The 114982-nt window shown below is 62.8% G+C and carries 107 protein-coding genes and 1 tRNA gene (2 of these 108 only partly in view); 32 read left to right on the forward strand and 76 right to left on the reverse strand.

Annotation, left to right across the window (positions count from 1 at the left end; translation table 11 throughout):
- Window positions 1-596: the 5' portion of a hypothetical protein gene (locus GVL04_RS10595; protein WP_159703689.1), read on the reverse strand. The gene continues 319 nt to the left of window position 1, outside the view; only the first 596 of its 915 coding nucleotides appear in the window; its start codon is at window positions 594-596; its stop codon lies off the left edge, out of view.
- A gap of 7 nt (window positions 597-603) precedes the next feature.
- Window positions 604-1227 carry an RNA polymerase sigma factor SigE gene (gene sigE, locus GVL04_RS10600; RefSeq protein WP_159703692.1) on the reverse strand — a complete coding sequence of 208 codons (624 nt, stop codon included), beginning with the start codon at window positions 1225-1227 and terminating at the stop codon, window positions 604-606.
- Between the two features lie 236 nt (window positions 1228-1463).
- Here sigE and GVL04_RS10605 point away from each other — a divergent pair, with 236 nt between their 5' ends.
- Window positions 1464-2096 (forward strand): O-methyltransferase, encoded by a 633-nt coding sequence (locus GVL04_RS10605; RefSeq protein ID WP_090818104.1) that lies wholly within the window; start codon window positions 1464-1466, stop codon window positions 2094-2096.
- An 87-nt stretch (window positions 2097-2183) separates the two neighbouring features.
- Here GVL04_RS10605 and GVL04_RS10610 read toward each other — a convergent pair whose 3' ends face one another.
- From GVL04_RS10610 to GVL04_RS10625, 4 genes are all read right to left on the reverse strand, one after another.
- The gene (locus GVL04_RS10610) at window positions 2184-2351 is read right to left on the reverse strand and encodes a DUF3117 domain-containing protein (protein WP_064721643.1); all 168 of its coding nucleotides are present in this window, start codon (window positions 2349-2351) and stop codon (window positions 2184-2186) included.
- Window positions 2352-2579: 228 nt separating this feature from the next.
- Entirely contained in the window at window positions 2580-3797 is a 1218-nt protein-coding gene (locus tag GVL04_RS10615; RefSeq protein WP_159704042.1) for a hypothetical protein, read from the reverse strand.
- 74 nt (window positions 3798-3871) lie between these two features.
- Complete coding sequence (locus GVL04_RS10620; RefSeq protein ID WP_159703695.1) at window positions 3872-4204, reverse strand: DivIVA domain-containing protein; 333 nt, start codon at window positions 4202-4204, stop codon at window positions 3872-3874.
- A 26-nt stretch (window positions 4205-4230) separates the two neighbouring features.
- Window positions 4231-5070, reverse strand: a complete 840-nt coding sequence (locus tag GVL04_RS10625) for a TIGR00730 family Rossman fold protein (RefSeq protein ID WP_200846812.1) — start codon at window positions 5068-5070, stop codon at window positions 4231-4233.
- A gap of 163 nt (window positions 5071-5233) precedes the next feature.
- Between GVL04_RS10625 and GVL04_RS10630 the strand changes: the two genes are divergently transcribed.
- The 4 genes from GVL04_RS10630 to GVL04_RS10645 all read left to right on the forward strand — a co-directional run bounded on the left by GVL04_RS10630 (window position 5234) and on the right by GVL04_RS10645 (window position 8572).
- Window positions 5234-5989 carry an amino acid ABC transporter ATP-binding protein gene (locus GVL04_RS10630; RefSeq protein WP_062072913.1) on the forward strand — a complete coding sequence of 252 codons (756 nt, stop codon included), beginning with the start codon at window positions 5234-5236 and terminating at the stop codon, window positions 5987-5989.
- A gap of 75 nt (window positions 5990-6064) precedes the next feature.
- Window positions 6065-6940 carry a glutamate ABC transporter substrate-binding protein gene (locus GVL04_RS10635; protein WP_159703699.1) on the forward strand — a complete coding sequence of 292 codons (876 nt, stop codon included), beginning with the start codon at window positions 6065-6067 and terminating at the stop codon, window positions 6938-6940.
- A gap of 91 nt (window positions 6941-7031) precedes the next feature.
- Window positions 7032-7682 carry an amino acid ABC transporter permease gene (locus tag GVL04_RS10640; protein WP_089595689.1) on the forward strand — a complete coding sequence of 217 codons (651 nt, stop codon included), beginning with the start codon at window positions 7032-7034 and terminating at the stop codon, window positions 7680-7682.
- Window positions 7679-8572: an amino acid ABC transporter permease gene (locus GVL04_RS10645; protein ID WP_159703702.1), complete on the forward strand. Its 894-nt coding sequence runs from the start codon at window positions 7679-7681 to the stop codon at window positions 8570-8572. The genes GVL04_RS10640 and GVL04_RS10645 overlap by 4 nt, the downstream gene beginning before the upstream one ends.
- 70 nt (window positions 8573-8642) lie before the next feature.
- Here the strand turns inward: GVL04_RS10645 and dapE are convergent, their stop codons facing one another.
- Window positions 8643-9767, reverse strand: a complete 1125-nt coding sequence (gene dapE / locus GVL04_RS10650) for a succinyl-diaminopimelate desuccinylase (RefSeq protein WP_159703705.1) — start codon at window positions 9765-9767, stop codon at window positions 8643-8645.
- A gap of 96 nt (window positions 9768-9863) precedes the next feature.
- Between dapE and dapD the strand changes: the two genes are divergently transcribed.
- Both dapD and GVL04_RS10660 read left to right on the forward strand, forming a co-directional pair.
- A complete protein-coding gene (gene dapD, locus GVL04_RS10655) occupies window positions 9864-10889 on the forward strand; it encodes a 2,3,4,5-tetrahydropyridine-2,6-dicarboxylate N-succinyltransferase (RefSeq protein ID WP_159703708.1) in 1026 nt (341 codons plus the stop codon).
- Window positions 10890-10902: 13 nt separating this feature from the next.
- Window positions 10903-11745, forward strand: coding sequence for a hypothetical protein (locus tag GVL04_RS10660; protein WP_159703711.1), 843 nt, complete (start codon window positions 10903-10905; stop codon window positions 11743-11745).
- Window positions 11746-11765: 20 nt separating this feature from the next.
- Here the strand turns inward: GVL04_RS10660 and GVL04_RS10665 are convergent, their stop codons facing one another.
- Window positions 11766-12377: a hypothetical protein gene (locus GVL04_RS10665; RefSeq protein ID WP_159703714.1), complete on the reverse strand. Its 612-nt coding sequence runs from the start codon at window positions 12375-12377 to the stop codon at window positions 11766-11768.
- 101 nt (window positions 12378-12478) lie between these two features.
- Window positions 12479-13102 carry a TetR/AcrR family transcriptional regulator gene (locus GVL04_RS10670; RefSeq protein ID WP_159703717.1) on the reverse strand — a complete coding sequence of 208 codons (624 nt, stop codon included), beginning with the start codon at window positions 13100-13102 and terminating at the stop codon, window positions 12479-12481.
- Window positions 13103-13182: 80 nt separating this feature from the next.
- On the opposite strand from GVL04_RS10670, the gene galE reads away from it, so the two are divergent.
- Window positions 13183-14307: a UDP-glucose 4-epimerase GalE gene (gene galE / locus GVL04_RS10675; RefSeq protein WP_235036244.1), complete on the forward strand. Its 1125-nt coding sequence runs from the start codon at window positions 13183-13185 to the stop codon at window positions 14305-14307.
- Here galE and GVL04_RS10680 read toward each other — a convergent pair.
- The 5 genes from GVL04_RS10680 to typA form a co-directional block, all read right to left on the reverse strand.
- Window positions 14228-15511 carry a citrate synthase gene (locus GVL04_RS10680; protein WP_159703741.1) on the reverse strand — a complete coding sequence of 428 codons (1284 nt, stop codon included), beginning with the start codon at window positions 15509-15511 and terminating at the stop codon, window positions 14228-14230. The two genes, galE and GVL04_RS10680, sit on opposite strands and share 80 nt — an antisense overlap.
- A 232-nt stretch (window positions 15512-15743) precedes the next feature.
- The gene (gene dapC / locus GVL04_RS10685; RefSeq protein WP_159703744.1) at window positions 15744-16892 is read right to left on the reverse strand and encodes a succinyldiaminopimelate transaminase; all 1149 of its coding nucleotides are present in this window, start codon (window positions 16890-16892) and stop codon (window positions 15744-15746) included.
- 14 nt (window positions 16893-16906) lie between these two features.
- A complete protein-coding gene (gene fdxA, locus GVL04_RS10690; protein ID WP_024817464.1) occupies window positions 16907-17233 on the reverse strand; it encodes a ferredoxin in 327 nt (108 codons plus the stop codon).
- A gap of 318 nt (window positions 17234-17551) precedes the next feature.
- Window positions 17552-17968: a hypothetical protein gene (locus GVL04_RS10695; RefSeq protein WP_159703747.1), complete on the reverse strand. Its 417-nt coding sequence runs from the start codon at window positions 17966-17968 to the stop codon at window positions 17552-17554.
- A 33-nt stretch (window positions 17969-18001) separates the two neighbouring features.
- Complete coding sequence (gene typA, locus GVL04_RS10700; RefSeq protein ID WP_159703750.1) at window positions 18002-19918, reverse strand: translational GTPase TypA; 1917 nt, start codon at window positions 19916-19918, stop codon at window positions 18002-18004.
- Window positions 19919-20078: 160 nt separating this feature from the next.
- Here typA and GVL04_RS10705 point away from each other — a divergent pair, with 160 nt between their 5' ends.
- Complete coding sequence (locus GVL04_RS10705; RefSeq protein ID WP_159703753.1) at window positions 20079-21047, forward strand: SGNH/GDSL hydrolase family protein; 969 nt, start codon at window positions 20079-20081, stop codon at window positions 21045-21047.
- Between the two features lie 149 nt (window positions 21048-21196).
- Here the strand turns inward: GVL04_RS10705 and GVL04_RS10710 are convergent, their stop codons facing one another.
- From GVL04_RS10710 to GVL04_RS10730, 5 genes are all read right to left on the reverse strand, one after another.
- Window positions 21197-22906 (reverse strand): ABC transporter ATP-binding protein, encoded by a 1710-nt coding sequence (locus GVL04_RS10710; RefSeq protein WP_159703756.1) that lies wholly within the window; start codon window positions 22904-22906, stop codon window positions 21197-21199.
- 10 nt (window positions 22907-22916) lie between these two features.
- The gene (locus tag GVL04_RS10715) at window positions 22917-23861 is read right to left on the reverse strand and encodes an ABC transporter permease (RefSeq protein WP_090818045.1); all 945 of its coding nucleotides are present in this window, start codon (window positions 23859-23861) and stop codon (window positions 22917-22919) included.
- A complete protein-coding gene (locus GVL04_RS10720) occupies window positions 23851-24780 on the reverse strand; it encodes an ABC transporter permease (RefSeq protein WP_026539948.1) in 930 nt (309 codons plus the stop codon). Before GVL04_RS10720 ends, GVL04_RS10715 begins: the two co-directional genes overlap by 11 nt.
- A gap of 124 nt (window positions 24781-24904) precedes the next feature.
- Window positions 24905-26587 (reverse strand): ABC transporter substrate-binding protein, encoded by a 1683-nt coding sequence (locus GVL04_RS10725; protein WP_159703759.1) that lies wholly within the window; start codon window positions 26585-26587, stop codon window positions 24905-24907.
- A 659-nt stretch (window positions 26588-27246) separates the two neighbouring features.
- Window positions 27247-27759, reverse strand: a complete 513-nt coding sequence (locus GVL04_RS10730; protein WP_159703762.1) for a DUF1877 family protein — start codon at window positions 27757-27759, stop codon at window positions 27247-27249.
- Between the two features lie 139 nt (window positions 27760-27898).
- Here GVL04_RS10730 and GVL04_RS24830 point away from each other — a divergent pair, with 139 nt between their 5' ends.
- On the forward strand, window positions 27899-28027 hold the full coding sequence (locus GVL04_RS24830; protein WP_268825377.1) for a hypothetical protein: 129 nt from the start codon (window positions 27899-27901) through the stop codon (window positions 28025-28027).
- 123 nt (window positions 28028-28150) lie between these two features.
- Here the strand turns inward: GVL04_RS24830 and ychF are convergent, their stop codons facing one another.
- Window positions 28151-29236, reverse strand: a complete 1086-nt coding sequence (ychF, locus tag GVL04_RS10735) for a redox-regulated ATPase YchF (protein ID WP_159703765.1) — start codon at window positions 29234-29236, stop codon at window positions 28151-28153.
- 111 nt (window positions 29237-29347) lie between these two features.
- Between ychF and GVL04_RS10740 the strand changes: the two genes are divergently transcribed.
- Window positions 29348-30577, forward strand: coding sequence for a DNA recombination protein RmuC (locus tag GVL04_RS10740; RefSeq protein ID WP_159703768.1), 1230 nt, complete (start codon window positions 29348-29350; stop codon window positions 30575-30577).
- An 86-nt stretch (window positions 30578-30663) separates the two neighbouring features.
- Here the strand turns inward: GVL04_RS10740 and GVL04_RS10745 are convergent, their stop codons facing one another.
- Both GVL04_RS10745 and GVL04_RS10750 read right to left on the reverse strand, forming a co-directional pair.
- Complete coding sequence (locus GVL04_RS10745; RefSeq protein ID WP_159703771.1) at window positions 30664-31749, reverse strand: 4-hydroxy-3-methylbut-2-enyl diphosphate reductase; 1086 nt, start codon at window positions 31747-31749, stop codon at window positions 30664-30666.
- A 36-nt stretch (window positions 31750-31785) separates the two neighbouring features.
- Complete coding sequence (locus tag GVL04_RS10750) at window positions 31786-32637, reverse strand: hypothetical protein (protein ID WP_159703774.1); 852 nt, start codon at window positions 32635-32637, stop codon at window positions 31786-31788.
- A 182-nt stretch (window positions 32638-32819) separates the two neighbouring features.
- Between GVL04_RS10750 and xseA the strand changes: the two genes are divergently transcribed.
- Window positions 32820-34097, forward strand: coding sequence for an exodeoxyribonuclease VII large subunit (gene xseA / locus GVL04_RS10755; RefSeq protein ID WP_159703777.1), 1278 nt, complete (start codon window positions 32820-32822; stop codon window positions 34095-34097).
- Window positions 34098-34138: 41 nt separating this feature from the next.
- Entirely contained in the window at window positions 34139-34396 is a 258-nt protein-coding gene (locus GVL04_RS10760) for an exodeoxyribonuclease VII small subunit (protein ID WP_159703780.1), read from the forward strand.
- 47 nt (window positions 34397-34443) lie between these two features.
- On the opposite strand, the gene GVL04_RS10765 is transcribed toward GVL04_RS10760, so the two are convergent.
- The 9 genes from GVL04_RS10765 to GVL04_RS10805 form a co-directional block, all read right to left on the reverse strand.
- A complete protein-coding gene (locus GVL04_RS10765) occupies window positions 34444-35298 on the reverse strand; it encodes a polyphosphate kinase 2 family protein (protein ID WP_159703783.1) in 855 nt (284 codons plus the stop codon).
- Between the two features lie 53 nt (window positions 35299-35351).
- Entirely contained in the window at window positions 35352-36572 is a 1221-nt protein-coding gene (locus GVL04_RS10770; RefSeq protein ID WP_159703786.1) for a pyridoxal phosphate-dependent aminotransferase, read from the reverse strand.
- A gap of 120 nt (window positions 36573-36692) precedes the next feature.
- Window positions 36693-37649: an ABC transporter substrate-binding protein gene (locus GVL04_RS10775; protein WP_159703789.1), complete on the reverse strand. Its 957-nt coding sequence runs from the start codon at window positions 37647-37649 to the stop codon at window positions 36693-36695.
- Window positions 37646-38389 (reverse strand): ABC transporter permease, encoded by a 744-nt coding sequence (locus GVL04_RS10780; RefSeq protein ID WP_159703791.1) that lies wholly within the window; start codon window positions 38387-38389, stop codon window positions 37646-37648. The genes GVL04_RS10775 and GVL04_RS10780 overlap by 4 nt, the downstream gene beginning before the upstream one ends.
- Window positions 38386-39126: an ABC transporter permease gene (locus tag GVL04_RS10785; protein ID WP_159703793.1), complete on the reverse strand. Its 741-nt coding sequence runs from the start codon at window positions 39124-39126 to the stop codon at window positions 38386-38388. Before GVL04_RS10785 ends, GVL04_RS10780 begins: the two co-directional genes overlap by 4 nt.
- A complete protein-coding gene (locus GVL04_RS10790; RefSeq protein WP_159703795.1) occupies window positions 39126-40220 on the reverse strand; it encodes an ATP-binding cassette domain-containing protein in 1095 nt (364 codons plus the stop codon). Before GVL04_RS10790 ends, GVL04_RS10785 begins: the two co-directional genes overlap by 1 nt.
- Window positions 40221-40374: 154 nt before the next feature.
- Window positions 40375-41559 (reverse strand): ribosome small subunit-dependent GTPase A, encoded by a 1185-nt coding sequence (gene rsgA / locus GVL04_RS10795; protein ID WP_159703797.1) that lies wholly within the window; start codon window positions 41557-41559, stop codon window positions 40375-40377.
- A gap of 223 nt (window positions 41560-41782) precedes the next feature.
- Window positions 41783-42235 (reverse strand): NUDIX hydrolase, encoded by a 453-nt coding sequence (locus GVL04_RS10800; protein WP_159703799.1) that lies wholly within the window; start codon window positions 42233-42235, stop codon window positions 41783-41785.
- Window positions 42236-42265: 30 nt separating this feature from the next.
- Window positions 42266-44062, reverse strand: a complete 1797-nt coding sequence (locus GVL04_RS10805) for a beta-galactosidase family protein (protein ID WP_159703801.1) — start codon at window positions 44060-44062, stop codon at window positions 42266-42268.
- Between the two features lie 50 nt (window positions 44063-44112).
- Here GVL04_RS10805 and GVL04_RS10810 point away from each other — a divergent pair, with 50 nt between their 5' ends.
- Window positions 44113-45144 (forward strand): pirin family protein, encoded by a 1032-nt coding sequence (locus GVL04_RS10810; RefSeq protein ID WP_159703803.1) that lies wholly within the window; start codon window positions 44113-44115, stop codon window positions 45142-45144.
- Between the two features lie 20 nt (window positions 45145-45164).
- On the opposite strand, the gene GVL04_RS10815 is transcribed toward GVL04_RS10810, so the two are convergent.
- Window positions 45165-46100 carry an N-acetylglucosamine kinase gene (locus GVL04_RS10815; RefSeq protein ID WP_159703806.1) on the reverse strand — a complete coding sequence of 312 codons (936 nt, stop codon included), beginning with the start codon at window positions 46098-46100 and terminating at the stop codon, window positions 45165-45167.
- Window positions 46101-46141: 41 nt separating this feature from the next.
- On the opposite strand from GVL04_RS10815, the gene GVL04_RS10820 reads away from it, so the two are divergent.
- Window positions 46142-47185 (forward strand): nitronate monooxygenase, encoded by a 1044-nt coding sequence (locus GVL04_RS10820; RefSeq protein WP_200846814.1) that lies wholly within the window; start codon window positions 46142-46144, stop codon window positions 47183-47185.
- On the opposite strand, the gene GVL04_RS10825 is transcribed toward GVL04_RS10820, so the two are convergent.
- Window positions 47160-48140 (reverse strand): LysR family transcriptional regulator, encoded by a 981-nt coding sequence (locus GVL04_RS10825; RefSeq protein ID WP_159703812.1) that lies wholly within the window; start codon window positions 48138-48140, stop codon window positions 47160-47162. The two genes, GVL04_RS10820 and GVL04_RS10825, sit on opposite strands and share 26 nt — an antisense overlap.
- Before the next feature lie 113 nt (window positions 48141-48253).
- On the opposite strand from GVL04_RS10825, the gene GVL04_RS10830 reads away from it, so the two are divergent.
- The 3 genes from GVL04_RS10830 to GVL04_RS10840 are packed head-to-tail and all read left to right on the forward strand — an operon-like array spanning window position 48254 to window position 50717.
- Window positions 48254-49483: an MFS transporter gene (locus tag GVL04_RS10830; RefSeq protein WP_159703815.1), complete on the forward strand. Its 1230-nt coding sequence runs from the start codon at window positions 48254-48256 to the stop codon at window positions 49481-49483.
- 31 nt (window positions 49484-49514) lie between these two features.
- A complete protein-coding gene (locus GVL04_RS10835) occupies window positions 49515-50156 on the forward strand; it encodes a TMEM175 family protein (RefSeq protein ID WP_159703818.1) in 642 nt (213 codons plus the stop codon).
- Between the two features lie 54 nt (window positions 50157-50210).
- On the forward strand, window positions 50211-50717 hold the full coding sequence (locus tag GVL04_RS10840) for an Lrp/AsnC family transcriptional regulator (protein ID WP_011775479.1): 507 nt from the start codon (window positions 50211-50213) through the stop codon (window positions 50715-50717).
- 8 nt (window positions 50718-50725) lie between these two features.
- On the opposite strand, the gene GVL04_RS10845 is transcribed toward GVL04_RS10840, so the two are convergent.
- The gene (locus GVL04_RS10845) at window positions 50726-51961 is read right to left on the reverse strand and encodes an MFS transporter (protein WP_159703821.1); all 1236 of its coding nucleotides are present in this window, start codon (window positions 51959-51961) and stop codon (window positions 50726-50728) included.
- A gap of 172 nt (window positions 51962-52133) precedes the next feature.
- Here GVL04_RS10845 and GVL04_RS10850 point away from each other — a divergent pair, with 172 nt between their 5' ends.
- Genes GVL04_RS10850 through zapE form a run of 4 tightly spaced genes read left to right on the forward strand, consistent with a single transcriptional unit; the run spans window position 52134 to window position 55248 of the window.
- Window positions 52134-52649, forward strand: a complete 516-nt coding sequence (locus GVL04_RS10850) for an Lrp/AsnC family transcriptional regulator (RefSeq protein ID WP_200846818.1) — start codon at window positions 52134-52136, stop codon at window positions 52647-52649.
- A 19-nt stretch (window positions 52650-52668) separates the two neighbouring features.
- Window positions 52669-53094, forward strand: coding sequence for a DUF1761 domain-containing protein (locus tag GVL04_RS10855; protein WP_159703824.1), 426 nt, complete (start codon window positions 52669-52671; stop codon window positions 53092-53094).
- Between the two features lie 10 nt (window positions 53095-53104).
- The gene (gene corA / locus GVL04_RS10860) at window positions 53105-54100 is read left to right on the forward strand and encodes a magnesium/cobalt transporter CorA (RefSeq protein ID WP_159703827.1); all 996 of its coding nucleotides are present in this window, start codon (window positions 53105-53107) and stop codon (window positions 54098-54100) included.
- Window positions 54097-55248: a cell division protein ZapE gene (gene zapE, locus GVL04_RS10865; protein ID WP_235036245.1), complete on the forward strand. Its 1152-nt coding sequence runs from the start codon at window positions 54097-54099 to the stop codon at window positions 55246-55248. Before corA ends, zapE begins: the two co-directional genes overlap by 4 nt.
- A 42-nt stretch (window positions 55249-55290) precedes the next feature.
- On the opposite strand, the gene GVL04_RS10870 is transcribed toward zapE, so the two are convergent.
- From GVL04_RS10870 to galU, 11 genes are all read right to left on the reverse strand, one after another.
- A complete protein-coding gene (locus GVL04_RS10870) occupies window positions 55291-55821 on the reverse strand; it encodes a ferritin (protein WP_159703830.1) in 531 nt (176 codons plus the stop codon).
- Between the two features lie 54 nt (window positions 55822-55875).
- Window positions 55876-56247, reverse strand: a complete 372-nt coding sequence (gene crcB, locus GVL04_RS10875; RefSeq protein ID WP_159703833.1) for a fluoride efflux transporter CrcB — start codon at window positions 56245-56247, stop codon at window positions 55876-55878.
- Window positions 56244-56687, reverse strand: coding sequence for a CrcB family protein (locus GVL04_RS10880; protein WP_159703836.1), 444 nt, complete (start codon window positions 56685-56687; stop codon window positions 56244-56246). Before GVL04_RS10880 ends, crcB begins: the two co-directional genes overlap by 4 nt.
- Complete coding sequence (locus tag GVL04_RS10885) at window positions 56674-57198, reverse strand: universal stress protein (RefSeq protein ID WP_159703839.1); 525 nt, start codon at window positions 57196-57198, stop codon at window positions 56674-56676. Before GVL04_RS10885 ends, GVL04_RS10880 begins: the two co-directional genes overlap by 14 nt.
- An 87-nt stretch (window positions 57199-57285) precedes the next feature.
- Entirely contained in the window at window positions 57286-58998 is a 1713-nt protein-coding gene (locus GVL04_RS10890) for an AarF/ABC1/UbiB kinase family protein (protein WP_159703842.1), read from the reverse strand.
- 4 nt (window positions 58999-59002) lie between these two features.
- Window positions 59003-59545, reverse strand: a complete 543-nt coding sequence (locus GVL04_RS10895) for a PadR family transcriptional regulator (protein ID WP_159703845.1) — start codon at window positions 59543-59545, stop codon at window positions 59003-59005.
- Between the two features lie 399 nt (window positions 59546-59944).
- Window positions 59945-60017: transfer RNA gene (locus GVL04_RS10900), tRNA-Ala, on the reverse strand.
- A 36-nt stretch (window positions 60018-60053) separates the two neighbouring features.
- On the reverse strand, window positions 60054-60854 hold the full coding sequence (locus GVL04_RS10905; protein ID WP_159703848.1) for an SDR family oxidoreductase: 801 nt from the start codon (window positions 60852-60854) through the stop codon (window positions 60054-60056).
- Window positions 60855-60861: 7 nt separating this feature from the next.
- A complete protein-coding gene (locus GVL04_RS10910) occupies window positions 60862-61746 on the reverse strand; it encodes a hypothetical protein (RefSeq protein WP_159704054.1) in 885 nt (294 codons plus the stop codon).
- A gap of 145 nt (window positions 61747-61891) precedes the next feature.
- The gene (locus GVL04_RS10915; RefSeq protein ID WP_159703851.1) at window positions 61892-62503 is read right to left on the reverse strand and encodes a GNAT family N-acetyltransferase; all 612 of its coding nucleotides are present in this window, start codon (window positions 62501-62503) and stop codon (window positions 61892-61894) included.
- 6 nt (window positions 62504-62509) lie between these two features.
- On the reverse strand, window positions 62510-63445 hold the full coding sequence (galU, locus tag GVL04_RS10920; RefSeq protein WP_200846815.1) for a UTP--glucose-1-phosphate uridylyltransferase GalU: 936 nt from the start codon (window positions 63443-63445) through the stop codon (window positions 62510-62512).
- A gap of 98 nt (window positions 63446-63543) precedes the next feature.
- Here galU and GVL04_RS10925 point away from each other — a divergent pair, with 98 nt between their 5' ends.
- From GVL04_RS10925 to GVL04_RS10935, 3 genes are all read left to right on the forward strand, one after another.
- Window positions 63544-64158, forward strand: a complete 615-nt coding sequence (locus GVL04_RS10925) for a 5-formyltetrahydrofolate cyclo-ligase (RefSeq protein WP_159703854.1) — start codon at window positions 63544-63546, stop codon at window positions 64156-64158.
- Window positions 64159-64328: 170 nt separating this feature from the next.
- The gene (locus GVL04_RS10930) at window positions 64329-64601 is read left to right on the forward strand and encodes an FmdB family zinc ribbon protein (RefSeq protein WP_159703857.1); all 273 of its coding nucleotides are present in this window, start codon (window positions 64329-64331) and stop codon (window positions 64599-64601) included.
- Between the two features lie 244 nt (window positions 64602-64845).
- Window positions 64846-65481 (forward strand): RcpC/CpaB family pilus assembly protein, encoded by a 636-nt coding sequence (locus GVL04_RS10935; RefSeq protein WP_235036246.1) that lies wholly within the window; start codon window positions 64846-64848, stop codon window positions 65479-65481.
- Between the two features lie 25 nt (window positions 65482-65506).
- Here GVL04_RS10935 and GVL04_RS10940 read toward each other — a convergent pair whose 3' ends face one another.
- The 7 genes from GVL04_RS10940 to GVL04_RS10970 form a co-directional block, all read right to left on the reverse strand.
- A complete protein-coding gene (locus GVL04_RS10940; RefSeq protein ID WP_159704060.1) occupies window positions 65507-69688 on the reverse strand; it encodes a DUF4011 domain-containing protein in 4182 nt (1393 codons plus the stop codon).
- A gap of 164 nt (window positions 69689-69852) precedes the next feature.
- Window positions 69853-71442 carry a glutamine-hydrolyzing GMP synthase gene (gene guaA / locus GVL04_RS10945; protein WP_062073057.1) on the reverse strand — a complete coding sequence of 530 codons (1590 nt, stop codon included), beginning with the start codon at window positions 71440-71442 and terminating at the stop codon, window positions 69853-69855.
- A 107-nt stretch (window positions 71443-71549) separates the two neighbouring features.
- A complete protein-coding gene (locus GVL04_RS10950; RefSeq protein ID WP_159703863.1) occupies window positions 71550-72050 on the reverse strand; it encodes a DUF3817 domain-containing protein in 501 nt (166 codons plus the stop codon).
- Window positions 72047-72919, reverse strand: a complete 873-nt coding sequence (locus GVL04_RS10955) for an SURF1 family protein (protein WP_159703866.1) — start codon at window positions 72917-72919, stop codon at window positions 72047-72049. The genes GVL04_RS10950 and GVL04_RS10955 overlap by 4 nt, the downstream gene beginning before the upstream one ends.
- A 225-nt stretch (window positions 72920-73144) precedes the next feature.
- On the reverse strand, window positions 73145-73633 hold the full coding sequence (locus GVL04_RS10960) for a PTS sugar transporter subunit IIA (RefSeq protein WP_026539873.1): 489 nt from the start codon (window positions 73631-73633) through the stop codon (window positions 73145-73147).
- A gap of 47 nt (window positions 73634-73680) precedes the next feature.
- The gene (locus GVL04_RS10965) at window positions 73681-75435 is read right to left on the reverse strand and encodes a glycerol-3-phosphate dehydrogenase/oxidase (RefSeq protein WP_159703869.1); all 1755 of its coding nucleotides are present in this window, start codon (window positions 75433-75435) and stop codon (window positions 73681-73683) included.
- Between the two features lie 139 nt (window positions 75436-75574).
- Window positions 75575-76711: a GuaB3 family IMP dehydrogenase-related protein gene (locus GVL04_RS10970; RefSeq protein ID WP_159703872.1), complete on the reverse strand. Its 1137-nt coding sequence runs from the start codon at window positions 76709-76711 to the stop codon at window positions 75575-75577.
- 229 nt (window positions 76712-76940) lie between these two features.
- Here GVL04_RS10970 and GVL04_RS10975 point away from each other — a divergent pair, with 229 nt between their 5' ends.
- Window positions 76941-77591: a hypothetical protein gene (locus tag GVL04_RS10975; protein WP_159703875.1), complete on the forward strand. Its 651-nt coding sequence runs from the start codon at window positions 76941-76943 to the stop codon at window positions 77589-77591.
- A 3-nt stretch (window positions 77592-77594) separates the two neighbouring features.
- Here the strand turns inward: GVL04_RS10975 and GVL04_RS10980 are convergent, their stop codons facing one another.
- The 4 genes from GVL04_RS10980 to GVL04_RS10995 form a co-directional block, all read right to left on the reverse strand.
- On the reverse strand, window positions 77595-79487 hold the full coding sequence (locus tag GVL04_RS10980; protein WP_159703878.1) for an ABC transporter ATP-binding protein: 1893 nt from the start codon (window positions 79485-79487) through the stop codon (window positions 77595-77597).
- A gap of 104 nt (window positions 79488-79591) precedes the next feature.
- Window positions 79592-81103 (reverse strand): IMP dehydrogenase, encoded by a 1512-nt coding sequence (guaB, locus tag GVL04_RS10985; RefSeq protein ID WP_159703881.1) that lies wholly within the window; start codon window positions 81101-81103, stop codon window positions 79592-79594.
- A 283-nt stretch (window positions 81104-81386) separates the two neighbouring features.
- Window positions 81387-83468, reverse strand: coding sequence for an acyltransferase family protein (locus GVL04_RS10990; RefSeq protein ID WP_159703884.1), 2082 nt, complete (start codon window positions 83466-83468; stop codon window positions 81387-81389).
- The gene (locus tag GVL04_RS10995; protein ID WP_159704063.1) at window positions 83465-85525 is read right to left on the reverse strand and encodes an acyltransferase family protein; all 2061 of its coding nucleotides are present in this window, start codon (window positions 85523-85525) and stop codon (window positions 83465-83467) included. The genes GVL04_RS10990 and GVL04_RS10995 overlap by 4 nt, the downstream gene beginning before the upstream one ends.
- A 226-nt stretch (window positions 85526-85751) precedes the next feature.
- Here GVL04_RS10995 and GVL04_RS11000 point away from each other — a divergent pair, with 226 nt between their 5' ends.
- On the forward strand, window positions 85752-86747 hold the full coding sequence (locus GVL04_RS11000) for a DUF389 domain-containing protein (RefSeq protein ID WP_159703887.1): 996 nt from the start codon (window positions 85752-85754) through the stop codon (window positions 86745-86747).
- Here GVL04_RS11000 and GVL04_RS11005 read toward each other — a convergent pair.
- The 5 genes from GVL04_RS11005 to GVL04_RS11025 form a co-directional block, all read right to left on the reverse strand.
- Window positions 86642-87790 (reverse strand): NAD(P)/FAD-dependent oxidoreductase, encoded by a 1149-nt coding sequence (locus GVL04_RS11005; protein ID WP_159703890.1) that lies wholly within the window; start codon window positions 87788-87790, stop codon window positions 86642-86644. The two genes, GVL04_RS11000 and GVL04_RS11005, sit on opposite strands and share 106 nt — an antisense overlap.
- A gap of 142 nt (window positions 87791-87932) precedes the next feature.
- On the reverse strand, window positions 87933-89567 hold the full coding sequence (locus GVL04_RS11010; protein ID WP_159703893.1) for a response regulator transcription factor: 1635 nt from the start codon (window positions 89565-89567) through the stop codon (window positions 87933-87935).
- 161 nt (window positions 89568-89728) lie between these two features.
- Complete coding sequence (gene groL / locus GVL04_RS11015; protein ID WP_159703896.1) at window positions 89729-91342, reverse strand: chaperonin GroEL; 1614 nt, start codon at window positions 91340-91342, stop codon at window positions 89729-89731.
- Between the two features lie 84 nt (window positions 91343-91426).
- Window positions 91427-91723, reverse strand: coding sequence for a co-chaperone GroES (gene groES, locus GVL04_RS11020; protein ID WP_011775524.1), 297 nt, complete (start codon window positions 91721-91723; stop codon window positions 91427-91429).
- Between the two features lie 192 nt (window positions 91724-91915).
- Window positions 91916-92278 carry a hypothetical protein gene (locus GVL04_RS11025; RefSeq protein ID WP_159703899.1) on the reverse strand — a complete coding sequence of 121 codons (363 nt, stop codon included), beginning with the start codon at window positions 92276-92278 and terminating at the stop codon, window positions 91916-91918.
- A 67-nt stretch (window positions 92279-92345) separates the two neighbouring features.
- Between GVL04_RS11025 and GVL04_RS11030 the strand changes: the two genes are divergently transcribed.
- On the forward strand, window positions 92346-93575 hold the full coding sequence (locus tag GVL04_RS11030; protein WP_159703902.1) for a class I SAM-dependent methyltransferase: 1230 nt from the start codon (window positions 92346-92348) through the stop codon (window positions 93573-93575).
- 6 nt (window positions 93576-93581) lie between these two features.
- On the opposite strand, the gene GVL04_RS11035 is transcribed toward GVL04_RS11030, so the two are convergent.
- From GVL04_RS11035 to GVL04_RS11045, 3 genes are read right to left on the reverse strand one after another with little or no spacing between them, the layout of a single operon-like run.
- Window positions 93582-94394: a shikimate 5-dehydrogenase gene (locus tag GVL04_RS11035; protein WP_159703940.1), complete on the reverse strand. Its 813-nt coding sequence runs from the start codon at window positions 94392-94394 to the stop codon at window positions 93582-93584.
- Between the two features lie 33 nt (window positions 94395-94427).
- Entirely contained in the window at window positions 94428-94550 is a 123-nt protein-coding gene (gene ykgO, locus GVL04_RS11040; RefSeq protein WP_011775528.1) for a type B 50S ribosomal protein L36, read from the reverse strand.
- Between the two features lie 49 nt (window positions 94551-94599).
- Window positions 94600-95751 (reverse strand): GTP-binding protein, encoded by a 1152-nt coding sequence (locus GVL04_RS11045; protein ID WP_159703943.1) that lies wholly within the window; start codon window positions 95749-95751, stop codon window positions 94600-94602.
- Between the two features lie 165 nt (window positions 95752-95916).
- Here GVL04_RS11045 and GVL04_RS11050 point away from each other — a divergent pair, with 165 nt between their 5' ends.
- Window positions 95917-97068, forward strand: coding sequence for a glutamate--cysteine ligase (locus GVL04_RS11050; protein ID WP_159703946.1), 1152 nt, complete (start codon window positions 95917-95919; stop codon window positions 97066-97068).
- On the opposite strand, the gene tsaD is transcribed toward GVL04_RS11050, so the two are convergent.
- The 6 genes from tsaD to GVL04_RS11080 are packed head-to-tail and all read right to left on the reverse strand — an operon-like array spanning window position 97065 to window position 102395.
- The gene (gene tsaD, locus GVL04_RS11055) at window positions 97065-98249 is read right to left on the reverse strand and encodes a tRNA (adenosine(37)-N6)-threonylcarbamoyltransferase complex transferase subunit TsaD (RefSeq protein WP_159703949.1); all 1185 of its coding nucleotides are present in this window, start codon (window positions 98247-98249) and stop codon (window positions 97065-97067) included. The genes GVL04_RS11050 and tsaD overlap by 4 nt on opposite strands.
- Window positions 98246-98743 (reverse strand): ribosomal protein S18-alanine N-acetyltransferase, encoded by a 498-nt coding sequence (rimI, locus tag GVL04_RS11060; RefSeq protein ID WP_159703952.1) that lies wholly within the window; start codon window positions 98741-98743, stop codon window positions 98246-98248. Before rimI ends, tsaD begins: the two co-directional genes overlap by 4 nt.
- 13 nt (window positions 98744-98756) lie before the next feature.
- Window positions 98757-99428 (reverse strand): tRNA (adenosine(37)-N6)-threonylcarbamoyltransferase complex dimerization subunit type 1 TsaB, encoded by a 672-nt coding sequence (tsaB, locus tag GVL04_RS11065; RefSeq protein WP_159703955.1) that lies wholly within the window; start codon window positions 99426-99428, stop codon window positions 98757-98759.
- Complete coding sequence (tsaE, locus tag GVL04_RS11070) at window positions 99428-99994, reverse strand: tRNA (adenosine(37)-N6)-threonylcarbamoyltransferase complex ATPase subunit type 1 TsaE (protein WP_159703975.1); 567 nt, start codon at window positions 99992-99994, stop codon at window positions 99428-99430. Before tsaE ends, tsaB begins: the two co-directional genes overlap by 1 nt.
- Window positions 99991-101244 carry an alanine racemase gene (gene alr, locus GVL04_RS11075; RefSeq protein WP_159703978.1) on the reverse strand — a complete coding sequence of 418 codons (1254 nt, stop codon included), beginning with the start codon at window positions 101242-101244 and terminating at the stop codon, window positions 99991-99993. Before alr ends, tsaE begins: the two co-directional genes overlap by 4 nt.
- A gap of 56 nt (window positions 101245-101300) precedes the next feature.
- A complete protein-coding gene (locus tag GVL04_RS11080; protein ID WP_235036247.1) occupies window positions 101301-102395 on the reverse strand; it encodes a carbohydrate kinase family protein in 1095 nt (364 codons plus the stop codon).
- Window positions 102396-102459: 64 nt separating this feature from the next.
- On the opposite strand from GVL04_RS11080, the gene GVL04_RS11085 reads away from it, so the two are divergent.
- On the forward strand, window positions 102460-103857 hold the full coding sequence (locus GVL04_RS11085) for a 6-phospho-beta-glucosidase (RefSeq protein WP_159703984.1): 1398 nt from the start codon (window positions 102460-102462) through the stop codon (window positions 103855-103857).
- Here the strand turns inward: GVL04_RS11085 and GVL04_RS11090 are convergent.
- The gene (locus tag GVL04_RS11090) at window positions 103838-104356 is read right to left on the reverse strand and encodes a GNAT family N-acetyltransferase (protein WP_159703987.1); all 519 of its coding nucleotides are present in this window, start codon (window positions 104354-104356) and stop codon (window positions 103838-103840) included. The genes GVL04_RS11085 and GVL04_RS11090 overlap by 20 nt on opposite strands.
- A gap of 116 nt (window positions 104357-104472) precedes the next feature.
- On the opposite strand from GVL04_RS11090, the gene mshA reads away from it, so the two are divergent.
- Window positions 104473-105717 carry a D-inositol-3-phosphate glycosyltransferase gene (mshA, locus tag GVL04_RS11095; RefSeq protein WP_159703990.1) on the forward strand — a complete coding sequence of 415 codons (1245 nt, stop codon included), beginning with the start codon at window positions 104473-104475 and terminating at the stop codon, window positions 105715-105717.
- Window positions 105718-105821: 104 nt separating this feature from the next.
- The gene (locus tag GVL04_RS11100; protein WP_159703993.1) at window positions 105822-107507 is read left to right on the forward strand and encodes a formate--tetrahydrofolate ligase; all 1686 of its coding nucleotides are present in this window, start codon (window positions 105822-105824) and stop codon (window positions 107505-107507) included.
- 154 nt (window positions 107508-107661) lie between these two features.
- On the opposite strand, the gene GVL04_RS11105 is transcribed toward GVL04_RS11100, so the two are convergent.
- The 5 genes from GVL04_RS11105 to glgX all read right to left on the reverse strand — a co-directional run.
- Window positions 107662-108747, reverse strand: coding sequence for an inositol-3-phosphate synthase (locus GVL04_RS11105; protein ID WP_024817551.1), 1086 nt, complete (start codon window positions 108745-108747; stop codon window positions 107662-107664).
- A 171-nt stretch (window positions 108748-108918) separates the two neighbouring features.
- Window positions 108919-109956: an L-glyceraldehyde 3-phosphate reductase gene (gene mgrA, locus GVL04_RS11110; protein WP_159703996.1), complete on the reverse strand. Its 1038-nt coding sequence runs from the start codon at window positions 109954-109956 to the stop codon at window positions 108919-108921.
- An 82-nt stretch (window positions 109957-110038) separates the two neighbouring features.
- Window positions 110039-111811, reverse strand: a complete 1773-nt coding sequence (gene treZ / locus GVL04_RS11115; RefSeq protein ID WP_159704065.1) for a malto-oligosyltrehalose trehalohydrolase — start codon at window positions 111809-111811, stop codon at window positions 110039-110041.
- Window positions 111812-111869: 58 nt separating this feature from the next.
- Window positions 111870-114182, reverse strand: coding sequence for a malto-oligosyltrehalose synthase (gene treY, locus GVL04_RS11120; RefSeq protein ID WP_159703999.1), 2313 nt, complete (start codon window positions 114180-114182; stop codon window positions 111870-111872).
- On the reverse strand, window positions 114179-114982 hold the final stretch of the coding sequence (glgX, locus tag GVL04_RS11125) for a glycogen debranching protein GlgX (protein WP_159704002.1). It continues 1476 nt past the right edge of the window; the window shows 804 of its 2280 coding nt (coding positions 1477-2280); its start codon lies beyond the right edge, outside the window; its stop codon occupies window positions 114179-114181. The genes treY and glgX overlap by 4 nt, the downstream gene beginning before the upstream one ends.

Raw genomic sequence — 114982 nt, forward strand, 5'->3', positions numbered from 1 at the left:
TCCACAGCTGGATGACCGTTATGCATGGTTGCCTGGGCTGACACGATGTGGAAGCCCATGGCTGACAGTTCAGGGCAAGCCCACCCGTCTTCCCGCAGGATATCCAACTGGGCAGCACTCAAGCTGACGGCGCTGCCAGCCCGGAAAGTGGGTCCCACTGTGGTGTCAGCAGATGTTCCCGTCCACGCGCCGGCGAGTGCACCAACTTCGCTGGTTCCCGGGAGGGCCTGGGCTTGGTCATCGCCTGATACGACATAAGCCGATACTGCGAGGGCGCCGACGCTTACCACCAGGGTGCTCGCGGCTACGCCCGCAAGGCGAACGCCACGACGGAGCCCGGACCCGGATGCCTGGGCCGGGAACGCCTGGTCCGGCTCGTTGGCAAGCCTCTCGGTGTGCTGAATGAGCCGGGCGGCCAGATCCTGGCTTGCTTCGGGCACGGCGGCACTTCGAAGCCGTTCAAGGTACTGCCGCTCCCGGCGTTGGGCGGTGCTGCAATCGGCGCATTCCTGCACGTGTTCCGGGCTTCGCGTATGGCGCAGGGCAGCTAATTTGCGCCGGGACAAAGGTCCCGGACGTTGAGGATGTCGGGGCATCGACGTCCTAAAGAATGCTGGCGATGCGCGGCATCTTCAGGCGCGGCTTGCGTGCCTCCGCGGGACGGGGGTCACGGTGGGCAAGCTTCTCGCGCAGCATGGTCCGGCCGCGGTGGATGCGGGACCTGACGGTCCCCAGCTTCACGCCCAGGGCCTCTGCAACCTCGTCATACGAGAGGCCTTCAAGATCGCACAGCACGACGGCGGCGCGGAAGTCGGGCGGCAGCTCCTCCAGCGCGCGCTGGACGTCCAGGTCAAGGTTGTTGTGCTCGAAGCTCTGCTCCGGACCGGGTTCGCGGCCGGGCAAGCGCGACTCGGCATCCTCAGCAAGTGCGTCGAAACGGATCCGGCTCTTGCGCCGGGCCTGGTCCAGGAACAGGTTGGTGGTGATGCGGTGCAGCCAGCCATCCAAGGTCCCCGGCTTGAAGTTCTCAAGAGAACGGAATACCCGGACAAAGACCTCCTGTGTGAGGTCCTCGGCGTCGAACTTGTTGCCGGTCAGGCGATAGGCGAGGCGATATACCTTGGCGGAGTGGTTCGCGACCACTTCCTCCCAGCTGGGCATGACCCAGTCAGTAACGGCCTCAAGGCTTTCCGATGTTTGGACTGGCGCAGCATGCGATGCCGGCATCGTCCACTCCCCTCAAACTGTGGTTCACCGAGTCTTCGGCGCCGCCCACCTCATGGATGACCGGAGCATTATCATCCCAAGGTTGTCTGGGAATTTCCTGACTGGGAGCGGTTTTTCCCGCAGGGCTGAATACGCTTGCGGACACAGCTCCAGGGCGTCGCTCCAACAACTGGGATACGTGGGCTGACACAGTAGTCTGGTACAAACACCCCTACCCGCGGAAAGCGAAACCCTTCATGAGTGCCGACAAGTCAAGCAGCTGGTCCTATGCAGAAGATCTGCCTGCTGAGGATGACGTCTTGTTGCGCGCCCGGGAGAGGTCCTTCGAGCTGGGAGTCACGCCCATCAGCCCGGGTGTCGGGGCGGTCCTGACGGTCCTGGCTGCCGCTTCCAAGGCCCAGACCGTGGTCGAAGTCGGCTCGGGAGCTGGGGTGTCCGGTGTTTGCCTGCTGCGTGGCCTGAGCCCCCAGGCCGTCCTGACCACCATTGACGTTGACGTCGAACACCTCAAGGCCGCCAGGGAAGCCTTCCTGGAATCGGGCAGCCCTGCCAACCGTACGCGCACTATTTCCGGCCGCGCAGCTGACGTGCTGCCGCGCTTGACCGACTCCGCCTACGACCTCGTTTTCATCGACGCAGACAAGCCGAACTTCCCCAAGTACGTGGAACAGGCGATCCGCCTGCTCAAGTCCGGCGGAACGCTGGTCATCAACGATGCCCTGGACAAGGACCGTGTAGCCAACCCCGCTGCGCGCGACTCCACCACCGTGGTCCTGCGCCAGATTGGCAAGGCAATTCGCGACGACGAGCGGTTGGCTTCAGCCATGCTGCCCACCGGCGATGGCCTGCTGGTAGCGGTCAAGAAGTAACCTGCGGTCCTGGTCCGTACGGGACCAAACAATAACCGGCCTTAAACAAAAGCAGGGCCCGGCTCCCGCCGGGCCCTGCTTTTAAATCTATTCGGTCACACCTACGAGGCATTCCTTGAGGTTTTCCGCTTCGGCGGCATTGAGCTCGACTACAAGTCGTCCTCCGCCTTCGAGTGGCACACGCATGATCAGGCTGCGTCCCTCTTTGGTAACTTCCATAGGGCCGTCGCCAGTACGTGGTTTCATAGCCGCCATTAGGAAAATCCCCTCCATTTGTCCCAAGTCACGCCCAACCCGGCCGGGCTGGATCCGCGTCGCAATTGCAGCCGGCGGCACCGCTTGGGAGGCCGCCTTGGCCGGGCACTTTTTAGGTGCTTTGTCCTTGCTCGTAGTCCATTATCCCGTACTTACCCGTCCGTAGCGAATCAGCGGGCCATTTGTCCGGGCTTTGTACATATTGTGTTTCCCGGGCAAAGCTCCACGTCAGGGCGGATAGTCGCCACCGCCGGGCAACGGAGCCCATGCCCAAAGCCATACCACCCAGACGATTTGGAGGAGAACGAACAGGACCACCACGGTCCCCCGATAGGCTCTGGACCTGGACAGCAGCGCCGCACCCAAAGCCAGCGGGAAAAGCGGTAGCAGCATCCGGAAGGTGCTGGTCTGCGGATGCAGGAATACCAGCAGATAGCCCATATAACAGGCGCACCACAGCCGGAGTTCCGTTCCTATGGCCCTGACGGGCTTGGAGATCATCACCAGCACGAAAAGAGCGGTGAAGACGAAGGGGGCCAGCACTCCCAGCACGGGCCCGAACAACATCCGGCCAGTATCAAACCACGGTTTAAAGGGGACAAGATCATGTCCCCGCCATGCCGTTTCCGTGCGGGTGTAGGCCGCGGGGTCCCCTGTCACGGCCCAAGCGATGGCCGGCCACGCCAAGGCTCCAAGACCCGTCGCGAACACCAGGACGGCCAGTGACACCAAGCTGCGCGTCGAGCTCGGACCTTTTACAGTGCCGACTGCTGTCGTCCCACCAACTGTTTCCAGCGCCGATGCCGGCGGCCGCAACCGGCCCCATAACCGCCACAGGAACAGAAGCCCCAGCATGGCGGCAAACGGAACTCCGGTTGGCCTGGACAAACACATCAGGAGCACGACGGGAATGGCTGCAAGGTAGTGGCGCCTGACGACGAGCAACAGTGACGCCGCCAGCAGCAGCAGGTTCAAGGATTCGGCATACGGGACTTGCAGGATCGGGGACACCGGAAAAGTGGAAACGAAGACTACGCCCCACATCGCCGAGCGCCTGCCTGCGAACTCCCGGAAGAGCTTGTAGATGACTAATGCCGCACCCAGTCCGGCCAGCATCGCAATGGCCGTGAGGGCAGGCAATGCCCCGATCCCGGTGATTGCGGACACGCCGCGCGCCAGGAAGGGAAACAGCGCATAGAAGGCCCAGGCATTTTCCTTGACCACGCCGTTTGCATCCACGGGCAGTACCGAGGGATAGCCCTTGTCTGCGGCTTCCTGGTACCAGCGTCCGTCCCAGATCGTAATGAAGTTCCAGTAGTCCGGCGCGGGCGGGAACCAGGGGTTGGTTCCCTGGTGAATGGCCGCGGCCATGAAGATACAGGCGCTGACCACCCTGGCCGCCACGAAGACCAAGGAAACCTGCAGCCACCACGGCCACGCGCCCATCCGAGCCACTGCGGCTGAGACCGCATGCGAGACCCGGGATGTCGCGCCTTCGGTCTGGGCGGGAGCCTCCGGGCTCACGGTTTGTTCCGCGTGGTTTCGCCATCCTCCAGCCGCGGCTGTGCCAGTGCATTGAGTCTTTCGATCTCACGGTCCTTGGCCAGCAGCTGGTCCCGAAGGTCATCAAGGACCTGGTCAACCTGGTCCATCCGGTATCCCCTGAGCCCCAGCGCGAAACGCAGGGAATCGATATCGGAGGGCTTTGCCTGGGACGGCAGCACCACGGGGGGCAGGTTTGGTACGGGGTCGTCGAGGCCCGCTCCAATCGAGCGCCCCCGGACCATCCCGGCTCCGAGGTACAGCGCAGCGCCGAGAAGGACAATCGCGAGGAACACCAGGAAAAAGCTCACAGGTCCATCGTGCCAGAAACGAGGGCCTATTCCGGGCGCTGGTTTCCGTTGGGTGTGGGAGGAAGGGGCGCCCCGTGCAAAACGCGGTGCACGGCATCGGCGGGGTCGTCCACCAACTGGATCAGGTCAAGGTCCTTTTCAGACACCATTCCCTCTGCCACCAGTGTTTCCCTTATCCACTCGAGCATCGGGCCCCAGAACCGCACGCCCAGAAGGACGATGGGGAACGACGTCACCTTGCGGGTCTGAACCAGCACCATTGCCTCAAAGAGTTCGTCCAGCGTTCCCAGCCCGCCGGGAAGGACCACAAACCCCTGGGCGTATTTGACGAACATGGTCTTGCGGGCGAAGAAGTACCGGAAATTGATGCCCAGGTCCACCCATTGGTTGAGGCCCTGCTCGAACGGCAGTTCAATCCCGAGGCCCACGGAGACTCCGTTGCCTTCCACGGCACCTTTGTTTGCCGCTTCCATCGAACCAGGCCCGCCGCCGGTGATCACCGCGACACCCGCTTCGGCAAGTTTGCGCCCAACATCCACGGCCATCTCGTAGTACTCGGTTCCCGGCTTTGTACGTGCGGATCCGAACACGCTGACAGCCGGGCCCAGGTCTGCAAGGGCACCGAAGCCCTCCACGAATTCGCTCTGAATCCTCAGGACACGCCACGGATCGGTGTGAATGAACTGTCCGGCACCACTGGTATCCAGCAAATGCTGGTCAGACATTCCGGTATCAGCTTGTTTGCGCCGAAGCTCCAAGGAGCCCTTGTGCTTGGCCGGGGCAATGTCCGAAGGCAGGGGCACACGGGCTGCCTTGACGTGGCCGTTGGCATCGGGGTGGGGTACTGGGTGCTGGCTGATGCTCATTGCCCAAGGCTAGCGCCTATGGGCGCTTGCTCCGTCGCCGCGACCCGGTTCTTGCATTGCAGTCTGGTATATCGCTGGGGAGCAGGTTTCTGTTCAGTCACGATCTTCAGGAAGTTGCCGTGACCGTGGTCATATTTGCTTCTTTGTTCGCTAGATTCGTCGTATGACTACTCAAGCGTCCGGCGATGCCCTCGTCTCCCTGAATGGCGTCAACAAGCACTACGGTCAATTGCACGTCCTCAAGGACATTAACCTTCAGGTCAAGAAGGGTGAAGTGGTGGTGGTCATCGGGCCTTCCGGCTCCGGTAAGTCCACTCTGTGCCGTGCGATCAACCGTTTGGAAACGATCGACGACGGCGATATCGCCATCGACGGGAAGAAGCTTCCCGAGGAAGGCAAGGACCTCGCGCACCTGCGTGCCGACGTCGGAATGGTCTTCCAGTCCTTCAACCTGTTCGCCCACAAGACGATTCTTGAGAACGTCACCTTGGGCCCCATCAAGGTAAAGAAGGTGGCCAAGGGCACCGCAGACAAGGAAGCCATGGCTCTCCTTGAACGCGTAGGCGTCGGGCACCAGGCCCCTAAGCTTCCCGCCCAGCTCTCCGGTGGCCAGCAGCAGCGTGTGGCTATCGCTCGAGCACTGGCCATGAAGCCCAAGGTGATGCTTTTCGACGAGCCTACGTCTGCGTTGGACCCCGAGATGATCAACGAAGTCCTGGACGTCATGATCCAACTGGCCAAGGAAGGCATGACCATGATCGTAGTCACCCACGAGATGGGCTTTGCCCGCAAGGCTGCTGACCGTGTGGTGTTCATGGCTGACGGCCAGATCGTGGAAGACGCAACTCCCGAGGAATTCTTCACCAACCCGAAGAGCACCCGCGCCAAGGACTTCTTGTCCAAGCTTTTGACCCACTAGCTCCTTACCGCCCGTAGCCCAGGCCGTAAAGACCTCACCCAGGCCGTACGACGGCCAACCTAAGAAAGGAATGTCATGAAGGCTTTCATTACCCGGAGGAAGTCGCTGCTGGTGGCCGCTTCTGCCGTGCTCGCCCTCTCGCTGAGCGCATGTGGCGGCAGCAGCACCACCTCCACCCCTGTTGCCTCGGCGAGCTTCGAAGCCGGCACAACGATGGAGAAGCTGAACAAAGCGCAGAAAATCACCATCGGTACCAAGTTTGACCAGCCGCTGTTCGGCCAGAAGGGCCTGGACGGCAAGCCTGTCGGTTTCGACGTCGAAATGGGCAAGGCGATCGCCGCCAAGCTGGGTATTCCTGCCGACAAGATCGAATGGGTAGAGACCGTCTCCCAGAACCGCGAGTCGTTCATCGAGCAGGGTCGCGTTGACCTCGTCATCGCCACCTACACCATCAACGACGCCCGCAAGGAGAAGGTTGCCTTCGCCGGACCGTACTACGAAGCCGGCCAGGCGCTGCTGGTGAACAAGGACGATACTTCCATCACCAAGCCTGAGGACGTCAAGGGCAAGAAGGTCTGCTCCGTGACGGGTTCCACCCCGGCAAAGACCATCGCCGAGAAGTACGGCGCAGAGGTTGTTCCGGCCGCCACCTACACCGCTTGCTTGGAGCCCTTGCGCAACAAGCAGGTAGTTGCAGTGACCACGGATAACGTGATCCTCGCCGGCTACGTGGACAAGGAACCGGACGCCTTCAAGCTCGCCTCTGACGAGACCTTCACCAAGGAGCCCTACGGCATCGGCCTGAAGAAGGACGACACCGTCTTCCGCAACTGGATCAACGACCAGCTCGAAGCATTCCAGAAGGACGGCGAGTACAAGAAGGCTTGGGAAGCCACTGCAGGCAAGGTCATCAAGACCACTCCTGAACTTCCTGCTGTCAACCGCTACTAGTCGGGATCCGTTGACTGCCGCCGCCCCCCGGGCGGCGGCAGTTCACGACTCCAGGACCCTGTTCCCTGATTAGCTGCAGCCAAAGGAAGCCATGGACGCCGTCATAGCAAGCCTCCCCGAGTACTGGGACGGATTTCTCCGAACCCTTTATCTCTCCGTAATTTCAGGAATCATTGCCCTCCTTGTCGGCACACTCCTGGCGGCCATGAGGGTTTCCCCCGTGGCTGCACTCCGCGGGTTCAGCATGTTCTATGTTGAAGTCGCACGTAACACCCCGTTGACCATCATTTTCTTCTTCGCAGCCATCGTTCTCCCCCGGCTGGGCGTCAAATTCGAACAATTCGAAGTCGCCGCCATCATCGCGCTGAGCAGCTACACGGCAGCCTTCATCGCCGAAGCAGTCCGTTCCGGTGTCAACAGCGTGCCGGTGGGCCAAGCAGAAGCTGCCCGGAGTATCGGCATGACCTTCACCCAGGTCCTGGGTTTCATTGTGCTTCCCCAGGCCGTCCGTACCGTCATACCTCCGTTGATCAACATCTTGATCGCCTTGGTCAAGAACTCTTCGGTGGCGGGCGCGTTCTTCGTCCTCGAGCTTTTTGGCTACGGCCGCCAGCTCTCCAACGACTACGGTGACCAAGTCCTCTGGATCCTGCTCGGGGTGGCCTTCTTCTACCTCCTGATCACGGTACCTCTGGGCCTACTGGCGCACTTTGTTGAACGAAAGGTGGCGATTGCCCGATGACCTCGGTCCTGTACGACGTCCCCGGGCCCAAAGCCCGCCTTTACTCGCTCCTGGGATCCGCAGCCGGAATCCTGATCATTCTCGGTGTCCTTGCCATTGCCGTCACAACACTGGCTCAGCAGGGCATCTTCGACGCGGACCGCTGGGAGATCTTCTACGGCCCATTGGCCCCGGATGTCTGGAGCTTGATCGGCCAAGGCATCCTCTCCACGCTGGCCGCAGCTGCAGTCGCAGCAGTCATTGCCTTCCCCTTGGGAATTGGGCTCTGCCTGCTGAGAATCTCCCTGATCGCCTGGATCCGTATTCCAACCCAGGTGGTCCTCGAGTTCCTCCGCGGCATGCCCGTGGTCCTCATGATGTTGTTCGTCCTGCTGGTTTTCGCAACCGGTCAGTTCCAGGCTGTGGTGGTGGGCCTGACGCTCTACAACGCCGCCATCTTTGCCGAAATCCTCCGTGCAGGCATCCAGTCGCTGCCGAAGGGACAACGTGAAGCCGGCCTGGCCATTGGCCTGCGGAGCTTCCAGTCGCGGATGTCCATCGAATTCCCCCAGGCCGTCCGCCGGATGCTGCCTTCGTTGGTCGCCCAGCTGGTGGTCCTGCTCAAGGACACCTCGCTTGGTTACATCGTGGGCTATGAGGAACTCCTGCGGAAAATCCAGATCATGGCAGACTTCCTGGGCCCGGACTTCCTGTTCCCGGCATTCTTCGTGGGCGCTGCGATCTACATCCTGATCAACCTGACCGTTTCACGGATTGCGATCCTGATCGAGCGCCGTGGTTCCAAGAAGGCAGCGGGTGGCGTGGCTCCCCCCAGTCTCCGGACAGGTCTCGTGGTGGGTGGTAACGATCCCGTCGCCAAGGACTCCGTTGAGGGTCCGGATAAGAAGTAGCAATTCCTGCACAAACAAAAGAAGGTCCGCAGCCGCCAAGGCTGCGGACCTTCTTTGTCAGCAGTACGTCTTAGCCAGCCAGCCAGGTCCGCAGTGCGCGGAGGCACTCACGGATGGCATCGGCGTCGACGTGTTCGTTGTCCTTGTGAGCCAGCAGCGGGTCGCCTGGACCGAAGTTCACTGCAGGGATGCCAAGTTCACTGAAACGCGCGACGTCGGTCCATCCGTACTTGGGCTTGGGCTCGGCACCGACGGCGGCCACGAAGGACGCGGCGGCGGGGTGGTTGAGTCCCGGGCGGGCGCCGGCGGCAGCGTCGGTGCGAACGACGTCGAATCCTTCCAGCAGTTCACGGACGTGGGCTTCCGCCTGGTCCGGTGTCTTGTCCGGGGCGAAGCGGTAGTTGATCTCCACCACGCAGCGATCCGGAATGACGTTTCCCGCAGTGCCGCCGTTGATCTTTACGGCATTGAGGCTTTCGCGGTAATCAAGGCCGTCCACATTGATGGTCCGGGGTTCGTACGCTGCGAGTCGGGCGAGGATGGGCGCCGCAGCATGGATGGCGTTGCTGCCCATCCATGCACGCGCGGAGTGGGCCGTCTCGCCGATGGTGGTGGCTTCGAAGCGGCTCGTGCCGTTGCACCCACCCTCCACTGTGCCGTGCGTGGGTTCCAGGAGGATTGCAAAATCGCCATCCAGCAAGTTACCGTGATTGCGCACCAACCTGCCGAGGCCGCTCTTCACGGCCTCCACTTCCTCGTGGTCGTAGAAGACGAAGGTGACATCCTTGTCCGGCTGCCTACCGTCGTCGAACAGTGTTGCCGCCAGCGCCAACTGCACCGCGACGCCGCCCTTCATATCCGTGGTCCCGCGGCCGTAGAGCACACCTTCGCCGGGAACGCCCGACTCCCACGTGGCGGGCACTGTGCCCAACGATCCGTCAACTGTGGGCAGGGGAACAGTATCCAGGTGCCCGGCGAGGATGACGCGTTCAGCGCGGCCGAGTTCGGTTCGCGCAATGATGGCGTCACCGTCCCGGACCACCGTGTAGGCGGGGATGGCACGCAATGCGGTCTCGACGGCGTCAGCCAGTTCGGTCTCGTTTCCGGAGACACTGTTGAAGTCAATGATCGCGGCCGTCAGCAAGGCAACGTCCTGGCGCAGGTCAAGGAGGGCGGGAGCAGGGTTCAAGGTCACCCGTCCAGCCTAATCCCCGGAAACAACCCAAAATGCGACCTCCATGGCATGAGACAGGTTTTAACCGACCTCTGCCTGCTGGATAGACTTGGGCCCATGACTGAAACTGCTTCCTCTGCTGTGCCCGCAAACGCGCCCGCCAACGACCGTTCGGCCTACGGATTCGGCCTCGCCACCATCGCCACCTCGGCCTCCGGGGAAGCAACCGTGCTGGACGTCTGGTTCCCCGCACCCGCGCTCGGCGTTGCCGCCGAGACCTTGCGTGACGTCGACAACGCCGATCCCGCACTCACTGCACTTGCCGATGAGGGCAAGGATGCCGATCGCGGCACCGAGCAAAAAGTGGTCTTCGCGCAGATCGACCTCGACGCCGCACCGGCAGACACTGCCGATGCCTACCTGCGCCTGCACCTGCTTTCCCACCGCTTGGTCAAGCCGAACAGCATCAACCTCGATGGCGTCTTCGGCAAGCTGCCCAACGTTGTGTGGACCAACTTCGGTCCGGCTGCCGTGGATGGCTTCGAGCTGACCCGCGCCCGCTTGCGCAAGCGCGGCAACGTGGTGGTCTACGGCGTGGACAAGTTCCCGCGCATGGTTGACTACGTTGTCCCCACCGGCGTGCGGATTGCCGACGCCGACCGCGTCCGTCTGGGTGCGCACCTCGCCGAGGGCACCACCGTGATGCACGAGGGCTTCGTGAACTTCAACGCAGGCACGCTGGGCACCTCCATGGTGGAAGGCCGCATCTCGGCTGGCGTCGTTGCCGGCGATGGCACCGACGTTGGCGGTGGCGCGTCCATCATGGGCACACTCTCCGGCGGCGGCAAGGAAAAGATCGCACTGGGTGAGCGCGTGCTGCTCGGAGCCAACTCCGGCGTCGGCATCAGCATCGGCGACGACTCCGTAGTGGAGGCCGGCCTGTACGTCACCGCCGGTACCCGCGTGCGCGTCCCAGGTCCCAAGGACGAAAACGGCGAGGACACCAGCAAGATCATCAAGGCCGTGGAACTCTCCGGCGTTCCCAACCTGCTCTTCCGTCGAAACTCCACCACCGGCGGCGTGGAAGTCCTTCCCCGCAAGGGCCAGACGGTAGAGCTCAACGAGGCCCTTCACGCCAACTAGCAGGAGGACCTTCGTGCGCCGGTTCCGCCGCGCCATGGTTGCGGTGCTGGCCTTGGCCCTCGTAGCAGGTGCCATCTACGCGATCGTTGCTGTGCTGCAGCGCTCCGAGACCTTGGTCACGGAGCGCTGCGTCGCCGTCGTGGGTTCAGACAGTCATGAGCTGGCCACGGACCAAACCGCGAACGCTTCGCTGATCTCCGCTATCTCTGTCAAACGTGGGCTGCCGCCCCGGGCGGCGAGCATAGCCCTTGCCACGGCCATGCAGGAATCCCGGCTCCGGAACATCAACTATGGCGATGAAGCGGGCCCAGACTCCCGTGGCCTGTTCCAGCAGAGGCCATCACAAGGCTGGGGTACAGAGGCCCAAGTCATGGACCCCGTCTATGCAACGAACGCGTTCTACGACGGCCTGGTCAAAGTGCCCGGCTTTGAGACCATGGAAATCACCCAGGCAGCCCAAGCTGTCCAACGGTCGGCCTTCCCTCGCGCCTACGCCCAGCACGAGGGCATGGGCCGCGCTTTCGCGTCGGCCCTGACGGGGCATTCTGAATCATCGCTGGACTGCGAATTGCGCATGCCCGACGCAGCAGGTGACCCCGCCGCCGTCGTGGATGAAATCACGACGGCGTTCGGCACCCAGGCGGCCACGGTACAGGGCCGTACGGTCCACCTGGACATCACCGGCACGCAGGCGTGGGCAGTGGCCCACTGGGCCGTGGCGAATGCCAAGTCCTTGTCCATCACGCAGGTGGACGTGGGCGGACAGACGTGGAACCGCGAGAAGCGGAATGGTTGGCAGGCCTCGGCCGCGCCTTCGGAAACGGTCACCGTAACGGTGTCGGCGCCCACCACCTAAACGATGCTGTCCATAGGGGGTCAGGCGAGGATCTCCACCACCGGCTGGACGTAGCTACGGAACACATCGGGCTCTGACAGCAGCCTGTGGCTCATGATCATGGTGCTGGGCTCCAAGTACCACGCGCGGGGTTCATTGAGTGGTAATTCAATGATCGTGAGGTCGAAGTCGCGGGAGCTGCGGCCGACTTCCAGGAGCCGGTCCTCCACCATTTCGTTCAACACATGCGTCACGCCGTTGGCTTCCCGTGCTGCTTCCAGGGCGGCATACTCATCAATCCGGTCCGTGGCCCACCCCAAGGCGGAGCCAAAGTGGGCCTGCAAGACCCGTTGGAGGGCAGGGGAATTGCCGAACGCCTTGAAGCTTGGTGGTGAAAGCTCATGAGCCGGCTTGGGATATGACCTCACCAGCTTCTCCCACCAAGCCTCCCATTCAGTCTTGAGAGCCTGGACGCCGCCTACGTCAGAGGTGAGGTGGGTGTGGTCCGCATGCCGGATTTTGGGTGCTGCGTGGGACAGGCTCGGTTTTCCGGCACCGTCCAGGCCAGCTACATCGCGCAAGTACAGAGCGATGAGCATCGGCCCGGACGTGTCCATGGTGATGCGCCATCCCGGGCCGCCTGACTCATGCATCCGAATTCCTCCCTTGGCAGGTTCCCGACAAGTCCCAGTCTATTCCCGTTGAGTCTGGACGGTAGTGGCAGGGCGGCACTGCTTGAGGGAGACACCCCGTCCTAGTGCGCCGGCACTGCACCCAGGGATCGCAGGTGCGCGGTGAGGACATCGCTGCACATTTCGGCCGTCATCCACTCCGGCTGCAGCAGTGCATGCATGCACAAGCCATCCATGGTGGCCAGGAGCCGCTCTGCTTCGGTGACGAGGGTTTGCTGGACGTCCGCTCCCCCGGGGCTCAGGAGCATGATCAAACGCCCGACGACGGCCGCTACAGTGCGGTGGCTGCGCTCCGCTTCGGCTGCCAGGACGGGTTTGATCCGGGCGGCGTGCCGGAAAGCCATCCACACGCAGGCATCCACTGCGAGTTCCTCGTCCAACGGCAGGAACTGTCCGAGCAGGTTAAGGACAGCGGCGTGCTGTTCCGGGCTGCCACCCGCCTCGTCCCCGACTGCTGTCAGCGCTGATTCAAGTCGTCCCGCAATACGGTCGATCACTGCGCCAAAGGAGAAAACCAGAAGGTCGTCGCTGCTGGCAAAGTAGTGCCGAACGGAGCCCACGGCCAGTCCTGCCTCGTCCGCTACTTCCCTGAGGGAGGCCCGTTCCAAGCCATCGCTGGCAATGATCCGGAATACAGCTTGGACAACGTCAAGGCGCCGGGCTTCGGCATCAACAATTTTAGGCACCAATAGTTTTTAGCACGAACGTGCTTCAACACCGCTCAACACAGAGCGGCGTGGCTCCGATTTCCGATACCGTAGGAACCATGAAAATTCTTGTCACGGGTGGCACCGGCTACATCGGTTCCCACACCGTTTTGTCCCTTCAGGAAGCCGGCCACGACGTCGTCGTGCTTGATAACCTCGTAAACTCCAGCGAGGAATCCCTCCGCAGGGTCTCGGAGCTCACCGGCAAGACGGCCGCCTTCCACCAGGTGGACCTGGTAGACGAGCCTGCAGTCGAGGCCGTGTTCGACCAGCACCAGATCGACGCCGTGATCCACTTCGCCGGGTTGAAGGCTGTAGGCGAGTCCGTTCAGGAACCCCTGGCTTACTACTACAACAACATCGTGGGCACCCTGAACCTGCTCCGGGCCATGGACAAGCACAATGTGCGCTCCATCGTTTTCAGCTCTTCTGCCACGGTGTACGGCGAGCACAACCCGATCCCCTACATCGAGAAGATGGAAATCGGCGCAAACAACCCGTACGGCCGCACCAAGGAACAGATCGAGGACATCCTCTCGGACTTGGGCAACGCGGACGACCGCTGGCATATCGCACTGCTGCGCTACTTCAACCCGGTGGGCGCCCACCCGTCAGGCCGCATCGGCGAGGACCCCCAGGGCATCCCCAACAACCTGGTGCCGTTCATCGCCCAGGTTGCTGTAGGCCGGCGCGATAAGCTCATGGTCTTCGGTGGCGACTACGACACCCCCGATGGCACCGCGCAGCGCGACTACATCCACGTGGTGGACCTGGCGGATGGCCACGTAGCAGCCCTGAACTACATTGCCGAGCGTGCCGGCGTACGCCGCTGGAACCTGGGCTCCGGCCGCTGTTCCTCAGTGTTGGAAGTCCTGCGATCCTTCGAGAAGGCCGTCGGTCAGCCGATTCCTTACGAAATCACGGGCCGTCGCGCCGGCGACCTCCCCGCGTTCTGGGCCGACGCTTCCTCAGCCTTGGCCGACCTTGGTTGGTCCACCACCAAGACCGTGGACCAAATGTGCGAGGACCACTGGCGCTGGCAGAAAAACAACCCCTTCGGGTACAACGCTGCTGAGCCGGCCGCCGTCGTTATAAGGCCTGGTATTAGTTGGCCGGGTAGTTGCGCTCCGGCTCCCCTGTGTAGAGCTGCCGCGGGCGGCCGATCTTGGTCTGGGGGTCGTTGATCATTTCGCGCCACTGGGCAATCCAGCCCGGGAGGCGTCCGATGGCGAACAGCACGGTGAACATCTTCTCGGGGAAGCCCATGGCCTTGTAGATAAGGCCAGTGTAGAAGTCGACGTTCGGGTACAGCTTGCGCTGGATGAAGTAGTCGTCAGCCAGGGCCTTCTCTTCCAGGCGCATCGCGATATCCAGCAGTTCGTCGTTGCCGCCGAGCTTGCCGAGAACTTCGTGTGCCGTTGCCTTGATGATCTTGGCGCGGGGATCGTAGTTCTTGTACACGCGGTGTCCGAAGCCCATAAGGCGGACGCCGTCTTCCTTGTTCTTGACCTTCTCCATGTAATCTTCGGGCTTGATGCCGTCGGCCTGGATCTGGCGGAGCATCTTCAGAACGGCCTCGTTGGCGCCACCGTGGGCGGGTCCGAAGAGAGCGTTGATGCCGGCTGACACCGAGGCGAAGAGGTTCGCGTTGGACGAACCGACCAAGCGCACTGTGGATGTGGAACAGTTTTGCTCGTGGTCTGCGTGCAGGATGAGCAGGAGGTCCAGTGCCTTGACGACTACCGGGTCCATTTCGTACTGCTCAGCCGGGAGGCCGAAGCTCAGGCGCAGGAAGTTCTCCACCAGGTTCATGGAGTTATCCGGGTAGAGCATCGGCTGGCCGATGGACTTCTTGTGGGCGTAAGCGGCGATGACGGGCAGCTTGGCCATGAGGCGGATGGTGGAAACTTCCACGTGCTCCGCATTGAACGGATCCAGCGAGTCCTGGTAGAACGTGGACAACGCCGAAACAGCCGAGGACAGCACCGGCATGGGGTGCGCGTCACGCGGGAAGCCGCCGAAGAAGCCCTTGAGCTCTTCGTGCAGGAGCGTGTGGCGGCGGATCTTTTGGTCAAACTCTTCCAACTCTGTGGGAGAGGGGAGGTTGCCGTAGATCAGCAGGTAGGAAACTTCGAGGAAGCTCGAGTGCTGCGCGAGCTGCTCAATCGGGTAGCCGCGGTAACGCAGAATGCCCGCGTCGCCATCGATGTAGGTAATGGCCGAGGTGGTGGCCGCTGTGTTCATGAAGCCGGGGTCATAGGCAACGGCGCCCGTCTGCTTCAGCAGCTTGGAAACGTCGTAGCCTTCGTTTCCTTCTACAACCTGGATGCGCGGCAGTTCGAGTTCGCCGCCGGCATGGCGCAGTGTTGCGCTGGTGGTCTCAGTCATGGAGTCCCCTTCATGAGGCCTTTGGGCCTCTATCGAACGCTTGTCCAACCAACTTCTGGTGCCGCCGCCTTCGGCCCTACTGTTGCAGGGCTCCAACGGCCGAAGTGCTTTCTTAGTGAAGGCCACCATTGATAGTCAGTTAAAAAGCTACCGCCAGTAACCCTACGGAACTAATCCGTGCCGTCCGGTTACTGGCGGAATGACGCTGTTAGTGGTGCAAGTCACAGCATTGTTATGCGTTGGCCTGAAGTCGGTCCACAGCCGCATCAATTCGTTCATCGCTGCCCGTGAGCGCGACACGGATAAAGCCATTGCCGGCTTCGCCATAGAAAACACCCGGGCCTACCACGATGCCAAGCTCAGCGAAACGCGCCACCGTGTCCCAGGTGGCCTCGCCGGCAGTCGACCACAGATATAGCCCTGCCTTGGATTCGTGGATCTGCAATCCGAACTTTTCCAGCGCAGGAACGATTTTCCCGCGCCTCCCGCGGTACAGATCTTTTTGGGCGAGGACATGGCTTACATCCCCCAAGGCAACGCGCATCGCTTCCTGCACGGGGAAGGGCACGATCATGCCCGCATGCTTACGGCTGTTGACCAGATTGGCCATGATCGCAGAATCGCCTGCCACGAAAGAGGCGCGGTAACCGGCCAGGTTGGACTGCTTGCTGAGTGAGTACACGCACAGCAGCCCGTCTGTGGACCCACCGGTAACGCGGGGATCCAGAACGCTGGGCACAGTTTCTCCCCCGCGCTGGGCGTCCCATTCGCCCCAGCCGAGCTCGGCATAGCATTCATCCGAAGCCACCACGGCGCCCAGCTCGCGGGCCTGGCCCACGATTCGGCGGAGCGACTCGACGTCGCGGACGCTGCCAGTGGGATTGCCCGGCGAGTTGATCCAGATCAAACGAACCTTCGCACGGGTGGCAGTATCCAGTTCATCCAGATCATCCGCAGCAACCGCCGTGGCGCCCGCAAGTGAGGCGCCAATATCGTACGTCGGGTAGGCAACGGTAGGCCGGACAACAACATCGCCGGCGCTCAGACCGAGCAGGAACGGCAGCCAGGCCACAAGCTCCTTGGAACCCACGGTCGGCATGACGTCCTTGGGGTCCAGGCCCGGGACGCCGCGGCGGCTGGCGAACCAATCCACCACGGCCTGCCGCAGGGCTTCTGTGCCATGAACCGTGGGATAGCCATGGGCATCCGCAGCAGCCGCGAGGGCATCACGGATCAGTCCCGGCGTGGGATCCACTGGCGTTCCAATGGAAAGATTCACTGCACCGCCGGGGTGTTTGGCGGCCGTGGCGACATACGGTGCCATGGCCTCCCACGGGTAGTCAGGCAGGTTCAGGCCGAAAGCCGGTGCCGCAGAAATCAAAGCAGGTACCGCCCTTAGTGGTCTTGGTTCTGCGGGGGCAGTGCCGAGATGAACGGGTGATCCTTGCCCGTGTTGCCGATCTTGGCAGCTCCACCCGGAGAGCCGAGGTCGTCGAAGAATTCGACGTTGGCCTTGTAGTAGTCGGCCCACTCTTCCGGGGTGTCATCCTCGTAGTAAATGGCCTCAACCGGGCACACGGGTTCACAGGCACCACAGTCGACACATTCATCGGGGTGGATGTAGAGGGAACGCTCACCTTCGTAAATGCAGTCGACAGGGCACTCTTCAATACATGCCTTGTCCTTGACATCCACACACGGCTGCGCGATTACGTACGTCACGTCCCAGACCTCTCCACGGTTTGTCCCGGCGATGCCGGGGTAATACGGCCGGCATCATGCCGGGCACTCAAGTTCCGAGCCTATTATCCAACAGTGCTCTGACGCGAACCTAGCCCGCGTCTTAGTATGAAACGGTGACTCCCCCGCATTTGCCGCCCCGACAGTTCCTCCTCGATGCAGAACCAGGCATCAGAGTGGTTGTCCGGTACAGGATCGACGACGGCCTAACTGACGCTTTGGGCTACCTGCTGGACACCAGCGAAAACAGTTGCACGGTACGGACCCGCACGTCCGACGTCGAAATTCCCCTGGCGAAGGTCATCGCGGCAAAAGAGGTTCCACCGCCACCGCCGCGGCGGCAGGCCGTCCGGCGCGAAGGCGGCTCGCCACCACCAGCATGACAAGGGTGACCGCGGCGATGCCAAAGACCCACACATTGCCTACGGCGTCACCGAGGACCAGCTGTTTGGCCTGTCCCGCGGATGACAGGACGCCGACGGCGGCATAACTCACCACGCCGGCTACCGCCGTCGGGACTATCGAGCGCGACCAGGCGGCGAGCCACAGTTGCACCGACGCCAGCAAAACGAGTGCTGCGACGACGCCCCAAGGAACCTCGACGCCAGCCACCGGCCCTGCTTGGCGGTGTAGGGCCGTACCTGCTGCGGCAACGAAAAGAGCCGCCAGTACGGCCGCAGCAATGCCACGAACCGTACCAGCGGCTCCTCTCTTCATTCAGCTGTTCCCGACTGTTTCAGTCAGCGCAGGCTAGGACTTGGCGCGGGCGCGGTTGGCCTTGGCGCGCTCGTTGGAGTCCAGGATGAGCTTGCGGATACGGATATCCTCCGGCGTCACCTCGACGCACTCGTCTTCGCGGGCGAATTCGAGGGACTCTTCGAGGGTGAGATCGCGCGGCGGCGTCAGGTTCTCGAAGGAGTCGGAGGAAGCTGCACGCATGTTGGTGAGCTTCTTTTCCTTCGTGATGTTCACGTCCATGTCGTCTGCGCGGGAGTTCTCGCCCACGATCATGCCCTCGTAAACCTCGGAGGTGGGCTTCACGAAGAAGGAACCGCGCTCCTGGAGGTTGATCATGGCGAACGGCGTCACAACGCCGGCGCGGTCAGCGATCATCGAACCGTTGGTGCGGTATTCGATCGGACCGGCCCACGGCTCGTAGCCCTCGGAAATGGAAGCCGCGATTCCGGCGCCGCGGGTGTCCGTGAGGAACTTGGTGCGGAACCCGATCAGGCCACGGGCCGGAACGATGAACTCCATGCGGCACCAGCCGGTGCCGTGGTTGGCCATGTTGGTCATGCGGCCCTTGCGGGCAGCCATGAGCTGGGTGACGGAGCCGAGGTACTCTTCCGGCACGTCGATGGTCATGTGTTCCATCGGCTCATGGATCTTGCCGTCGATGGTCTTGGTGACAACCTGCGGCTTGCCCACGGTCAGCTCGAAGCCTTCGCGACGCATCTGCTCAACCAGGATGGCCAGCGCGAGCTCGCCACGGCCCTGGACTTCCCAGGCGTCGGGACGCTCGGTGGGGAGCACCTTGATGGAGACGTTACCGATCAGTTCCTTGTCCAGGCGGTCCTTCACCTGGCGGGCCGTGACCTTGGCGCCCTTGACCTTGCCGGCCAGCGGCGAGGTGTTGATACCGATGGTCATGGAGATCGCGGGATCGTCCACGGTGATCAGCGGCAACGGCTGCGGGTTCTCGGCATCCGTGAGGGTTTCACCAATGGTGATTTCCTCGATACCTGCCACTGCGACGATCTCGCCGGGACCTGCGGATTCGGCAGGAACGCGGGTCAGTGCCTTGGTGGCAAGCAGTTCGGTGATCTTGACGTTCTTGAGCTCACCGTTGGCGCGGGCCCAGGCAACGGTCTGGCCCTTGCGGAGCGTGCCGTTGTAGATGCGGAGCAAGGCGAGGCGGCCAAGGAACGGCGATGCGTCCAAGTTGGTCACGTGTGCCTGCAGCACGCCGTCCGGGTTGTACGTCGGAGCCGGGATGTGCTCGATGATGGTCTTGAAGAGGGGCTCAAGGTCCTCGTTCTCCGGGGCTGAGCCGTTGGCCGGCTGCTCCAGGGACGCGCGGCCAACCTTGGCGGCGGCGTAGACGACGGGAACTTCGAGGACCTTGTCCAGGTCCAGGTCCGGAACTTCGTCGGCAAGGTCCGAAGCGAGGCCGAGGAGCAAGTCCATGGACTCGTGGACGACCTCGTCGATGCGGGCGTCGGGACGGTCGGTCTTGTTGACCAGGAGGATGACCGGCAGGTGCGCGGCAAGGGCCTTGCGGAGCACGAAGCGGGTCTGGGGCAGGGGGCCCTCGGAGGAGTCGACCAGCAGGACGACGCCGTCAACCATGGACAGACCGCGCTCGACCTCGCCACCGAAGTCGGCGTGGCCGGGGGTGTCGATGACGTTGATGGTGATGGTCTCGCCGTTGGACGACGGGCCGTTGTAGGCAACCGTGGTGTTCTTCGCGAGGATGGTGATGCCCTTTTCGCGCTCCAGGTCACCGGAGTCCATGACACGGTCCTCAACCTCACCATGGGAAGCGAAGGAGTTGGTCTGCTTGAGCATGGCGTCGACCAGGGTGGTCTTACCGTGGTCAACGTGTGCGACGATCGCGACGTTGCGCAGATCGCTCCGCGACGCAGTGTTGGTGATGGTTTCAGACATGCGTTAATGACTCGTTTCAGTGGTGAAGTCAGCTGTTTGTATCCGCGCGCATACCTGATCGACTTGATCGGAACACACAGCGAAAAGACCCCGCGACACAGGGCACCTGCATCCAGTCTAAACGCAGTTGCATTTCCCAGCCTAAAAAGCAAGCCATTCGATGCTGCAATGTGGCGCTGCTCACATATCGTCACGCTTTAGTAACCGCTACTCCAGATGCTGGATTTTCCCGGCGTCGTGCCCCATGATTGCTGCAGAACCAGTGCCACACGGAGACCAATCGATGCGACAATCTTCGGCCGCGTTCCGCCTGCTCGCACCTTTGATCGCCATCGGCGTTCTGTCGGTGGGCTGCGGACCCAGCCCAGTTACCCCCGTTTCTGCCCCCACGCGCTCCGTCGCGCCCGGGCCCGCACAGACGGCCGCCGCCGCTTCGCCCTTAAGGACGGCCCCGTCTCCGAGCTCCTTGGACTTGCCCGTTGGCTCGCTCTACAAAAACCCGGCCAACAACCGCAACGAACTGGTTCTCGCCGACGTGCGCCATACAGCGGTCCTGATCGGCGACTCGCAGGCCATGCCCAAGGACTCGTGGCCACAGCAGGGCATCGCGGCCCTCGGATACAAGTTGCACGTAGTGGGCATGGGTGGCACCGGCTTCGTGGCCTCCAATGGCAAGACGGGCAACTACATCGATGCATTGCAGCGCGGAGACTGGATACTGCCGTACGGCGACCCGCCCCTGATTGTGGTGCAAGGCGGCGGCAACGACGCCTCGCAGAAAGCCACCGACGCACAGATCGCCAGCAACGCCGAGCGCTTGTTGGCCGCCCTGAAAAAGCGCTACCCCGGCGCTGACTTGGCCATGATCGGAACCTTGGCACGCGGTGCAAGCAACGGAGGCGGCCGTCGCACTGAAGTGGACGCTTTGTTGGGGCGGATTGCTGCCAAACACGGAATTCCGTTCGTCGGCACGGGTGACTGGCTCACGCGCTACGACGCAATTGGCGATCTCCAGGATGGCGTGCACATGAAACCTTCCGGACACGCCAAGCTTGGCGCGGTCTTGGCCCGTGAGCTCACTGCATTGGGCCTCACGGCCCGCCCGGACAGCGGCGCCCCGGCGAAGTAGCGGGCGTTGTGAGGCCTGCTCTGCGTGCTTTGTGAGCTTCTTTCCCTGCCGAGCGGCCTTACAAAGATTGATTTAACGGCAAGAGCCGGTGGTTTCCTTTCGGGAACCACCGGCTCTTGCTGTACTGCTTTCTGAACGTACGACGCCGGTCAGGCCACCGCGGGCGGCAGCAGCAGCGAACCGCCGGGAATGGCATCCAGGAGAGCCTGGGTGTACGACTCACGGGGGTTGTCGAAGACCCCGTCCGTGCTGCCCGTCTCCACCAGCTTGCCCTTCTCCATGACGCAGACGTGGTCCGCGATCTGGCGGACAACCGCGAGGTCGTGCGTGATGAACAAGTACGTCAGGCCCAGGTTGTCCTGGAGGTCAGCAAGCAGGTTCAGGACCTGTGCCTGCACCAGCACGTCCAGCGCGGAGACCGCTTCATCGCAAATGATGACTTCAGGATCCAACGCAAGAGCACGAGCGATGGCAATACGCTGGCGCTGACCGCCTGAGAGCTCGTTGGGGTACCGCTGCATCATGGACTGCGGCAGAGCCACCTGGTCCAACAGCTCACGGACCTTCTTCTCACGGCTGGCCGCGTTGCCGATCTTGTGCACGCGCAGCGGTTCTTCGATGGTCCTGAAGATGTTGTACATCGGGTCCAGGGAACCGTAGGGATCCTGGAAGATGGGCTGAACGCGGCGGCGGAACTTGAAGAGTTCCTTGCCCTTCAGCCCAGCGGTGTCCACACCATCGAAGATGATCTGACCCTCAGTGGGCTTCTCAAGCTGGAGAACCATCTTGGCGACCGTTGACTTGCCCGAACCCGACTCGCCCACAATCGCCGTCGTGGTTCCGCGCTTGACGCTGAAACTGACATCATCAACAGCGGCGAAATCGGAGGTCTGGCCCAGTCCCTGACGCAGTTTGTAGATCTTGCGCAGGTTCTTGATCTGGAGAACCTCATCCTGGGCACGATCCTGCGCAGCCGCCACGGGTGCCAGAAGGTCTTCAGCTTCCACACCCTGCTCTTTGGCCACCTGGATACGGCGCGACGCCAAGGAAGGTGCCGACTCAACCAGGCGACGGGTGTACGGGTGCTGGGGGTTGCGCAGCAGATCCAAGGAAGGACCTGCCTCAACAACGTTGCCCTGGTACATGACGATGACTTTGTCGGCCCGCTCTGCAGCCAAGCCGAGGTCGTGGGTGATCAGCAGCACCGAGGTGCCGAGTTCAGTGGTCATCTTGTCCAAGTGGTCCAGGATCCTGCGCTGCACCGTAACATCCAGTGCCGACGTTGGTTCATCGGCAATGAGGAGCTTGGGCTGGCAGCTCAGGCCGATGGCGATAAGTGCACGCTGACGCATGCCGCCGGAGAACTCATGCGGGTACTGCTTGGCGCGTCGGGCAGCATCAGGAAGGCCAGCCTCCGCGAGGACGCGGGCAACGTCCTCCGGGCCATCCGGGCGACCGTTGGCTTTGAGGGTCTCGCGAACCTGGTAGCCGATCTTCCAGACCGGGTTCAGGTTGGACATGGGGTCCTGGGGAACCATGCCGATGTGGCTGCCACGCAGCTCGATCATGCGCTTTTCCGAAGCGTGGGCGATGTCTTCGCCGTCGAGCAGGATCTGGCCGCCCGAGACGCGTCCGTTATTCGGCAACAGACCGATGGCGGCGAGTGCCGTCGTCGACTTTCCGGAGCCCGACTCCCCCACGATGGCAACCGTTTCGCCCGGCATGATGGACAAGTGGGCGTTCTTAACCGCCTTGACCTCACCGGATCCGGTCTTGAAAGTGATGGCCAGGTCCTTGATCTCCAGGATGGGCCGTACTGGTGCCGTGGCTTCATCAATTCTGATGTTGGCAGAAGTCATGTTCGCCTCCTTAGCGCTGACGGCTCTTGGGATCAAGAGCATCGCGGACGGCGTCGCCAAGCATGATGAAGCTCAGGACGGTAATGGACAGGGCGGCTGCCGGATAGAGCAGGATTCCGGGGTTGGTGCGGATGGACGCGTTCGCCGCGGAAATGTCGTTACCCCACGACATCACGCTGCCAGGCAGCCCGACACCGAGGAAGGACAACGTGGCCTCCAGGACGATGAAGACGCCCAATTCCAACGTGGCAAGCACAATCACGGGCGCCAGGGCGTTCGGCAAAGCGTGCTTCACCAGGGCGCCAAACTTGGACACACCCAGGGACCGGGCCGCGGTGACGAAGTCCGCGTTGCGCACCTCGATGACGGCACCTCTGGTGATACGCGCCATTTGGGGCCAGGCGAGCAGGGATATTGTCAGGACCACGGTCCAGACGCTCCTGTTCTCGCGGAACAACGGCAACTGCGTGATAACAAGGGCGCCGAGGATGATCGGCAACGCGAAGAAGATATCGCCGAGACGGGCGAGGACAGAGTCCAGCCAGCCGCCGTAGTAACCGGCCAGCGCACCAAGGGTGACACCGATGAGGACGACGGCCAGCACGGACAGGACACCGACAGACAAGGAGGCCTGCGTACCGTGGATCACGCGGGAATAGACGTCGCAACCTTGCAGGGTGAAACCGAGCGGGTGGCCGGCAGTGGGCGCGCCTTCGGAGTTGGCCAACTGGCAGTCGTTATTGGGTTCCACACTGGTGAACAGGCCTGGGAAGACTGCAACGATCACTAACAGCAGGATCAGCAGCGAGGAGACGATGAACATGGGGCGGCGGCGAAGCTTCCGCCACGCATCAGCCCACAGGCTCAGGGGCGCTTGATCTGTCTTGACAGCGTCAGTGGCCAGAAGCGGCGTTTCCTCGACGGGAGCCACAAAGTGTTCAGTATTACTGGTCATAGCGGATCCTCGGGTCAAGCCAGGCGTACAGGAGGTCAACCAAGAGGTTGGTGATGACGAAAACAAGGACCAGGACACTCACGATCGCAACGATGGTGGGGCCCTCGCTTCGCTGGATGGCCTGGAAGAGTTTGTTACCGACACCGGGCACGTTGAAGATGCCCTCGGTGACAATGGCGCCGCCCATGAGCCCGCCAAGGTTGGCACCCAGATAGGTCACCACCGGGATCAACGAGTTCCTGAGAATGTGTGCCATCACGACGCGGGGCCGGGAGAGACCCTTCGCGGTTGCGGTACGTACGTAGTCCGCGTTCATGTTCTCGCTGACAGAGGCGCGGGTCAGCCGGAGCACGTAGGCGAAGGACACCAGTCCCAGCACGACGGCTGGGAGGATCAGGTTGCCCCAGTCGGCATTGGCACCCACCGTAGGTTTGGCCCAGCCGAGTTGGACACCGAACACAAGCTGGAAAACGAAGCCCAAGACGAAGGTCGGGACAGCGATCACCAGGAGCGAAACGACGAGGACGGTGGAATCGAAGAGCTTGCCTTTTTTGAGGCCGGCGAAGACGCCGAAGGCAATGCCGAATACGGCCTGGATGATGAGCGCTTCGATAGCGAGCATTGCCGTGACAGGGAAAGCCCTGGCCAAGGAGTCGGCGATGGGCTGCTGGGTGAAGTCAACGCCAAGGTTGAAGGTGAACAAGTTCTTGATGAAGAGCCCGTACTGAACCCAGAATGGCTGGTCCAGGTTGTACTGGGCCCGCAAGGCGTCGATGACGCTCTGCGGTGGCTGGCGATCCCCGAAGAGGGCGGCAATCGGGTCGCCGGGTAGTGCGAAGACCATGTAGTACACGAGGAGCGTGGTCCCCAGGAATACCGGGATGACCTGGAGGAGCCTACGGAAAATGAAGCGAACCACGGGTCACCCCTCTCCGTTGGTCGGGCGTTGGTGTGTCATTTGTGCCTTCCTGCCAAGCAAGCAAGGGGGGCCCGGCGCTTTGGCCGGACCCCCGCTGCCCTAAGGCAAGTTCAGATCCTGAGGACTACTTGGCCTCGATGTCGAAGTAACGGATGCCGCCGTTCCAGCCGGTTTCAGCTGAGACAACGTTGTTGCTCCAAACAATCGGGGTTGCCCGGTACCACAACGGCAGGCCGGGGAGGTCCTTGAACAGGATCTCCTGTGCCTGGTTGAACTTGGTGTTGGCGTCTTCCGGAGTCTTGGCTGCAAGGCCTTCCTTGAGGAGCTTGTCGAACTCGGGGTTCGTGTACTTCTCGTAGTTGGAGGATGCGTTGGTTGCCCATACAGGTCCGAGGAAGTTGTAGAGCGACGGGTAGTCACCCTGCCAGCCGGCGCGCGTCAGGCCCGGGAGGGACTGCGACTTGCGCAGGTCCAGAACTTCAGCGAACTTAGCGAACGGCTGGATTTCAGCCTCGATGCCGAGGTTGTTCTTGAAACCGTTGGCAACGGCGTCGATCCATTCCTTGTTGCCACCGTCAGTGTTGGAGGCGATCAGGAGCGGCTTGGAACCGTCGTACGGCTTGATCTTCTCGGCCTGGGCCCAGAGATCCTTGGCCTTGGCGGCGTCGAACTTCAGGACGTCGCTGCCGGGGATGGCGTCGTTGTAGCCGTCGAGCACGGGGGCCGTGAACTCGGTGGCCGGGGTACGCGTGCCGTTGAAGATGACCTTGGTGATCTCATCGCGGTTGATGGCGTGGGACAGAGCCTGGCGACGCAGAAGGCCGGCTTCACCCTGGAAGTTCGGGTTGTAGCCCGGGATGTTCAGGGTGGAGTTGTTGGCGTTGGGACGCGTGGAGTTACGGTCCGGGAAGTCCGTGGTGTAGGTCTTCAACGCGTTCGACGGAACGACGTCCGTGATGTCGAGGTTGTCGGCCTGAAGGTCCGTGTATGCGGGGCCCGGATCGGTGTAGAACTTGAAGGTCACGCCACCGTTCTTGGCAGCGCGGGGACCGGTGTAATCAGCGTTCTTGACGAGGGAGATGGACTGGTCGTGTACCCAGGCGCCTTCCTTCTCGAACTTGTACGGGCCGTTGCCGATCGGGTTCTCGCCGAACTTCTTCGGATCCTTCAATGCCTCGGAAGGAAGCGGGTAGAAGGCAGAGTAGCCAAGGCGCAGCGACCAGTCAGCTTCCGGCTGGCCAAGCTTTACCGTGATGGTCTGGTCGTCAGTCGCGGCCAGGCCGGACATGGTCTGAGCCGTGGGAGCCGGGGTGGAGGTCTTCTTGCCGTCGGCGCCGGTGGTCTCAGTGACTGCACTGACATCGGCGTAGCCCTCGATGGACTCGAAGAAGAAACCGTTGTTCTGGAGGTTGGTGCTCAGCGCGGCGAAGTTCCAGGAATCAACGAAGGTCTTGGCCGTGATGGCTTCCCCGTTGGTGAACTTGGCGCCGGACTTGACCTTGATGGTCCAGTTCTGCGAGTCGGTTGTCTCTATCGACTCCGCCAGAGCGTTGACGGGCTTGCCGTCGGAGTCGTAGGCACGAAGGCCTTCGAACAGCAGCTCGACCACGCGGCCACCGTACACCTCGTTGGTGTTGGCCGGAAGCAGCGGGTTCTGCGGTTCGTTGCTGTATGCGGAAAGGACCTTGTTCGGGTCAGTTGCGGCAGAGCTGTTCGTGTTGCTGCCGCCACCGCCGCCGCAACCGGTCACTGCGAGGGCGATGATCGCCGCTACGCCTAGAGCTTTGGAAGTGCGCGAGAAACGCATTCCGCCTCCTATGAGTCGTGGAGTTGAGCAGGGGAAATTCGTGATTTCCCCCAGGCACAGGCACAGCTTCCTACTGTGACGTTGCCTACATGTGAGTGTAAGCCTACCCACATTGCGTCCAGATGTTGGGACATGCTGGCCAAACTGTAACCGTTCCGCAACCTACAGATGCCTAAATTGCCGGGAATTTCAAGTCAAACGCTACTCGGTGGTAGCATTCGCTGTCTGACAGCAGGACAGGACGATTTTGACGCGAGAAAAGGACCCCGGGTTCACCCTGGGCATTCAGCGGAACGGGGTCTTGGTACGGCTGGGAACCAGCCGATTGATCGGATACATGTCCCTATTGCCGGCAGGTCGGTTACGCGGGTGTCCCACACCGCGTCAGGCACGTTGTCAGCGTCACCGACGTACCACGCGGGCCCGCGCGCAGCGAGAGCTGCCCCAGCTCCGCACAAACGAACGATCTCGCCTACGGCTGCAACGTCGCTCGGGTTCATACTGCGACGGCTGTTGTCAGAATCTCATGATCAGGGGGCAGGCCGCCGTCGGCAACAACATCTATCTCGACGCCCAGCAACTCACTGGCTTCAGCCGCAAAGCCTGCGATGGTCAGTAGGCCCACACCGGGCTGGCACGTCACGAGACCAGGTTTTCGCTCACCCGATCAGGTAGACCATGCCGCGTCCGGCCGCCCTGAGGTTCGCGGCGAAGCTCCTGGCCCGCTGGAGGTATTGAGAGGTGTAGCGAAAGTCGGATTGCTGGTCGGTGTAGGGCATATGGCCCAGGCACAGCCTCATGTCTGCGTCAGAAATACGGTCCAGGTCCTGGGAAACCACCGCCACGTCCACCGGTGTCAGGACGCGCAACCATGGTTCCCACCCATCGTGGTGCATTGTCACCTGTCCTTCAAACATCCGGAAGGCCGGTCTCGCCTCCGCACCCGGTGTGAGAGGGCCAGTGCACACCTGCAGAAACCGCCATGCCTTATCCAGGTAGAGCATGTCGCATTCAGGGACTGATTGTTCGAAGGCGGCGATAGTGACCCCGCCCGCAGATTCGAGGCCCCAAGCATCGGCCAATGGATCTGAGGACAGGAAACGTCTCGGATCGGCAAGCACAAGGTCGGTGACATCGCCGTCGAAGGCGTATGCATAGTATCTGATTCCCATACGCCAAGTGTGGTCATCAGCTTGGCGGCAGAGGACCGGGCGATAGCCGTATGTGGATAACTTGGTCTGTCGGTTGACCCCACCCGTTTGCCACCAGTGTGCCCAGCTCCGCTGCGCCGAGGCCCATTAGGCTTGGCCCATGTCTACTGATGAAGAGAAGGATCCTCCCGTACCTGCCGACGTCGAAGGAAAGATCCCGAAGAAAGTTGACGACGAGCCGGAGCCTGACGCGAAATCAACTTCCGCGGAAAAGCCCAAGGACTCCTAGGAGGCTCCAACGGCGCCGTCGGGCCCTCAATTCAACAGCAAAGGCCGCAGGCCATGAAGTTGTGAGACTCCATGGCCTGCGGCCTGCCAATGCCCCGGTGCTTTAGTGGATTTGGCTGTGGACCTAAACGTTGAAGCGGAACTCCACCACGTCGCCGTCGGCCATCACGTACTCTTTGCCTTCAATACGGACCTTGCCACGGGACTTTGCCTCGGACATGGAACCGGCGTCGATGAGGTCATCGAAGGAGACAACCTCGGCCTTGATGAAGCCACGCTGGAAGTCGGAGTGGATCACGCCGGCCGCCTGGGGCGCGGTGTCACCTTGGCGAATGGTCCAGGCCCGGGTTTCTTTGGGGCCGGCCGTCAGGTAGGTCTGCAGGCCAAGAGTGTGGAAACCAACGCGCGCCAACTGGTCCAGGCCGGATTCGGTCTGACCGTTCATCTCCAGCATCTCCCGGGCTTCTTCCTCATCCAGTTCCACGAGGTCGGATTCCAGCTTTGCGTCAAGGAAAATGGCGTCAGCAGGGGCAACCAAGGCCCGCAGTTCATCCTGCTTCGCCGGGTCTCCAAGAATGCCCTCATCCGCGTTGAAAACGTAGATGAAGGGTTTGGCGGTCAGCAGGCCGAGCTCCTTGAGATGGGCCATCTCCAGCTTGTCGCTCTTGATCGACGAGAAGATCGTGTCGCCACGTTCCAGGACCGCTTGGGCGGCCTTGATGGCTGCGAGCTCGGCAGCTTCGCGCTTCTTGATCTTGACTTCTTTTTCGATACGCGGGATGGCGTTTTCGATGGTCTGAAGATCGGCCAGAATGAGCTCGGTGTTGATGGTCTCCATATCGGAGCTCGGGTCAACCTTGCCGTCCACATGGATCACATCGGGGTCGTCAAAGACCCGGACAACCTGGGCAATGGCCTCGGCCTCGCGGATATTCGCGAGGAACTTGTTACCCAGGCCTTCGCCCTCCGAGGCGCCCTTCACGATGCCGGCGATGTCCACGAAAGACACCGGAGCCGGCAGCAACTTCTGCGAACCGAAGATTTCGGCCAGCTTCGCCAGACGCGGATCCGGCAGGTTGACCACACCGACGTTCGGCTCGATCGTCGCGAACGGATAGTTCGCTGCGAGCACCTGATTGCGGGTCAGTGCGTTGAAAAGGGTTGATTTGCCGACGTTGGGCAGTCCGACGATGCCAATAGTAAGAGCCACGAGCATTGATTCTACCTGCTGAAGCCTTGCCAGTGCTTGTTCGTATCCGCGGCAGGCGCCCCGGACGGTCCCTTCACTAAAACTGTCGTACCCCTGTGACAGGGTTGCCTCATGGATGGATTTGGATTGGTTTTGGCCCTGCTCATGCTGTTGATCGGCGCCGCCGTGGGTCTGGTTGCGGGCTACGTTGTCTTTCGACGCCGGGGCGCCGGCTTGGAGGAAGACTTCGACGCCGTTTCGTCGCGCCTCTCGGAGGTGACCGCACAGCTGGCAGCGGCCGACGCCGAACGACGACTTTTGTTCACACAGAACCGCGAGTTGACGGCGTCCAGGAACTCGGACGGAAGTGTTCTAAGGGCGCTGGCCCCGGTTGCTGAGAAGCTGACAGCGGTCCAGCAGCAAGTTTCACTGCTGGAACGGGACCGGGTGGAGCAATACGGCCAACTTGCCCAGCAACTGCAGGATGCCCGCTTGTCTGACGAACAATTACTGCGTTCAACGCACGCCCTGGCCTCCGCCCTGCGCTCCAACAGCGCTCGTGGGCAGTGGGGCGAAGTTCAGCTCCGCCGGGTAGTGGAAGCCTCGGGAATGCTGCGGCACGTGGACTTCCATGAGCAAGTTCATTCCGGCCGAACCGAGAACACGCTTCGCCCTGACCTTGTGGTCCAGCTGCCCGGTGGCAAGCAACTGGTAGTGGACGCCAAGGTCCCGCTGGGCTCCTACCTTGCAGCCCAGGAACAATTGCACGGCGACGGGTCCTTCGGGGAATCAGTAGCACCCGTTAGCAACCATGACTCAAAGACCTTGCTGGCCCACCACGCCAAGGCCTTGAAGGCCCACATCGATGCTTTGGCGGGTAAAAAGTACTGGGACATCCCGGGCAACTCCCCCGAATTGGTGATCTGCTTCCTTCCGGCAGAGTCCATCCTGGCGTCAGCCCTCGAGGCAGACCCGGCCCTGCTGGAATATGCCCTGTCCCGGAATGTCGTACTGGCGTCGCCCGGAACCTTGCTGGCGGTCCTCAAGTCGGTGGCCTTCACTTGGCGCCAGGACGTCCTCACGGACAGCGCCCACGAACTGTTCGAGCTCGCCAAGCAGCTCTACGAGCGCATGGGCACGCTGGGAGAGAACGTTGGCAAGCTGGGAAGCTCGCTGAAGACGTCCGTGGATCGCTACAACGCGATGGTGGGCACCCTTGAAGCCCGCGTTCTACCGACGGCACGCAAGCTCAACACCATGGACGACGCCGGCCTTGCCGCGCCCATGTCGGTTGAGGCAGTCCCCCGCGCTTTGTCAGCCCCTGAGCTTCTGGCTGAAGGGGAAGAAGAGTCTGCGGCATAACGAACAGGCCCGCAGCACCGCCTTCTCTATGGGAGGCGATGGCTGCGGGCCAGTTTCTTTGAGTTCCTGTTGTGGAGCGAAGCGGGTTAGGACGTGGTCCGGTTTCCGCGACCGCCGAGCGCACGCGTCACATCGCCGGCTTTCTTCAGCGTGGCCCGCAGCTCCTTGGGAAGTGAGAAGAGGAGGTCTTCCTCTGCCGTCACGATTTCCTGCACTTCGCCGTAGCCATAGTCAGCCAGCAGCCGCAGGACGTCCTTGACGAGTACTTCCGGGACAGAGGCACCCGAGGTCACACCGACCGTTGCGACGCCCTCGAACCAGGCTTCGTCCACTTCGTTGGCGAAGTCCACGCGGTAGGAGCTCTTGGCGCCGTACTCCAAGGCCACTTCAACCAGCCGAACGGAGTTCGACGAGTTGGCCGAACCCACTACGATGACGAGGTCAGCTTGGGGTGCGATTTTCTTGATGGCCACTTGGCGGTTGGTGGTGGCGTAGCAAATGTCGTCGCTGGGCGGATCCTGCAGGGTCGGGAACCGGTCCTTGAGCAGCCGGACTGTTTCCATTGTTTCGTCTACACTCAGGGTCGTCTGTGACAGCCAGATGGTTTTCTCGGGATCGCGCACGGTGACCTTGTCTACCTCGTGCGGACCGTTGATGATCTGGATGTGCTCTGGGGCCTCACCGGCTGTTCCTTCGACTTCCTCATGCCCCTCGTGGCCGATGAGCAGAATGTCGTAGTCTTCCTTGGCGAAGCGGACAGCTTCTTTGTGGACTTTCGTCACCAAAGGGCAAGTGGCATCGATGGTGCGGAGACCGCGGTCCTCCGCGGACTGGACCACGGCCGGGGAAACTCCATGCGCAGAGAAGATGACCAGGGCCCCCTCGGGGACCTCATCTGTTTCCTCGACGAAGATGGCTCCTTGTTCTTCCAGGGAGCTGACCACATGGACGTTGTGGACGATCTGTTTGCGGACGTAGACCGGGGGCCCATAGTGTTCAAGGGCTTTCTCGACGGCGATGACGGCCCTGTCCACACCGGCGCAGTATCCGCGCGGAGCGGCCAGCAGAACCTTCTTGGGACCCGTGACGGGGGCCGCTGCCTGTACCTCTTCGGGAGAACGCCGTCTGCGCGGCACCGTGGGCATAGGAATGGAAACTGCTGTGCTGGTCATCCCTCCATGCTACCGGCCCGGACTTTAGCTCCGGGCCTAACGTGACCCTTGTCGCCCTGACACCACGGAAGCTATGACGCCAACCACCAGGACAGCCCCCGATGCGATCGCTGCGATCACGACCCACTGTCCAAAGCCTGTCCGCGCCGCAGTGAGGAACTCCTGCTTGAACAGTTCGGCCACACCATTGGCGCTGGCCAGGTTCCCAATCATGCCGCCCGCCAGATCCGCCCCGGCAGTCCACAGTGCCGCAAGCGCGAGTCCGCCGAGCCCCAGGAACACCAGCACCAGCGAGCGTCGTCGGGCAGCGACGAAGGCCAGGAGCGCCGCCACTAGGGCGCCGGCAGCGGCCACCCACCACAAGGGTGCGAAGGCAGCAACGCGCTCAACGAGTTGCCGGTGGGACGGCTCCCCCAAAGAGACGAGGCTCTCCGAGGGAACATCAAGCCTGATCCGCGTAGCCTCGGCAAAATGATCGCGAATCAGCCTGACAAGGGGCCCGATATCCAGGACCAAGGCCGTGGAAGAAGCCGATTCTTCCGCTTGGGTGGCAGCTCCGAAGTTCAGCCTGTGGCTGTTCCGAACCGTTTCCTCCCAGGCTTGGGGATAGTCGCTCCACGATTGCATGCCTGTGGCCGCATTCCGGAGCGCATCGGCCGCCAGGGACTGGATCGGCCCGGGAAGATCCACCGAGGATTCGAAGGTGCCTACGGCGGCGGTTGCAAGGCGGCTCTGGAAGTCGGGATCGTTGCCCAACGCTCCCGCGATGCGAACGAAACCCTCTTCCTTGACTATGTTCTGGTCTACCCACGCTGCTGGCACGGCGACGGCTGTGAGCAGAATGGCGAGGATCACTCCCAATGCTGAAACAAAAGTACGCAAGGTCATCCTCGGGGCTCGGGGGCTGTGCCACCATCCTAGGTCTGTCCACATGATAGGAAAAATGTCGGGGCCCGGCACTAAAGCTATGGATAGAGTTGGAAGGCGGCCGGCACCCAAGGCCGCATCCCTGAGCGAGGACAAAACCATGCTGCAACAATCACGGACACCGGAACAGGCACGGACCGCCCATGTCCGCTGAAGCGACACCGGAATCCACCTTGCCGGGGACTGCAGCCGAAACCAGCCCGGATAATCCCTGGCCGTTGCAACTCCTGTCCCGCAAGCTCAAGGCCCACATTGAACGGGCACCTGCAGCGTGGATCGAGGGACAGGTCATTGAGCTGAACCGTCGGGGTGGAAACGCCTTCCTGACCCTGCGTGACGTTGACGCTGAAATTTCCCTGCCGGCATCCGTGTGGTCTACAGTGCTGGACCGACAAAAGGTCCCCTTGGAACGTGGTTCCCGCGTGGTCGCCTTGGTCAAGGCGGACTTCTGGGTCAAAACAGGTCGTCTGAACATGTCAGTGAAGGACATCCGTCCCGTGGGCCTGGGTGATTTGCTGGCGAGGATTGAACGGCTTCGGCAGGCGCTGGCGGCCGAAGGACTGTTCGCGGATTCCCGCAAACGTAAACTACCGTTGCTTCCCCACCGCATCGGCCTCATCACCGGCCGGGACTCGGACGCCAAGAAAGATGTCCTGCGCAATGCAGCGTTACGTTGGCCGGCCGTCGAGTTCGACGTCCGCGAAGTCGCCGTCCAAGGCAACACCGCTGTATCCCAGATCATCGCAGCGCTGAAGAAGCTGGACGCGGACCCCCATGTGGATGTCATTGTCCTTGCCCGCGGTGGCGGCGCGTTGGAAGATCTCCTCCCCTTCAGCAACGAGGACCTCATCCGTGCTGTTTCTGCGGCAACAACACCAATTGTCAGCGCGATCGGACACGAAGCCGACCGCCCCATCCTGGACGATGTAGCGGACCTCCGCGCGTCCACACCCACGGACGCTGCCAAACGGATTGTTCCGGATGTCGCCGAGGAACTGGCAATGGTCCGCCAGGCCCGGGACCATCTCCGCAGAAGCATCAGCAGAATGGTGGATCGGGAGACAGACCGGCTCCATGCTTTAAAGTCACGGCCGGTTTTAGCCGCGCCCGCTTCGATGGTGGATGCCCGTGCAGAGGACATCCACCGTCTGCAACGGCGCTCCCATTCAGCTGTGAGCACTGCCGTCGTCCGCGCCTTGGACCAGGTACAACACCTGCGCGCCCAGGTGCGGGCGCTGTCTCCGCAAAAGACCCTCGACCGTGGCTATGCCGTGGTTCAGGTTGTTGGTGAAGACCAAGCCGGTCACACAGTGGTCAGCAGCCCTGAGCATGCCCCGGACGGAACCGCGTTGGCCATTCGCGTAGCTGACGGTCGATTCCGCGCAGTCTCAACCGGCCAAGGACAGATCGTCGAACACTGAAGAAGCGGACATCAACGTCACTACCAAACACAAAGGACATCATGACTGACAACACTCCAGCGGCCCCCTCACAAGAGTCCCTCGACTCCCTGAGTTACGAGGAAGCCCGCGAGCAGCTTGTGGGCGTCGTTGGCCGCCTGGAGGCAGGTGGCGCCAGCTTGGAAGAATCGCTGGCCCTCTGGGAACGGGGCGAAGCGCTGGCCAAGCGCTGCGAGGACTGGCTCGAGGGTGCCCGCAAACGCCTTGCGACGGCCCGGGACGCAGCGAACGACGCCGGGGCTGCCGCCGGCCCCGAGTAGTCGGGGCGTTGAGCGCGGGTTACTCGGGGCTCACTGCGTGAATTCTCCTAGGAATCCACCACAAGGGCGCGTTCCGCAGCGACGTCGAAGTCGGCCTTGGGCCAGTCCAGATCCATGCGTTCGAGTGCATCCAGCAGCAACTGTTGGACGGCGATGCGCGCATACCACTTCCTGTTGGCCGGGACGACGTGCCATGGGGCGATGTCCGTTGACGTCTTCTCGAACGCAGCGCTGTAGGCGTCCATGTAGTCGTCCCAGTACGCCCGCTCTGCGAGGTCGCTCCGGCTGTATTTCCAGTGTTTGCTGGGATCATCCAGCCTGGCAATCAGGCGTTCCTTCTGTTCATCCTTGCTGATGTTGAGCATGACCTTGACGATGGTGGTCCCCTGCTCAGCAAGCCGGGACTCAAAGTCGTTGATCGCAGCGTAGCGCCGCTCCAGCTCAGTGGTGTCCGCCCACCCATGCACGCGGTGGATCAGGACGTCCTCGAAGTGTGAACGGTCGAAAACCCCTACCATTCCGGCAGCGGGTGCTTGTTTCTCGATCCTCCATAGGAAGTCATGGGACTTCTCCTCATCCGTGGGGGCCTTGAAAGCATGCAGCTGAACACCCTGCGGGTCCATGGCACCCACCACATGGCTGACGATGCCGCCCTTGCCGGCCGTGTCCATGGCCTGCAGAATCAACAGGAGCCGTTTGCTGCTGCCGAACTTGCCCTCGGCGAAGAGTTTCTCCTGCAGCTCCGCAAGCCGCGCATCCTGGGCAATCAGCAGAGCCTTTCCGTCAGCCTTGGCGCCGGGATACCCAGGCGTGGATTCGGGATCCACCCTGGCAAGTGAAAACCCGGCCCCTACCTTCAGTACCTCGGCCGGACTCTTGGCGAACTCAACTGGGACTGCCATCGGCGTGCCTTTCTGCCCGGCCGCACCCCCGTGGCGCGGCCATGGACCTCAGGCTAGTTGCCCGGGTACCTCGACAGGAAGTCCGCCATGCGGCCAATGGCCTCTTCAATGTCCTTGACGTTGGGCAACGTGACCATGCGGAAGTGGTCAGGGCGAACCCAATTGAAGGCCCGGCCATGGGAAACCAGGATTTTCTGTTCCTTCAAGAGGTCGAGGACAAACTTCTCGTCGTCCCGGATGTGATAGACCTCGGGATCCAGTTTGGGGAACAGGTAGAGCGCCCCCCTGGCCTGCTGGGTGCTGACTCCGGGGATGGCATTCAACAGATCGTAGGCTTTGTTTCGCTGCTCCAGGAGCCTCCCGCCCGGAAGGATGAGGTCGTTGATGCTCTGGTAACCACCAAGGGCCGTTTGGATGGCATGCTGCGCGGGTACGTTGGCGCACAAACGCATGTTGGCCAAGAGGTTGATGCCTTCAAGGTAGTCGGCGGCGTCCTTCTTGGGCCCTGAGATAGCCATCCAACCAGCGCGGTAACCGCAGACGCGGTAAGCCTTGGACAGGCCGCTGAACGTCAGGCACAGGACGTCGTCACCGGTGAGCCCGGCGAGGTTGATGTGGACAGCGTCCTCGTAAAGGATTTTCTCGTAGATCTCATCGGCAAACAGCACCAAGCCATGTTTTTCGGCGAGGGCCACGATTTTCTTGAGCGTTTCCTCCGGGTAGACGGCGCCCGTGGGGTTGTTGGGGTTGATAACCACAATGCCCTTGGTGCGCGGCGTGATCTTGGCTTCCATGTCCTCAAGATCGGGCTGCCAGCCGGAGTCTTCATCACAGAGGTAGTGCACCGGGCGGCCGCCGGCCAAGGCGACCGAAGCAGTCCACAGCGGATAGTCCGGTGTGGGAATCAGGACCTCATCGCCATCTTCCAGGAGGGCCATGAGGGACATGGTGATGAGCTCGCTGACACCATTGCCAAGGTAGATGTCATCAACGTGGATGTTCTGGATGCCGCGGGTCTGGTAGTACTGCGAGACGGCGGTCCGGGCCGAAAAAATACCGCGGGAATCGCTGTAACCCTGGGCGTTCGGCAGGTGGCGGATCATGTCCACCAAGATGGCGTCAGGCGCTTCAAAACCAAAAGGAGCCGGGTTTCCGATGTTCAGTTTGAGGATCCTGTGACCCTCTGCCTCCATCTGCTGGGCGGCCTGAAGAATCGGTCCACGGATGTCGTAAAGGACATTATGAAGCTTGGTGGACTGCTTGAAATTCGCCATCCCTCAAATATGCCACACGGGTGATGGAGTTCAGCTGAGACTTGACTCACAGATACGACGACGGCGGTGACGGTCCCGCACGGGTCCGTCACCGCCGTCGTACGCGGTTTTGTTCAGGTGTTACTTGACGATGCCCTTGTCCTTCAGCCATGCAGCTGCTGCGTCCTTAGGTGCCTGCTTCTGGTCGCCGCTGACGGCCCGGTTCAGGTTGATGAGGTCATCAGTGGTGAGGATCTTGGAGACGTTGTTCAGCGCTTCCTTGGCCTTGTCCGTCATCTTGGCTTCCTTGACCAACGGCAGAACCTGCTGCGCCTTGAAGTTGTTCTTCGGGTCTTCAAGGACAACCAGGTCATTGTCTGCGATGGACGGCGTGGTGGTGTAGATATCCGCCACCTGGACCTTGTCCTCAAGGAGGGCCTGGAGCGTCAGGTTGCCACCGCCGTCGTTGAAGGGCTGGAGGCCCTTGAGCTCGCAACCGTAGTTGGCCTTGAGACCCGGGAAGCCGTAGGCACGCGTTTCAAACGTTGCCGGAGCTGCCATGGTGAAGTCCTTGCAAACCTTGGCCAGGTCCTCGATGGACTTCAATTGGTACTTCTCAGCCGTGGCTTTGGTAACCACCATGGCGTCCTTGGACTCGGCCTTTGCCGGCTCCAGGACGGCGAGGCCATCCGGAAGCTTGCCCGGGAGGGCTTTATAGACGTCCTCCGCGGAAACTTCCTTGGCTTCGGTGTCCACGAAGGAGAGCAGGTTGCCGGAGTAATCCGGGACGAGGTCGATGGAGCCATCCTGGACGGCCTTGAAGTAGATTTCGCGCGATCCGATATTCGGCTTCGACGTAGCCGTCAGACCTGCGGCATTGAGGGCTCCAACGTAGATCTCGGCGATGACCTGGCTCTCGGGGAAGTCGGCGGAACCGACAACCAGCGAGCCGCCGGCAGCGGAGCCGCTCGGCGCAGAGGTGGACGGCGTGGCCAACGGGCTGCCGCCACACGCGCTCAATGCGAGGGCTACACCCAGTCCAGCTGCGAGGCCGCCGAGACCACGGCGCGTAAGGGTCATGGGAACGGGGTTTTTCATGGTGTACCTCCTTGAACGGCAGCCCCGGCGGGAGCTGTGGCTGTGAGATCATCGGCCGCCTTCTGGCGGCCGTTTGAGTCGAGGGTCAGGCCGGGCGAGAGGATAAGCCTCTGCACGCCGGCAAGAATAAGGTCCACGGCGATGGCCAGCCCTGCAATGAGCAACGAGCCGCCGAGCATCCTGGGGAAATCCTGCAGGACAAGTCCGTCAAACAGGTAACGCCCCAGCCCACCGAGCGGCAGGTAAGCCACCACCGAAACAGTCGCGATGACCTGCAGGACCGCGGTGCGGATGCCGCCAAACATGACTTGGAGCCCATTGGGCAATTCCACCCGGAAGAGGATCTGGAGTTCGGTCATGCCCATCGCCCGGGCGGCGTCCACCACGGTGGCATCGACGCTGGAGATGCCGGCGTAGGTGCCGGCCAGCAGCGGCGGAACCGTAAGAATGACAAGTGCCCACACCGGCGGCATCAAGCCGCTGCCAGCCAGCAAGGCGAAAAGGACCAGCAACCCCAGAGTCGGGAGGGCGCGAAGTGCCCCGGCAACTGCAACAGCGACCACCCGGCCACGGCCAGTGTGCCCGATGTAGAGACCGATAGGCACTGCGATGGCGGCTGCGATGAGGAGAACCAGTGCGCTGTACTGGAGGTGTTCCAGAATCCGGGTGGGAATTCCGCCGCTCCCTGTCCAGTGGGTGGGATCGGTCAGCCAGGCAATGGTCTCGGCGAAGATGTTCATGCGGACGCCCCCGGATCGGGGCGAAGGGCTGCGTGTGGGGTGGCAGGTCCTGCTTTGGGCTCGGTCACGAGGGCGTTGGCGTCCGGCCGGGTCGACTTTCCACCGGCCGCCCGCGTCCAAGGAGTCAGGAGGCGTTCCAGAACCACCAGGACAGCATCCATCAGCAGGGCCAGCACCAGAATCGCGATAATGCCCACCACCACTTCGGTGATAAACGTTCGTTGCAGCCCGTCGGTGAACAGGACTCCAAGATTGCCCACGCCCAAGAGTGCCGCGACGCTGACCAATGAAATGTTGCTGACCGACACCACGCGCAGCCCCGCGAAAAGCACCGGCAGGGACAGCGGGAGATCCACTTGGAAGAACCGGGCCAGGGGCTTGAAGCCCATGGCAACGGCTGCGTTTCGGAGGTCGTCGTCCACGGAATCAAACGCATCCATGGCAGCACGGACCAACAGGGCCACGGCGTAGATGGTCAGCGCCACCACCACGTTCAGGGGATCAAGAATCCTGGTGCCCAGGATGGTGGGAAGAATGATGAACAGCGCCAGCGATGGAATGGTGTAGAGCAACGAGGTAGCCGTGGCCACGACTGATCGGAGGGTGCCGTTACGCCTGGCCAGCTGGGCCAACGGTACGGAAATCAGGAGGCCGATGATCATGGGAATGATGGCGAGCACCATATGCTGCCCTGCCAATCCGAAGACCAGGTCAGTGTTGTCGAGGAACCACTCCATCAGGTGGCGTCCTCCCTGTGGTGCCGGACTTCTTCGATGAGCGCCAGGACTTCCGGCGCCTTCAGGACTCCAGCCACCCGGCCGTCGTCGTCCACCGCAACGCCCAGGCCCGACGGCGACGACAACGCCGCGTCCAAGGCGCGACGCAGGGTGTCTCCCTTGCGGAAGAGCGATCCGCCCGGAATCAACCCGGCGCCATCACGGGGCGAGGACCACCCGAGCGGCCGTGAATCCTCATCCACAACCAAGGCCCACTCGCCCGTTTCCCGGCCTGCGTGACGGCCATTGGAAGGACCGACCATGCTCACCGGGTGCAACGTCACGGCGTCCGCGGGGTTGAAGGCAAGGTGCCGGAAGCCGCGGTCGCGTCCCACGAACGAGGCTACGAAGTCGTTGGCCGGCGCACGGAGGATCTCCTCCGGCGCAGCGTATTGCGCCAGCTTTCCCCCGACGGCAAAGACGGCCACCTTATCGCCAAGCACGGTTGCTTCGTCGATGTCGTGCGTGACGAACACGATGGTCTTGGCCAACTCGCGTTGCAAGCGCAGCAGTTCCTGCTGCAGTTCATCACGGACCACTGGATCCACAGCACTGAAGGGTTCGTCCATGAGCAAGACGGGCGGATCAGCAGCGAGCGCCCGGGCAACCCCGACGCGCTGCTGCTGTCCACCTGAGAGTTGCGACGGGTACCGCTTGCCAAGAACTGAAGCCAATCCGACGACGTCGAGCAGTTCCGCCGCGCGTTTCCGCGCCGCGGCCTTGGGAACGCCGTTGAGCCGCGGGACGGTGGCGATGTTGTCCAGTACCGAACGGTGCGGCAGCAGGCCCGATGACTGCATGACGTAGCCCATGGAACGGCGAAGCTGGGCCGCAGGCACTTGCGAGACGTCCTCGCCTGCCACTGTGATGGTTCCACTGGAGGGCTCCACCATCCGGTTGATCATGCGCAGGGATGTGGTCTTGCCACAGCCTGAAGGCCCAACGAACACCGTGATCGAGCCTTTGTCGATGGACATGCTGAGTGCGTCCACCGCCGGCTGCCCGCCCTGGTATTGCTTGGTTACGCTCTGGAACTCAATCATGGCTTCGGCCATACCCGGGCTTACCTATCTGTGGTCGAGAACATCGGTAGAGCCACACGATCATATGCACTCTTATTACTTGGCTGCAAAGCAATCTTCACCCAGCCTAACCAGCACCACCGACGATGTCAGCGCCGCCACGTTTTCCGTAATGAATCGGCAATGTTCAGCGCTTCCGTCGTTTGCCGCCTTTCCCGGCCCGTTCCTCAGCTTGGTCGTGCTTGTACCGTTCTGCCGCACGCTGGCCCCTCTCCGCTGAAACGACTTTCTGGTGCCATTCGCGCTGGTAGGCCCGCCGCGCCGCTGCGTCATGTTTCCTGGCAAGGGCTGCCAACTCCCGTTGCAATTTCTGGTAGCTGGCCCAGCGCCGTGGATCGAGGGTTTCTTCGGCGAGTGCCTCCTGAACAGCGCACCCCGGTTCTGCTTGATGTGCGCAATCGGCGAAGCGGCAACGAGTGAAGAGTTCTTCAAGATCACCGAACATCTCGTCCATGCCATCGTCTGCATCGAAGAGACCAAAACCGCGGACGCCGGGGGTATCCATCAGGACCGCACCGCCGGACAGGGGCACCAATTCACGTGAGGTTGTGGTGTGCTTGCCCTTGCCGTCGCCTGCCCGGACCGCGCCGGTTTGCTGGACGTCCCGGCCCGCCAGGGCGTTGATGAGTGTTGATTTCCCCGCGCCGGAAGGGCCAAGCAGGACCAAGGTAGTGCCAGCGGGAATGTGCTGCATCAGTTCATCGAGCCCGTCGCCATGCTCCGCCGACGTTGTGACGACATCCACGCCGGCAGCTTGCAGGATGACTTCACCCACGACGTCGTCCGCCAAGTGGGTAAGGTCCGCTTTGGTGATGACCACAAGTGGCGTGGCACCGGAATCCCATGCCGCCACGAGCGTTCGTTCGAGGCGGTTATGGGTGAGGGGACGGTCCACTGGGACCACCACCGCGACGATATCGATGTTGCTGCCCAGGATTTGTTCCTCCGAGGAGGCTTCGAAGGCGCGTTTACGGCTGAGTGCGGAATGCCGCGGCAGCACCTGTACGACGGCAGGCTCACCTGCGTTGTTGTGGCCAAGCCATACCCAGTCTCCAGTAGCTGGCACTAGCCCATGCATTGGATAGGGCAAGTGCAGGAGACCGTCGGCCGACGCTACGAGCACCCGATTCCGGTCCAGGCGAACTACACGGCCGGGGCTGGCAGTTTCCTGGGCGGCCGGGGCCGCGTGGGCACGGAAAAGTTCCGCAGTTTCATTCGTGAAACCGTACTCCACCGGTCCGTGAAACTGGTTGCTGGGAAATTGCTGGGTGGAACTGAAAGAAAGGTCGCTTGAAGAAGCGTAAGTATTCAATGAAATGCCTCTGATGAGGCCCGGCCGCCTAGTTTCGGCAGGCTGATGCCGGGACAGGAATGATGGGCTGATGACGGCGCGCCGCAACTGAGTGCGGGGCACGCAAGATCGTGGCAATCATCAAAATCCACCTCCTCGGCATCCGGGCCGGCAGCTGAAATGCCGGCAATGTTGTTCAGCGTAGCCAAGCAGTGGAGCTTTGGCTAGGCTTTCGCGGCGCGCTTTAGCTCAGTTTCCCGTCCGCCGGGCGCTCCCGGTGCAAGCGCAGTGCTGTGTCCACCAAGGACACCCGGTTGAGTTTCCCAATGTCCAACAGAGGAATCCACGCGGCGTGGGTGGTGCTGCCATCCACCTCGTGGGTCAGTTCGCCGCCCACCACGGTGGCCTCGTAGACCAAGCGGAGGGCTTGGAAGTCCTTCACGGAACCGTCAGGTCTGGTCTCGCCCGGCCAGTGGCCGACATCGATGCCCAGCATGCGTTCAATGCGCGCTTCGTAGCCGGTTTCCTCGAAGACCTCACGCCTGCACCCGTCCACGGGGTGTTCTGCAAGGTCAAGGCCTCCGCCCGGAAGCGTCCATCCTTCTTTGCCGTCCTGCTTCCAATAGGCCAGCAGGATCTTCTCCTCCTGGACAATGACGGCGTAGGCGGCTGGGCGGGTATCGAACTGCAGGGTCATGGAGCCAGCATAAATCCTTGAGTCGCCTCCCTAGGGAAGCTCGGCGGCGGCGATAGGACCCGCTTCTTCGGGACCAAGGTCGGGCGCCTCGCGAAGCTCGACGACGGTACCCGGCTTCCCGAGCTCCAGCACCTTGATGCTGTTGCGGCCGGCCTTCAGCAACGGCGCCGGTGCATAGAGGGTCACCTGTGGGCCTTTCTCCCAATACCTGCCCAGCAGGAAACCATTGAGCCAGACGAAGCCCTTACCGGAATCAGGCAAGGCAAGGTAGGTGTCGGCCGGCTCGCCGACCTCGAAGTCGGCTCCCGCCAGGGACTCCAGGTCCTCTTGCTTCCAGTCGGCGAGCGCAACGGGAGTCTGCGTCCAGTGGAAGGTGTACCGCTGGTTGATGAGGACGCCGCCCAGGATTCCCTTGCCCTGGCCGGTCAAGGGTCCGTAGTTGATGCGGCCCAGGTTCTCGACCAGGATTTCAAGCTTGGCTGGAATGCCTGTGCCGGTAACAGTCAGGCCCTCGGCTCCGGTGACGTCGTCCAGGACGCCGGCGAAGACACCATCCACCCAAACATAGGCACGGTCGTTCAGGCCGGTGATCTTTAGTCGGCTCTCCGCAGGACTATCAGCTCGACCTGGCAGGATGGCTTCGGCGCTGTACAGCACCATGCCGGCGTCGAGTCCCAATTCTTCGAAGCTGAGTGGCTTGACGCTGCCAACGGTCCCACCGGCGTTCCGGGCGAGCTCCAGCAGGTCCGGCCCGTCCGTCAAAGACAGCGACTGAGCCGGGAGCACACGTGCGTCAGCCAGCAACTCGACCGGAAGTTCGGGAAGCTCTTCCATGCCCTGCGCCCGGAAGAACTCCCGGCGGAAGGCATGGAATTTCGGCGTGAGTGCACCGTTCTCAGCGATGGGCGCATCGGAGTCGTAGCTGGTGACAGTCGGCTGCAGCATGGTGCCGTCGTGGTTGCTGCCGGAGCTGAGGCCGAAGTTGGTTCCGCCGTGAGCCATGTAGACGCAGAGCGAACCGCCAAGATCCAGCATTTTTCGAGCTTCCAATGCTGCATCGTCGGCGTCGCGGCGGTGGTGCAGTTCACCCCAATGGTCGAACCAACCACCCCAGAACTCAACGTTGAAGAACGGCTCATCAGGCCGGCGTCGCTGCCAGGTCGCTACGGCCTCGTCGCCGCGGCTTCCCAGCGTGGCCGTCGCCCAGGTTCCTTCGATGGCGCCGCCGTCGAGGAAGTAGTCATTGCCACCGTCAGCCGTAAAGAGCAGCTCAGTGATGCCGCGTTCCTCGAGGACGCGCCGGTTCCACCGGATGTAGTCATGGTCGTCGCCATAGCTTCCGTACTCATTCTCGATTTGAACCGCCACCACCGGACCACCCGCAGAGGCCTGCCGCGACGCAATGATGGGAAGGAGGTGATCTAACCACTCCTCGATGGCTGTGGTGAACACCGGGTCCAAGCAGCGCAGGCCAATGCCCGGAATGCCGGTCAGCCAGGCGGGAAAGCCCCCGTTGTCCCATTCGGCACAGATATAAGGTCCTGGACGGACGATGACGTCCAGTCCTTCCCCGGCTGCGAGGTCAATGAACCGTCCCAGGTCGCGCCAGCCACTGAAGTCCGGAGCCTGATCGCGCTTAGGCTGGTGGAAGTTCCAGGCAACGTAAGTGTCAACGGTATTGGCGCCCATCGCTTTGAGTCGGCGCAGCCGGTCCTGCCACAGGTCCGGATGAACACGGAAGTAGTGGATGGCTCCGGCGAGGATGCGATACGGTTCACCCGAACGGTAAAGGACGGCGTCGTGGTAGCTCAAGAGGGCGTTGTTCACACGGAACAGATTAGCTCAATTTCCAACATTTATGCACAGGTGATGAACACATGACCAATCTTGATACTTCTCCGGCACAGGAAGTGTGCCCGGCGGCTACGGAAGATCAAGGTCCGTGCGTTCAGCTGTGGCCCGAACGCGAAGTCCCCTTGGGAGGCGTCCGCGCCATGAACGTCATGAGGACGCTGCCCCAGCGCGGGCTGCCGACCGTTGGCGCATGGTGCTTCCTGGACAGCTTCGGGCCCGACCGCGTGGCCATGAGCGTCCTTCCCCATCCGCACTGTGGGCTGCAAACTGTCACCTGGCCTATGGAAGGCGCAGTGCGGCACCGCGACAGCGTGGGCAGCGACGTAGTGGTACGGCCGGGCGAGCTGAACATCATGACAGCAGGCCATGGCATCTCACACTCGGAGTTCTCGGTCCTGCCCGCCACCACCGGGGCAGGACCGGGCCCCGAGGTACAAGAGATTCCCGTTTCGCGCGGGCTCCAACTGTGGGTAGCCCTTCCTGAGGAGCACCGCCACCGTCCGCCGTCCTTCGAGCAGGTCAAGGATTTGCCGGTGGCAGTGGGCGAAGGATTCACCGCAACGGTCATGGTGGGCGAATTCGCCGGCCAGCGCTCCCCCGCCACCATGTTCAGCCCCATCGTTGGGGCCGACATCACAGGCTCCGGCTCACTCGAGCTGCCCTTGCGGCCGGACTTTGAACACGCAGTATTAGTCTTGGACGGCCACGTGATCATCGACGGTCAGGACATCGAGGCCGGGCCGCTGGCCTACTTGGGCGCCGGGAGGTCCGGCCTTGTGGTCGAGGCGCAGCCAGGCACGCGGTTCATGCTCCTCGGCGGCGAACCGTTCGGCGAGGATCTGCTCATGTGGTGGAACTTCGTTGGGCGTACCCACGAGGAAGTCGAACAAGCACGTGAGGAATGGGAAGCAGAGGGACTCCTCGACGACGACGCCGCCGCCACCTCACGCTTCGGCTTTGTCCCAGGCCATGGTCCCGATGCCGGACCGGAAGCCGGCCGCATCCCCGCTCCCCCGCTTCCGGGCGTCAAGCTGCGGCCACGAACCCGCGGTTAGGTTTTAGCGGCGCTGCTCCACTAGGCCCGCTGCTCGGCTACCAAGCGCGGGACACCGAACACGGGATCCTGTTGAAGAATGCGTACATCAACGATGCCGTCTTCGGCCAGTTTCGCCTTGAACGCTTCCTGCAGCCGGGGCACGTTCATGCCAAGTCCGCTTCCCAGAATCACCGGCCCGTCCAGTCCCAACTGCCGAACGGCTTGCTCGGCGAGCTCAGCGAGGTCACGGCCCGCCTGTTCCACCAAAGCCTTGCTGGTTTCGTCACCGGCGTCGGCGGCTTCCACCACGAGGCGTGCTTGCTGGGCCCAGTAGCGACGACCAGTGTCCGGCGAGTGGAACAAGGCGATCAGCTTGCCGGGTTCCTCCACACCGACGGAGTCCAGCAGCGCAGCGCTAAGCCGGTCCGGCTCCAGGCCTTGGTTCATCCGGCGCAGGCTGTGCCGGACAGCTTCCCGCCCCAGCCAGTAGCCACTGCCTTCATCACCCAAAAGGTAGCCCCAGCCTCCTGCGCGGGCTTCCTCTCCGGCGTCGTTCTTTCCCCACGCCGCTGAGCCGGTTCCCGCAATGACGGCTACTCCCGTGCTGGCTCCACCGGCCGCCAGCAGCAACCGTGAGTCGTGAACCACCGTGATGCGGGCGCCGGGCGCATGGGGTGCGATCAGGTCGGCGAGCGCCTGGGCATCTTCGTCGGTGTCGATGCCTCCCGCACCGGCGTACACCTCATCGATCCGGCCGCCACCGATCTTGCCAAACAGTTCGGCGAGGTTCGCAGCAGCCTGCTCGCGGCTGACGTTTTGGACATTGGAGCTGCCTGCGCTCTCATCACGGACGGGCACGCCGTTTTCGAACCGCACGCCGCGGGTTTTCGTACCGCCGATGTCGAGCCCGATGACGGTGCCGCTCAAGGCTTCCGTGGGGGCTTGGGAATGCTGGGCAGAGTCAGGATTGTTCACCGTGAAAGACTAGCTTGGAGCGTCCGGAGGAGAAACCGCACATGTCCGAATCCCTGTTTGGCACACCGTTTATTGCAGCCCCCATGGCCGGGGGAACGTCGACGCCCGCATTGGTGCAGGCAGTTCATGATGGCGGCGGTCTGGGATTCCTCGCTGCCGGCTACAAAAGCCCGGAGTCAATGGTTGCCGAGATCACGGCCACCCGGTCCCTCAACATCCCCTTTGGTATGAACGTCTTTGTGCCCGACGCACGCCAGCTCGCGCCCAGCCTGGCTGCGCAGACGCGCCTTCAGGCCTACCGCGCAGAGTTGGAACCCGAGGCGGCGCGCTACGGGGTGACCCTGCCGCCGCTCCGCCTTGACGACGACGACGCGTGGCAGGAGAAGATCAATGTTTTACTGGCCGATCCCGTGGAGTTCGTCAGCTTCGCTTTTGGCCTCCCCGGGAAGCCGGTGGTGGCCGGGCTCCGCAAGGCCGGCACCACTGTCATCTGCAGCGTCACCAGTGTCCAGGAAGCCTTGGCTGCTGCCGAGGAGGGACCAGACGCCCTCGCCGTCCAGCACAGCTCTGCAGGCGCACACTCGGCCGCGTTCCTGCCGGGCGGTAAGGAACCAGCCGGAACCCCGGCAGCCCGGACGACGGCGGAACTGGTCGCCCAGGTGCGTGCCGCCGTCGGACTTCCACTGATCGCGGCAGGTGCCATCATGGATGGCCCAGGGTTGCGTGAGGTGCTGGACGCCGGAGCATCAGCCGCGCAAATCGGGACCGCCTTGGTTCGCACCCACGAAAGCGGCGCCCGGCAGCTGCATAAGGACGCATTGGGTGATCCCGCCTTTACTGAAACGGCAATGACCCGCGCCTTCACCGGACGTTGGGCCCGATCGCTGGTCAACGCCTTCGTCCGCGACCATCAGGATGCTCCGGAAGGCTACCCTGCCATCCATCACCTCACGGCACCGGTACGGGCAGCCTCGTCTGCGGCCGGTGATCCGCAGCGCCTGAATCTGTGGGCGGGTGCCGGCTGGCGGTCGGCCCGTGAGGGATCGGCGAAAGACGTGGTCAGGGAGTACCTGAGCGGGCACTGACAAGTTCGGCGAGCAACGCTCCGCCCTCCGAGGTGACAAGTTCGCGGAAGAGCCGAACGGCGTCGGGTTCGAAGCTTCGCTCCCGCCAGGCGATACCAATCTGGCGGAACGCCAGCTCGGACTCAATGGCCACTTCGACGAGCCCGAGTTCGGCCTTCGGAAGAAACTGGCCGGTACCTGAGCCGGGACCCGCAGGCGGAAGGATGCTGAACCCGAGGCCGGCGGAAACCAGGCCCCTGGCGGAGGTGGACTCCTGGACTTCGAAGGCAATCCTCGGGCGGAAGCCCGCTTCGCGAAGGAGTGCTTCGCCCAAGGCCCGCAGCCCAACACCGGCTGGAAGTGTCACATAGGGATCGTGCCGCAGTTCTGAGAGATGCAGGCTGGACCGCCCCGCCAAGGGATGCCGGTAATGCAGGACCACCCTGAGCGGTTCGCGGTAGAGCGGCAGAGAGTGGATGCCCCTGCCTTCGGGTGCGATCGGCGCAATCAGTGCAAAGTCCATATCGCCGCTGGCCAACTGTTGCAGGCAGTCGTCGCGGGGACCCTGCCACAGGTCGAAGACCGTATGGGGGTGGCGGCCGCGAAACGCGCTGATGAGCAGAGGAAGAGTCGCTTCGCCGAATGTGTGTTGGAAGGAAACTCCGATGCGTCCCCTCACCACGTCAGACTCATGCCTGACCCTGTCCAGCCCGGCCTGGAAATTCTCCAGTGCTGCTTCGATGTAGGGCAGCAATGTTCTGGCCTCGGGGGTGAGCCGGATGCCGCGGCCATCGCGGATCAGCAGGTCGGCCCCCACGATGGCGCTGGCCCGGGCCACCGCCCGGCTGACGGTGGACTGGGGAACACCAAGGATCTCCGCGGTTTCCGTCATATGTTCCGTGCGGCCAAGTTCGGCCAGAACGGGAAGGAGCGGAAGGAGCTGGATGAGTTGCTGGTGGTAAGGTTCCACGGTCATCTCCAGTCAGCAGTGATCCCCCTGCATAGCTCTTACAATTCATGCTCTGATGCATCAATTCTAGATGATTCATGCATTGGAATGTGGTGTCTGGCGAGGCCTAGTCTTGCCGGGTGAGTAAAGCAATCGCCTTGGGCAGCACAGAAACATGGGACGGGCATGCCAAGGGGTCGCGAGGCTACAGCCGGGTGCTCGCCGCTTTGGCGCTTGCGGGCGTTGCCACCTTTGCACAGCTGTATTCCACCCAGGCTGTCCTGCCCCTCATGGCCAGCGACCTCAACATCACAGCAGCCGAGGCCGCCCTTAGTATCTCCCTCGCCACCGTGGGTCTCGCCATCACAGTCCTGCCGTGGTCGTTCGTGGCCGACAGGATTGGGCGGGTACGTGCCATGGCTATAGGCATCGCAGCCGCGACGCTCCTGGGGCTGCTGGTTCCGCTGGCCCCCACCGTGCCGCTGCTGCTGGGCATTCGAACCTTGGAAGGCATGGCCCTGGGCGGAATCCCAGCCATCGCCATCGCCTACCTCAATGAGGAAGTGACCAAGGTCCACACAGCCTTGGCGGCCGGGACGTACGTTGCCGGAACAACCTTGGGCGGGCTGGCCGGACGCCTGGTGGCCGGCCCAGTAGGCGAGCTCTGGGGCTGGCGGGCAGCAGCCTTGGCTGTCTCCCTGCTGGCCACCGTGTCCGCAGTCCTGTTCCTGGTCCTCGTTCCCAAGCAACGGCGTTTCAGCCCAGCCCCGGCAACGGGATTCCGCGGCGCCTTCCGTACCCTGAAAGGACACTCGAGCAATCCCAAGCTGGTATCGCTGTATTTGCAGGCCTTCCTCCTCATGGGCGGCTTCGTGGCGGTGTACAACTACCTGGGCTTTCGTTTGCATGCGGAACCCTTCGGACTTCCCGCCACGGTTGTCAGCCTCATCTTCCTTGCCTACTTGTCCGGAACCGTCAGCTCACGCTGGGCTGCGGGGCTGACCACGAGGTTTGGCAGGCGCAACGTCCTGGTGGCCGGGATCGCCGTCATGTCCGCAGGCCTGGCGTTGACATTGGTGGAGAACCTGGCAGCCACCCTGGCCGGGCTTGTTATCTTCACAGGCGGCTTCTTTGCAGCCCACAGTGTGGGTTCGGGCTGGACCGGAGCAATCGCTACTACGGGCCGTGCACAGGCAGCGTCCCTGTACAACCTGTCCTACTACCTGGGTTCGAGCCTTATTGGCTGGGCCGGCGGCTTGGCGTTCCAGGCGTTTGGCTGGCCTGCGTTGGCTTTGAGCGTCATCGTCCTCTCATGCACGACGGCGGCCGTCACCTTGATAGTGCACCGAAGGCCCCAACACCTCGGCTGATTTCAACGGACCTGCCCCTACAATCAGAGGCATGACACAGGTCACGAAACCCCGGGAACTGTCGTCACCGGAGCGTTTGCAGGCGTTTACGGATGCCGTGGTGGCGATTGCTTTGACGTTGTTGATCCTTCCGCTGATGGAGAGCGTGGGTGAGCTGGCGGACCACGATGGCACGACGGCCGAATGGTTGTCCGAGGAGCAGTACGCCTTACTCGGCTTCGTCCTTAGCTTTGTCCTTATTGCCGTGTTCTGGATGCACCACCACCGGCTCTTCAAGAAAGTCCGGCACGTCGACTCCGGACTGTTGTGGTTGACGGTTGCTTGGATGTTTACGATCGTGGTGATGCCCGTAGCTACATCACTGTCCACCCAGATGAAGTCCGACTGGGCCCAGCCCCTTGTCTACATCGGAACGCTGTTCGCTACCAGCCTCATGCTCCTTCTGGCGCGCGTCTATCTGCGGTCCCACCCGGATCTGCACGACATGGATGCCGCTGAAATGACGTCAGGGATCCGGGCAGGCGCCATCGTTTCCGGGCTCTTCCTTGCGGCTCTTGTCATTGCCCTGGCCCTTCCGAACGCCGGCAACCTTCCCCTGTTGCTGATGCTTCTCAGCGAACCCCTCCAACGCCTGGCCAACCGACGAGACCGGCGGACCCTCCCTCAACGATAGTCACCTGAAGAATTCACCGATTAGGATGGATGAAAGGCAATTTCAGGAGGATCCGTGAGCAACCCCACGAAGAATGTTCGGTCAAGCACCGGCAGCGCAGAGCCGCTGGACGCGATCGATGAACGAATCCTCGCAGCGTTGGTGGACGACGCCCGTATCTCCAACAAGCAGTTGGCGGAGCTGGTGGGTATCGCCCCTTCCACGGCCCTGATGCGGACCAGAGCGCTCTCCGAACGGGGAATCATCGAAGGCTTTGAAGCTGTCTTGAGCCTGCCGGCCATCGGCCGTTCGGTACAGGCCCTCATCGCCGTCCGCCTTCGTGCCCACGACCGCGACCAGATCGACCGCTTTACTGCCCGCGTCCCCAAGCTGCCTGCGGTCATCTCCACTTTCCACACCACCGGCTCCGTGGACTACCTCCTCCACATTGCGGTAGCCAACACCGACGACCTCCGCAACTGGCTCCTGGACAACCTCGCCACGGACCCTGTGGTCGGACACACGGAAACCACCATGGTCTTCCAGCACATTCCCGGCAACCGTGGACCTCTGCCCGAATAAGGCCGGATTCAGGAACGCAATACGCTCCGGAGTGAGACGGCCGCAAGGGTCAGCGCGGCCACGCCGCACAGAACAGTGAAACCCACGACGGCGGCCTGCAGGCCGAGTGCCGAGACAGCAAGTCCCAGTCCGATCACCGGAACGGCGCTTCCCAAGTAGGTGATGACGTAGACGGTGCTGATGACCTGTGCGTGGCGCGCGGCCTCAACCCTGCCGGCAACTTCATTGAAGACTTTCCGGAATGCAAGGCCCTGGCCCACGCCCGCGGTGATGCTTGCAGCCACCAGCAGCCAAGGGCTTGACCATGCGGCCGCTGCTCCGATGAGAACCACGGAGCAGCCCAGAACCACCAACGCCAGGGGAACAACAAAGCGTCCGCGTGTGCCCAACAGCTGGCTCAGCGCGGAGGCACCCAAAGTGACCCCTGCAAGCAAGCCAATGAGGGGCCTCGAATCGGCGTGCACCACGCTGGCGAAGTAGCCCGGCGCCAAGGACAGGCAGAAGCCGAAGACTGCGAAGCTCAGGAATCCCGTGGCCGCTGCCATCCAGAATGCTCCACGGGCGTCACGCGAGATGGACGGCCTCCGCGGGGCGAGGACTTTCAGGGGCTTCGGTCCTGCCGCGGGTGCAATGGCTGGCCGTGCTTTCAAAAGCCACAAGGGAACCAGCGCTGCAAGCAACACTGCCGAGTGAATGTAATAGGGAGTGCGCGTGGAGTCCGGCAAGAGTGACAAGAGGCCACCTATTGCGGGGCCTGCGGCCACGCCTCCGGCAGAGGACAGAAGGGTAAAGCGGGAGGCCCAGTCGGGGCGTTGGGGCAGCAATTCACGCAGGGCTGCGGCGCTGGCTCCTGTTGCAAGTCCAACTGCTACTCCTTGGAACGCCCGGCCCAAGGACAATGACACCAGGGTGTCCGCATTGGCGAAAATCACTCCGCCCACCAATCCAACCAGGACCGCCAGCACCAGCGCCGCGCGGCGTCCGATGTGGTCTGACCAGTGGCCTGCCACCATGAGGACTCCTACCAGGGCAAGCACGTAGCTTGAGAAGGCTACCGTCACGTCAAGCGAGGACAGGCCAAGCCTGGACTGGAGGAGAGGGTACAAGGGCGTGGCCAGGTTGGCGCCAACCAGGAGCGTAAAGATCACAACCCCGGTCAGGACCAGCCGGGCGGTGGTGGAGGCATCCCATCCCCAGCGTTCGGCGGTGGCCGGACGCATGCGGAGTTCGCTCAAGACAGTCATTTCCATGCCTTCGGGCTCGTTCGCCGGCTGTGGTTTTCCTTGTGGGAAGTGCAATCCGACTAAGTATTGATGGCAATAGAATGCAATAGCGCTGATCTCAAAGAGCTGCAAAAGTGCAAGGATTGAGCAAAATAATCAAAGTAGTACGAGCCAAGTGAGCTGGAGTGACCATTTGAACACCCTTGACCCCATGGACCTGAAGATCCTTCTTGAACTCATCAGGGATCCCCGCATCCAGATCGCTGAGTTGAGCGACGCCCTGGGCATAGCCCGCAATACGGCCCAGAGCCGGGTGAAGCGCCTCCTTCGGACCGGAGTGCTGCAGGCTGCAGGCCGGGAAGTTGACCTCGAAAAGGTGGGGTACGACGTCGTGGCCTTTGTCACGATTGAAGTCACCCACCGGGAACTCGACGGCGTCATTGGCGCCTTGCGTCTGATCCCCCAAGTCCTGGAAGTCCACGAGATATCAGGCCGCGGCGATCTGTGGTGCCGGGTGGTCGCAACGGACACACACAACCTGCAGTCGGCGTTGCGCTCGGTGCTGCGCACCAAGGGTGTCATCCGAACGGAAACCGTCCTGGCCCTGCATACGCATATCCCGTACCGCACTGAGCCGCTTATCGAACGGATGTCTGCAGCACCAACACGCCCAAGGCAGGAGAGCCAGAGCACCGGCCCCCAGGCCTGAACGGACTAGGATTTCAGGCATGGATTGGCTCTCACACATCTCCCAGATCAACTGGCTCGCTGTTCTTCTGGCCTTCGTTTCAAGCATGGTCATTGGGTTCGTCTGGTACATGCCGGCCGTCCTTGGCCGCAGGTGGATGCAGGCGATCGGCAAGACCGAAGACGACCTCAAAAACATCGAAGGTGGCGCCGGCATCTGGGTTCCCATGATGGTGGCCGCGGCCTTGACCAGCATTCTCCTGGCTGTGCTTATCAGCGCGCTGGAGCTCAACACTTTCTGGGCCGGCGGTTTCTTCGCGCTGATCGCAGCCTTGGTATTCCGCGCCGGCGGCCATGTCATTCACAACGGCTTCGCCGGGCGCCCCTCCGCAGTGACCGTGATCGATTCCGGCCACGACCTCGTGGCCATGACCGTTGCGGGCGCCATCATCGGAGCCATGCAGTAGCGTTCACCCAGTGACCATCATCGACAACGCCGTATATGTAGACGGTGTCCGCACAGCCACCCCGCACAGCCTCGAGCAAACATTCGAAACATTGGCGGAACACGGTGGCATGGCCTGGATCGGCCTGTATCGGCCCACGAAGGACGAGATGGCCGCCGTCGCCCAGGAATTCGACCTCCACGAGCTCGCCGTTGAGGACGCTGTTTCTGCACACCAGCGGCCCAAGCTCGAACGGTACGACCACAACCTGTTCACTGTTCTCCGCCCGGCCAGATACCTCGACGAAACCGAGACAGTGGAGTTCGGCGAACTTCACATCTTCACCGGACCAAACTTCGTCGTGACGATTCGGCATGCTGAAACCGGTGGAGTCGCCCGGGTCCGCCACCGGCTTGAGACGCGTCCGGACCTGCTCTGCCATGGACCTGAAGCCGTGCTCTACGCCCTCCTGGACCAAGTAGTGGACGACTACGCGCCTGTGGTGGCAGGTCTTGAGAACGACATCGACGAAATCGAAGACCAGCTTTTCAGCGGCGATAGCACGGTGTCGCGTCGCATCTACGAGCTCGCCCGCGAAGTGATCCAGTTCCAGCGGGCCATCCAGCCGCTCCCGGACATGATGGCGCTGCTGGAAAAGGGCTTCGAAAAGTATGGCGTGGACATCGAGCTGCAGCGTTCCCTCCGCGACGTCGAGGATCACGTTCAGCGCGTCATCTCGCGGGTGAACTCGTTCAGGGATCTGTTGCAGAACGCCCTCACTTTGGACGGCACGCTGACCGCGAACCGACAGAACGAAGCCAGCGCCGCGCAGAACGAACAGGTCAAGAAGATCTCCTCCTGGGCTGCCATCCTCTTTGCGCCTTCCTTCGTGGCAGGCGTGTACGGCATGAACTTCGACCATATGCCCGAGCTGCATTGGGACTTCGGCTATCCTCTGGCGGTGGGACTCATGGTCGGTGCCGCACTGCTCATGTACGCCATCTTCAAGCGCAAAGGCTGGCTGTGACGCCTCTCTTGAGGCCTGCTCCGCGGACAGCGCGGGACATCGCCGGGACTTTGGTGGCGGCCATGGAGCACGACGCCGGGCGGTCGGGTTTCGAGCTTGAGCCCAGCCAACGGAAAGCAGCTGAGCGCTTGGCGGCCTTCGCCACCCAAGTGACCGGCCGCCGTCGTGCACTCTCAAAGAGGGCGCCTCGAAGCCTGTACCTCCACGGACCGGTGGGCCGCGGAAAGACCTGGCTGATGGATAGCTTCTACGGACGGCTGGAGGCACGGAAGAGGCGTGTCCATTTCCACGACTTCTTCCGCACGCTCCACTCTGGAACACACAGCTTCGAAGCCGGCAACGGAACGGCCATCCAGCAGTCGGTGGACTCTCTGCTGGATGACATCGATGTGCTCTTCTTCGATGAATTCCACGTCCATGACGTCGGCGATGGCATGTTCATTGCCCGGTTGTTGCGGTCCGCAGCCCAGCGCCGGATCCCCCTGGTGGTGACCTCGAACTACGCCCCGGACGACCTCCTGCCCAATCCCCTCTGGCATGACCACTTCCTACCCACCATCGAAGCCATCAAGGAGATGATGGACATCGTGGAGATCAATGGTGCCTCGGATTTCCGCCGCTTTCCCGCCGCCGGATCCGGTCCGGCCACAGGATTTGAGGCGTTCCGCGCCGGTCGCATCATCTCCCCCGGCACATCCCGGCAGCTGGGGCGCCTTGGCCTCTTCCGGCCCCAGCCCTCCCAAAGCCGCATCCTGAGCCCCACCACCCAGCCAGTACTTGTCAAAAACTCAGACGCCGACTTGCTCTGGGTCGGTTTTGAGGAGCTTTGCGGCGGGCTGACGTCAACATCGGACTTCCTGGTATTGGCCGATACGTACAAGACGTGGGTCATTGACGACGTTCCTTCGCCGGAAGATGATGATTCGGCATCCGCACCCGCATGGCAGCGGTTCAGCAATGTGGTGGATGTTCTCCACGACCAGGACATCACGCTGTTACTGGTCGGTGCGGGGCCTCTGAACTGGGATATCGATGCGCCGGGCCGCGTCCTGCCCGTTGACTTGGCACGTATTGCGAGCCGCTTGTCCCTGCTGGAACGTTCAGACCCCGATGATGCCGCGTCAATGGAAGAGGCCGCCGGAAGCTGAGCTTCCGGCGGCCTCTCTGAAAACGTGGGCTGGGGTGGACGGCTAGATAACGCCGCCGGCCGCGGACGGAGCACTGGCATCGTTTCCGCCATCGCCTACAGTCTCGCGGGCGACATAGTTCTCGATGTCGAAGAGGTTCTCGGCACGCTCGGTGATGTTCAGCAGGGTGGTCATGGACGCGACCTCTTCAACCTGCTCCTTCAGGAACCAGAGCATGAACTGCTCGCCCAAGGCATCTCCCTCGGCGCGGGCAACGCGGAACATCTCCTCGATGTTTCGAGTGACTTCCTTTTCCTGTTCCAAGGCCAACGCGATGGGTTCCTTGGCGTTGGTGAAGTTGTTGCGCACCGGGGCGATACCGGGGATCTCAACGTGCACGTTGCGGTCCAGCATGTACTGGACCATCATCATGGCGTGGTTGCGCTCCTCAAGGGATTGACGGTAGAAGTGCCGGGCCAGCTGCGGCAAGTCCTCGCCGTCAAAGTACACAGCTACTGCGATGTATTGCTGGGAGGCCGCAAACTCATTGGCGACCTGGGCGGACAACAAATCATTGAAAGTCTTCTTAGCCATGGCTCGATCCTACAGGCGGGCAATGACACTTTTGAGGGTGAGGTTCGCCACAGCTCAAGGCACCAGAAGGCTGATACTTACGCCAGCCGCAGCGGCAAGCACGCTGAGTGCCATTGTGCCCAACCCATTGATGATTGCCAGGGCCGTGCGTCCGCTTTGAACAAGCCTGATGGTCTCCAGGCTTGCGGTGCTGAAGGTGGTGTAGCCGCCCAGGAAACCTGTACCGAGTACCAGCAGGAGGGATTCCGGCGCCTGGCCACGCATCACGAACCCTGCCAGTGCGCCCAGCAGCAGGGAGCCCGAAATGTTGATGGCAACGGTCCCCCAGGGGAATGCGGTGTTGAGGCGTGCCCGGATAAGTCCGTCCACCACAAACCGCACGGCCGCACCTACGCCGCCCGCCAAGGCAAGAAGGATGACCGTCACGATTGGCGTCCAGTAGCGCGCCTGTGATGCCGGGCCCCCAGCCAGATACCCGCAATGGTGGCACCAGCGCCGCCCAACAGGCTCGCGGCCAGATATCCCGCGGCAGCAGGAGCCGCTCCAGCGCTGAACAGGTGCACCGCATCCAAAGCCAGCGTGCTGTAGGTGGTGTATGCGCCAAGGAACCCCGTACCCAGCCCGAGCCGCAGCACCCGGCGATTGCCGGCGTCGGGACCCCTGCGGGAGAGGCCCTCAAGCAAAGCGCCCAAGGCAAGTGCGCCCGAAAGGTTGATAACCAAGGTGGGAAGTGGCCATGCTCCCGGCGCGGGGATGACCAGCCCCAGGCCGTACCGTGCGAGAGCCCCCAGCACACCACCCGCTGCCACGATGCCAATGAATCCCCAGTGGAGGTGGAGGGGGCTTTCGGCCTCAGTCGTCGTCATCGTCGATGGGTACCCGGGGGTTGACGGGAACAACCAATACCGGCAGGGCTTGGCGATGGAAGAGGTGGCGGGCCACGGATCCGGCCGTCAGTTCTTTGAGCGCTGCGGCCAATTTGTGCTCCCGCGTGCCCACCACGATCATGGACGCGCCTTTATCTTCGGCCTCCCGGGCCAAGGCACGGGCCGGTTCGCCGGCCAACTGGACCACGGACCATTCGATGCCGCTGCCGTCCAGTTGTGTGGCGATGGCCTGTCTCAGGGATTCGGGAATTTTGTAAGAATCGTCATCAACGCCGTCCGGATCAATGGGGGCAGCCGGGCCGCCCATGGTGCCGTCCACCGGGTACACCGTGACGTCGGCATACGCACAGACCAATGGCAGCCCGGCACTGGCGGCCACGTGGGCCGCTTGCTCAAGGACCACGGGGCGCTGCCCGGGCATGACGCCTACCAGGATGGGGCCGGACATGCCGCTGGAGGCCTCGTAATGCGGAACGGGGGTCTCTGTCACAGGGCAAGTCTACGATGCGGGGGTGGTCGTGAACCCTGCCTGCTGGATCCCGTTTCCTCAACCGTCCGCTTAGTCCAGAGCCGTTGCTCAGCGATGGCGCCGACCCGACCACAAGCCGTAGATCAACGGAACTACTGAAGCGATCATCAGCACGTTGCCAAGCGCGGGGTCATCCGCCCGCAGAATGGCTCCAGCGATCAGCAGCGCGCTGAAGATCAGCGCACCCACTGCCCGCCGCGCCGTGAGAATGAGCCGGGACATCTGCCGCTCCAGGCGCCGGTTGCCCACTTGGAGTGACCCTTCCTCGAATCGCGTGACCAGCCCGTCCAGCCTCTTGGGCAGGCGCAGGGCAATGGCGGCACCATCGAGCGCCTGGGATGCGACGTCGTTGATGAGGTTTCCCCGCTCGTCACGCAGAAGTTGTGCCGCGTACGGCTCCACGGAGTCCCACAGGTTGAAGCGGGGGTCCAGTGAGCTGCACACACCGGAGGTCAGGGACATGGCCCTGATGATGAGCAGGAAATTCTCCGGCAGCTGGAAGGGCAACGAGCGAATCACGCTGCCGAACTCAGTCCCGAATTCACGGAACTCCCGCGGATCAACGTCGCGAAGCTCCGCGAAACCCATTCCGCCGAAGCGCGCGAAGAGCTGCGTCATGGCCCGCTCCAGCTCAGTGGTGTCGGCCGACTGCATCAGTACCCCCACGTCGCTGATGGCGGTCACCAGCCCTTTGCCGTCCCGTGAGGCAGCAGCGATCAGGAGCTTGCGCAGCCCGCTGCGCGTCTTCACGGGAACTTCGCCCATCATGCCGAAGTCAATGAACGTGAGTTTCCAGGGATGCTCACTCGACGGATCGTTGGCCGGCGTGACGAAGATATTGCCGGGGTGGGGATCGGCATGGAAGAAACCGTTGGTGAACAACTGGTCAAACATCACCGAGGCGAAGACTGGAGCAACCTCGGCCGGGTCTATGCCGGCCAGGCGAAGCGACTCCGCGTCAGTGATCTTGATGGCCGTGACATCTTCGAGGGTCAGCACACGACGCGTTGTTCGTTCCCAGACCACAGCCGGGACAGTGACCCGCGGGTCATCGGCGAAGTCAGCGGCAAAACGTTCAGAATTGGCCGCCTCATTCAAGTAGTCGATTTCCTCCAAGCTCGTCTGCGCGAACTCCTTGATCAGGGCCGGCACGTCTGCCCGGCTTGAAACAATGCGGATGCGGCTGAGCCAGCCACCCACTTTCCGCAAGGCTGCCAGGTCGACGTCGACGATTTCGGCAATGCCAGGCCGCTGCACCTTGAAGACCACGCTGCTGAGCCCTGTGTCCTCGGCATTGCCGGCGAGGAGTTTTGCCCGGTGCGCTTGCCCGAGCGACGCTGCTGCAATGGGAGTCTGCTCGACCGAGGCGAACACCGCCTCCAGGGATGCACCGAGTTCGGCTTCGGCAAGCGTCCGGATGGCAGGAAAGGCAACGGGAGGAACTTCGTCTTGGAGCCCCTCCAGCTCCGCGGTGATTTCCGGTGGGAGCACATCCAGCCGGGACGACATGAACTGGCCCACCTTGATCATCAGGCCGCCGAGCTCCACTGCGAGGCCATGAAACCGCCGGGCAAAGCGCCGCATCCTGGTGGCCCGGTTACGTTCGGTCAGCCTCCGCAGGCCCACCCGTGGCAGGAACAGCTCAAACCACCACGTCATTGCCAGATGCCATGCGGCAAATCGCAGGATTCGGCGGTAGCGGACGCGGGGATCCCCGGTTCCCGGCATGGGATCTGCCCGCTCGCGCCGAACCGACGTCACCCCTTCAGTCCTGGGCGAGGATCGAGTACAGGCGGCGACGTGCCTCCTCGAGCACCGTCACAGCCTCCTGCACTTGCTTGGGCGTTCCGGTACGGCCAACCTGCGCCGCGGCCTGAGCGAGTTCCACGCCGGCCTTGGGCAGTGCTGCGAATCCCGGGTTCGACGACGTGCCCAAGGAGTCCCAAGGTGCGGACGATTCAGAACCCGCAACATCCTCCCGGCCGGCTTCGGTCAAGGAGTAGATTTTGCGCCCGCTGGATTCTTCCGCACTGACGAACCCCTCGTCTGCCAGCAATTGAAGGGTGGGATAGACGGAACCGGCACTCGGTTTCCAGCTGCCACCACTGCGTTCTTCGATTTCATGAATGATCTGGTAGCCGTGCATCGGACGCTCGGCAAGCAGGGCAAGAATAGCCGTCCGTAGCTCCCCCCGGCCGGCCCGGGTGCCGGAGCGCTTTTCAAACCGGGAGCGAAACTCCTCAACGGCCTGCCACATGCCGTCCAGATTGTTGCCCATGAATCCGTTTGCAGGGAATGAATTGTGCATCAAGCTCACCTCTTGGGGTTGCGAACGATACTAAACGATATACCCGCCTGCGGTCTTTGGGCAGGTGGCGCAGGCAACGAGAGGAGGAGGTGCTGGGTCATCGTGGCAGGATTCTTCGCAGGATGGGGATGACCACCATCCCGGCCGATTCCACCGCGCCTTGATAAGAACCTTGTAGCACAGGGCCGGACAGCACTTCTGGGTAATGCCGTCCGGCCCCGGCCGCGGAACCTTGGGGCAGCGCCGGCAAACGAGGGGGATCATTGGCCGTTGCGTTGGATCCGCTGTGTTCAGTAAAGGCGAACCTGAGGTCCAGGCACACGAGTAGTTGGTACTCGTCTTTTCCTCGCACTGGGAACGCCCACTACCTGCTCCGAAAGGACGCCAAGGCAACGTGTGTGGAGCTAAGGAGATTCGAACTCCTGACCTCTTCGATGCGAACGAAGCGCTCTACCAACTGAGCTATAGCCCCTGGGCCAAGCTGTACGGCCTGGCCAGTGTCCCTAGGCTACAAAGTTTCGTCGTGCTTTTCCAACCACGACACGAACGTCTCCGCGCCATCCTTCCGCCCGGGGATCAGGTTGTTGCCGGCACGAAGGTAAGACCCCATGGCCCCGGGCAAGGGCAGCTCCACGATCTTGCCTCGCCTCCCAGTGACCGTCTTCCACGACTCCGCCATCTGACGCATGGTGAGGACCTCCGGACCGCCCACAGTTCGCATGCGGTGCCGCTCGGTACCCGGGGCTTCCAGCGCCGCGTCGAGCAACGCCCGAGCTACGTCCACAGGCGAGATCGACTGGAACTTGGTCGCCTTGAATGCAGGTATGAGAAGCACCTTGGCCCCAGCGGCGAAGACCATCGCCAGCAGACCATGGAACTGAGTGGCCCGAACCACCACGGTTTCCAGCGCAGACGCAGCGTATTTCCGCTCCTTGTCCGCCTTGGAGACGTAGTACGAGTAGGTGCTCAGATCACAGTTGATGATGGACAACGCCACTGCCTTACGGACGCCGGCCAGGTGCGCCGAGGCAAGAAGCCGGGCACCGCCGTCGGCGAATCGTTTTTGGGCCTTACCGAACTGGCCTTCGAGACAGTCAATGACGACGTCGGCACCCACCAAAGCGGCTGCGAGCCCCTCTCCTGTGGTGACATCGCCCGTAAAGTACGTTGCTCCGTCGTGACGCTTCACCGAGTCGGAAGACGGTACGTGGCGGGAGAAGGCGGTCACCGTATGCCCCGCAGCCAGCGCGAGCCGGACGACTTCCCGACCGACCTGCCCGGTGCCACCCGCGACGCAGATGCTGGTCATGTAGGTTCTAGGCGCGGCGGCGCTGCAGGACGTCGTCCAGGTTGCTGAGCGCGCTTTGACCCTTGGCTGATACAGTGGCCGCTGCCTCGGCTTGCTCAGCGCCTTGCTTCAAGACGGGCTTGCCTACAGGCTTCGGAGCCTCGGGGAGATCCAAAGGCTCAGGAGCCGGCCTTGGAGCCTTGGCGGCTTCGACGTACGTCGGCTTGGGAACTGCGACCGGCTCCCAGCTGGACCCCTTCGAGTCCCCGGCGGCCTGGGCGGATTTGTCTCCCGCGGCAACTGCAACTGCCAAAGCAGCCTGGCGAAGCTCAACGGCGGACAACCGCGCAGCTTCACGGCTGGTGGCCTCAGCGTCGAAAACGGTGGTTTCCTTCGCTTCCACTGCCGGCTCCTTCGGCAAGTAGCGCGCCGGCGTCGGAATGGGCGCCGCCTGGGCAGCACGGCGTGCCCGGCGTTCGCGAAGATCCCGGAGGGCAAGCTTCCGCAAGGTCACGACGGCGAGCACAGCCCCAACGAGGGATACCAGCGGCAGCCATACTGATCCGGTGCCAAAGGTGAGGAGGACGCCGGAAACTACTGCCGTCACCAGCAGGGCAAGGCCTGCCAACGCCAGCGTGAGCCGGGCGTAGCGGATGGTGAAGGGAGTGGTGGGAGCTTTTCCAGGGAACGACTCAGCCACACGGGATTCCTGGGGCGACGCCTGTGCTTTGCTGTGCATGGTCTCCATCGGTTTCTCCTGCTGAGGTGCCAAAGTCAGTACCACCCCTGCCTGCGTTTCGTCTGGTTCGTCGTCGATCGCCTCTGCCGGGACAGTGGCTGTTTGGACTTGTTGGCGCCTGTTCCGTAAAACGTAGGGCGCCACCCAGACCATCCACAGCGCGACGGTGACCACGAGTATCACTGAGCTGCTGAGAGGGAAGTCCACATTCAAAACCGTAGAAGCAAATCGCCGGGCGCGGCGGCATTGCGGCCGGTGTGTCGTCGGCGAGTCCGCAAATGACTGGAGATACAGCCAAAAAGGCCTATGACCTGCCCGTTTATCCCCTGAGCCACCGACGCAACAGGCCTTCCGGAACTTCCTCGGAAGTCAGCGCGAACGAGCGATGGTCAGCCCATTCGCCGTTGATGTGCAGGTAGCGTTCCCGGTATCCCTCATCACGGAATCCAAGCTTCTCCACCACCCGCAGGCTGGGTGCGTTTTCGGGCCTGATGTTGATCTCCATGCGATGGAGGCCCAACACCCTGAAACAGTGATCAGTTGCCATGGCAACCGCCGTCGGAGCGATGCCATGCCCGGCACGTTCCCTGTCCACCCAGTAACCCAGGGTTGCCATCATGGCCGATCCCCACACTATGGAGGAAACGGTCAATTGCCCCACGATTCGCGGTTCCCGGAATCCGGGGGTCCGCTCAACGATGAGGAAAGGCAACGCCGTGGAGTGACGGGCCTGGTCGTTCAGCGAGCCGACCATCTGCCGATAGCTGGGCAGGCGCCCACCCGGTGCGGGGTTGGACGCCTCCCATGGCGCAAGCCACTCGCTGTTCCGCGAACGGACTTCAGACCACTCCCGCTTGTCGCGGTATCGGATGGGGCGAAGAAGCAGGTCTCCGCTTTCCAGCGTCACCGGCCAGATCGCAGAGCCGTACATCCGGTGTTACTTGGGAAGCGAGGCAGTAAAGGTCGGCAACCACTCACGCAGCTCGGGACCGAGGTCGTCGCGTTCGCACGCCAGCTCAATGCATGCCTTGAGGTAGCTGAGCTTGTCCCCGGTGTCGTAGCGGCGGCCACGGAAAACGACGCCGTACACGCCGTAGCCCTCACCTTCGCCGGCGGCAAGGACTTCAAGGGCATCGGTCAGCTGGATCTCGCCGCCGCGGCCCGGAGAAGTTTTCTCCAGAACATCAAACACTGCCGGGTGAAGCACGTAGCGGCCGATGACGGCGAGGTTTGAAGGCGCTTCTTCCGGGGACGGCTTTTCGACCAGCTGCTTGATCCGGACGTAGCCGTCCTCGCCGATCTCTTCGACGTCTGCGCAACCGTAGGCGCTGATCTTGGAGGGTTCCACCTCGATCAGGGCAACCACGGAACCACCGGTCTTCTGCTGGACGGCGATCATGTCGCTCAGGAGGTTATCGCGGGCGTCTATCAGGTCATCGCCGAGGAGAACGGCGAAAGGCTCGTGGCCAACGTGCTGCTTTGCACGAAGGACAGCGTGGCCCAGGCCATTAGGGTCGCCTTGGCGGACATAGTGGATGTCGCCGAGGTTGGTGGCGGACTGGATGGCCTCAAGCTTGGCGGTATCGCCCTTCTCAGCCAGGGTCGCTTCCAGCGCCGGCACGCGGTCAAAATGATCCTCAAGGGCACGCTTGCTGCGCCCTGTGATCATCAGGACGTCGTGCAGGCCAACCTTAACGGCTTCTTCGACGACGTACTGGATGGCTGGCTTGTCAACCACTGGCAGCATTTCCTTGGGCATCGCCTTTGTTGCAGGCAGGAACCTGGTGCCAAGACCCGCTGCGGGGATGACGGCCTTACGGACAGCATTGTTATCGAGAGTCACCGGACTAATGTAACGGAAGGAATACATCATCGGCTAAACCCTCGCCGTGCCGGGAACACATTTCGGTCTCCCCCGCGGCGGCCGCTGTTGCTGGACAGGCAACGGGCCCACCTCACGATCGGATACCCATGGCATCGAAGGAAGACATCCGCAGCAGCCGCCGCCGGCACAGGCGAACCCTCTCTCCGGAACAGATCGCGGCCGCGGGGGATGCGATCGCACAGCACGGAACGGCCTGGGCAGCATCGACCTCCCCCGCCACGGCCGCCACGTTTGCCGTCTATGTGGGGGTTGCCTTCGAACCGCCCACCATGCCACTCATCGAGGCGCTGCACGAGGCCGGACATCGCGTTCTGCTTCCCGTCTGTGAGCCCGGCCGGCAGTTGAGCTGGGTGTACTGGACGCCCTCAACGGTGTTTGTCCGCTCCGCCTACGCCCCCATCGACGAACCCGAAGGCGAACGCCTGGAAAGCCAGGTTGTCGCCGGGAGTGCGGGTATCTTCATGCCTGCCACAGCAGTGGACATGGATGGAAACCGGGTCGGCCAAGGAGGCGGCTACTACGACCGGCTCCTCCAAGGCCTCGACGCTTCCGGCCAGCGGCCGCCCACCATCGCAGTGGTGTACGACGACGACCTGTTGCCAACAGGTTCGATCCCCGCCGAACCATTTGACCGCCCCGTGCGGGAGATACTAACGCCCTCCGGCGTCCTCCGCCTCGACGGCACGGTAGACGTAGCCTGACCGCCCCGTCTCCTTGATGACTTCCGGTTTGGAGAGCTCCAACACATCCGCTGGCGCACGCCAGGGAGACGGATGATAGAATTGGCACTCAGGCCCTGCGACTGCTAATGCGGACATTGTTTCCGCCGCCGCTGCACAGGACCTGAACTTTGTCCTGAAGGAGGAACTCAGTGCCCACATACGCATACGCCTGCAAAGACTGTGACCATGCCTTTGACATCGTCCAGTCCTTCTCTGACAGCTCCCTGACAGAGTGCCCTGAGTGCAAGGGTGCCCTCCGCAAGAAGTTCAACAGCGTCGGCGTGGTCTTCAAGGGCTCGGGTTTCTACCGGACTGATTCCCGCGACGCCAAAGGCAGCACCGTTTCGGCCGCACCGACAGCCCCTGCCGCTGCCTCGTCTGCCCCCGCTGCCGCGCCGGCAGCGGCCGCAGCAGCCAGCTAGATTTCCACCTTTTCCACATAGCGCACCAGACCACTGTTTTGCGGGCCTGGCAGCTGACTAACGTGGCGGCATGCCACATCAGTCACGCAGTGCCCTCCTTGCCCGCGCCGAGCGCTCAGCATCAATCAACACCGCTTGGCCACCGGTCCCGCGTGGACGAAAGAGGCGATCCGGTGTCCCCGGCAGCCTTCCCGCAAGGTTCAACCGGTCACGCTCCCGGGATCGCGCTGACCACCGGGGCCACATGCGAAGATTCGGCTCCTGGATCGGACGAAACCGCAGGCTCACAGTTGCCCTCCTGCTCTGCCTTGCCGCCGGGATGGCAGTCCAACAACTGACACCGGCATCAGAACTACGCATCAATGTCCTCGTGGCCTCCCACGATCTTCCAACAGGCACCAGCCTCGTGGAGTCCGACTTCACCAGCCAGGGTGTGCCGCCGGACTTTGCCATTACCGGTGCCGTGACGGACGTTCAGGCCCTGGTTGGGCGCCAACTTGCCTCACCCCTGGGCAGGGGGCAGGTCCCAACGGAATCCAGTCTCCTTGGTCCAGGGCTGCTCACCGGCGCACCGGCAGGGGCGGCCGCGGTGCCGCTGCGGATGGCTGACCCGTCGTCCATCCAGCTGCTCTCCCCCGGCCAGTTGGTAACAGTGGTTCTCACGGCGGCCGGCTCCTACGACGAATCCAGGCAAAGCCAGGTGTTGGCCGGCCCTGTCCCAGTTCTCTGGACTTCAGCCCTGGGCGGCAAGACCGGCGAATGGCTCGGCACCAACGACACCGAGGGTTTGGTGGTGGTGGCCGCGGATCCCCAACAAGCAGAAAAGCTTGCCGGCGCTTCAACGCAAGGCAAGCTTTTCTTTGTTTTGGTAAGTCCGTGATGCGGGACCGTCTAGAGGCGGCCGATCAGCCCCAATGCGGAGGCCTTTGCTCTTTGAGCCACTGCTCATGGTCATAGCCGGACTCATCGCCCCAGCGGCGGGGATCGTCTTCCGCAGCTTTAGTGGGAAGAATTCCGTTGGCGCCGGGCTTGGCCGCGGTCGTCTTGGAGTCCGTTGCTTCTTCGGCGACGTCTGCTTCTCCGGCAACGTGGCCGCCCGTTGCGTCGGGGTCCGCCTCGGACCCGTTGTCCGGACCGGTTGCTTGTTCCATCAGTGGTGCTTCTTTCCCATTCCCGGCAACGCCACGTGCGTCCCCGGCAGCGTCTTCAGGCGCGCCGGCTGCCTGAAGTGCCGAACTCGGAGCAAACGTTGGCTGCCCCTTTTCTACACTCAATTGTTCAACATCCATGTCCAGGAAGCCATGCTGAGGCGACGTCGACCGCGGGATGTGGTTCTCCAGCCCAAGGTAGGACCCAATGCGATCCGCGCAGGACGAGGGATCAGTGAAGACTTCAATGGTCCACAGGGACATATAGCGCCATCCCATGCGCTCCAGCAACTGCGGACGCAACCGGCTGCGTTCGCGCACGCTCATCCGCCGGTAGCGTTCAGTGCCATCGGATTCGATCGCGACGGGGGTGGGGATCTCTGCACCCTCCCGGCCGATTGTGTGGACTGGATCCGCGGCGGCCGCAATGTCCAGCACGCCATCGTAGAGATGCCAGACTCGGGCTCCCCGGGCACGCAGGCGTTCCCCAAGGTCGGCCACCAAAGGGTCCTCGCCGAGCGCTTGCTCACTGGCCACAGCACGGGAAGCAGGCGTACCGAGGTTGCTGTTTCCCGAGAGTTCGCGGTCCAACAGTTCGTAGAAGTCCACCGCACCGTGAGCCAAGCGATCAAGGTCGAGGTCCTCGGGCCGGAAGCAACTCAGGACGTGCATGGAACGCCGGGCACGGGTCATCGCCAAGGCGAACCGGTTCCTGCCACCTTCAGTTGACAGTGGGCCAAACGAGTGCAGCGCCCGGCCATGAGGTGTGCGGCCGTAGCCAAGGGAGAAGATGACGTGGTCCCTCACCAGCCCCTGGGCACGCTCAAGGTCCACTACGCGGAAGGACTCGGGGCCAGCCCCAAAGAATGTGGCCAGCAAGGGATGGTTGGGCAGCTGCAGCCTGATGGCCTCGCCGATTCTGGCGGCATGACGCAGGCTGGCCGTCACTACGGCCAGAGACGTCCGGGGCCGGAGTCTGGCGTGTTCGAATACCAAGTCCACAACACGGTTGACCTCGGCGGTGACGGACTCGACACCTTCATGGTCAGCCCCCGGAAGCCCAGTGCCGTCAGGAATGTACTCAACGAGGATCGAACGGTCCAGGCCAGTGACCGAGTTGCCATCGGGCAGGCGCCGCAGGCCACCGTCGTAGTAGTTCTTGCTCAACTGCAGGATCAAGTCTTCGTCCACGGCCCGATAAACCCAGTTCAGTTGCCACGTGGGGAGAACCCTGGCCAAAGCCTTGAACGCACTGTCGACGTTCTCGTGGCTGGCAACACCGGCAACCGGTGGTTCCACGGCCACGCTGAACGTGCGCGCGTTCGCGATCTTCGCATCACCGAAAGCCACAACCTGCCGCGCCCGGGCGATGGCAGGAAGAACGGCCTGCAGCGACGTGGATTCCGCGTCGATAACCACAACCGCGTCAAACTTCAGCTCAGCGGGAAGAACACCAGTGAGAAGGTAGGGGCTGACGGACCAAACAGGGACCAGCAGCGGCACAAGTTCTGGAGCTTGGGCGCTGAGTGCCGGCAACGTCACCCGGCCGTCCTTCAGCAGTGCGCGAAGCAATTCCGCCTGCCTCGGGTGCTCGAGGAGGCCTTGGCGCCATTTCCGGGCCAACTGCCACCGGAGGCGTGCGGCTCCACTGGCAATGTGTGCCTGGTCCGCAAGACGGTATTCGGCCTCGAGCCGGCGCAACGAATCACCGTCGGACATGGCAAGGTAGTCGTCGCCACTGATCATGGCTTCCAAAGCGGACTGCCACCAGGCCAAGTCCAGTTCGGCTGCCACGGAGGCTGCCGGGACTTCCCTGGCTGCCAGGTCGGAAAGCAGCTCGCCGAGACCATGCTCACGCATTTCCTCGATCAGGAGGGTGCGCTCGGGAAGGGTTTCCAGTGTGGCCGTGTCGGCAACGAGCCGTTCCAGCCGCTCCATCAGTTCCAGATACGGCGTACCGTGCAGCGACCCCCCGGCACTGGTGTGTTTGAGCGCATCACCGAGGCGACGCAGTTCGCCGTCGAGTTCCCGGTAAAGCGCACCAAGATCGGCAAGCCCGGAAGGTACCGCGGGATGGCGCTGGGTAGTGGCGTAGCCAGCCCAGAGAGCGCGCTGCTCCTGGACCAGAACCAGGGAGCTGTGGAGGTCAGCGATGTGGACACCCGGCCGCACGTATTCCTTGGCCACACGGCGGAGGCGTGAGCGCTGCATGGAGGGCATCTCCAGGTTGCGCTCACGGCGCCAGGCGGAGCTGGCGGTAGCGGAGATGAGGTCGTGCACCGGTCGGTCGAAGATGTCCGGAGTGAATTTATCCAGGCTTTCGCGGACGGCAATCAGGAGTTCAAGCTGGGCACCCCACTCCGTGAAGGTCTCTCCCAACCGGATCTCGGCGTGGTCCGAAAGCTGTTTCATCCGATCCCGCAGGACGGGCAACTTTTCCTCTGCCAGGCGGGCGAGCTGCTGCGCTTCCTCGGTCTCCTTGCGGGTGACCAATCGGGCTCCATACCAAGGGCTTGACGTGGAAGCCCTGCTGAAGCTGCCCAGCTCGGCGGCACGACGCAAACGGCCCGCGAGTTCCTCACGGTCCTTGATGTTGTCCAGGACGCTGCGCTTCAGACGGACCGTCGTGGAAGGCGCAGGGTGGATGGACGTCAACTCAGCGAGCGACTGCATTGCCTGATAGGGCGAGCAACCCCAGCGCTCACGGACGTTGTGCAGTGAGGCAACGTGGTCCATCAGGGCGTGGCGGTGTCCGGTCAGCGTCTGGTGAAGGTTGCCCAGTTGTGGTTCAAGTGCTTTTTCATTGCGCATGATTGCCCGGACCAACTGACCCTTGAGCTGCTGCGGGGTTGTTCCGTTACCGGGGCGGAAGAGCATCGAATCCAAGCCAAGGGATTCCAGGTGCGAGGAAAGGCCGGCGAGGCTGGACTGCCTGTCCCCCACCACCAGCACCGATTTGCCTTCGCTGACCAGCGCACCGATTGCGTTGATGGCTGTTTGCGTCTGTCCGCTGCCCGGCGGCGTGCTGACTACCAGCGAATCCCCGGCACGAACGGCATCCACCACGTACTGCTGATCCGTATCAGCGTCGAGAAGGAGGAGCTCATCGGCCGGATCGCGAAGGTCAAGGCTGGGGAAACGGCCCGCCTTGATTGGTTCGGCCTCAATGTCACCGCCGTTGGCGGCAATGGAGAGCGCCGCAACCGTGGCGTTGTTCGTATTGATCCAAGGATCATCCAGATTGCCGGAGAGGTCCGCCAGCGTGGTGACCAGCAAGTTGAACTCCACCTCGGCACCGTGAATCGGTTGGACGAGAGTAGATAGGCGATCCAAGACCGGCTGAGGATCGAACCTGGCAGTGTTGTAGGCCATCCTCGCGACGGCGTTCACGTCAAAGACGATGCCGTGGACTGATTTGAGGTGACGCACCAAGGCCGGGTTCATGCGGGCCTGCTCGGTGAGCTGGAGTTCGAAGTCGTCTTCGCCCGGCCTCACGGTCAGAATGATGGACGTGAGCATCACGGGTGCCGATACGCGCTGTGGCTTGCCGCCAACAGCAGAGGTCCACACGACAGTGCCGGCAGAGAGATAGCCGGCCTCAATACCGCGATCGTTGCTCAGCTCGAAGATCTTGGACCTGATGTTTCGTGCTGCCCGCGCCGCAACCAAATACTGTTGGCGGTCCCGGATCAGGGTGGACAGGCGTGTCCTGCGGCCTGCCAGCAACTGCGCCAGCCCCGAGGGGTGGGCGTTGCTGAGATCAATGGCGCCTTCGGGCGTCTTGACGAAACGCAGCATCGTGTCTGCCCCGGTGACGGGTTTAAGACCAGACAGCCATTTACGGAGCTCTTCGGAGCCCTCTTCCTGGCCTTGACCTAATGACACAACTTCTGCCTTCTTTTCTGTACTAGCTTTAGACGCCTTGGACCATACCGGCATACCTTCGAGGGTAGCGGGAATACCCTGCCAGCCCGCTCCGCAACGCTGTTCCGACGCGAAATTCGCCGTCATTTCACAGGCGCCCGCCGGATTCGCAGGCGTGGAGTGCTGCCGGATACAAGCAAAGTGGCCGGCCTCCCAAAGGAAGCCGGCCACTCACAATGCTATTCCCACTCGATGGTTCCCGGTGGCTTGCTGGTTACATCCAGCACCACCCGGTTTACTCCATCCACCTCGTTGGTGATGCGGTTGGAAATCCGGGCCAGGAGGTCATAGGGCAAGCGCGACCAGTCCGCCGTCATTGCGTCTTCGGAGGACACCGGGCGCAGCACGATGGGGTGGCCGTAGGTACGGCCGTCGCCCTGGACACCAACGCTGCGAACGTCCGCCAAGAGGACCACCGGCATCTGCCAGACGTCGTTGTCCAAACCCGCGGCCGTCAGTTCCGCGCGGGCAATGGCGTCAGCCTTGCGCAGCAGGTCCAGGCGTTCCTTGGTTACTTCACCCACGATGCGGATACCCAGGCCGGGGCCCGGGAAGGGCTGGCGGCCGACGATTTCCTGCGGCAGGCCGAGCTGGGCACCGACGGCACGTACTTCGTCCTTGAACAGGGCCCGCAGCGGCTCGACGAGCTCGAACTGCAGATCCTCGGGGAGCCCACCAACGTTGTGGTGGCTCTTGATGTTTGCAGCACCCTCGCCGCCGCCGGATTCGACGACGTCCGGGTACAAGGTTCCCTGTACCAGGAACTTGATCTTCTCGCCCTCGGCAGCGGCCTGGGCGATGATGGCCCGCTCCGCTTCCTCGAAGGCACGGATAAATTCGCGGCCGATGATCTTGCGCTTGGTCTCCGGATCACTGACGCCGGCAAGAGCCGACTGGAAGCGTTCCTGCTCGTTGGCTACGTAGAGGTTGACGCCCGTGGCTGCCACGAAGTCGCGCTCAACCTGCTCAGCTTCGCCTTCACGCAAGAGGCCGTGATCCACGAAGACACAGGTCAGCTGGTCACCAACGGCACGCTGGACCAAAGCGGCAGCTACGGCGGAGTCGACACCACCGGAGAGGCCACAAATGACCTTGGAGTCCCCGATCTGCTGGCGGATACGATCCACCTGCTCTTCGAGGATGTTGCCCGTGGTCCAGTTGGGGCTCAGGCCCGCACCCTTGAACAGGAAGTTCTCCAGGACGTGCTGGCCGTGGACGGAGTGCTTGACCTCGGGGTGCCACTGCACGCCGTAGAGGCGCTTCTCCTCGTTGGCGAAGGCAGCCACCGGCGCGCCGGCCGTGGAGGCGAGCACTTCGAAGCCTTCAGGAGCCTCGTGGACGGAATCGCCGTGGCTCATCCATGTGTTCTGGGAAGAGGGGACGCCGTCCAGGATGGAGCGGGCATCGCCTACAACCAGCGCTTCAGTGGCGCCGTACTCCCGGAGACCCGTCTGGGCCACCTTGCCGCCCAGTGCGTTGGCCATGGCCTGGAAGCCGTAGCAGATGCCAAAAACGGGCACCCCGGCTTCGAAGAGGTCCGCGCCGACGCTCGGGGCGCCCTCTGCGTACACGCTGGAGGGCCCTCCGGAGAGAATGATGGCTGCCGGGTTCTTGGCCAGAAGCTGCTCGGTGGTGAAGGTATGCGGAACAATTTCCGAATACACATTCGCTTCGCGGACGCGGCGGGCAATCAGCTGCGCGTACTGGGCACCGTAGTCAACAACCAGCACCGGCTTCTGGGAAGTTTGGGGTGCGGTGGGAGTAGTCACCACACAAGACTACTTTGCCGGGCAGCCCCGGTGCACGTTGGCGAGGGCGGCCGGGGGCCAAAAACGTCCTTACCGTTAGGCATCTCACATCCGGATGCCGCCACAGCCTAGTAGCGCTTCGATGCCTGCGGGTTGGCGGCGAGTTCGGCCTCGACCTGGGCGTGGAATTTCTTCTCCACGATGAAGGACAGCAGCGGGACAACTCCGCCAAGTGCCAGCAGGACCATTTTGGAGAACGGCCAACGCATGAGTGACCACAGGCGGAAGTTGGACACCAGGTAGACCACGTACATCCAACCGTGCACGATCAGCACCGAGGTGGAGATGTTGAAGCCGCCGATCACACCCTTGGGCTCGGATTCCGCGAAACCGAAGCCAAACGGCTGGCCTGTGACAGCGCTCGTACCGCCGGCGAAGAGCGAAACCCCAAAGCCGTACCGGGCGATCAACTCCGCGCACAGCAGGAGCAGCATGGCGCCCGTAAGGTATGCCATGACTTTGTAGAACTTCAACGCCGAACGGATCTGGGCTTCCGTTCCGCCGAACCGGCGCTTCTTGGGCTTGGATCCTGATTGTTCGGGCTGGATGGCCGGTTTTGGCTCAATCATTGCTGCACCTTTTGTTCTGGCTCTGGGCTTGTAGGTTCTGTTGAGGACCCGGCGTTGGGCGGCTGCTCGGGGTCCACATCATCGAAATCGTCATCTTCGTACTCGTCCTCTTCGAGGTCGCGACGGTAGTCGTCCTTCACAAGCCGCCACCAGATAAAGATCGAGAATCCCGCAAAGACAACCCATTCGACCGCATAGAAGAGGTTGAGCCAATTGACCTGCTCGGCAGGGGGTTGCGGCGGAATATTGAGGGCCTTGACGTCATCGCCGAGGGGAATCGTCACGCCGCCTGAGATTTCCGATGTCGCAGCCACAAAACCCGGGTAGCTGGAGACTTCCCACTTATTGATGAGTTCCGCAGCGGAAACCGCGGACGCACGGCCTGGACCGGCGTCGACGTTTGGAACGGGCGCTTCAGAAGGAATGAGGCGACCGGTCAAGGTGATGGTTCCCGACGGCGGGGGGCCGGCTTGGGCGGCATCGGCCACCCAGCCGCGCGCAACAGGAATCCACGTTTGGGGCGATGCCGCGACACCGCTCAGCTTCGGCGCATTATTGACGGCAAAGGCGGAGACGATCCAGAAGCCCTTTTGGTTGTTGTACAGGCGGCCCTCAACGAGGACCTGCTTGCTGGGATCGTACGTTCCCGTGGCAGTCACCATCTGGTCCGAGACCGAACCGGGGAAGAATTGGCCGGGCTGGAGGACGTCCACCAGCGGTTTCACGTCTTCGATGCTGGACGGCACAGGGGCCTCGTGCTGGGCGGACCGGCTGAGCTGCCACTGGCTGAGCAGCACAAACACCCCGGACAACAGAAGCGCAAAGACCAGTCCTGCGATCCAGCGGGGTTTCAACGCGGTTTTCAACACCCCTTAACCGTACTTCGTCCGGCTGTAGAACAACGAAACGAGGCAAAGCGGGGCAGCAGGGTCCCTACGTGGCGACGAAGTCGACACGAAAGGGCCTGCCCCTAGAGTGGGGCAGCAGGGTCCCTACGTGGCGACGAAGTCGACACGAAAGGGCCTGCCCCTAGAGTGGGGCAGCAGGGTCCCTACGTGGCGACGAAGTCGACACGAAAGGGCCTGCCTCAATCTCTAGTGGTCGAAGAACACCAGGCTTGAGTTGATGAGTTCGGAGATGACTTCGGGGTCATGGGCCCGCCGGAGGGACTCGCGGAAGGACTCCTTGGACAGGGACCGGGCCAACGTGGCCAGAACCTCGAGGTGGTCGGAAAAGGAGCTGGCGGGCGTGGCGATGAGAAGAATCAGGGTGGCCGGGCCGTCCGTTGCTCCGAAGTCCAGGGCATGGCCGAACTTGGTCACACCGACGGCTATGGAAATCCTGTCCACGAATTCACTGCGCGCATGAGGAAGGCCAATGCCGCCAGGGAGTCCTGTGGCGAGCTGATGCTCCCGTGAGTGCACCTGCTCCAGGAAGCCCTCGAGATTGGTGATCCTGCCGGCTGCGTGAAGCTTATGGGCCAGTTGGGCCGCGGCGTCAATCTTGTCCTCTGCGACGAGTTCAAGGATGACGGTGTCCGGGGTGGTCAGTTCCGCGTCATACCGGTCAAGTGGTTCTGCCAAGTCGTGTTCCCTCCAGTGTGGCCATCGGCCGCATTACCTTGGGCTGGTCAGCGAAGGGGAACGATGTCATCCACTCCCATGCGCGCGGCATCGGCCGATTCGTCGTCGGGCTGCTGCTGACTGAGTCGTTCAGCTTCCACGCGCGCCAGGTAGTGCTTGATTTCGCTTTCGCGCTGAGTCTCGCTCCAGCCAAGGATTTCTCCCATCAGCTTAGCCACTACGGGGAGGGCAGACACACCCCGGTCCCACGATTCGATCGAGATCCGGGTTCGACGCGTCAAAACATCGTGGACATGCCGGGCTCCCTCGTGGGTGGTTGCGTAAACAACTTCCGCGGCAAGGTAATCATCGGCACCGGGCAAGGGTTCACCCAATTCCGGTCGGTTGGAGATCAGTTCCAGCACCTCGGTGGTCATGGATCCGTAGCGGTTCAAGAGGTGCTCAACCCGTGCGACGTGCACCCCGGCTTCCTCCGCGGAACGGGCCCGTCGGTTCCAGGCCGCCTTGAAGCCTTCTGCGCCCAGCAGCGGGATGGTTTCGGTGCAGCTGGACGGAACACGTTCATCCATCGCCCTGGTGGCCTCATCCACGGCGTCCTTGGCCATGACCCGGTAGGTGGTGTACTTTCCTCCGGCCACCACCACGAGTCCTGGGACGGGATGGGCGACGACATGCTCGCGGGAGAGCTTGGCAGTGGAGTCGTTCTCCCCTGCCAGCAATGGCCGAAGACCGGCGTAGACCCCTTCGACGTCCTCACGGGTCAGGGGACGCTTGAGAACCTTGTTGACGTGCTCCAGGACGTAGTCGATGTCCTTGCTGGACGCCGCCGGATGGGCCTTGTCCAGCTTCCAGTCGGTGTCTGTGGTGCCGATGATCCAGTGCCGGCCCCACGGGATCACGAAGAGAACGGACTTCTCCGTGCGCAGGATCAGGCCCACAGTGGACTGGAAGCGGTCGCGGGGCACCACCAGGTGAATGCCTTTGGAGGCCCGGACCTTGAGCTGGCCGCGGTCAGTGACCATGGCCTGTGTTTCGTCGGTCCAGACGCCGGTTGCGTTGACCACTTGCTTGGCCCTTACCTCAAAGACGCTGCCGTCCTCCTGGTTTTCGAGCTTCGCGCCAACCACGCGCTCACCTTCGCGCAGGAAGTCCACCACGCGAAGGCGGTTGGCGGCGTGGGCGCCATAATGGGCTGCCGTCCTAACGACGTTCACCACAAGCCGGGCGTCATCCACCTGGGCATCGTAGTAGCGAATGGACCCCACGAAGGCGTCGTCCTTCAAGCTGGGAGCCGCGCGCAGTGTTCCGCGCCTGAACAGGTGCTTATGCATGGGAACACCGCGGCTGTGCCCTGACGTCAGGCCCAAGGTGTCATAGAGCATGATGCCCGCGCCGACGTATGGCCGCTCCCAGAACCTGCGGGTCAGTGGGTAAAGGAAGGGAACGGGACGCACCAGGTGGGGTGCGATCTGTTGGATCAGCAGTCCCCGCTCCTGGAGTGCTTCCTGGACCAGTCCGAAATCCAGCATCTCCAGGTACCTGAGGCCTCCGTGGATGAGCTTGGAAGACCGCGACGACGTGCCGGACGCCCAGTCCCTGGCCTCCACGATGCCCACCGTGAGGCCACGGGTCACGGCGTCCAAGGCCGCTCCAGCACCCACCACTCCGCCGCCGACAATCAGGATGTCGAGCTCCTTGCCGGCTTCCGCAGTGGCTTTCAGGACTTCGATCGACGCGGCACGGGATTCCGGGCTCAGTGCTCCCGGGGCATTCACCTGTGGACCGCCTGCGACATTGCTCATCGGACCCCTCCTCAAACGCAACAGCTGGTAGTCCCTTACCCTACTTGTTGGCTGCCGCCTTGGGCAGGGCACGGCTTAAGGCAAAAACCCCTGCATGCTCCGATCAGATCGAAGCCTGCAGGGGTTGGGAAAGCTGGTGTCAGTTGCCCGCGTAAGGCGAGACCACGACGTCGACGCGCTGGAATTCCTTCAGGTCCGAGTAACCGGTGGTAGCCATGGATCGTCGCAGCGCACCGATCAGGTTTGAGGTGCCGTCCGTGTGGTGGCCGGGTCCGAAGAGGACCTCTTCCAGCGGGCCGACCGTGCCAACATTGACGCGGTCGCCACGGGGCGATTCGAGGTGGTGTGCTTCGGGGCCCCAGTGCCAGCCACGGCCAGGCGCTTCTTCGGCGCGTGCCAGGGCACTGCCGAGCATGACAGCGTCCGCGCCCATGGCGATGGCCTTGACGATGTCGCCGGAGCTTCCCATGCCGCCGTCGGCAATGACATGAACGTAACGGCCACCGGACTCATCCATGTAGTCGCGACGTGCCGCAGCGACGTCGGAGATGGCCGAAGCCATGGGCGAGTGAATGCCCAGGGCACGTCGTGTTGTGGTGGTGGCGCCGCCGCCGAAGCCCACCAGGACGCCGGCAGCACCGGTACGCATGAGGTGCAGGGCAGGCGTGTAGCCGGCCGCTCCGCCCACGATCACGGGGACGTCGAGTTCGTAGATGAACTGCTTGAGGTTGAGCGGTTCGTGGTTCTTGGAAACGTGCTCAGCCGAGACCGTGGTTCCGCGGATGACAAAGATGTCGACGCCGGCAGCCACCACTGTCTTGTAGTGTTCCTGCGTGCGCTGCGGGGTCAGGGAGCCTGCTACGGTGACGCCTGCGGCACGGATCTCAGCGAGGCGGGAGCTGATGAGTTCGGGCTGGACTGGCGCCTGGTAAAGGTCCTGCATGCGGCGGGTGACGGCCGGGCTGCTGGTCTCATCGGCAAGGGCGGCGATCTCGTCGAGCACCTTCTGGGGGTCCTCGTAGCGGGTCCACAGACCTTCAAGGTCCAATACACCAAGGCCGCCGAGCCGACCAAAGGCGATTGCGGTGTCCGGGGACATCACCGAGTCCATGGGTGCCGCGATCACGGGGGTGTCGAACTTGTAGGCGTCGATCTGCCAGGAGACAGAGACGTCCTTCGGGTCACGCGTCCGGCGGTTCGGGACGATCGCGATGTCATCCAGGGAGTAGGCACGACGCCCACGCTTGCCACGGCCAATCTCAATCTCATAAGTCACGGCTCTTACTTTACTGGACCCCTCCCAGAACCCCGATTCGACAAATAATCACTTCACAAAGTGTGCCAATGAACTCCCGGGATGGCTTACCTGATCACGCCACTTCCTAAACTGGACACAGAACCGCTGAGGAGAAGGCAGTAATGACCACCCAGAACGAAGAATGTCAGGCGTCGGCCATCACCGACCATGAGCTCATTGCTTTCATTGCGCCGGAGGAATACCCCGGGTGAGCTACCAGACAGGCCCCGCCCCACTTCCCCACTCTGCCCGCCCCTTGGACTATTGGCTTTCCAGGGAGCTCTCCGCGATTACTCCGGCCGGTGCGCGCTCCCGTCTTCGCGAGATCGCTTATGCGAGAGGTTCCTACATGGGCGCTTGGGCCGCCGGCATTGGCATGGGGGCAGTCCTCATCCTCCTGGGTGTCATCCTCGCCATCCGGTTGGGCACGCTGGCGCCGGTTCCCTCCCTCAGCCTTCCCGGCGCGGCACTCGCCGTACTCTCCTGCGTCTTCTACCTACGGGTACGGGACCGGTTGCCGCGAACCAGCCGGGCGATCGTCAATCGTGGGCCCGGGAGCTTACGGGGGGCGCTTTCATTCGCGGGGTTCATCCTGATCGCCTTCGTAGGGCTGTTCGCCCTCATGGCCAAGCAATCGACGTGGCAGGATCCTGCCGCGCTGCTGACGCTGGCTACGGTTCTTGCCTTCATGGTGTGCCTCCTCGTGGTGGGGATCATCGTCCCGGCCACCATCGCGGGCCGTTCGAGGGAGTCGCTTCGCCGCAAGGCTGCAACTGATCCCCATTTCCGGGGGCTGCTGGAACAAGACCTGGCCATCTGGCGTGACCCCTATGGCGATGCCGCTTACGGACCGCTCTAAGTCTCAGGGAGTGTTCTGGCTGGTTTCGTCCACCGAGAGCTGGGACTCGAACATCCGGAAGTAGCGGCCCCTCAACGCCACCAGCTCCTTGTGGGTCCCCTGCTCCGCTATGCGGCCATCTTCGAGCATGTACACGATGTCAGCCTTCTCGATGGTGGCCAAGCGGTGGCTGATGGCGATGATGGTACTGCTTCGGTCGGCGAAAAGCCGGGTGAAGATGCGGTGCTCTGCCAGGGCATCTATGGCTGATGTGGGCTCGTCCATGACCATGAACGAGGCATCCCGGTAGAAGTTGCGAGCCATTGCCAGCCGCTGCCACTGGCCTCCGGACAGGCCACTGCCCTTGCGACCACGCGGGTCCTCCATCCAATTGCTGACATGGTTTTCCAAGCCGTTGGGCAGTTTGTTGATGAACTCCATGGCTTCGGCGTCAGAGGCTGCCCGCCTGATGCGGTCATCGTTTCGTGGTTGGTCCACATCGCCGAGGTAGATGTTCTCCGCGGCTGTGGCGAACTCGTACTTCAGGAACTCCTGGCTCAGCACAGCAAGGTGCCTGTGCCAGCTGGTGACGTCAATCCCGGCAAGATCCACGCCGTCGAGCAGTACGTGGCCGGAGTCAGGCCGGTACAGTCCCGCAAGGATACGGATCAGTGTGGACTTTCCCGCACCGTTTTCGCCGACAATCGCAATGTGCTGGCCCGCCGTGATGGTCATCGAAATGCCCTTGATGACCTCGATGTCGCTTCCGGTATAGCTGAAGCGGATGTCGCGGAGCTCCACGGTGGTGGGCGAAATGGTCAGGGGTTTTTCGTTGCCGCTGGGAACAGGCAGGGCCATGAACAGCTCATAATCCTTGAGGTTGGCGAGGTCCTCGTCGATGGAACTCAAGGAAGAGACAAGACTGTTGGCCGTGGAAAGTGCCCGGCTCACGATCTGCTGTACGTAGAGGAACTGACCCACCGGCTGGGCCCTGGCGATGATCTGCCCTACCACCCAGATCAGGGATACCACCTCGGCGCCATACTGCAGTGCGTCCGCAGCCAACTGTTTGGGGATGTAGCGCTTTTGGAAATCCAGGCGTCGCTTCTCGTCAGCGTCCCGCAACCGTGACCGCAGGTCCATCAGGTATCCAACGATGCCGTAGAGCCGCATCTCCGCGATGTGCTGGGGCCTCAACAGGTTCTGCTCGATCATGCGGCGTTGGCGCCGTGAATCCACTTGGGTGTTCCAGTGCGCGATCTGTTCACGGGACAGTTTGAACTGCAGATACACACTGGGCACGATTGCCACCAGGACGATGGCGGCGATCCACCAACTGACCAAGACCAGCGCACCGATGGCGAGGATCACGGAGACCAGTTGGGTGAATATTGCGGCAATCCTGTCCAGCACGCGGGCGTAGGAGTCCGAGAACCGCTTGGCGCGGTCGTAAAGGTCCACCGTCTCCTTGTCGTCGTAACGCCAGAACTCCAACGCCAGGAAACGCTGGTACATCATGTCCCCTACGATCGCGCCCACCTTGAAGCTCATGAGCTGTTGGATGTAGCGGTCAACGCTGCTGAAGGCACCCCAAAACAACCCGAGCGCCGCGGTGATGATGACGTACAGGATGGCTTGGGGACCGGCGTTGGGGTCCCCCGCGTAACCGGCGGCCAAAGCTGTGGTGGTCAGGGCGGCGAAGTACGTGGTGACCAGCGGCAGGGTTGCCGAGATCAGCGAGCCGACCACTTTCATGATCACCGCGACCGGCGAGGCCTTGAAGCTCACCTTCAGGACCTGTCCGACGGCGCGTGCATAAGGACGCAGCGCCAGCTTGCGGGGCGGCGTCTTGCCCGGTTGACCCGAGTTCAGCCGGATGGACTCCGGGTGCCGCGGTTGTGCGGGCTTTTCAGACATGCCCCCAGCCTATTCTCCCGGGCCGACAATTCCGCTGGCCCGTCAACAGCCGGCCCCTTAAAGAACTGTTCCCCGCGGAGGTCTCCGCGGGGAACAGGCGATGCTTAGCGTGAGCCGTAATTGGGGGCTTCCACTGTCATTTGGATGTCGTGCGGGTGCGATTCCTTGAGCCCGGCAGGGGTGATGCGGACGAACTTGCCGCGTGCCTTGAGCTCGGAGATGGTGGGGGCGCCCGTGTAGAACATGGTCTGGCGGAGGCCGCCAACCAACTGGTAGGCAACGGAAGCCAACGGGCCGCGGAAGGCTACGCGGCCTTCGATGCCCTCGGGGATCAGCTTGTCATCGCCGGAAACGTCAGCCTGGAAGTAGCGGTCCTTGGAGTAGGACGTGTTCTTGCCACGGGACTGCATGGCACCGAGGGAGCCCATGCCGCGGTAGCTCTTGAACTGCTTGCCGTTGACGAAGATGAGTTCGCCCGGGGATTCCTCGCAGCCTGCCAGCAGGGAGCCGAGCATCACGGTGTCCGCACCGGCGACCAGCGCCTTGCCGATGTCGCCGGAGTACTGCAGGCCGCCGTCGGCGATCAGCGGAACGCCGGCCGGGATGGCAGCCTTGGCGGATTCGTAGATGGCGGTGATCTGCGGAACGCCGACACCGGCTACAACACGCGTGGTGCAGATGGATCCGGGGCCAACGCCTACCTTGATGCCGTCGGCACCGGCGTCGATCAGAGCCTGGGCGCCTTCACGGGTTGCGGCCTGGCCACCGATGATGTCCACGTGGGCAGCAATCGGATCCGACTTCAGGCGGCGGATCATGTCCAGCACGCCCTGGGAATGGCCGTTGGCGGTGTCCACGAAAAGGGCATCCACGCCGGCGTCGATGAGCTTCATGGCGCGCTCCCAGCCGTCGCCGAAGAAGCCGATGGCAGCACCGACGCGCAGGCGGCCTTCGTCGTCCTTGGTGGCCAACGGGTACTGCTCTGCCTTGGTGAAGTCCTTGGTGGTGATGAGGCCCTTCAGCCGGCCCTGCTCGTCAACGAGGGGAAGCTTCTCAATCTTGTTGGTAGCAAGCTTGTGCGAGGCTTCCTCGCGGCTGATGCCCACGTGCCCGGTGACGAGGGGCATCTTGGTCATGGCATCGCTGACGCTGCGCAGCGGGAATTCCGACTCCGGAATGAAGCGGGTATCGCGGTTGGTGACGATGCCCAGCAGGCGTCCGTCGGTGTCCACGACAGGAAGGCCGGAAACGCGGTAGCGGGAACACAGTTCGTCCAGTTCCTGCAGCGTGGCCTGCGGGCCAATGGTCAACGGGTTGGTGATCATCCCTGATTCGCTGCGCTTGACGCGGTCAACGTGCTCGGCCTGGTCATCGATGGACAGGTTGCGGTGGACAACGCCCAGACCACCCTGGCGGGCCATGGCGATGGCCATGCGCGACTCGGTCACCGTGTCCATCGCTGCGGACAGCAGCGGGGTTTGCACGGAGATGCGCTTGGAGATGCGGGATGACGTGTCGGCGTCGGACGGGATGACGTCGGTGTGGCCTGGAAGCAACAAGACGTCGTCGTACGTCAGGCCAACGAAGCCAAAGGGATCGTGTTCGGGCTGGGTCATGAGTGTGCGCCTCTTACCTGGGATCTGGGGGCTTGACTGGTAGGGGTTGCAACTGATGACCAGCCCGTCATTACGGGACTGGCCTGTGCATCGGTACTTCGGCATGGGTACTGCGTGGGAGAAAGTGCTGCCGGGTATTGAATAAATAGTAGAACCTCCGCGCCTATCGCCATATTCCGCGACGCCCCAGTGTGAGCAACAGCACTGGTGGCAGGCCGGCGTCGCGCGTGTCCGAACGTCGAAGGCCGAACCAACAGCAAGCCGCGCCAGCCGCCGGACGAACTTAGCCGCCGGACCATCCCGTAGCGGCCAGGAGCCGCTCCTCAAACATGGGAATCATGCTTTGCACGTACGTTTTGGTGAGGTGGTTGTCGTCCTTGTAGACGTAGACGTTGCCCACGACGGCAGGACACGTCCCCTGCTCGCAGATGAAATCACTCATGTCCATCAGATAGAGCCGCTCCACCTTGCCCAGGTAATCGTCCAAGGGCGACGACGCCGCCAAGGACTCCTCGAGCGGGGCATTGCAGTCCGGCGAATCGGGACCCTTCTTCTGCACGCATTCCGGCATGTTGATGCTGAACCGCGGATTGTCACGGACACCCACAACGTCGATTCCGGCATCCGTGAACGGCTGGATACCCTCGAGGTAGCCGGGCACTTCCGTCTCGAAAGGCTCCGTAACGTGCGTCAGCGAAGCAACCGTGAAGACGGCATCCGGCTTATGTTCCATGACATAGTCCGCACTCGCCCTGTTGAACTCGTTGCATTCGTCGGTACGCTCAGGGGATTCTGCACCGAACCGGCAACTGCCCTTCAGGAGCGTCACCACTTCCCATCCGTGCTGCTTGGCGATCGGGCCCAAGGCAGCCATGTACTGCTGGGCGTGCGAATCCCCGAGCACCACGATTTCCTTGGTGACTTCCTCCGGTTCATCGTTCTGCAGGCACCCTTCCAACAAAGGGTCCGACGGCACGTTGTCGCCGGTGCACAGCCCGTCGATGTCTGCCCACTCGTCCTTCATCGCAGCTGGCGCCGGGATGATCATGGCTTCCTGGGTGGGTTCGCCAACGTACTCCGGGGACAGGGCTGCGGCTCCCGGGGTCAGTTCCTTGGGCTGGTCCGCGATCGCTGCGCCTTCAGCGGCAATGGCGCCCTGCCACGCGGTGACGGGGAGCGCCAGCAGCGCACCGCAGCAGGCAATCACGACGGCGGCACGCCAGGACCGTACGTCGGGCCACTCCCAGCGGCGCATGGGTACTTCCACGTACTTGGTGGTGGCCACGGCCAGCAGCATGGAGGCGGCCATGATTCCCAGACCCTGGAGGAGGTTGGGCGAGGTTGCCCCCGAAACCAACAGGAAAAAGACCAGGACAGGCCAATGCCAGAGATAGAGGGCGTAGGAGTTATCCCCCACCAGGACCAGCGGCCGTGAGCTGAGGATACGATCCGCACCGAAACGGCTGTTGCTCTGTCCTGCCACGATGACCGCTGCGGCGGCGAGGGTAGGCCACAGTGCAACGAATCCCGGGAAGGAGCGGTCCACGGTCAGGACCAGCCCGCAGGCGAGCATGGCGGTGATCCCGGTCCATCCCAGGAAGACGCGGAGCCGGCGTCCAGGCTTCAGGTAAGGCAGAGCCAGCGCCAGCAAGGAGCCCAGGGCGAATTCCCACAGACGTGCGCGGGTATCGAAGTAGGCGTACTCCTGGTTGTTGGTGGTCTGCTCGATGGAAAAAGCAAGCGAGGCAATGAAGACCGCACCGAACGCCATGAACAGCAGTGCCCTGTGGGCGACAGCCTTCCGGTCCGGGAAAAGCTTGGCCAACTGCGGCTGCAGCAAGGCGACGGCCGCGAAGATCAGCGGCCACAGAATGAACACCTGGCCTTGGACGGACAGGGACCAGAAATGCTGGAGCGGACTGGCCCCCGAATGATCCTGGGCGTAGTAGTCCACGGCCGTGTCAGCCAGCTGCCAGTTCTGCCGGTACAACAGCGATGCCCACGCCTCAGCGAGGACATCCGGCCAGCGGCTCTGCGGGATGAAGGCCCAGGTGGCTGTCAGGACACCCAGCAGGACCACGACGACGGCGGGCAGCAGCCGCTTGAAGACGTGCAGCCAGTGCCGCAGGAGTCTCAAGGGCTTGCGGTTTTCCAGTTTGCGCGTGAACGACAACGTCAGCAGGAATGCTGAGATCAGCAAAAAGACGTCCACACCGCCGGAGACCCGGCCAAGCCAAATATGGTAGGTCGCCACCATCAGCACAGCCAGTGCGCGCAGTCCCTGAACCTCCGGACGGAAGCCGGGTTTCGACGTCGTGCGTTCCTGTCCGGCGGGTGCCGTTGCGGTAGCTTGTGTGTTCATCATCGCTGCCACCCGGTCGCGGCAAACCACCTTTCTTCAAACATCTCGGCCATGCTGGTCACATATGTCCTGGACAGGTGGTTGTCGTCCAGGTACACGAACATATTGCCCACCACGCTCGGACACGTGATGCCATCGCACAGAAGGTCGGTCATGTCCAGGAACGCGGCGTTGCCAAAGCTTCCCTGCACGGCAGCGAAGGGGCTGTCCACGGCAAGGACATCGGGCTGGTCAGACTTACAGTCAGCGCTGTCCACGCCCTTGGACAAGGCACATTCGGTGACGTTGTAGTCGTACCGGGGGTTGTCACGGATAGCCACAACCTCAATGCCGAGGTCGTTGAAGTTGGTCACCGTCTGCTCAAAGCCGTACACCAACTGCTCATCGGGCGATGACGGCGATGCCATGGTTCCCACCATGAAAACAGCGTCCGGCGCTTGGGCCGCAGCGTATTTGAAGGCCGCCGCGTTGAAGTCGTTGCAGCCGTCTTCGGCGTCGGGGTTGTCCGGCATGAAATGGCATCCGCCCAGCAAGAGGGCGGTTACCTTCCAGTGTTCCGCCTCGGCAAGGGGGCCAAGTGCGGCCAACCATTGCTGCGAGTGCGAGTCGCCCAGCACCAGGATGTCCTTGACGGCGTCGTCGTCCGCCACGGTGTTCTGCTGGCATTTCTCCTGCAGCATCTTTTCGTCCGGTTTCGACTGGCCCTCGCACGGTCCTGCGAGCGTTGCCCAGTCCTCCGGCAGTTGTTCAGCCGTGGGAAGGGTCTTCGCGCCGTCGCTGACCAGGTCCACGTATCCGGGGACGAGCGCGTGGGCGCCAGGGTTGTCGTTGAAAGCCTGGGCCTGGGCAGCCTTGAGGTCCAGGTCCTGCTTGTACTGGAACCCCAGCAGCGGCGCGCACGCCACGGCAAGGCAGGCGGCGATGGCGATGGCAGAGCGGCGGCGCTTGACCTCGGGCCATTTCCATTCACGGAACGGCTTCTCCACATACTTGGTGGTAAGGAAAGCCAACGTGAGGGACAGCGCGATGATCACGGTTCCCGACAACCAACCTGCGTGGTCCTTGCCGCTCCAGGCCAGGGCGATCACCAAAACAGGCCAGTGCCACAGATAGAGGGCATAGGAGTTGTCGCCCAGCCGAACCAGGAACTTTGAGCTCAGGATCCGGTCCACTCCGAAGCGGCTCCCGGTCTGGCCGGCGGCAATGACAGCGACTGCCGCGAGGGTGGGCCAAAGTGCGACGAATCCGGGGAACGCCGTCTGCACCTGAAGCAGAATCCCGCACGTGAGCATCGCAACCACACCGATCCACCCCATGACCACCCGCACGGGCTTGGCGAAGTTCAGGCCCGGGATGATCAGCGCAAGCAACGTGCCGAGGGCGAACTCCCATAGCCGCGCAAAGGTATCGAAGTAGGCCACCGCCTGGTTGCTGGCAGTAAAGATAACGGAGTACGTGAGGGAGAGGACGAAGATGATCGCGAAAACGTAAGCGAGGGTGGCCCGGTACCTCAGGCTGAACCTGCGGCAAATAAGCGCAACGGTGGCGAAAATGACTGGCCACAAGATGAAAACCTGACCCTGGATGGACAGGGACCAGAAGTGCTGCAGAGGACTGGCGAGGCTGTGGTCGGTGGCGTAGTAGTTGACCGCCAGGCCTTGGAGGAGCCAGTTTTCGAAGTAGAACAGTGCGGCCCACGCCTGATGGACCACCTCCACCCAGCGTGTTGGTGGGAGGAAGGCGAAGGTCGCCGCGAGCGTGCTCAAGAGGACCACGACGACGGCGGGAAGCAGCCGCCGGAACAGGTGCAGCCAGTGCCGCAAGAGGTCCATGGGGCGGCCCTGCTTGTAGCGTCCGGTGAACTGCAGAGTCATGAGGAACGCAGAGATGAGGAGGAAGACGTCCACGCCTCCGGAAACCCGTCCAATCCAGATATGGTAGCTCACCACCATAAGGACGGCGAGGGAACGCAGGCCTTGGATTTCGGGGCGGAACTTCGACTTTGCAACGGGTCCGGAAGGCCGCCTGCCGGCACGGGCAGGGGCTGGGATCGTTGGCATAGTCACGTTAGGCAGTTCCTCAAAGCTGTGGCACAAAGCATCAATCATACGCGGATTAGCGGCCCCAACCCAGTCGGGACAGTCTTATGGACCGGCATCCGAGGCTTAATTAGCTCAGGTGCAGCTATGGTTTTTCCCAGTCCTGCCTGTGCGTGACCTGTGCCCGAATCACCGCAAACCACACCATGCGGAACTACGCTGGAGCCGGGGCGAGGGAAGGAAATCCATGATCGTGCAACTGCGCGTTTGCGTACCGGGGGAGTTGTCCGACGCCGTCTTGGACTGTTGCTCCGGTCAAACCGGCGCTGCCGAGGTGGCCGTCCATAAGGGTGCCTCCGTGGTTCCGCCCGGCGACGTGATCACCGTCCAAATCGCGCGGGAATCCGCGGAAGAGTTGATCGAGCGGCTTCACGCCCTCAAGGTTCCGGACTTGGGTTCGATCTCCATCTCGTCACCCGACGTGGTCTTGTCCAAGCGCGCCGACGACGCCGAGAAAGCAGCGCCCGGCGAATCGGCAGACGCCGTCATTTGGGACGAGGTTTCCAGGCAAACGGGCGAGGACTCAAAACTGACGTGGAGCTTCCTGGCGTTCCTGGTGATTGCTACGCAGTTGGCTGCGATCGGAATTGTGACCGATTCAACCATCGCAATTGTGGGAGCCATGGTGGTTGGGCCGGAGTTTGGACCCCTTGCCGCGTTGGCGGTGGGACTGGTGGAACGGAAGTGGCGATTGGTGCGTGCCTCGCTGCTCGCCCTGGCTGTCGGCTTCCCCCTGGCCATGCTGGTCACCGCAATTGCGGCCTGGTTGTCCGTACCCCTCGGGTTGTTTCCGGACGACACGCTGGAGCGCGGATCCGCCGTCGAGTTCATTTACCATCCGGGTCCGTACTCGCTGATAGTGGCCGCACTCGCCGGCGGGGCGGGAATGCTGTCCATGATCACGCATCGATCCTCAGCGCTGGTGGGTGTCTTCATTTCCGTCACTACTGTTCCAGCTGCCGGCTATGTTGCCGTCGCCCTGGTGCTGGGTGAATACAGCAAAGCGGCAGGGTCAGCCATGCAGCTGGCACTCAACCTGGTGGGCATTGTGTCAGCTGCAGCTGCCGTGTTGCTGTTCTACCGACTCGTCGGCAAGCGGGTCTCCTTGGCCCGGCGACCGTCCGGCTCAGGACGACGTGCTGATATGGGCCGACGCTCCTTTGCCAACCGGCGGGCCAGGTAGCGGGCATCCCGGGCAACTCCGGGAAGCGTTGCCGAGGCGGCTGCGAACAGGAATTCCTGGCCGATGAAGTACATGCCGGGAACGCCATCTGCCACTCCCCTGGTCTGCTTCGGCTCTCCACGATCGTCGAAGACCGGCAGCTTCACCCACGAGTAGTCCTCGTGATAGCCGGTGCACCAGATAACGTTTGCGGCCTGGACACGTGTCCCGTCATCCAAGACCGGCGACCCGTCCGAAACCCCGGCCAACCTGGGGCCGAGTTGAACTCCGGCCGCCGCCAGGTCCTTCGACTTTGTCCGGATCAACGGGGCCGCCATGGACTTGAAACCCGGGGCAGCCTTTCGTCCGATGGGCGTGTTGAGCGTGAGGACATGGACGCCCAGGAATTTGACCACAGGCAGGGCAAAACGAGCTGCTGTGCGGCCGTGCTTCATGGGCATCTCGCCACTGGGCTTGCCGGAAAGCACTGTGTGATGCGATCGTCCAAGCTCAAGCGCGATTTCCGCCCCTGAGTTTCCGAGCCCGACCACCAGCACGGTCCCTTCCCGCAGTTGCCCAGGGTTTTTGTAATCCTGTGAATGCAGTTGGAGTACGTGAGGATCCAGCTCTCCCGCGAAGGCCGGCCGCTTTGGAATTCGGTGTCCGCCGGTGGCAATCACCACGTTGCGGGCGTGCCAGGTGCGGTCCCCTGCCCGGACTGCGAAAACATCGCCGTCGGCAATGATTTCCTCCACGCGGGTGCTTGGAACGAAGGGTAGGTCGAAGCGGCGTACATAGTCCTCCAAGTAGTCGGCCAATTCATCCTTGGTTGGGAAGGCCAGGCGGTCGCCGGGGAATGGCCTGCCCGGAAGGCCGTCATACTTGGCGGGTGTGAAGAGTCTGAGTGAGTCCCACCGCTGGCGCCAGGCCTCCCCCGGCCGGGCATTTCCATCCAAAATGGCGAACTCCCGGCCTTCCCGCGCCAGCCAGTAGCCAAGCGCCAAGCCGGCCTGCCCGCCTCCTACAATCACCGTGTCTACTTCTGTGTGCTGATGCGCTTCCATGGCTGTTTCCCTTCCATCTGTGGTGCTGTCTGGGTGCTGATACAGCCAACATATTGCTGCGGACTCCGCCACCGCGTCGGCCGAATTGCGCATACCGGGAGCCAGGGCATGGGTATTTCTACCCACCAGCTTTGAGGGAAACTCAGTGAATCAGGCCGTGCTCAAAGGCATAGCTGGTGGCAGCCGCCCTGGACGGCACAGCGAGCTTGGACAGGATATTGCTCATGTGCCTGGCCACGGTCTTCTCGCTGAGATACAGCTCGCGTGCGATCGTTTTGTTCGCCAGGCCGCCGGCGACGAGCCGCAGGACTTCTACTTCCCGCACCGTCAATGAGGACGAGCCCTTGGGCTTATGACCGGCAAATTCCAAGACTTCGGCCGCTGCCGGGGTTGCTCCCAGATCAGCGAATTCAGCCGTGGCCGCCTCGTACTCCATCGCCGCCGAGTCCACATCGCCCAATGCTGCGCAGGCCCGGCCGGCAAGAACTCTGCAGCGTGCAGCTTGATAGGGGGCCTCCAAGCTGTACCAAATCCGCCACGCCCTCCTCGATGCTTGAAGGGAGCCCTCAGGATCGCCCTCGGCAAGCAGCACAGTGGCTGAGGCCAGGTAAGCAAGCGCCAATTCCAGGGGCCGGCTTTCGCTGTGCAACGGCGCAGACAACTCGTCTGAAGCGGCCCTCGCAGCGGCCACCTCTCCCGCGGCAAGCTCGATGTCCACGACCGCGGGGAGCAGTCGCCGACGGTTGGCCGGATCCGCGCCGGACAACGCCCGGCGCATGGTGTTTTTCGCCTGCTCCGTCTTGTGCTGGACCAGGTGGAGGTACGCGATCCCGGGGACGGGTTCAAAGCCTGTCTCTGCGGCCTTTGCATATGCACGACCTGCGTCGTCCAACCACCCTGTCAGACGAAGAACTTCACCCTGCTGGTACCAACTGCCGAACGTGGCATCAGGGTCGCCCTTCCTGATCCGCCCCTCGGCCGCCCGTGCGACGGACAGGGCTTCGTCCCAGGCACCATGCAAGATGAGCAACTCCGCACGGTTTGCCTGGCACTGACCACTGAACATGACCATGTCCGGACGTTCGCCGCACCACCGTTCCAGTGCGGCCGTCCACTCCTGGGCCCTGTGGACGTCCTGGGCCAGGCGGCAACTGCCCAGAACGGCGCAGTAGATGATTCCGGCAGGTATGGGAGAGACTTCGCCGGCCGTGACCGACACCATGACCTCGTCAAGGAGTTCCAGCCCCTCATCCGTACGTCCAAGGGAAACCCGTGAGGTGCCGACGCCGAGCAGTCCCATCGCTTGAAGATCCCGGTCATGGAGGACGGTACCAATCTCCAACGCCCTGCCGAACGCACCCTGCCCGGCCTCAGGGTCACCCGCTCTTAGCAAACCCAGCCCGGCAGGTATGAGGAGGTAGCCTTCCGCGGCACTGGGGCCGGCCAATCCTTCAAGCAGATGCTTCGCGCGTGCCAACCATCCTTGTCCGAGTGCCTGCTCGCCCATGTCCATGAGGAACATGACCAGCCAAGCGGCGCACCGCGCTGCACTGTTCGCGTCGCCCATGGTCAGGTATTCGTCGTGGGCACGGGTCAGATACTCAACACTCTCCGTGTTCAGTCCCAACAGCATGGCCACCGAAGCAACCAGCTCGATGTCCTGGGGAGGCAGTCCGCCTTCAGCATCCGCGCGGACAAGACAGTCAAGGGCATCGCTCCAGCGGCGTTCGGAGTATGCCGAGCGTCCCAGGTCCAAGTCTGTATCCGGAGCTGTCATGGCTCACCCTGCGGGTGGTGGCGGCCCGGTTGGTGCCCAAGCCGCAGCGTTTAGCGTCAGGTTACCGCCGCCGTCGAACGCCCACAATAGCCGCGCAGCGCTGGCGTGAGACGACAAAAAACCCCGGTCACCAATGTGACCGGGGTTCCTTGGACAGGCTGCTAGTGGCTGTGGCCTGCGTGTGCGTCTTCTTCCTCAGCCGGCTTCTCGACTACCAGGGTCTCGGTGGTGAGAACCAGGGCAGCGATGGAAGCGGCGTTGCGGAGAGCGGAACGGGTGACCTTGACGGGGTCGATCACGCCAGCGGCGATCAGGTCCTCGTACTCGCCGGACTTGGCGTTGAAACCATGGTTGGCATCCAGCTCGGAAACCTTGGCAACAACCACGAAGCCGTCGAAGCCGGCGTTCTGGGCGATCCAACGCAGCGGCTGGACCAGCGCGCGGCGGACGATGCCCACAGCTGCTGCTGCGTCACCTTCCAGTGCCTTGACGGCCGGGGACTCGTCCAGTGCCTTCAGGGCGTGGATGAGAGCGGAACCGCCACCGGAAACGATGCCTTCTTCGAGGGCTGCACGCGTTGAGGAAACAGCGTCCTCGATGCGGTGCTTCTTTTCCTTCAGCTCAACCTCGGTGGCTGCGCCAACCTTGATCACGCCGATGCCGCCGGCCAGCTTGGCCAGGCGTTCCTGCAGCTTTTCCTTGTCCCAGTCGGAGTCCGTCCGGGTGAGCTCAGCACGCAGCTGTGCAACGCGGTCGGCGACGTCCTGGGCCGTACCGGCTCCGTCAACGATGGTGGTGTTGTCCTTGGTTACCGTGATGCGGCGCGCGGTACCGAGTACCTCGAGGCCAACGGTGTCCAGGGTCAGGCCGAGGTCCGGGGAAACAACCTGGGCGCCCGTGAGCGTGGCGATGTCCTGGAGCATGGCCTTGCGGCGGTCGCCGAAGCCCGGAGCCTTGACGGCAACAACGTTGAGCGTGCCGCGGATGCGGTTGACGATCAGCGTGGACAGGGCTTCGCCTTCGATGTCTTCAGCAATGATGAAGAGCGGCTTGTTGGCCTGCAGGGCCTTCTCCAGCAGCGGCAGGAAGTCCTGCAGAGAAGAAATCTTGCCCTGGTTGATCAGGATGAGGGCGTCTTCGAGGACGGCTTCCTGGCGCTCTGCGTCGGTGACGAAGTACGGGGACAGGTAGCCCTTGTCGAACTGCATGCCTTCGGTGAGAACCAGTTCGGTCTGCGTGGTGGAGGACTCTTCAATGGTGATGACACCGTCCTTGCCAACCTTGCCGAACGCTTCGGCGAGGAGCTCGCCGACCTCGTCGCTCTGCGCGGAGATGGCTGCGACGCTGGCAACCTGGGTGCCTTCGACTTCGCGGGCGTTCTCCAGGAGGCGGGCTGCGATGGCTTCAACGGAAACCTCGATGCCGCGCTTGATCTCGCCCGGAGCGGCGCCGGCAGCAACGTTGCGCAGGCCTTCCTTGACCAGGGCCTGTGCAAGCACGGTGGCTGTGGTGGTGCCGTCGCCTGCGACATCGTTGGTCTTGGTGGCTACTTCCTTGGCCAGCTGGGCGCCAAGGTTCTCGTAGGGGTCGTCAAGCTCAACTTCGCGGGCGATGGTCACGCCGTCGTTGGTGATCGTGGGAGCGCCCCACTTCTTGTCCAGCACGACGTTGCGGCCGCGCGGGCCAAGCGTCACCTTGACAGTGTTGGCGAGCTTGTCGATACCGGCCTCAAGAGACCGGCGGGCAGCATCGTTAAAAGCAAGCTGCTTTGCCATGGTTGTGTCCTTTCAAGACAGAAAACCCGCACCGCTGACGGTCGGAATGATTCCAACTCGGCGGCGGTGCGGGGCTCCAGGAAGTTACTTTACGACGATCGCAAGGACGTCGCGGGCGGACAGAACGAGGTACTCGTTGCCGCCGGTCTTGACTTCGGTTCCACCGTACTTGGAGTAGATGACGACGTCGCCAACAGCTACGTCAACCGGTACGCGGTTGCCGTTGTCATCGAAACGGCCGGGGCCGATTGCAACAACTTCGCCTTCCTGCGGCTTCTCCTGTGCGGAGTCCGGAATTACCAGGCCGGAAGCCGTGGTCTGCTCTGCTTCGAGCGGGCGAACAACAATACGATCCTCAAGAGGCTTAATCGAGACCGACACTCGGACTCTCCTTTTCATGAGCTGATTCATGGACTAAGAACTAGGGTGCCGGAGCGTACAACCGTCGTCGCGGTGCCGGAAGACGCTTGGCGTGATTAGCACCCTCCGGGGGAGAGTGCTAACAAGACTCTATGTAAGTGGTTAGCACTCGGTCAAGGTGAGTGCCAGAATTTCGTCACGGGTGAACGTCCGTCAACGGCCGGTGAGGTCGTCCAGATCGTAGTCTTGGCCGTCATCGTCCTCGTCAAGCGGGGCATTGCCGCGGTTCAGGTACAGCAGCACGGCTGAAGCAACAGCAACGACGCCGGCAATCACCAGAGTGATAATGCCACCGGTCCGGGCGCCGCTGTACAGCTCGCGGATGTCGCGTGCCTCGTCGGTGGCGTCGTTGACGCTTTTGCCGGCCACCGAATACGTGGCCGCATTAAACGAATCCAGCGCGAAGATAATGATCAGCAGGCCGATGCAGACCACCGCGATCACGGCCCCCGCAATGAGGGCGGGTCGGGCAAACTTTGTGATGGTGGAGGGTTGCGGGGCTGCGTTGTGGTCCATGAAAACAACCCTATCTGGCTGATTCGCAAGTCACGTTGTCAAGTGCCGCGCCGTTAGGCTTGATCCCATGCCTCACGCACCGCAGGAACAGATCGCACCCTTGCTGACCACCGAAGGATGGGAACTTCTTGCCTCCTTGGGGCCTTACCGGGAGGCGGAGGCATTCAGCGTCAACGCCGATCTCCGGAAGGCAGGCCACTCCCCTGAACTCGTGGCGGCGGTCCTGACCCAATCACGGCTGAGGACACGCGCGGAAGCCAAGTTTGGCGAGTTCGCGCGTCAGATGCTGTTCACCCAGGCCGGCTTGGAACAGGCCACCCGATTGAACGTCGCTGCCCGGCACGCCGAGCGCTTCGCCAAGGCCGGCATTACCCACGTGGCAGACCTCGGATGCGGCCTCGGCGCCGACTCCATGGCTATGGCCTCCATGGACATTGCAGTCACGGCCGTGGAAATGGATGAAACCACAGCCGCGTGCGCCACCATCAACCTCATGCCTTTCCCACACGCCACGGTGGTGCATTCGGATGCCACGTCCGTGGATTTGGACGGAATCGACGGCGTGTGGCTGGATCCGGCACGGCGCACCACCTCCACATCGGGGACAAAGCGGATCTGGGACCCGGAAGCGTTCTCGCCTCCGCTGTCCTTCGTGGAGCGCCTGGCGGCCACCGGCCGCGCCATCGGCGTCAAAATGGGTCCGGGCATCCCCCACGACTCCGTGCCTTCCGGCTGCGAAGCCCAGTGGGTCTCGGTGGGCGGCGACGTCACCGAAGTCACCCTGTGGTTCAACGCCGTGGCACGTGCCGGCGTGCGTCGGGCCGCGCTGGTCATTGGCAGCCAGGGCGCGGCCGAAATCACCAGCGGCGAAGATTTCGACGGCGGTCCGGTAGCCGCCGTCGGGCCTGTCGAAGGGTTCCTGTACGAACCCGATGGTGCGGTGATCCGCGCAGGCCTGGTGGCCGACGTCGCTGGAAGGCTGGGCGGGCACCTGGTGGATGAGCACATCGCCTACATCTGCGCACCCGAGCTGCACGACACTCCTTTTGCCCGCGCCTACAAGGTCCTCGAAGTGATGCCCTACAACGTCAAGGCCCTCAAAGCCTGGGTGAAAAACAATGGCATCACCGTGCTGGACATCAAGAAGCGCGGTACGGCAGTGACCCCGGAGGAGCTACGGAAGCAGTTGCTCCCCGCCAAGCCCGCCAAGGGCAAGGATGCGAAAACAGCCACCCTGGTCCTCACCAGGATCGGCGAGGAAAGAGTGGCCGTCGTCGTGGAGCCGGTCTCGGTCTAGCGCGGGTCAGCGGCGAGAGAACTCCGAGGCTTCGCGGACCTGGGCGGCACTCGGGCGCACACCCGTGTACAGCACGAACTGTTCTTCCGCTTGGATGGCGATGACCTCGGCCCCGGTGATGACCTTCTTGCCGGCGTTCCGCGCCGCAGTGATGAGCGGCGTCTCCGAGGGCAACGCAACGACGTCGAACACTACGTGGGCAGCGGCAATCGTGGCGTCGTCGAAGGACTGCGCGGTCTCGTCCGCACCTGCCATTCCGAGCGGCGTGACGTTGACGATGAGGTCCGCAGTTGAGCCATTGACGTCGTCCTGCCAGCCAAATCCGTACAGGTCCGCAAGGGCACGGCCAGTGGTTTCGTTGCGGGCAACGATGGTAACGGCGGTGAATCCCGCGTCACGGAGGGCTGCGGCCACGGCCTTGGCCATGCCACCGGCACCCCGGAGCAGCACAGTGTGGCCCTTGGGAACCTGGTGGTCCTGGAGAAGCCTCGCGATGGCGATGTAGTCCGTGTTGTAGGCGGTGAGGACGCCGTCGTTGTTCACGATGGTGTTCACCGAATCAATGGCCTTGGCCGATGGGTCCATCACGTCAACCAGGGGGATGACGGCCTCTTTGTAGGGCATGGACACCGCGGCGCCCCGGATGGGGAGGCCGCGGATACCAGCCACTGCGAGCGTGATGTCCGCCGGGGCGAACGCCTTGTAGACAAAGTTCAATCCGAGCAGATCGTACAAATAGTTGTGGAACCGGGTACCGATGTTGCTGGGCCGGGCCGCGAGCGAAATGCACAGGGACATGTCTTTGTTCAGGATTGGCATTCCCCCATTAAACAACGCACATTAACTCGGTGCTTAGCCTTGCCGCGCCTTCATCCGCGGGTTGTTCTTGTTGATCACGAACGTGCGTCCGCGCCGGCGGACAATTTGCGCTCCGGGAATCTTCTTGAGGGCACGCAGCGAGTTCCTGACCTTCATGGTGTTTCTCCTTCTGTTGGGGTGGGTTGGCCTGCTGGCTGGGGTGGATTTAGAGGGCGTCGCTGAGCTCCAGGGGGTCGTCCCAGACCCCGAAGTCCAGTTCCATTTCTGCCTCCGTCAGTTGGCAGCCGTCCAGGAGCTCGCGGATTTCCCCTGGGTCGATATCCTCGGAGCGCCCGGTGATGGCCAGGACAGTGCCGCGGTCGCCATGGTGCGGATGCCAGTCCAGGAAAGCGTCGACGTCGGCGCCCGGCTTTCCGGCGCCCGCTGTGCCGCCCTGCGCGTCGGTAGAGTCGGCCAGCCAGTTGCCGGTACTTTCGAGCCAGACCCTGGGCCCTATGCCCTGGACGGCAATGCGCCTGGTGGGCGCCGAGGCGATCCACAGGCGGCCGCGCAGCCAGTGGGTCCCGACGGCCAGTTGGGGCAGCGCGTCCCGGAAGCGACCCGGATGGAGCGGACGTCCCGCTTTGTGAAGCACCGTCCGGAAGGGACCCGGCGTTTCGCTCAGGGGCACACGCACGACGCCGGGCCGGTTACGGGCCGCTGCTTCAGCGTCGTCGAACCATCCCGGCCGGAAATCCTCGGCCGAACCAACCACGTTTGCATGGGGTGCCAACTGACCAAGAAGTTCCAATCCCATCAGCCATGGCGCCGATCCCTCGCGCGGATCCCCGGTCAATACCGCGCCCAAGCCGGGGCGGGCCATCACGGTGTCCACCTGCCCAAACTCCCCGATGAGGAATTCGCCGCTCGTGCGCTCGTCCTGTGGCATGGAGGTAAACCCGGATTCGAACAAGGTGTGACGGTCCCAGATGTGGTCGTCCAGGTCCACGGGGTCCAAGGCCAGCACGGCGTTGTCTATGACAGCAGGCCGGCTGAGGCCGCGGCGAAGCTCCGCTACGGCCATTCCAGCCGCGACTCCGGGCGGCAAGCCGAGGACCACGTGGTCGAAACCGCAGGCGGCGAGGCGTTCCGCCGTCGGGACTACATCCAACCTGACCGTGCAGCTGAGGCAGCCATGTTCCAGGACTGTGGTTTCGCGTTCAAACAAGTGGCCGTCCCGGTATACCCGCCGCAGGACCAACGAGCCGTCCAGGAGGTCATGGAGGACCACAACGGAATTGGCGTGGGTCCGGCCGAGCCTTTCCACGGCGGCCTCACGGCATTGGCTGTCCAGGGAGCTGACGACGGTGAGGTGCATGCGTCGATTCTAATGAGAATCATTATTATTAGCAAATGACGGCTCGTTGCCCCCGCCAACCTGCCGATATCGCCGGTGTTCCGGCTGCATTAGACTTGATCCGACCGCTGGCGGCCCCGCAGCGGGGAACCGTGCCCGGCTGAGATAACACAATGAGGGGACTACGTGCAGATTGATTTTGCGCCATCCAGGCAATCGACACTGGGTGTGGAATGGGAGTTGGCGCTCGTCAATGCACGCACCGGAGAACTGGTATCGGTCGCGAACGATGTCCTCAAGGGCGTTGCCGCGAACCACCCCGACCTCAACGAGGACGACGAACACCCCCACATCAAGCGTGAACTGCTCCTGAACACCGTTGAACTCGTCACGGGAATCTGCGAAACGGTCAAGGACGCCAAGGAAGACCTCAGCCGTTCCCTCGCCGCTGTCCGCGAAGTCACCGACCCGATGGGTGTCGAGGTGTTCAGCGCAGGAAGCCACCCCTTCAGCCCACCTTTGCTCCAGCCCGTTACGGACAAAGAGCGCTACGCCAAACTGATCGAGCGGACCCAATGGTGGGGCCGCCAGATGGTCATCTACGGCGTTCATGTCCACGTGGGCATCGACCGCCGGGACAAAGTGCTCCCCATTTTGGACGGCTTGGTCAACTACTTCCCGCACTTCCAGGCGTTGTCCGCATCCAGCCCCTACTGGGCCGGGGAAGAAACCGGATACGCGTCCCAGCGTGCGCTCATGTTCCAGCAACTTCCCACTGCCGGGCTGCCCTTCCAGTTCGACACGTGGGAGGCATACGAGTCCTACGTGCAGGATATGTTCACCACTGGCGTCATCGACTCCACCTCCGAAATCCGCTGGGACATCCGTCCCGTTTCCAACCTTGGCACCATTGAGATGCGCATTTGCGATGGTCTGGCCACGCTTGAAGAAGTGGGTGCCATTGCTGCGCTGACCCAGTGCCTGGTGGACGAGTTCTCCTCCATCCTGGACGCCGGTGGCACCATCCCCACCATGCCTCCGTGGCATGTGCAGGAGAACAAGTGGCGTGCCGCACGGTACGGCATGGAAGCCATCATCATCCTCGACGCCGAGGGCAACGAGCAGCTTGTCACGGATCACCTTGCGGAAACCGTCGAGCGGCTGGAACCCGTGGCAGCAAAGCTCGGCTGCTCCGAAGAACTGGCCGACGTCTTGAACATCATCGAACGCGGAGCCAGCTACCAGCGCCAGCGGCGGGTTGCTGCTGAGCACAACGGAGACCTGCAGGCAGTGGTCATGGACCTCGTCCAGCAAATGCGCAAGGGTCCCGACGCTTAAGTCGACGGTTGGGTGCCTTCCCGGGCAGGAAAAGCCTGGGCAGGCACCGACACCGTTGTCACCGGCATGGAGGAATCCGGCGCGAAAGTAACTCCGCTCGGACCGACGCCGGCCATGATCAGCTGTGCACCGAGGGCCGCCACCATGGCTCCGTTGTCCGTGCACAGGTCCAGCGGCGGAACATGAAGCTTGATTCCAGCTGAGGTACAGCGCTGCCCGGTCAGTTCCCGGAGCCGCGAGTTGGCCGCCACTCCCCCGCCAAGCAGGACATCGGTGATGCCGTTTTCCTTGCAGGCAAGCACTGCCTTGGAACTGATGACATCCACCACGGCTTCCTGGAACGCTGCAGCGATGTCCGCCACGGGCACTTCCTCACCACGGGCTTCGAACTGCTCAACGCACCGGGCCACGGCCGTCTTGAGGCCGCTGAAGGACCAGTCGTAGCGGTGCGGTCCCTTGTCCTCCGCCGTCCCCATGTACTTGGGCTGCGTCAGGCCGCGTGGGAACCGGATGGACTTGGGATTACCCTGGCGTGCCAACTTGTCGATGGCAGGACCACCCGGGTAGCCAAGGCCAAGGATGCGGGCCACTTTGTCATAGGCCTCACCGGCGGCATCATCGATGGTTGAGCCAAGCAGTTCAACGTCATCGGTGATGCTCCTGATGCGCAGGATTTCGGTGTGCCCACCCGATACCAGCAGTGCTCCAAGGTTCTCCGGCAGCATCCCCGCACCCAAGCCGGCGGCAGCACCGGCGTCGTGCTTTCCGTCAGTCCTGCGATGTCCATCCAGCAGTCCCACGCCGACATGCGCCACCAAGTGATTAATCGCGTACAACGGTTTGCCCGTAGCCACGGCCAACGCCTTCGCAGCACAGACACCCACCATCAGCGCTCCGGCGAGCCCCGGACCGGAGGTGACGGCAATGGCGTCGATATCGTCCAGGGCCACGCCCGCTTCGTGGAGCGACTCCTGGAGTGTCGGTACAAAAGCGTCCAGGTGCGCACGCGAGGCGATCTCAGGGATGACGCCACCGAAACGTACGTGCTCGTCCATTGATGAGGAAACAGTGTTGGTGAGCAGGGTGGTACCCCGCACAATGCCGACGCCGGTCTCGTCGCAGGAGGACTCGATGCCGAGCACCAATGGCTGTCTGGGCTGTTCCGGATAAGGCCCGCTCACGCTGTGGCTCCTTCGTGGGGTTTGTTCAGTTCAAGCCGCATGATCAGGGCGTCAGTGCCGTCGCGGTAGTAGCGGGGACGGACGTGGATCTGTTCGAACCCGAAGCGCAGGTACAATTGCTGGGCCCGGGGATTGTCCGCGCGGACCTCCAACAGCACGTCCGCCGCACGGCGGCGCCGCGCTTCATCGATCAATTCGGTCAGGACAGCGGAGCCGATTCCCTTGCCTTCGAATTCAGGCACAACGGCGATCGTCTGGACGTCCGCGATCGGCTCGATGCACATCAGCCCTGCGTAGGCCACGATCTCCCCGGCAACCTCCGCCACCACGTAGCGACGGGTCTCAAGCTGGGCCAGTTCGTCGAAGAACATCTGCAACGGCCAGGCGTCCACGGGGAACAGCCGACGCTCCAGGGCCTCCACCGCCGGGATGTCGGCTTCCGTCATGTCCCGCAGGGTTACCCCGGCGAGCTCAAGCTTGGGTGACAATTTCACAGTTTCCGTCCCATCAGAGAGCACGTTTCCGGGGCCCGGGAACCTGGGCATCCGATTCCCGCAAGTACAGGGGTGTGGAGTCCAGCAACGCCTGCCCGGCCGTGAGTTTGGCCAACGCGAACTGGCCCAGTGACGCTGCATCGGGCTGGGTACGGGCGAAGTCTTCATCCGCCCTGAGGACGTCAGCGTACAAGCCTGCGCCGGCGCCGAACACCGGCAAGTCCGGAAGTCCTGAGGCGAAGCCCACATGTGGGCCGTCCACCAGCTCGGGCAGCTGACTGTCGGCGAGTGTGTAGCGTGCCCAATAAACCTCTTTGCGTCGGGCATCTGTGGCCACCAGGAACTCAGGCGCGGCCGATGTGGACCCGGCCACCTCAAGGGCGATCGCGTCCAGGCTCATCAGGCCGTACAGCGGCTTGTTCCACACGAAGGCCAACGTTCGCGCCGTTGCAATGCCGGAACGCAGACCCGTGAAGGGGCCCGGCCCTACCCCCGTGACGATCGCATCAATGTCCGCGCCCGTGACGCCTGCCCCAGCCAAGAGCTTTTCGATGCCGGGGGCCAGGACTTCAGCGTGGCTGCGGGTGTCCTCCGTAGCGAAGGAATCCACCACGCTTTCCATGGCATCGTCCGAGATCAAGGCGGCGCTTGCCACTGCGGAGGTGTCTATGGCCAGGATCAGCATCAGTTGCCTTCCTCTGGTGACGTGGTTTTAACAAGTCGCGGAGCCTCTGCCCAGCGGGGACCATACCCCCGGAAAACAAGGGTGCGGGGTTCGTCGTCGTCATCGGTATCGAAGTCCAGGACATCGTCCCCTGACGATGGCATGCCAACTGCCCGGTACAGGTCAACCTCCAAGCGGCTGTCCGAGAGATGCTCCACGCGGTCCCGGCCCCATTCCACAACGGTGACTGCAGTGTCCATCGTGTTCTCCAGATCGATGTCGTCGATCTCTGCCGCCGATTCCAGCCGGTAGGCATCCACATGAACCAGATCCGGACCGCCGGGCCGGGGGCCATCGGCAAGATTGGGGTGGATCCTTACCAACACAAAGGTGGGTGAAATGATGCCGGCACGGACTCCGAGACCCTCGCCAAGCCCCTGGGTGAACGTCGTCTTGCCCGCGCCCAGCTCGCCGGTCAGGACCAGGAGGTCCCCTGCTTCAAGCACCTCACCCAAAGCTGCCGCGAGCGCGTGGGTCTGTTCCGCCGTCGTGACCTTCAGCGTGCGCTCCCATTGGGGTTCGCTCACAGCGCTGCCGTTTCCGGCGCCTGGCGTGCAGCCGTGTGGGCTTCGGCCCGGGCGGGCACCTCGTTGATATAGCTGCGTGGGACGCGGGGACTGATCCTAGTGACGATTTCGTAGTTGTTTGTTCCCGCGGCTGCTGCCCAATCGTCCGCAGTGGGGCCGCCGTCGGCACCGTTGCCGAGCATGACGGCTTCGGCGCCTTTGAAGGCGGCCGCCGCTTCAGGAGTCAGCGGTCCGAGGTCTATGACCATTTGGTCCATCGCGATCCGGCCCACCACCGGGTAGTTGACACCGTTGACGCGGACCGGTCCGCCAGTCGCGATGCGGGGAACGCCGTCGGCATAGCCCAGTGGCACCAGGCCGAGCGTGCTTTCCTCGCTGGTGCGGTAGTTGAGACCGTACGAGACGCCCTGGCCCTGCGGCACCTTCTTGCAGTTGGACAGAAGTGTCCGCACGGTCATGGCCGGATGCAGGCCAAGCTCCGCGGACGTGGCCCCTTCGAATGGTGAGAGACCGTAGATACCGAGGCCAACTCGGACAAGGTCGAAGTGTGAGTCCGGACGGGACAAGGTGGCAGGCGTGTTGGCAATGTGGCGGACTTCTGTGTCCACGCCGGCGTCCTCGGCCATGGCGATTGCCTCGCGGAAGACGGCGAGCTGCTCATCGGTTTCAGGGCGGTGGGGCTCATCGGCCACAGCGAGGTGCGAGAAGATGCCAACCACCCGCAACAGGCCCTGGTCCTGGTATTCCATGGCCTGGCCCAACAACTGGTCCAAGTCTGCAACGGTGCAACCGTTACGGCCCAGGCCCGTGTCCACCTTCAGGTGGACCCGCGCGGGCCGTTCCTGTTCGCGGGCCGCCGCGACTACGGAGTCCAGCTCCCAACCGGAAATTCCGACGTCGATTCCGGCGGCCACGGCCGCCTGGAAGTTGCTTTCACGGGTGTGCAGCCAAGCAAGCAAGGGGGCATCCACACCGGCTGCGCGCAAGGCGAGAGCCTCCGAAATGTGCGCGACACCGAGCCAGGCGGCTCCGGCGTCGAGGGCGGCCCGGGCTACCTGCACGGCCCCGTGGCCATAAGCGTCCGCCTTCACCACGGCCATGACCGAGGCGGGCGATGCGATGGCGACGAACTGTCGAACATTGTGCCGCACGGCTTCGAGGTCAATCACGGCGGAGCGTTCAAGCACCGCCGACTTTGCTATGGAGGCTTTCGACCCGATACCGATATCTGCAGCTGCTTCGTAAGTCACCCTAGAGATTCTAGTAGTGCCGGTGAATTCGGGTTAACTGCGGGGCTGGCGCTTCCCTACTGTGCGTCCGACAAGTGCGCGATCGTTGCCCGGGCACGTCGTTGGGCCTCCGCAGGGATGTCCTTAACGATTGGTTCCAGGAACGCGAAGCGCCGCAGCCACTGGCTGGACTGGCGTTCCTTCCTCGCGTTGGCCCGTTGCCACCAGTCGGCGATGTCGCCCCATCCGGGCGCCGCCAGGGAGCCGCCCACTTCCTGGACTGCAAGCGAGGCGCACAGGTTGGCGAAGCGAAGCCGGTCCCCCAGCCTCCATCCCGCCAGGCACCCCACAATGAAGGCTGCCCCAAAGCAGTCGCCTGCACCAGTGGGGTCGTAGGCGGATACAGGCAGGGATGGCACCCATTCTTCCTCGCCGGTCTCCGAGTCCACGGCCACGGCACCCTGTGGCCCGAGCGTCACGACGGCTACGGGAACGCGGTCAGCCAAGGAATAGAGCGCAGCCCACGGGTCCGCCTTGCCAGTGAAGGCCATGGCTTCGGGCGCATTGGGCAGGAAGGCGTGGAAGTTCTCCAGCAGGTCAAGCCGGCGCTCTGACCACTCCCCGGTGGGGTCCCACCCCACCACGCCGAACAGTTTGGTACCGGACTCCTTCGCTGCGAGCATCCACGGTTCCAACTCCTCACCCAGATCAGCGACGGCGGCGAGCGCTTTGGGCGGCTGCCCGATCAGCTCGGAGGAACTGATGGGAGCGGGATGCCCGTGGGTGACCATTGATCTGTCCTGGTTCACGCACATGGAAACAGTGACCGGCGAGTGCCAGCCCGGAACCGTCCGCGACAACGAGAGATCAACATGCTCCTGGGTTTCGAGGATCTGCCAGTTGTAGTCGCCGTAGCCATCGTCCCCGAAGGTCGCTGCGAGGTTGGTCCGCAGGCCCAGCCGGGCAGCAGCGATGGCTTGGTTGGCCACGCCTCCAGGGCAACTTCCCATGCCCTCGCTCCAGACCTCCGTGCCGGGTTCGGGCGCATGCGGGAGTCCCGTAAAGATGATGTCCTGGAAAACTGTTCCCGTCAGGAGAAGGTCGCAGTGGTTGTCCCCATCCGGGCGCACGGCAGCAAGGGGATCAAAACGTCGCTGGGGCATAGCGTCCATGCTCCGCAGACTACGCTGCACCTGCTGGGCTGCATAGACTTGCGACGCTGCATAGACTCGGACCATGCGGCTCATGATCGCCGGTGGCGGCGGCTTCCGGGTTCCCCTTGTCTACCGGGCTTTATGTGCGGGTCCCTTCGCCGGGCTGGTGGACGAGCTCGTCCTCTACGACGTGGACGCGGCACGGCTCGCTGCCATTGAAGCGGTTGTCCGGGACATGCCCGCCACCGAGAGTTCCGCTCCCGCCATCGTGGTATCCACCGACCTTCGGGCGGCCCTCACCGGGACGGACATGGTCTTTGCTGCCATCCGTCCAGGCGGCACTGCCGGGAGGATCTCCGACGAACGCGTGGCACTGGAACTCGGCCTTCTGGGCCAGGAAACCACGGGCGCCGGCGGGATCGCTTATGCGCTCCGAACCATTCCCCGCATGCTGGAACTTGCCGAGGCGATGCGGCGTCATTGCCCCGATGCGTGGCTCATCAATTTCACCAATCCCGCCGGCATGGTTACGGAGGCACTGGGACCTGTTTTGGGCCGCAAGGTCATCGGCATCTGCGATTCCGCCGGGGGCCTGGTCCAGCGGGCGGCCCGGGCTGTGGGCGCGCCGTTGAAAGAAGGGACACTCGACGGCGTGGGCTACTTCGGGCTGAACCATCTCGGTTGGCTTTACCGTTTGGCACCGGGCGGCCGGGACCTGTTGCCGGGGCTGTTGTCCGACCATGCCGCACTTGAGTCCATGGAAGAGGGCAGATTGTTTGGGCAGCACACCCTGCTGCAACTGGGCTGCCTGCCCAACGAATACCTTTACTACTATTACCAAACGGCGCAGGCAACTGATGCCATCCGCCGGCAACGCGAAACCCGCGGAGCGTCAATTCACCAGCAGCAGAGTTCCCTCTACCCGGCTCTGGTCCACGCCGCCCACCCGTTTGCGTTGTGGGACGCCGCCCGCCGGTCCCGCGAAGAAGGCTACTTGGCCGAAGCCCGCACGCACGGGGAGCAGCGGGACGAGGAAGACCTGGCCGGAGGCGGTTACGAGCGCGTGGCCTTGTCCGTCATGCGTGCCCTGTCAGGCGGCGGAGCCACCCAGCTGATCCTGAATGTGCCCAACGCTCCGGTGTCGACCGCCAGTGACCGGGCCCCAGCGGAACTGGCCGTGCCCGGACTGCCGGCGGACGCCGTCGTCGAGGTTCCGTGCGAGGTGACTCCCGACGGCGCGTTGCCGCTTGCGCAGGAACGGCCAGGCGGGCAGTTCCTGACCCTGATGCAGCACGTCAAGGAGGTGGAGCGGCTGACGATCCATGCAGTCGTTTCCGGCGAGCGCCATGCCGCCATTGGCGCGTTCGCGGCGCACCCGCTGATTGGCTCCGCGGAACTGGGAGACCAGCTCCTTGAAGGCTATGAAGCGGCTTTTCCCGAACTGGCGCAGTTATGGGGCCCTACAGCTTCCGGTACATGACGTGGAGGCCGACGTAACCGATCTCCGGGTGGTCAAAAGCCTCAGGCACCGTGGCGAGGATCCGGAAGCCCATGGACTGCCACAGCCACACTGCGCGGACGTTGCTCTCCACCACGGCGTTGTACTGCATCGCGTAGAACCCCGCAGCCTTGGCCTCGCTCAGGGAGTAGGCGCACAAAGCCCGGGCGATTCCCTGGCCCGAGTTGTTGGCACCCACCATGTACCCGGCGTTGGCAACGTGGCTCCCACCGCCGGCTTGGTTGGCGTGGAACTCCCCCGTGCCCAGGACCTCGTCCGTGTCCTTGTGGACTGCCACGAATGTCTGACCGGGAGCGTCTTTGGTCCATTTGCTCCGGGCGTCTTCCTCAGTGGTGTCGCGGTCCCAGGTAAATGTCTCGCCGTCTCGAATGACCGGTTCAAGGATGGTCCAGATACCGGGCCAGTCCTTAGGGGTTGCTTTGCGGATGTCGAAAGTCTGTTCTTGGCTCACAGCGGCCACGCTAGCAGCCTTGGACACTGCGGGGTTGTCCCCAAATTCAGTTGGCGGGCAGGAGTAGTGTTTTCTGCAGGGCAAACATGGTTTTGCTGTTTGCTGTGAATGTCAGGAGGAATGCGGTGCCGTTGATCCGTCGGGTGGCGTTCCTGTCGTTGCATACCTCCCCCATGGAGCAGCCCGGAGCCGGGGATGCCGGTGGGATGAACGTCTACGTTCGGGCGTTGGCGATGGCGCTGGCGGAGTCCGGTGTGGAGGTGGAGATCTTCACCCGTTCCACCAAGGCGAGCCAACCCGCCGTCGAGCATCCAGGGCCCGGCGTCTGCGTCCACAACGTCATGGCCGGACCGCGACGGAAACTGCCCAAGGAAGAACTACCGGCGCTCCTGCATCAGATGGTGGAAGAAGTTGACAGGATCCGCGGCAGCCAACTGCACGGCCGCTACGATGCCATCCATTCGCACTACTGGGTTTCCGGAGTGGCCGGGCTTGAGTTGTCCGAGCTGTGGGGTGTTCCACTGGTGCACACCATGCACACCATGGCCAAAGTCAAGAACCTTGTCCTCGAATCCGGTGAACGTCCGGAGCCGCGCCGCCGCGAAGAGGGCGAACAGCGGATCGTCGATGGTGCTGCGCGGCTGGTGGCCAATACTCCCGCTGAGGCCGATGAACTGGTTTCCCACTACGGTGCCGACCTTGACCGGATCGATGTGGCGCCGCCCGGGGTGGACCTCAAAGTGTTCACGCCGTCCTTCAGACGGAAATCGCGCAGGGAGCGCGACGTTCGACCTGACAGCTTCCACATTCTCTTCGCCGGACGAATCCAGCGACTCAAGGGCCCCCAGGTGTTCGTCAAGGCAGCCGGAATCCTGCGAAAGCGCCGGCCGGACATCGATCTTGAGATGACCATCCTGGGATCACTCAGCGGGGCCAAGGACTTCAACCTCCAGCACATCATCGAAGACGCCGGGCTTGCCGACGTCGTCACGCACCGCCCGCCGGTAGTGGCACCTGAGCTGGCCAGTTGGTTCCGTTCGGCAGACGTCGTGGTGATGCCCTCCTTCAGCGAATCCTTCGGTTTGGTCGCCCTGGAAGCACAGGCGTGCGGCACACCCGTGGTGGCTACGAATGTAGGCGGCCTGTCCCGCGCCATCTCAGACGGAAGGACTGGCATGCTGGTGGACGGCCACGACCCCTCCGACTGGGCAGACGCCCTCGAAGACTTATATGACGATGCCCAGACACGGGAAGACATGGGCCGGCTGGCCGCCACCCACGCCGAGTCCTTCGGATGGCAACGGACGGCAGCCATCACCTTGGAAAGCTACCGCGAAGCAGTAGGAGGCCTGCTGGTCCCGCGGCGCTGAGTCTTGGCCCGGATCCCGCTCCAGGGCTGATAGATTGTCGCGCACAGCGTATGAACGCCTGCAGCACCATCCACGCTGCAGGGACACTCAGCCGAAGGACAACGATGTCTGAAAAGGTCATGACTGATCTTGAAATTGCCCGCAACGCCACCATGCTGCCCATCGAGGACATCGCCGAACGGGCGGGCATCAACGTGGATGCCCTGGAGCTGTACGGGCCATACAAGGCGAAAATCAATCCGGCCAAACTGGTACTCCCGTCCGGGAAGCCCAACGGCAAGGTGGTGCTCGTATCTGCCATGTCGCCCACTCCTGCCGGCGAAGGCAAATCCACCACCACAGTGGGACTCGCGGACTCCCTGGCCCGTGCAGGGCACAAAGTGATGATCGCTTTGCGCGAGCCCTCCCTGGGTCCCATCCTGGGCATGAAGGGCGGCGCCACAGGTGGCGGCTACTCCCAGGTGTTGCCCATGGACGACATCAACCTGCATTTCACTGGCGACTTCCACGCCATCACATCTGCGAACAACGCGCTCATGGCGCTGGTGGACAACCACATCTTCCAAGGGAACGAACTTGGAATCGATCCCCGCCGCATGACGTTCAAACGCGTGCTGGACATGAACGACCGCTCACTGCGGGAAGTCGTCATCGGGCTCGGTGGGCCCATGCAGGGAGTGCCCCGGCAGGACGGCTTCGACATCACGGTCGCTTCCGAGATCATGGCGGTCTTCTGTCTCGCCACGGACCTCGACGACCTCAGGGCGCGTCTTGGACGGATCACTTTTGGGTACACCCATGACCGTGTGCCGGTCACTGTGGCGGACCTTGGTGTGGAGGGTGCCCTGACCATGCTCTTGAAGGACGCCATCAAACCCAACCTCGTCCAGACCATCGCCGGAACGCCGGCGTTGGTACATGGTGGACCGTTCGCCAACATTGCCCATGGCTGCAATTCCCTGATCGCCACCACCACCGCAATGCAGCTGGCCGACATCGTGGTCACCGAGGCCGGATTCGGAGCCGACCTGGGCGCCGAAAAGTACATGAACATCAAGGCGCGCATCGCCGAGGTGGCGCCATCCGCCGTCGTGGTCGTAGCAACCATCCGTGCCCTCAAGATGCAGGGCGGGGTTCCCAAGGACCAACTCAGCCAGCCCAACGTCGAGGCCGTGGCTGCGGGGGTGGAGAACCTGAAGAGGCACGTTGGGAACGTCGCAAAGTTCGGTATCTCCCCTGTTGTCGCCATCAACAAGTTCGGCACCGACACTCCCGAGGAACTTCAGTGGCTCTTGGCTTGGTGCGCCGCGGAAGGCGTGGAGGCCGCCGTCGCTGATGTTTGGGGCCACGGAGGTGGAGGCGACGGCGGTGACGAGTTGGCCGCGAAGGTGGCAGCTGCCCTGGGCGCCCCGTCCAACTTCCATCACCTCTACCCCCTGGGACTCAGCGTTGAGGACAAGATCCGAACGATTGTGCAGGAGATCTACGGTGCCGAGGGCGTCGAATTCTCGGTTCCGGCCTTGAAACGCCTCGCCGAGATCGACAAGAACGGCTGGTCCGGTCTCCCCGTCTGCATGGCCAAAACACAGTACTCGTTCACGGACGACGCCTCCAGGCTCGGCGCACCCAAGGGATTCAGGGTCCATGTCCGAGACCTGATCCCCAAGACCGGGGCAGGGTTCATTGTCGCCTTGACCGGGGCCGTCATGACCATGCCGGGCCTGCCAAAGGAACCGGCGGCGATGCGCATGGACGTGGACGCTGAAGGACAGCCCACCGGCCTCTTCTGACGCTCTCACCTCCAACCCCCTTCCGCCCAACCCTCTCTCACTCTCTTGAAGAAAGTGAGAGAAGATCGGCCCACAAGCGACAGGACGTGAGAGAGCGTCGGGAGACGACAAACGCCCCCGTATCGGATACGGGGGCGTTTGATGTAACGGGGGTTTAGCGCTCGATGTCACCGCGAATGAAGGCTTCAACCTTGTCACGGGCGAGGTCATCGTTGAACTGCTCCGGCGGGGACTTCATGAAGTAGCTGGAAGCCGAGAGAAGGGGCCCGCCAATGCCGCGGTCCAGGCCGATCTTGGCGGCACGGATGGCGTCGATGATGACACCTGCGGAGTTCGGGGAGTCCCAAACCTCGAGCTTGTACTCCAAAGACACCGGGGCGTCACCGAAATTACGGCCTTCGAGGCGGACGAAAGCCCACTTGCGGTCATCAAGCCAGGCAACGTAGTCGGACGGGCCGATGTGGACGTCGTCGGCGTGCAGCTCGGCCTCGACGTTGGAGGTCACAGCCTGGGTCTTGGAGATCTTCTTGGACTCGAGGCGATCGCGCTCCAGCATGTTCTTGAAGTCCATGTTGCCGCCGACATTGAGCTGGTACGTGCGGTCCAGCGTGACGCCACGGTCTTCGAAGAGCTTGGCCATGACGCGGTGCGTGATGGTGGCACCGATCTGGCTCTTGATGTCATCCCCCACGATCGGGATGCCGGCCTCGGTGAACTTGTCAGCCCACTCCTTGGTTCCGGCGATGAAGACGGGCAGTGCGTTAACGAACGCAACACCGGCGTCGATGGCGCACTGGGCGTAGAACTTTGCGGCCTGGTCCGAACCAACGGGCAGGTAGCAGACCATGACGTCGGCCTTGGCCTCCCGCAACGCTGCGACGATGTCCACAGCTTCTTCCGGGGCCTCAACGATGGTCTCGCGATAGTACTTGCCCAGCCCGTCAAGGGTGTGGCCGCGCTGGACGGTGACACCGGTGGCGGGGACGTCGGCGATCTTGATGGTGTTGTTTTCGCTGGCGCCGATGGCGTCGGCCAGGTCCAGTCCAACCTTCTTGCCATCAACATCGAAAGCGGCAACAAACTGGACGTCGTTGACATGGTACTGGCCGAACTCGACGTGCATCAGACCCGGGATCGTGGCCTTGGGGTCAGCGTCGCGATAGTACTGAACACCTTGGACCAGCGATGCGGCGCAGTTACCTACACCGACAATGGCAACACGAATCGGATGTGAAGACACGGAACTCCTCTTGAGAACTAAACCTCATGTGCCAGGCGCAACCCTGACTGAGTCCAGGGCACGACTGATTGGCACGGCGCCATTCGGCGCACTCTTGCATTGTAACCAACACAGCAGGGGCCGGCTTTGTTCCCGACCGACCCCTGCTGTTTTATGGCGAAACTTCGGAGGCTACTTCTGAGCCCACCGGTTGATGTCCGATTCCACTGCGAACTCGTCAATGGCCGTCAGTTCGTCCGTGGTGAACTTCAGGTTGTTGATGGCGGCGAGTGTGTCCTCGAGCTGGGCCACGCTTGAGGCCCCAACCAGTGCAGAGGTCACCGGCGAGCCCTTGGGCTGGTCACGGAGAATCCAGGCGATGGCCATCTGCGCCAGTGATTGCCCACGGCCCTCGGCGATGGCGTTCAGCCCCCGCACACGATCCAGCTTCTCCTCGGTCAGCTGGGATTCAGACAGGAACCGCTCCTTGGCAGCCCGCGAATCGGCCGGCACGCCCTTGAGGTAACGGTTGGTCAGCATTCCCTGGGCAAGCGGCGAGAAGGCAATCGATCCGGCCCCCACCTGGTCCAGTGCCTCGTAGAGGTTGGGTGATCCGTTCTCGGTCCACCGGTTCAGCATGGAGTAGCTGGGCTGGTGAATGAGCAACGGTGTTCCGAGCTCCTTAAGGATCCGGGCAGCTTCCAGTGTCTGTTCCGGGGTATAGGAGGAGATGCCGGCATACAGGGCCTTGCCGGAACGGACAGCGTAGTCCAGCGCGCCCATGGTTTCTTCAAGCGGCGTCTCCGGGTCCGGGCGGTGGCTGTAGAAGATGTCCACGTAGTCCAGGCCCATGCGCTCCAGGGACTGGTCGAGGCTGGAGATCAGGTTCTTGCGGGATCCCCACTCGCCGTACGGGCCGGGCCACATGTAGTAGCCGGCTTTCGTGGAGATCACCAGTTCGTCGCGGTACGGCTTGAAGTCGTCCTTCAGGTGGCGTCCGAAGTTCGTTTCGGCTGATCCGTCCGGCGGACCGTAGTTGTTGGCGAGGTCGAAGTGGGTAACACCCAGGTCAAACGCCCGGCGCAGGATGGCGCGCTGTTCGTCGAACCGCTTGTCATCGCCAAAGTTGTGCCAAAGGCCCAGCGAGATGGCGGGGAGCTTGAGTCCGCTGCGTCCGACGCGGCGGTAGGGCATGGTTTCGTAGCGGTTTTCCGCAGCCGAATAAGTCATACGTACCATCCTGCCACTGCACAAACCGGGGCGACGGCGCTGTCCGCCATGTGGGCGCCGTCACCCTCGGCGTGGCTCGGGTTCAGTGGAGACGAACGACGGCGGCGCTCCCGCCGGGAAGCGTCAGAGTTCCTTTGTCCAGGGCTGCTTCATGGTCAGTGGCCACCAGGATGGAGCCGCTTAGGGGTGTTCCGAGTGCTTCGTCCCCAAAATTGCACACCACCCGGACGGTGCCGCGGGACATCTGCAGCCAGTGTTCGTCGTCGTCATACTCCACCACCGTGCTGCCGAAGCCTCCTTCCACCAATTCCGGGGTGTTCCGGCGCAGCTGTGCTAAATCCTTGTACAGCTGAAGCAGGCGCGCGTGGTCCCCTTCGCCGGTTTCTTCCCACTTGAGTTTGGACCGCAGGAACGTTTGCGGATCCTGTGGATCAGGAACAACCGCGGGATCCCATCCCATGCGTTCGAATTCCTTGATCCTTCCCTCGGCCGTAGCCTTGCCGAGTTCCGGCTCCGGGTGGGAAGTGAAGAACTGCCACGGCGTGGACGCACCGAACTCCTCACCCATGAACAGCATGGGCGTGAAGGGGGATGTCATGGTCAGCACGGCGCCGATTGCCAACTTCCCGTAACCCAGCGAGGCGGTGAGTCGATCTCCGATAGCGCGGTTGCCGATTTGGTCGTGGTTTTGGAGGCAGACCACCAGCGCTGATGGATGTGCCAGGTCCCGCCGAATGGGCCTGCCGTGGTGCCGTCCACGGAAGCTGGAGTAGCTGCCGTCGTGGAGGAATCCGTGTTCCAGGACCTTCGCCAGGACTGCGAGCGAGTCGAAGTCCGCGTAATAGCCGGCGGTCTCCCCGCTGAGGTTGACGTGGACGGCGTGGTGGAAGTCGTCGCTCCACTGGCCTTCGAGTCCGTAGCCGTTGTCCCTGCGGGGATAGATGAGCCGTGGGTTGTTCAAATCCGATTCCGCAATCAGGGTCTTGGGGATCCCTGTCTCGGCCTCGATCTGATCCCCCAAGGCTCCGAAGTCCTCCAGGATATGGACGGCCCGTTCGTCGCGCAGGGCGTGGACGGCATCGAGACGGAGTCCATCCACGTGGTAGTCACGGAGCCACATCGCCGCGTTCTCAAGGATGTAGCGCCGAACGTCGTCCGAACCCGGGCCATCCAGGTTTACTGAGTCGCCCCAGGTGTTCCCCTCCCCCGACTTCAGGTACGGTCCGAACTTGGGTAGATAGTTCCCGCTGGGCCCAAGGTGGTTGTAGACGACATCCTGAATGACGCCCAAGCCTGCGGCGTGGGCAGCATCGACAAATCGTTGGTACGCCGCCGGGCCGCCGTATGGCTCATGGACAACATACCAAAGGACGCCGTCGTAGCCCCAGTTGTGGACTCCGTTGAACCCGTTGACCGGCAGCAGCTCAATGAAGTCCACGCCAAGGTCCACCAGATAGTCCAGTTTGGCGGCGGCTGCATCCAGCGTCCCCTCAGGGGTGAAGGTACCCAGGTGCAGCTCATAGATGACAGCCCCCTTAAGCTCCCGGCCTTGCCAGGCCGAGTCCTGCCATTCATGGGCGGAAGGATCGAATGTGACGGATAACCCGTGCACGCCCTCAGGTTGCCTCCGCGACCGCGGATCCGGGAACGGTCCCTCTCCGTCCACGACGTACCCGTAGGGCACACTGTCACCTGACTGAGCCACAGCGTCAGCCGGCGCCCGCCACCATCCCGCGGCGGCGCCGTCGTGATGGTGTTCCATGACGTACTCATGCCCGCCGGCAAGCAGCCGGACCGAATCAGCATTCGGCGCCCAGACGTCGTAACGGTTCTTTCCAGCGGCGTGCTCCAGCATCATGCTCCCCTGTACATATTCAAGCGTGCGTTGCAGTGGCGGTGTGGGTGGTCCGGAATCAGTCAGTGGGCACCAAAAGGGCCACCGGATACTGCTCCAGCAGAGTGGCCACCGGGACGGCACCGGCACCATACGTGGCACCAGTGAGTTCGTTCCGGAAGCCTACGGATAACTCGATGACCGTGTCGCGCCAGCCGCCTTCGGCTACCAGGCGTTTGGGGAGGCGAGTGCCAACAGTGAGGGCGCCGCGCCGGTTTGTGCCGCGGTCGAAAGCAACCACGTGGGTTGCTGCCGGCCCTTGGGCTGCCACCGGAAGGTAGCCGCCGAACAGCTCAGGCCGGTCGCGGCGTAGCCTCAAGGCCCGGGAGACAACCAGAAGCTTGGCGGCTTCCTCGGTGTAATCAGGCTGCGCTCCCATGTCCAAGTCCGCCAACGCTTCGATGCGGGCCTGGAAGTCCACGGGGCGCCGGTTGTCAGGATCGGTCAGCGAACCATCCCTGAATTCCGTGCCTTGGTACACGTCAGGGACACCGGGCATGGTCAGCTGGATGAGCTTGGCGGACAGCGAGTTGGAGGTGCCGTACGGTTCGAGCTCAGCCACGAAGTTCGTGATCGCTGCCGCAACTTCCGGCATATCAAAGGCGGCGTCGACGGCGGCAGCAAGGTGGCGCTCGAACTCCTGGTTGGGGTCGGTCCAGTTGGTGGAGTTGCCTGCCTCACGGGCCGCTTTCAACGCGTAGGACTGGAGTCGTCCACGGTCTGCCGGCCATGCGCCGACGATCGACTGCCACACGAGTGCAGCCAAGGGTCCATCCGGGATAGGGGCCAGCTCCTGGACCGTCCCGAGGAACAATTCCCACTCGGGGACAGCTTCGGAAATGACGGAGATCCGTGCACGGGCGTCCTCGCTGCGCTTGGTATCGTGCGTGCTCAAGGTAGTCATTGACAGCGGCAGATTGGCTTGGCGACGGGCCATGCGCTCATGGAAATCCTGGGTGGAGACGGCAAACTCGGTGGGGTCTGCACCCACCTCGGTCAGCGTCCCAAGCCGTGTGTAGCGGAAGAACGCCGTGTCCTCCACGCCCTTGGCCATCACCATGCCGGATGTCTGCTGGAAGCGACGCGCGAGCTCGCCTTCGGTGTCCAAGAGGTACGGCGTCAGGTCTTCCAGCACCGCCTTCAGGTCTTCACGGTTCTCCGCCGCACGGTTGATGGACTCCAGCAGTATCTCCTGGCCATACGGGAGATACGTCCGGTAGATGGGGAAGCAGCAGATGACTTCCGCGATGGCGTCAGCCACCATCTCCGGAGACAGCTGGGCGGCCTTCGGCACAAGACGCGCGAGCCGCAGGATTTCCGATCGCAGGATGCCGTCCGCAATACGGCGCTTGGTCCCATGGATCATGGCTTCGTAGTCCGCCGGAGCTTCCGCGTCCCGCAACCTGGCGTCGAGGGAATCGAGGTATTCCTCGGCGGCCGGGTCCACAAACAGGCGGTCCACGTCAGCGAGTGCGTCGTAGCCGGTGGTGCCTTCACAGTCGAAGGTGTCCGGCAACGTCTCCCCCGGTTCCAGGATCTTCTCTACAAGAAGGTAGGCGCCGCCCGTTGCCTCGCGGAGCCTGGCGAGATACGCCTCAGGATCAGCCAGGCCGTCCGGGTGGTCGATCCTGAGTCCGTCCACCAGCTCTTCACGGAACCAGCGGACGATCTCTTCGTGGAACTCGTCAAAGACCCAGGGGATCTCCACCCGTACGCCGGCCAGAGTATTCACGGCGAAGAAGCGACGGTAGTTCAGTTCGGCATCCGCCCTGCGCCAGCCCACCAGCTCGTAGTGCTGCCGCGCATGGACATTCCGTGGGCTGTCCCCGCTGCTGAACGTGCCTTCGGCCAGCGGAAGGCGGTGATCGTAGTAGTGCAGTTCGCCGTCCACAATGGTGAGCTGGTCAAGGTCGTCGTCACTGCCAAGGATCGGGATGCGGATTTTCCCGCCACCGAAATCCCAGTCAACATCGAAGGCCTCGGCGTACTTGGACGTCCGCCCTTCCTTCAGGAGCTGCCACCACCAGGAGTTCTGCCCGGGAGAGGCAACACCCATGTGGTTGGGCACTATGTCGGCAAGAATGCCCAGACCCTGCTCACTGGCGGCCTGGGACAGGGCAGCGAGCCCCTCCGGACCGCCGCGTGCGGGATCCACGGTGGAGGGATCGGTGACGTCGTAGCCGTGGTCCGAGCCCTTCTCCGCGGTCAGGATCGGCGAGACATAGACCCAGTCGGCTCCAAGGGAGCGCAGGTAGCCAGTGAGCTGGGCAGCGTCCTGCAGCGTGAAGCTTGGCCGGATCTGGAGGCGATACGTCGAGACGGGTGTCCTCATGAGTCCACCTTCTTTGATGCTCCGGCTTCCTCATCCGCAGGGGCGTCTGCCTTGTAATCGAAGGGCAGCGACGTCACGGCAGGGGCGGTGATGGATGCCGTTTCCGGGGTGCTCGTCTGGGTCAGCGCCGCCAACGAAGCCGCGACCGAATGGTCAGGCTCCACCTCAGGGGTGCTGTGCGCACGCAGCACCACCAGGGACTTGGCACCGACCATGAGGATCTGGTCCGGCTTGACGACACCGGCTTCGGCGCCCTCTCCGGCGGTGTCGATCATGACGTCCCACGCCGGCGCGTATTCATCGGAAGGGATCCTGAAGCCCACCTCATCCTGGTCTGCGTTGAAGTAGAGCAGGAAGTTGACGTCGGTAATCCGCCGGCCCTGGTTGTCACGGCCGTGGATGCCATCGCCGTTGAGGAACACACCCACCGAACGGCCCAACGCCTCATCCCAATCAGAAGGACTCATGGTGCTCGCGTCAGCGTCCAACCAAACAATGTCCGGGAGACGCTCGCCTTCGCCACGCAGTACAGGGCGTCCGTCAAAGAACCGGCTGCGGCGCAGGCTGGGGTGCTTGGCCCGGAGCGCGCACACCGCGGCCGTGAACTCGATCAGGGGCTGGTCCACAGTCTCCCAGTTGATCCATGTGAGTTCGGAGTCCTGGCAGTAGCCGTTGTTGTTGCCGCTCTGTGTCCGGCCGAGCTCGTCGCCGTGCAGGAGCATGGGGACGCCCTGGGAGAGGAACAAGGTGGCGATGAAGTTGCGCTGTTGGCGTGCTCTCAGGCCAAGGACAGTGGGATC

The sequence above is a fragment of the Arthrobacter sp. 18067 genome (assembly GCF_902706295.1).
GTDB lineage: Bacteria > Actinomycetota > Actinomycetes > Actinomycetales > Micrococcaceae > Arthrobacter.

Coding starts and splice junctions, on each gene's coding strand:
- tsaB (WP_159703955.1), bottom strand. CDS start 99,428: ATGCTGATCCTGGCCATAGACACCTCCGCAGTGGCAAGCGCCGCCTTG.
- galU (WP_200846815.1), bottom strand. CDS start 63,445: ATGATGTATTCCTTCCGTTACATTAGTCCGGTGACTCTCGATAACAAT.
- GVL04_RS10665 (WP_159703714.1), bottom strand. CDS start 12,377: ATGCATGAGTCAGGCGGCCCGGGATGGCGCATCACCATGGACACGTCC.
- GVL04_RS10610 (WP_064721643.1), bottom strand. CDS start 2,351: ATGGCGGCTATGAAACCACGTACTGGCGACGGCCCTATGGAAGTTACC.
- GVL04_RS10785 (WP_159703793.1), bottom strand. CDS start 39,126: ATGGAGTGGTTCCTCGACAACACTGACCTGGTCTTCGGATTGGCAGGG.
- GVL04_RS10630 (WP_062072913.1), top strand. CDS start 5,234: ATGACTACTCAAGCGTCCGGCGATGCCCTCGTCTCCCTGAATGGCGTC.
- GVL04_RS10635 (WP_159703699.1), top strand. CDS start 6,065: ATGAAGGCTTTCATTACCCGGAGGAAGTCGCTGCTGGTGGCCGCTTCT.
- GVL04_RS10810 (WP_159703803.1), top strand. CDS start 44,113: ATGACCAATCTTGATACTTCTCCGGCACAGGAAGTGTGCCCGGCGGCT.
- guaB (WP_159703881.1), bottom strand. CDS start 81,103: ATGACCCAGCCCGAACACGATCCCTTTGGCTTCGTTGGCCTGACGTAC.
- GVL04_RS24830 (WP_268825377.1), top strand. CDS start 27,899: ATGTCTACTGATGAAGAGAAGGATCCTCCCGTACCTGCCGACGTCGAA.
- GVL04_RS10825 (WP_159703812.1), bottom strand. CDS start 48,140: ATGACCGTGGAACCTTACCACCAGCAACTCATCCAGCTCCTTCCGCTC.
- sigE (WP_159703692.1), bottom strand. CDS start 1,227: ATGCCGGCATCGCATGCTGCGCCAGTCCAAACATCGGAAAGCCTTGAG.
- GVL04_RS10710 (WP_159703756.1), bottom strand. CDS start 22,906: ATGACTTCTGCCAACATCAGAATTGATGAAGCCACGGCACCAGTACGG.
- GVL04_RS10925 (WP_159703854.1), top strand. CDS start 63,544: ATGGCATCGAAGGAAGACATCCGCAGCAGCCGCCGCCGGCACAGGCGA.
- GVL04_RS10640 (WP_089595689.1), top strand. CDS start 7,032: ATGGACGCCGTCATAGCAAGCCTCCCCGAGTACTGGGACGGATTTCTC.
- GVL04_RS10905 (WP_159703848.1), bottom strand. CDS start 60,854: ATGACCAGCATCTGCGTCGCGGGTGGCACCGGGCAGGTCGGTCGGGAA.
- GVL04_RS10915 (WP_159703851.1), bottom strand. CDS start 62,503: ATGTACGGCTCTGCGATCTGGCCGGTGACGCTGGAAAGCGGAGACCTG.
- treY (WP_159703999.1), bottom strand. CDS start 114,182: ATGAGGACACCCGTCTCGACGTATCGCCTCCAGATCCGGCCAAGCTTC.
- GVL04_RS10725 (WP_159703759.1), bottom strand. CDS start 26,587: ATGCGTTTCTCGCGCACTTCCAAAGCTCTAGGCGTAGCGGCGATCATC.
- GVL04_RS10965 (WP_159703869.1), bottom strand. CDS start 75,435: ATGAGCAATGTCGCAGGCGGTCCACAGGTGAATGCCCCGGGAGCACTG.
- GVL04_RS10935 (WP_235036246.1), top strand. CDS start 64,846: ATGCGAAGATTCGGCTCCTGGATCGGACGAAACCGCAGGCTCACAGTT.
- GVL04_RS11085 (WP_159703984.1), top strand. CDS start 102,460: ATGCGGCTCATGATCGCCGGTGGCGGCGGCTTCCGGGTTCCCCTTGTC.
- mgrA (WP_159703996.1), bottom strand. CDS start 109,956: ATGACTTATTCGGCTGCGGAAAACCGCTACGAAACCATGCCCTACCGC.
- ykgO (WP_011775528.1), bottom strand. CDS start 94,550: ATGAAGGTCAGGAACTCGCTGCGTGCCCTCAAGAAGATTCCCGGAGCG.
- GVL04_RS11010 (WP_159703893.1), bottom strand. CDS start 89,567: ATGACAGCTCCGGATACAGACTTGGACCTGGGACGCTCGGCATACTCC.
- GVL04_RS10835 (WP_159703818.1), top strand. CDS start 49,515: ATGACACAGGTCACGAAACCCCGGGAACTGTCGTCACCGGAGCGTTTG.
- GVL04_RS10895 (WP_159703845.1), bottom strand. CDS start 59,545: ATGCACAATTCATTCCCTGCAAACGGATTCATGGGCAACAATCTGGAC.
- GVL04_RS10940 (WP_159704060.1), bottom strand. CDS start 69,688: ATGCCGGTATGGTCCAAGGCGTCTAAAGCTAGTACAGAAAAGAAGGCA.
- GVL04_RS11005 (WP_159703890.1), bottom strand. CDS start 87,790: ATGGAAGCGCATCAGCACACAGAAGTAGACACGGTGATTGTAGGAGGC.
- GVL04_RS10695 (WP_159703747.1), bottom strand. CDS start 17,968: ATGAAGAGAGGAGCCGCTGGTACGGTTCGTGGCATTGCTGCGGCCGTA.
- GVL04_RS10990 (WP_159703884.1), bottom strand. CDS start 83,468: ATGATGAACACACAAGCTACCGCAACGGCACCCGCCGGACAGGAACGC.
- GVL04_RS10760 (WP_159703780.1), top strand. CDS start 34,139: ATGACTGACAACACTCCAGCGGCCCCCTCACAAGAGTCCCTCGACTCC.
- GVL04_RS10780 (WP_159703791.1), bottom strand. CDS start 38,389: ATGAACATCTTCGCCGAGACCATTGCCTGGCTGACCGATCCCACCCAC.
- GVL04_RS10715 (WP_090818045.1), bottom strand. CDS start 23,861: ATGACCAGTAATACTGAACACTTTGTGGCTCCCGTCGAGGAAACGCCG.
- GVL04_RS10740 (WP_159703768.1), top strand. CDS start 29,348: ATGGATGGATTTGGATTGGTTTTGGCCCTGCTCATGCTGTTGATCGGC.
- GVL04_RS10880 (WP_159703836.1), bottom strand. CDS start 56,687: ATGACGACGACTGAGGCCGAAAGCCCCCTCCACCTCCACTGGGGATTC.
- GVL04_RS10800 (WP_159703799.1), bottom strand. CDS start 42,235: ATGACCCTGCAGTTCGATACCCGCCCAGCCGCCTACGCCGTCATTGTC.
- groL (WP_159703896.1), bottom strand. CDS start 91,342: ATGGCAAAGCAGCTTGCTTTTAACGATGCTGCCCGCCGGTCTCTTGAG.
- treZ (WP_159704065.1), bottom strand. CDS start 111,811: ATGCTGGAGCACGCCGCTGGAAAGAACCGTTACGACGTCTGGGCGCCG.
- GVL04_RS10855 (WP_159703824.1), top strand. CDS start 52,669: ATGGATTGGCTCTCACACATCTCCCAGATCAACTGGCTCGCTGTTCTT.
- galE (WP_235036244.1), top strand. CDS start 13,183: ATGAAAATTCTTGTCACGGGTGGCACCGGCTACATCGGTTCCCACACC.
- GVL04_RS10645 (WP_159703702.1), top strand. CDS start 7,679: ATGACCTCGGTCCTGTACGACGTCCCCGGGCCCAAAGCCCGCCTTTAC.
- GVL04_RS11045 (WP_159703943.1), bottom strand. CDS start 95,751: ATGCACCTCACCGTCGTCAGCTCCCTGGACAGCCAATGCCGTGAGGCC.
- GVL04_RS10995 (WP_159704063.1), bottom strand. CDS start 85,525: ATGCCAACGATCCCAGCCCCTGCCCGTGCCGGCAGGCGGCCTTCCGGA.
- GVL04_RS10870 (WP_159703830.1), bottom strand. CDS start 55,821: ATGGCTAAGAAGACTTTCAATGATTTGTTGTCCGCCCAGGTCGCCAAT.
- GVL04_RS11000 (WP_159703887.1), top strand. CDS start 85,752: ATGATCGTGCAACTGCGCGTTTGCGTACCGGGGGAGTTGTCCGACGCC.
- GVL04_RS10730 (WP_159703762.1), bottom strand. CDS start 27,759: ATGGGAATCAGATACTATGCATACGCCTTCGACGGCGATGTCACCGAC.
- GVL04_RS11035 (WP_159703940.1), bottom strand. CDS start 94,394: ATGCCAATCCTGAACAAAGACATGTCCCTGTGCATTTCGCTCGCGGCC.
- GVL04_RS11080 (WP_235036247.1), bottom strand. CDS start 102,395: ATGGACGCTATGCCCCAGCGACGTTTTGATCCCCTTGCTGCCGTGCGC.
- dapD (WP_159703708.1), top strand. CDS start 9,864: ATGACTGAAACTGCTTCCTCTGCTGTGCCCGCAAACGCGCCCGCCAAC.
- GVL04_RS10790 (WP_159703795.1), bottom strand. CDS start 40,220: ATGGCCGAAGCCATGATTGAGTTCCAGAGCGTAACCAAGCAATACCAG.
- xseA (WP_159703777.1), top strand. CDS start 32,820: ATGTCCGCTGAAGCGACACCGGAATCCACCTTGCCGGGGACTGCAGCC.
- GVL04_RS11025 (WP_159703899.1), bottom strand. CDS start 92,278: ATGGACCACAACGCAGCCCCGCAACCCTCCACCATCACAAAGTTTGCC.
- GVL04_RS10845 (WP_159703821.1), bottom strand. CDS start 51,961: ATGACTGTCTTGAGCGAACTCCGCATGCGTCCGGCCACCGCCGAACGC.
- GVL04_RS10605 (WP_090818104.1), top strand. CDS start 1,464: ATGAGTGCCGACAAGTCAAGCAGCTGGTCCTATGCAGAAGATCTGCCT.
- GVL04_RS10765 (WP_159703783.1), bottom strand. CDS start 35,298: ATGGCAGTCCCAGTTGAGTTCGCCAAGAGTCCGGCCGAGGTACTGAAG.
- GVL04_RS10770 (WP_159703786.1), bottom strand. CDS start 36,572: ATGGCGAATTTCAAGCAGTCCACCAAGCTTCATAATGTCCTTTACGAC.
- GVL04_RS10705 (WP_159703753.1), top strand. CDS start 20,079: ATGCTGCAATGTGGCGCTGCTCACATATCGTCACGCTTTAGTAACCGC.
- GVL04_RS10775 (WP_159703789.1), bottom strand. CDS start 37,649: ATGAAAAACCCCGTTCCCATGACCCTTACGCGCCGTGGTCTCGGCGGC.
- GVL04_RS10950 (WP_159703863.1), bottom strand. CDS start 72,050: ATGATTGAGCCAAAACCGGCCATCCAGCCCGAACAATCAGGATCCAAG.
- GVL04_RS10680 (WP_159703741.1), bottom strand. CDS start 15,511: ATGACTGAGACCACCAGCGCAACACTGCGCCATGCCGGCGGCGAACTC.
- GVL04_RS10820 (WP_200846814.1), top strand. CDS start 46,142: ATGTCCGAATCCCTGTTTGGCACACCGTTTATTGCAGCCCCCATGGCC.
- GVL04_RS11100 (WP_159703993.1), top strand. CDS start 105,822: ATGTCTGAAAAGGTCATGACTGATCTTGAAATTGCCCGCAACGCCACC.
- GVL04_RS10625 (WP_200846812.1), bottom strand. CDS start 5,070: ATGAGCATCAGCCAGCACCCAGTACCCCACCCCGATGCCAACGGCCAC.
- GVL04_RS11030 (WP_159703902.1), top strand. CDS start 92,346: ATGCCTCACGCACCGCAGGAACAGATCGCACCCTTGCTGACCACCGAA.
- GVL04_RS10745 (WP_159703771.1), bottom strand. CDS start 31,749: ATGACCAGCACAGCAGTTTCCATTCCTATGCCCACGGTGCCGCGCAGA.
- typA (WP_159703750.1), bottom strand. CDS start 19,918: ATGTCTGAAACCATCACCAACACTGCGTCGCGGAGCGATCTGCGCAAC.
- GVL04_RS10750 (WP_159703774.1), bottom strand. CDS start 32,637: ATGACCTTGCGTACTTTTGTTTCAGCATTGGGAGTGATCCTCGCCATT.
- GVL04_RS10615 (WP_159704042.1), bottom strand. CDS start 3,797: ATGGGCGCGTGGCCGTGGTGGCTGCAGGTTTCCTTGGTCTTCGTGGCG.
- GVL04_RS10980 (WP_159703878.1), bottom strand. CDS start 79,487: ATGTCTGAAAAGCCCGCACAACCGCGGCACCCGGAGTCCATCCGGCTG.